Source organism: uncultured Algoriphagus sp., assembly GCF_963974835.1.
Taxonomy (GTDB): domain Bacteria; phylum Bacteroidota; class Bacteroidia; order Cytophagales; family Cyclobacteriaceae; genus Algoriphagus.
This window is the reverse complement of sequence record NZ_CAXBET010000001.1, coordinates 1,151,807-1,267,149: the sequence shown is the minus strand read 5'-3', so window position 1 is coordinate 1,267,149 and position 115,343 is coordinate 1,151,807. Positions and strand designations below refer to the sequence as shown.

Genomic DNA, 115,343 nt, shown 5'->3' with positions numbered 1-115,343 from the left:
GTCTGGGCAAAGCCAAGATTTGGATAAAAAAAGAGCGTGAAAAATAAAAGAAAATAAAAATTCCGCATACTTACCTAATATAAGAATGGTTCTATAAATAGTCTAATTTCGATCACAAATGGATATCGGTAAATATCCTAGTGTTCAAAATTGTATGCATATTCTCTCCTACTTTCCCATACAACTATACTAAAGAGACAAATGACTTAATAAACAATCTCTTGCTTCTTATGCACAGTCAAATATTTTGTTAACACTTGTAAAAATCTGTAAATCAGCATTCCGTAAGTTATATTTTTTAGGTAACTTTTAGTTCAAACTAATCTGCTCATTATATGAAAAAGTTCTTTTTACTCGGTTTCCTATCAGCATTTTTAGGTTCAGCACATCTAAATGCTCAAACAACTGTTCAACTCGTGACGGTACAAGGAAATGAGATCAAGGCCAAAACTTCAGGCTTAGCGGAGCGGAAAGCTCATCAACCTATTGTAATTCTAGAGGCTGGAAACGGAGAAAGTTTAGAATTATGGAATTCAGTTTTTGACCAAATCTCAGAGTTTTCTCCTGTTTTAGCATATGATAGAGTTGGTTTAGGAAAGTCTCCTGCAGAGCTTGACACGCTTACGTTAGACACTCGCGTTCAGCAACTTGAAGAACTATTAGAGGAAATGAAGATTCAACCTCCATATATTTTGGTAGGAAATAATTGGGGAAATCTGCTCACTAGACAATTTGCAGAAGATCATCCAAGTGAAGTAGAAGGCATGATCTACGTGGATCCTGTAATTGATACTGAAAATGAGACTCAGCTAAGTGCCTACCTAAGTGAAAATGGATTAGATGGGAAAACCGTAGCAGCTGAATACATGGATTATCTAGCCCAACGAATGACTGGAAATTACTCTGGAAATAAGTTGGAAGCTCAACTGTTTTATGACATTCTAAAGGAAAATAAACTAATCTGGTCGTCTCAAGCAGTTCCTGAAGTAGCCTCGGTGGTGATACTAGGGAGAAGTAACAATGTGTTTCCAATGATGAATAGGCTATCCATGAATTCTCAGGAATTCTACAAATTATTAATAGCCAGCAAGCTGGACTTCTTTGATGAGTATGCACTAATTCGCCCAGAATATTCGCTGCTATTGACTTCTGGTTTTATGAATCGCCTGCCAAACACCGAGCCCACACAAATTGCCCAATCTGTTCGCCAAGTACTCTACGCAGACCCAAATAAGAAAATCGTAAATGCAGCAAACAGACTTTCACCAGAGGAATTTGCTACGTTTATTTCTAATATAGGAACCTATATTCCAGCTTCATTATTGACAGAAGAAGATTTCAACATGTTAGGCTATAGCTTAATGCGATTTGATAAATACAAGCATGCATTGGCTCTTTTCCAATACAACCTGGAAAACCACCCGGATTCTCCAAATGTCTATGACTCCATGGGAGAAGGCCTTGTCGCACTAGGAAGAGTGGAAGAGGCTGTGCCATTGTTCAAAAAAGCTGTGGAACTGGGAGCTGAACCTCAACACCGTGATTACGAGCTCTTCAAAAAGGATTTGATTAAAGGACAAGAGATGCTGGCGGAGATGAATAAATAGCCAATGTGCTGGTAATAGAGTTTAAATTAAAAAAGCTTTATAGTCCGTGTTTTTATTGGCTAAATATGTAACATAAACCGAAGCTCCTTCGAACTTCGGTTTATGTTTTTAAAACTCTACTCTATAACTGAGAATTGGAATAAGTGACGTTTGATAGTAGGTTATTATTTCCGAGGTCATCGGCTCAAAATAGCTACCATAGACATTCTGCCTGTTAGTGGCATTTTGAATATCCAGCGCCCAAGTTCGGGTAGACTTAGGCTTATTTTTCTTAAGGCTTAGTCTCAAGTCTGTTCGGAAATAGGATGGGTTTTGAGAAGAGTAGGCCAAATTATCATCATAAATCCCCTCGCCTTTTTCTATGGATTCTTCCAAATTTAAAGGTGTCGTGCGCAGTCCACCGGAATAAATTGCGCGGACATTCAGTCCGAGCACCCGCTCCTTTTTAAGTTTATATTCCTTACCGGCAGTGAGCGTCACATTGAAATTGCCATTGTAGGCGGTGTTTCTCCAGACATCCTCATTCGTTTTATACTTTGAGCTGTAAACTGAAGTAGAAAGAAGAAAATACAAATCGTTATGGGTAAACTGCTCGAGAGTAAGCTCCACACCATAGTTTCTTCCAAAACCCTCATTTACCAGCGGATCTGTGGCAAAAGTCCATTGCTGATTAATGATGGAATAAGTCTCATCTACTCCGCTTTTGATCGGAATATTGAAAAGATGCTGGTAATAAGTTTCCACTTTCATTCGCAAGTAAGGTGTCAAGGAGCGATCATAGCCCAGCACAAAATGATGTGATTTGCTCAGTCCTAGATCTTTGTTTGGAAGGATAATTTGGCCATTTACCTCTTGCTCCGCAAAGTATGTCCCAAGTGGCTGTACCTGCGAATGCAATCCATACCCAAAGCTCAATCGTTGCTTTTCATCCAAGGCATAAGAAGCACTAAGGCGTGGCTCAATCGAATTAGAATTATTAAGCAAAAGCTGCAAATAATGAAGACCTAAATTAACGGCCAATCGCTCATTGGCGCGATAATTCAATTGGGAAAAAGCCTGAACACTCTGGGTATTTCCTTTTGTATTGATATTGGTTTCTAAACTTTGGGTTTCTTCCTCATAATTATCCTCCCGTAGATTGTAGTACAGCTGGTTCACATAAAACCCGCTTCTCAAATTCGCTTTTGCAGAAAACTTGGTATTCAATACAGAGCTTAATGTGATTTTTGAATTGCTGTAGTTTTCATAAAAACGATCCTGAAACTGTAGATTATCATCCAGTCTATGCTCTGTTGTACCCAGTGCATTCCCTGAAGCGAGAACCGTAGTTTGCAAGAAGTTTGCCTCATTCAAGATATAGGAATGCTTGATTCCTACTGCTCCTGTGTTCGAAAAGAAAGTACTGCCATAGCGATCACCTTCAGATTGCCATTCCAGTGAATCAGTCAAAGCATCACCATCCTGATCACTTAGCCCTCCGAAGCCAAATAATGTGATGGTACTTTTTTGTCCAGTTGGCAAATAAACATTGAAAGATAAATCCTGAAAATTGGTAACAAAGTCGCCCAGCGGAAGCCCAATCTTTGAAAGCAGAGATAGCGTGGAATATCTATAATTAATCAGATAAGAACCTTTGTAGTTTTTGGCAATTGGACCTTCTGCTGCCACATCTAAGCCAAGAAATCCTGCCTGTAGTGTGAATTCCTGATTTTCATTATTCCCTTTGCGCAAGCTCAGATCAAACACACCTGAAAGCGCATTCCCATATTCCGCTGGAAAAGCACCAGTCAGAAAATCTGAATTAGCTAAAAGTTGGGAACTTAAGATCGACACCCCACCACCGGAAGTGCCTGGGTTGACAAAGTGATTAGGGTTTGGAATTTCTATGCCCTCCATTCTCCAAAGCAATCCATTAGGACTATTTCCACGAATCGAAATATTATTATTACCATCATCTGTGGAGGTAACTCCTGAAAAAGAAGCGGCCATCCGACCAGGATCATTCACTGCAGCGGCAAACTTCCTCGCCTCTTCCACGGAAAATGTTCGCCCACTCACCTGAATCATATCATTTATTGTTCGGTCTTTATCAGTTGCGGTAACAACAAATTCATCGATCTGGGTGATATCTTCTTCCAAAGGAATTGTGAGCACGACTTCTTTGCCTGAGTTAAGTTGCACGTTCGGAAAGACAATTTCTTTGAAACCTATAAAACTGATTTTAAGCGAATAGGCTCCCAATGGAAGATTAGCAATTTTGAAATAGCCATCCACATCGGTGGTAGTTCCGATCACCGGGTCTGAACCCAAACTCATGACCGTAGCACCAGGCATGGGAGCTTTTGTGATTTGATCGATCACCGTACCACGAATAGTTTGGGTGAGCTGCTGAGCTTGAAGGGGATTTATTCCCATCAAAAATAATATCCCAAGAATCTTAGTAAACGAATTCATACTAATTGGTTTAGTTTGATTCTATGACAAGGGCTCAGAGATTTACCCTTAGTGGCAAGGAATAATTTTAGCGTCAGCAATAAAACGGATAAAAAAAACCGAAGCCCTTTTGGACTTCGGTTTAGCCTTTAGATTTCTCTTACTCAGAAAATATCTTTCTATTTTTTTACTTCTTTCTTCAACTCGAAAGGCATTTCATTGCCCTCCATAGAAAAAGTGAGTTTCATGGTATCTCCTGTTACTTTGCCTTTAATTGGCATTTCACCACCCATGACATTTATGGTAAATGATATGTCATCGCCCTTGATTACTCCATTGGTGATCTCAATTTTAGTACCATCTGGACCTATGGTAGACCCTCCTATTTTCTCACCATCTTGAGTAAAGTTATAAACCACTTCAAATTGGTCCATAATCGTTCCTGTCCATCTTCCAGTAACATCCGTCGCTGAGGTAACCATAGAGACCATAAAAAGCATAATCAGCATTAGTGTTTTCATCTTTTCAATAAATTTTAGGTTTTGAGTAATTGTTATTTTATAGTAACAAGTTATGCCAATTTAATAAATACACAATTTTAAATAACTATTATATTATTATTCAATAGATGCTATTGAAAAAGGCCAATCTAACCGAAGTTAGGTTCTCCTAGTAAAGTTTAGTGATTGTCAAATTCATTCTACCTGATAGCAACTATTTCCATTTTTAAAATCTCTACTTTTGCGCCCTTGTATTTAACTACCATGGAAAAGGAACCAGCATCTGTAACCCCAGTGAAAATCACCCCAGAACAAATCGCTCAAGCCATTGAAGTGCTCGAAGGGTTGAATGCGGATACTGACCAGATTTTTGATATTCCAGCGGAAACTAGACTTGCGCTCTTAATGGCTGCAGGACGATTTTCCAGACCAAGCAAAGAGGAACTTGCTGAGCGAAAAAAAGGAGCAAAAAAGATTCAAAGAAAGAAAACTGCAGACAAAGACAAATCTGCCAGAAAGACCACTGGCATCCGTTCTGCCCGGGAAACTTCGATATTCATAGCACCAACAATGTTAGATTTAACTGGTAAGGAAGCAGAAGAAGCTATCATTCTTGAATCACCTCGGGAATGCTATGTCTGCAAAGAATCCTTTGACAGATTGCATCATTTCTATGATACCATGTGCCCAAGTTGCGGGGATTTCAATTATGCCAAGCGTTTTCAAACGGCAGATCTGAAAGGCCAAGTCGCATTAGTGACAGGTTCTCGGTTGAAAATCGGCTACCACATTACACTGATGATGCTGAGAGCGGGTGCAACTGTCATTTCCACAACTCGATTTCCGGTGGACTCAGCTTTGCGTTTTGCCAAAGAACCTGATTTTAATGAATGGGGAGACAGGCTTCACATTCATGGCTTGGATTTGAGACATATTCCTAGTGTGGAGATTTTTTGTAATTACATCGAGCAGAAATATGATCGCTTGGATGTGCTGATCAACAATGCCGCTCAGACCGTGCGCCGACCATCAGGCTTTTACCAGCATTTGATGGAGAACGAGTCTTTGGCTTGGACGGATCTCTCCTCAGCTTCGCAAAAATTACTTTCAGATCATCATGCTTGTCTGCAAGAAATACGCATTCTCAGTCAGGAATTTGCCGAAGGAGAAAACAAAAACCTTCCAGTTTCTTGGCATGGAAAGCAATTGGGAATAGGTCTAACTTCTTCTGCTCAGCTCACGCAAATCCCATACAGCATTGATGATTCGTTGAGTTCGGAGGAGATTTTCCCAATTGGAAAACTCGATGCTGATCTCCAGCAAGTTGACTTGCGAAAGACAAATAGTTGGAGATTGAAACTTGGAGAAATCCACACCAACGAAATGCTAGAAGTGCAACTCGTGAATTCAGTGGCGCCTTTTGTCCTTTGCAACCGCCTGGTAAACATTATGAAGAAGGATAACACGGGCAAAAAGCACATCATAAATGTCTCTGCAATGGAAGGTAAATTCCATCAGTTTCACAAGGAAGCAAGACATCCTCACACCAATATGGCTAAGGCTGCATTGAATATGATGACCCTTACCTCTGCCGCTGATCTTCCAAAGTTTGGGATCTACACCAACGCTGTAGACACTGGCTGGGTAACAGATGAAGATCCTGCAGAATTGGCAAAGAGAAAGCAAGATTTACATGATTTCCAACCACCACTTGACATAGTTGACGGAGCCGCCCGAGTGATGGACCCTTTATTTGATGGAATAAATACGGGCAAACATTGGAACGGGAAGTTTTTGAAGGATTATAAGCCGACAAGCTGGTAGAGTTTTCCCGCGCCAGCGCAAATGCTTTGCGTAAGATCGTCATGTCTGTCACACTGAGCGAAGTCGAAGTGTCTCCCGCTAAGGCGCAAAGGCGCAGTTTTTTTAGATGTTAAGTCAACATTATGGACACCGACATTTCCGCAAAAAGCATGGCGAATTAGTCAGTCCCAGTTAAAAAAGGGTTGAAAGCTCTAAATCACCTAGCCCGGCCTGTAGAGTCAGCCTGAGCGAAGTCGAAGGCTCTTTTCAATTTAAGTAAAATTATTGTCCTCGACTTCCCTCGGACTGATACAGTTTGCTGAGTAAAACCATACGGCCCAGCTTCAGGACAAACAGGACAACGTAGAGAAACGCTCAATCCATCTGTCTCACCAATTCCTTAATAATCTCAGCCATCACAGGTTCAGCTTTGGCTGCAGCTGCAAGAACTTCGGCAATAGTGACAGGTTGAATTTTCCCCTCGACCCCCAAATCCGTTATAGCAGAAATGCCAAAAACTTCTATTCCCGCCTGTCGAGCTACGATCACTTCAGGCACAGTACTCATTCCCACTGCATCTGCCCCCAATCCTCTGAGGTACTTGTATTCAGCGGGAGTTTCCAAGTTTGGACCTTGCACTCCAACGTAGACTCCTGTGTGCACCCGAAAGTTGTTTGCTTTTGAAAAACCCAACGCTCGTGCGATCAAGTCTTTAGAAAAGGCATCACTCATATCCGGAAATCTAGGACCAAATTCATCATAATGCTTTCCACGAAGTGGGCTCTCAGGAAATTGATCAATCTGATCCCGAATTAGCATTACGTCTCCTACTTCCTGGTCTGGATTTAGACCTCCACTGGCATTAGATACTAAAAGCGTTTTTATCCCGAGCTTTTTCATGACTCTAACAGGAAAAGTAACCTCCTTCATGGAATACCCTTCGTAGTAATGAAAGCGCCCTTTCATTGCCATGACTTTTTTCCCTGAAAGCTCTCCAAATATCAATTTACCTGAATGACTTTCTACAGTTGAAACCGGAAAATTAGGAATGTCAGCATAGTCAATTTCTTTTTCAACGGTGATTTGATCACCTAAATGCCCAAGGCCTGTACCGAGAATGATCGAGATTGCTACATCACTAGTATATTGTGAGCGAATAAAAGATGCTGCTTCCGAGATTTGATTTAGGTACTTCATAAGGTGTATTTTGCCAGCCCTAAATATATAAATTACCGCCCAGCTTCGAACTTTTGCCTGGGCAAGAGTGTATTGCTTTCAGAAAAAAACATGCAATGATCAAGATAATCGTAGGAACTAACCGAAAGAATTCTGTCTCCAAAACAATCGCTGAACTCTATCAAACCATTTTAAATGAGAAAGGTGAGGAATCCAGAATCTTGGAATTGGAAGATTTACCAAGTGATTTTATTGATAATGCTTTGTATGAAAATAATGGGAAACATGAATTGTATAACGAGTTCCACGATCAATTGGTGGATGGTAAAAAGTTTGTATTCATAGTGCCTGAGTACAACGGTTCTTTCCCTGGTATCCTAAAAACCTTCATAGACGGGATGACCTATCCAAATACATTTAAGAATAAAAAGTGTGCTTTGGTGGGTATTTCATCTGGAATAGGCGGCGGTGGCATCGCAATGAGCCACCTTACCGACATCTTCCATTATCTGGGTATGCATGTCCTTGCTCTCAAACCAAAACTGGCTAAAATAGAGCAAAACATGTCAGATAACCTGCTCACCAACAGGCTGTACATGGACTTGCTGCAAACCCAGGCAGACATGCTGCTTGAATTTTAGGACTTAGTCCACATTATCGTGCAGGAATCTGTTGTTTCCTAGAATCTCATTATCATCACTCAAATTGTATTTACTGATACTTGGCTCTGAGCTATGCTGAGGTTCTTTCAATACTACGTTTTTACGTTGATAGGCGGGCACTTCCATTTTCTCTTTCAGTTCTTCCGGAGTTGGGTTGAATGCGCGGTTACCTTTTAGCTTTTCGAATCGCTCGTGCGCTCTTTGAATTGCCTTCTGCTTCATTTGCTCATAGTAATCATTTGCAAAAGCCGGAGTAGCTGGTTCTTCTTTTTTAGCCTCTTCACCTGTGTTCTTTTCTTCCTCTTCTTCGAAAAGATCATGAACAATTTTCTCCTGGGCAGGCTTTGGAGCTTCAGGCTTCATTTCTTCTTTCTTCATAAAAGAAAATAAGCTTTCTTTCTTTGGAGCTTGCTTAGCCGCTTCAATTGGCTCTTCTCTCTTAGGCGATTCTGCCACTGGCTTCACTTCCGGAGCTGGTGTAGGGGTTGGAGCTGGGGTTTTCGGCATTGAGAAAACAAATGTTGATCCGTTAGCAACTGGCTCTTCTTTCACTTTCTCAGATTTACCAGAATCCAAGTTAATCACTGTTTTCTCTTCCTCAATCTCTTCTACTGGAGTGCTAGCCACTGGAGCAGGTGCCGGAGTTGCCACAGCTTTTGGAGCTTCTACTTTTTGACCAGTACCTTCTAGTCTATCCATCTGAAAACCTGTAGCAATTACAGTTACACGAATGGCTTTGCCTAATTCAGGATCAATACCTTGTCCAAAAATAACTTCTGCATTGTCACCAGCTTTCTCCTGGATATACTCAGTGATTTCGCTCAATTCGTCCATTGACAATTCTTCGTCCTCGCCAGACATAATAGAAAGCAATATTTTCTCAGCTCCTTTGATGTCCACATTGTTCAACAATGGAGAAGAAATAGCAGCACCGGCAGCGCGGATCGCACGTCCTTCGCCTTCCTCAGTGGAAGAGCCCATTACGGCAGCACCAGCATCTTTCATTACTGTCTTCACATCTTCAAAATCCACATTGACATCCTGATGAACAGTGATGATCTCAGCAATAGATCTTGCTGCAGTAGATAAAATATCATCTGCTTTGCTGAAAGCCGTTCTGATGGCAAGGTTGCCATAGATCTCTCTTAGTTTGTCATTCAAAATAACCAAAACAGTATCGCAATTCTCACGAAGAGACTCAATACCACTCTGAGCTACATTCATTTTCTTCTTTCCTTCGAACATGAACGGAGCGGTCACAATACCCACTGTCAGGATATTCAACTCTTTTGCAATTCTAGCAACAACTGGTGCTGCACCGGTACCGGTACCTCCACCCATTCCAGCCGTGATAAATACCATCTTGGTATTATCTGCCAATAGCTCACGGATTTCATCCTCTGATTCTATAGCTGCATTTCTTCCTTGCTCGGGATTGGCACCAGCACCTAGACCTTCGGTCAGATTGGCTCCTAGCTGCAATCTCAGTGGAACTGGGCTGGACTTAAGCGCCTGCGCGTCGGTATTGACTACCACAAACTCAACGTCCTTAATTCCTAGACCAAACATGTGGTTTACGGCATTAGAACCGCCTCCACCTACGCCGATTACTTTTATAATCGACTTCGGGTTTTTGTGTAAATCAAATCTGTAATCTTTCATGTTATCTGACATATGTATTGTTATTGGTGAAATTTCTTATAGTTGTTTTAAGTGGTATTTTAAATGGGAGATTGGCAACAGTACTGTCAAGCTTCCCAGTCTTGAGTTTTAGTAGTTAATGTCATCCCCTATATCATCGCTGAGAATTCCTTTCAGTCTTCCGGCGATTTTATCGAATATATCTTTTGGACTGATCTCCATAGTTTTTGCTCTTCTTAGCTGCTTACCGTTTGCGGTACGGTTGGCATATCCTTGATCCCTATCATCCAGTGCTTTAAAACCTGCTAGTACCAAGCCGACAGAAGTCGCATACATCGGACTTTTCACTTCCTCGATGACTGACTTGCCCAAGTGCTCATTTGGATATCCGATTCTGGTGTCCAAACCAGTCATGTATTCAAATAGCTGACTGATAAATTGCAATTGGGAACCACCGCCGGTAAGGACGATTCCTCCAGCCAGTTTTTTATAGTGTCCACTCTGCATGATCTCATTCTGTACGATCTCGATGATCTCTTCCATCCTTGCCTGAATGATAGAAGCCAAGTTTCTAATGGAAATTTCCTTAGGAGCTCTATTTCTCAAACCTGGAATGGATACGATCTCATTGGGATTAGCCTCTTCTGTGATGGCTTTGCCAAATTTTGTTTTAAGCAATTCAGCCTGATTCTGCATCACCATGCAACCTTCTTTAATGTCTTTGGTGATAATATTTCCCCCTAGAGGAATGACAGCCGTATGACGGATTATATTCTCGTAGAAAATGGCGATGTCTGTAGTTCCGCCTCCTATATCCACCAGGCAAACGCCAGCTTCTTTCTCATCATCACTCAATACAGAAAGTGAACTTGCCAACGGCTCCAGAATTAGTTGCTTGGAAACTAATTCTGCTCTGCGTACACATCTGTTAATATTATTGATAGCGGTGGTCTGGGCGGTGATGATATGGAAATCAGCTTCCAGACGGGTACCTGACATCCCTACAGGATCCTTGATACCACCTTCGTAATCCACTGTATAATCCTGCGGCATTACGTGAATGATTGTATTTCCCGGAGGGATTAGAATATTTTCCATTTCGCTGGAAAGTCTTCTTACGTCTTCTATAGTGATCTCATCATCCGTTGGCTGACGCATGATGCTACCACTTTGTATTTTACTCTGGATATGCTGTCCAGCTATCCCTACAATGACATCCACGATGTCGACATTCGCCATCTCAGAAGCTTCTTCCACAGCTTTCTCTATCGCATGGACGGTCTTGTCAATGTTGGTCACAACACCGCGATCAACTCCGTCAGAAACGGCTTTGCCCATGCCCAGCACCTCGAGTTTGCCGTACTCATTTTTGCGACCAACGATGACACAAATTTTGGTTGTCCCAATATCCAGTCCTACTATTAATTCTTTGTTTTCCATATCCAAGCTATTATTCACAGACTATTTGATCCTTAAACTTCACGCTTACCCTGTGATAAGCATTCCAACCCTTTCGAGGCAATATTTCCTTATAAAAGACCGAGATCCGGTCAAACTTATTATCTAAATCATGTGCATCTCCGAACTCAATCACCTGTCTTCCCACTTGTTGGAAAAGCCTGATATCATCTCTAGAATTCACTTCCAATTCAGTGATCTGCGCATTCCAGAACTCATCTTCGGTGATGTAAGTGATCAAATCCATCAGTTCAGGCATGTCTACATTGATGTCACCTTTATCCATCAGCTTTTCTGCAAAGTCACCTTCCAGAATCAAAACACGGCTTGTATAAGATGTAGATGTCGGAATCACCTTTCCCTCCACAGTGATGTATCCGTCAGCTCCCATTGGCTGGGCAATTCTAGCAATTGGCTGATGCTGGCTAATCTTTAAATTCAAAATCCCTTTTTGACCCAGCATAGCTTCCGCCGACTTGACAAATGGGTGTCCCTTTAGCCTGGTTTCAATTGCTTTCATCGGTACTTCCTCCAGCATCATCCCTGGTTTCATGTCAGGAAAAGCTTCAGTCAAAATCTTTGAGATCTCAGCATCCTCCACAAAATACACTCCGCTCACACCCTGAATGTCTATTTCAACACCCTGATACGTTTTATAAAGGGTCTGCTTTTCTACAAATCCTATAAATCCCACCAGTACAAGACTGAGCACTACGAAAGCCGCTATTTTCTTTAGGTTAGCCTTGTTCATAATGCATATCTATTAAGTCCTTTTTTCATCCAGGACGCGATTACAGGAACAAGTCGGTCTATATCCCCGGCTCCAAGTGTCACCAAAACCTCTGGTGAAGCTTTGTCCAAATGATTCATCAAATTCTCTTTTGATACCAATTCCTTATGACGAGTATTGATATTTTCCAAAAGCATGGAAGATGTCACTCCCTCGATGGGAAGTTCTCTCGCAGGATAGATATCCAGCAAAATAACCGAGTCGGCAAGCGATAAACTTTCTGAGAAGCCCTCTGCAAAATCCCGGGTACGTGTGAACAAATGAGGTTGGAAAATCACAGTCAGCTTTCTGGTAGGAAACATCGCTCGAACAGAACTCAAACAAGCTCTGATCTCCTCAGGATGATGTGCATAATCATCTATAAAGACATGACTACCTTCATTGACATGAATTTCAAATCGCCTCTTTACTCCTTTGAAAGAGCTTAAGCCTGCACGGATTTGCTCTTCTGAAATATGATGATCCAAAGCAATAGCAATTGCTGCCAATGCATTTTCCACATTGTGGAAACCCGGAATAAATAGCTCCAGACCCTTGATCTCATTCTTGCTATCCACATAATCAAAGACAAACGATCCCGGTCTAGCCTGAATATTCTCAGCGCTGATTCCTGATGATCTCAATCCATATTCTCTTGTCAACACTTTTGGAAGCTTGCTTTCTCCCAGCCTTTGCATGGCATGCTGCTGTATGTATAACCTTCCTTTTTTATCTACCAAATTGACAAATTCAGAGAATCCGTCTAAGATGTGCTCCTCGTCTCCATAAATATCCAAATGGTCAGGATCTGCACTTGTCAATACAATCTCATTGGGATGAAGTCTGAGGAAGGAGCGATCAAATTCATCCGCTTCCACAACAACCAAGGCTGGCTCTTTGGCTTTTTTATCTCCGAGAATCAGATTACTCTGATAGTTTTGAGTAATTCCACCTAGAAATGCCACAACAGGTTTGCCTGCAGACTTAAGCATGTGGGCGATCATGGAAGAAGTGGTTGTCTTGCCATGAGTTCCAGCCACTGCTATGGTATAGTATGAACTTGTCACCATACCCAAGACTTCAGATCTCTTCTTTAGCTGAAAATCTTTATTCCTAAAGAAATTCAACTGGGCAGAATCCTTCGGCATAGCCGGAGTCCAGATAATCAGCGCTCTTTCAGGGCTGTTTGTAATCTGGGAAGGAATAGTTTCTAATTTATCTTCAAAAGAAATCTTCATTCCTTCTGCGATCAGCTCATCAGTAAGAGGCGAAGGGGTACGGTCATATCCAGACACTGCATATCCTTCGTGACGGAACCAGCGAGCCAAGGCACTCATGCCTATGCCACCGATACCCAGCAAATGGACGCTATTTATACCTTCGAAACTCATGCAATCAATTGTTCTAATTCTCCTACTATGGCATTTGCCGCATTCGGCTTAGCCAGATTCTTTATGTTAATTCCTAGTTTTTCAGACAGTTTTCTATCCTTCATTAGTTTAGTCACCTCCTGCTCTAAAGCGCCAACAGCTTCAGAGTCTTTAAGCAATAAAGCCGCGTCATGACTTACATAAGCCATAGCATTTTTGGTTTGATGATCTTCGGCCACATTTGGAGAAGGAATGAAAATCACTGGTTTGCCCACAAGAGAAAGTTCTGAAACCGATAATGCTCCGGCTCTTGACACAATCACATCAGTAGCGGCATAGGCCAAATCCATCTCTCGGATGAATTCATTTAAGTGAATATTTTTCAGGCCTGACTCAGCTAGCTTCGATGTCATTTCCTGGAAATAAAATTTACCACACTGCCAAAGAACCTGATAGCCCTCAGATTCAAGTTTTTGCATATCTGCCAATACTGCTTGGTTGAGTGTTCTAGCTCCAAGAGACCCACCCAAAATGAGCAGTGTCTTTCTAGCCGCATCCATTCTGAAGAATGCTATTGCCTTTTCTCTCTTTCCTGACAAATCCAAAATATCCTTGCGGACAGGATTTCCTGTATAGGAAATTTTTTCAGATGGAAAGAAGCGATCCATCTCTGGATAGGCTACACAGATTTTTTTGGCTCTTTTAGCCAAAATTTTATTAGTCAAACCAGCATAGGAGTTTTGCTCCTGCACCAGCGTGGGAATTCCATTTCTTTGCGCAGCATAAAGCACCGGCCCACTTGCGTAGCCACCTACACCCACGACTGCATCAGGCTTGAAATCCTTTATGATTTGGGAAGCCTGAGTCAGGCTTTTCAAAAGCCTGAAAGGAAACTTCAGGTTTTCCAGGGACAAACTTCTTTGTAAACCAGCCACTGGAAGCCCTTTGATTTTGTAACCAGCCTCGGGTACTTTCTGCATTTCCATTTTGCCCAACGCACCCACAAATAAGATCTCGCTGCCCGGATGTTTTTCCTTCCAGGCATTCGCAATTGCGATAGCCGGATAGATATGTCCTCCGGTACCTCCACCACTGATCAAAATGCGATATGTACGTTGCGCGTTAATAATTATGCTGTTTTAAGTCTTGTTCGATTTCCAAAAGCAGCGCTACCTGCACTGCTGGTCTGTGCTTCATCCTGATGGTCCCCGCGGCTTACAGACAGGATAATCCCCAAGGAAATTCCTGTGAAAACCAATGATGTACCACCCATACTCAAAAGAGGAAGAGGTAAACCGGTAATTGGACCTAAGCCAACTGCCACGGCCATATTTACCAAAGCCTGAATTACCAGTGCGAAACTCAATCCCGCTGACAGTAATCCACCAAATGCTTTATTGGAATTTGCCACGATGCGCATTCCCCTATAAAGGAGCGCGAGGTAAAGAAAAAGCACAGAGAATCCGCCGATCAATCCATATTCCTCGATGATGATGGCATAGATAAAATCCGAATACGGATGTGGTAACGAGTTTCTTTGCTCAGAATTTCCTGGACCTTTTCCTCCTATTCCTCCTGTGGCTATAGCGATGTAAGATTGCTCTGCCTGAAAAGGAATCTCCTCTTCGTTAAAGAATGCAGTAACTCTAGAAATCAGCGTTGAGCCGCGCTGGCCAGTAAATCCTGCAACTGTCAAACCCAATAGTCCTACAAACAAGACTATCGTTATGTATTTCACAGGAACCCGCCCAATGAACATAATGAGTAAGCAGGTAATCAAGAGCAAAATAGCTGTGGAGAAATTGGCCATTGCGATTAACCCACAGATCAGTCCTACGGCGACAATTATCGGAACAAAGGTGCTCTTAAAGTCCTTGATATTCTTTTGTCTCTTGGCGAGCATTAATGCGATAGCGGCTATCAATGAAAGCTTGGCCAAATCTGACGGCTGGAAAGCTTGGTTAATTACAGGAATTGTAATCCAGCGGTTTGCTTCGTTAATATTTGACCCAAACATATACGTCACAAGCAGCAAGGGAATGGAAATAATCACCCCAAGCTTGGCGTACATCGCATACTTCTTATACGGAATCTTATGCGCAAACCACATGACTACCAGCGAAACGAAAATAAGCATGGAATGCCTGATCAGATAGATTTCTGTATTTCCTCCGGCATATTTATAAGCCAAAGATCCCGTAGCTGAATACACTACCAGAATACTGAAAAGCGACAATAGAATGACAATACCCCAAATGATTGGGTCGCCTTTGAAATTCCTATCTATCCATTCTTTAAACTGATTCATGCGATGGCTTTGGGTTTAAGGTTCTCTACTGCCACTCGGAATTGCATCCCGCGATCTTCGTAATTTTTGAACAAGTCGAAACTTGCACAGGCTGGTGATAGCAACACTACATCTCCAGACTCTCCAAGTTCTTGACCCCAATTCACTGCTTCTGCTATATCCTGAGTTTCGCGGATATCAGCGATTTCTTCAGCAAATGCTTTTTTTAATTTTTCGTTGTCTTTTCCCAAGCAGATCAGGCTTTTAACATTTGCTACGAGAGGAGCTAGCACCGAATAATCATTCCCTTTGTCCACACCGCCTGCTATCCAGATTAATGGATTTCCGTAGCTTGCCAAAGCATAAGCAGTAGCCTCCACGTTGGTACCTTTGCTGTCATTTATGAACTTCACTCCGTCCATTTCCCTGATTAGCTCCATGCGGTGAGGTGCGTTTTTGAAAGTCTGGAAACCCTTTTCCAGCTCCATTTCATTCACTCCTGCGATTAAAGCTGCCGACCCAGCGAACAATGCATTGAGCAGGTTATGCTTTCCTTTGATGGAAAGTGAATCAACCGACACATGAACTGATTGATCTGTCACAGCGAAAGACAGCATTTTTTCATCTGTCCAGGCTCCGGCCTTCTGAACTGATGACCCTGAGATCCACAGCGTGGAGGCACCTATATTAGTTTTATCCAGACCTTGAAGGGTGAGCCTATCTTCTACAAAAAGGATGGCCCTATCCTCTGACATCATATTCTTGAAGATCCCAAACTTGGAATCTATGTAATTCTCTATTTTGTAATCATATCGATCCAAATGATCTGGGGTGATATTGCATAGAATAGCTATTGCCGGTTTGAAATCCACAAACCCATCTATCTGAAAACTGCTGCACTCGATTACCCACCATTCATGATCAGTAGTGAGTAATTGGCCAGCCCAGCTCTTTCCTACATTTCCAGCCAACCCCACATCCAAACCCGCTTCCTTCATCAGGTGATAAGTCAGCAATGTGGTAGTCGTCTTACCATTGGTTCCGGTGATTGCTATCACTTTCCCTTTGCTGTAGTCGAATGCAAACTCCAACTCATCGATAATCGGAATACCTGCCAGAGAGGCCTTTACTACCAACTCAGCTTTGGGAGAAATGCCCGGACTTTTAATGATCAAGTCAGCACTTAAAATCTTCTCTTCCGAATGCTTGCCTTCTTCAAAAGCAATTTCCAGTCGCTCCATTTCTGCTTTTCGAGCTGAAGAGATCTGGCCCGCATCCGAAACGAAAACGGCATAGTCTTTCTGTCTGGCTAGCATTGCTGCTCCCAATCCGCTTTCTCCGGCGCCCAGAACGACTATGTTTTTCATTTCTTTTATCTAAGTTTCAATGTGGCTAATGTGATTACTGCAAGCAAAATCCCCACTATCCAGAATCGGGTTACGATCTTGGCTTCAGGGATACTTTTCTTTTGATAATGGTGATGAAGTGGAGACATCAGGAAAATCCTCCTGCCCTCACCATATTTTTTTCTGGTGTATTTGAAGTAGCCCACTTGTAGCATTACGCTGACATTTTCAATTACAAACACTCCGCACATTACTGGAATCAGCAATTCTTTGCGAAGCGTCAAGGCCAAAACAGCTATTACTCCTCCGAGCATCAAGCTTCCCGTGTCGCCCATAAAAATCTGAGCCGGAAACGCATTGTACCAAAGAAATCCCACGCAGGCTCCGACGAATGCCGAAGCAAAAATCACCAGCTCTCCTGAGTTGGGGATATACATGATATTGAGGTAAGAGGAGAAAATAGCGTTACCTGAGATGTATGCGAAAATTGCAATGGTAATCCCGATTATAGCGGACGTTCCTGCAGCAAGACCATCTATTCCATCCGTAATATTAGCTCCGTTAGATACAGCTGTAATGATGAATGTCACTACGAAAATGTACAGAATTGGAGTCATGGCTTCGCCTAAGAAACCAAGCAAAGTCTCGTAATTCAGTTCGTTGTTTTTAGTGAAAGGAATAGTGGTTTTGGCCACTTTGACATCCCGGTAAGCTGGAGTTTCTACCACGCCCCCATCTATGGAGACAGGATTTGTAAATTCACGGATTACTACACTTTCGTTAAAATATAGTGTAGAACCAACGATGACTCCAATGCCTATCTGACCGATGATTTTGAATCTACCGGCCAGTCCCTCCTTGTCCTTTTTAAATACTTTGATGTAGTCATCAATAAACCCGATCGTCCCCAGCCAAACCGTGGTGATCAGCAAGAGAATGATATAAATATTATTCAGATCAGCGAAAAGTAAAGTCGGGATTAATATCGCAGCCATGATCATCAAGCCACCCATGGTAGGTGTACCTTTTTTCTGCTTTTCTCCTGCCAAACCAAGATCTCTTACTGTCTCACCGATTTGCTTGTTTCGGATCCAGGCGATGATTTTGTGGCCAAAAGATATCGTGATAATCAATGAAAAAAGAGATGCCATCCCCGCACGAAACGAGATATATCTAAACACCCCAGTTCCAGGGATATCAAGCACTTTGTCCAAATAATCAAAAAGTGGATATAACATCTCAGCTTTGTGTCAATTGTTGTAAAAACTCGGTTACTACTTCAGTATCGTCAAAATGATGTTTCACACCTTTGACTTCCTGATAATCCTCATGGCCTTTTCCTGCTATAAGGATAATGTCTCCTTTTTGTGAAAGCATACAGGCAGTTTTAATGGCTTCCCTGCGATCCACAATGGATAATGTTTTTCTGATTTCGGATGGTCCTACACCAGCCTGCATATCTTTTAATATTTCTTCCGGCTCCTCGAATCGTGGATTGTCGGAAGTAAGTATGGCTTTATCGCTTTCTTGAACAGCAATTTTCGCCATTATTGGACGCTTTGTTTTGTCACGATTTCCTCCGCACCCAACCACAGTGATCAGTTGCTCACCGCCAGTCCTTACCCCGTTGATTGTCTTTAGGACATTGTCTAAAGCATCCGGGGTATGAGCGTAATCCACAATGGCGGTAATACCAGCAATGGAAATTCTGTCAAATCGGCCTTTTGCTCCACGAATTCCTGATAGTTCACGAAGAACTTCATCTTCCTCTTCGCCCAAAAGCACGGTGACACCCAATACTGCCAGGAGATTGTAGGCATTGAAAGCACCTATCATTCTAAACCAAATCGTCTTGCCGTTAATGTCTAGTTCCAGACCTTCTAGCGTGTTGGAAATTATTTTGGCTTTGAAGTCAGCAGGAGATTTAAGTGCGAAATACTGATGGGAAGCTTTGCTGTTCTGAAGCATCACTGCTCCTCTTTTGTCGTCACCGTTTACCAGCGCAAAAGCGTCCTTTGGGAGCTCATCAAACAACTTCTTCTTTGCCTTGATGTACTCGTCAAACGTGCCATGATAATCCAAATGGTCATGACTGATATTTGTAAATACAGCTCCAGTCAGCTTAAGGCCAGCAATTCTCTCCTGCACTATCGCATGAGAACTAGCTTCCATAAAGCAATGCGTGCATCCTTCCTTCACCATTTGCCGAAGCAGAGCCTGAACACTTACCGCATCCGGGGTAGTATGAGTTGCATGGATTACTGTTTCATTGATCTTATTTTCTACCGTAGAAAGCAAGCCCGTACTGTAGCCCATCCGCATAAATAACTGATGCAAAAGAGTCGCTGTAGTCGTTTTGCCATTGGTTCCTGTGATCGCTACTACTTTGATGGTCTCTGAGGGATTATCAAAATAATTGCTTGCCATGATACCCAATGCCCGGGCAGAATTAACCGTTTCTATGTAGGTTACTCCTTCCACTAGTTTCTCTGGCAAATGCTCACAAACAATACTCCGAGCACCTAGGCCAATTGCCTTTTCGATAAATTCATGTCCATTTACCTGAGTACCTTTGATAGCTACAAAAGCACTTCCCTCCGTCACTTGGCGGCTGTCAAAGACAATATCTTTTACCCCCAACTCCATGTCGCCGGTAGTAGAGGTAAGGGATACCTTGTATAATATGTCCTTAAGTACTTTCATTTATCCTAATACTAGATTTATGATTGCATTTGGCTTCAAAGCTGTTCCAGGGGAAATCGATTGACCTTTCACCCTTCCCTTTCCCGAATAATTCACCCTCATTCCTTTGTTTTCAAGAATGAAAAGTGCATCTCTAAGTGGTAGTCCCGATACATCAGGAACTAATGCCTGATCAGTATCATTTACACTCATTTCCACCCGGGATTCATTAGAGACTGTCTTCACCCATTCTTCAGGATTAGCTGCAGAAGCCTTCAATCCTAATTCCTGAAATATTTCCTGTAATTCTTCTGCCTTACCCGCTTTTACATAGGGTAATTGTGTCCCATCTGCCTCTGCTCTGAATATTTCTTTCTGGTTATCTGGGTTAAGTTCTATATCAAGCGAATAGATTTTATCTGCTATTTCTTTGAAAACCGGCGCCGATACGTCTCCTCCATAAGCAGCAAAACCTTTTGGGCTATCAATCACCACCACCATAGAGTATTTCGGATTATCAGCCGGGAAATAGCCTGCGAAACTCGTATAGTATATCCTTGAATATTTTCCGTTGATCAGTTTCTGAGCAGTTCCAGTTTTACCGGCAATGCTATAATCAGCATTCGCGATATTTTTAGCCGTGCCACGTACAACGACGCCTTCCAAAAGTTCTTGGAGAAGCTTGATATTCTTCTCGGAAGCAATCTGTTTACGAACTACTTCTGGCTCAAATGCCTGCTCGACGATAGTTCCCTTGGAAATTGATTTGACGATGTATGGCTTCATCATTTTTCCTCCGTTGGCTACAGCATTATATAATGCTAGCGTATGAAGTGGATTCAGCTTGACTTCATAACCAATAGAAATCCATGGAAGCGATGTTCCATACCAGTCTTTTTCTCCCGGCTTTTTGAAAAATGGCTTGCCTTCCCCTTGTATCTGAAATCCGAAAGGTTCTTTCAAACCTACCTTATCTATATAGGCCATGAACTTGGATGGGCTGGAACCAAAATGTTCATCTACCAATTTGGAGATCCCGACGTTAGAAGATTTCTCAAATGCTTCGCGAATCGTCAAAGTGCCATACCCACCATTTTTAGCATCACGCATAGTTTGGTTATAGAATTTGTGGGCGCCGTTTCCAGTTTCCACAGTTTCATCCAGCGTGATTTTATTTTCTTCCAAAAGCGCGAGCATAGAAAGTAATTTGAAAGTGGATCCAGGTTCTGTATTTCCCTGATCCCCAATGGCAAAATTGTAGTTTTCACCGTAGCCATTTCCGCTGGAGTTTCGCTGCAAATTGGTGATTGCTTTGATTTGGCCGGTCTTCACTTCCATCACGATCACGGCACCAAATTCAGCATCACGGTCAGTAAGTTGTCTTCTCAGAGCCGTTTCTGCCACATCCTGAATATTCACATCCAGCGTGGTAGTGACATCATAGCCATTCTCCGGCTTCACATCCTCTGCATCAAACACCGGTTTCCAACTTCCACCTGCTAACCGCTGGAAAAGAGCTTTACCGTCCTGTCCCTGAAGGTAATTATTAAAGCTGTATTCGATCCCAGCCCCATATTCGTCTTCATTCAAGAAGCCAACTGTACGGCTGGCAAGTGAATTAAATGGTCGATATCTTTTCTCTACCTTTTCGAAGATCACTCCCCCGCCTAATCTTCCTTCCCTGAAGATCGGCCAGTTGGACATTTCCTGCATGGCTTGATAGCCAACTTGCTTTCTATTCAGCACCAAATAACGCTTGTTATCCAGCCTAGCATCGTTAATCAGCCTTTTGTAAGTGGAAGCTGACTTATCCTTATAGTACCCCGACAGCATTTTTGCCAAGGAATCCAGGCCGGCTTTATACTTGTCATTTTTAGCGATTGTTGGATCTAGCGCTACACGATAGAATGGCAAACTTGTAGCAAGTAAACTTCCATCAGACGCATAGATATTGCCACGCGTGGCAGGAACTTCTCGGTATTGGAAATTTATTGTCTCTGCTTTTTCACGCCATATATCTCCATCAGCCATTTGAAGCTTGGCTATCTTGTACGGGATAGCCGCTGCCAATAAGGCTATTAGGATGAATACCACCCGCACTCTGAGCAATATGGATCGCTTAAAATTCACTTTTCTACCTCGATTTTTATCGGTGGTTGATTGAGTTCAAATATTCCTTGATCAGCAACACGCTTCGCTACTTCAGACTGCATGCTGCTTAGCATATATTCAGCTTCCAGCGTGGTCACATCTGCCCGCAAGTCTTCTACTTCTTGTTGGGCTTTTTCAATTTTCCTCACCATGTTCTCTGCGCGGTGATTACTCCAGATATAGATCAAAGCCAATAAAGCCACAAATCCAACCGGCGGAACCAGTTGGACAGGCACTCCCTCACCCAATACGCCGGTAATATCTAGCTTCTCCTCTATCCAGCTAAAGATGGATTTGCGGGGTCCGCCTTTCGGCTTATTGCCTGACTTCAATTTCTTTTTGAATGTATTGTTGCTCATACCTGTGTCTTCTTAGCTATTCTCAGTTTTGCACTTCTAGCTCTTGGATTGGAAGCTATCTCTTCAGGATTAGCCACCACAGCACCTCTGCTGATAGGTTCAAGTGGGCGAATTAGATTTCCGTAGAAATCCTTTTCTACCTCTCCTTGAAACTTTCCTTTAATCATCAGATTTTTCACCAGCCGATCTTCCAAACTATGATAGCTCATCACCACCAATCTCCCTTCTGGCTTTAGAATATCTACTGCTTCCAGCAGCATCTCTTCCAAAGCACCCATTTCATCATTCACTTCTATTCTCAAAGCCTGAAAAACCTGAGCATAGTATTTAAAGTCTTTGCCCTTCGGGGCGTATCTTTTTAAAAAGGAGGTAAATCCTTCGGTAGTCTCAAATGGTTGTGAGTTTCTCTCGGAGACGATGGCTTGTGCCAAAGTCTTTGCATTTTTCACCTCACCATACATCCCAAGGATTTTATGCAATCTGCCTTCATCATATGAATTCAATACTTCTTTGGCAGAAACCTCAGCCGATTGATTCATCCGCATATCCAAGCCTCCGCTGAATCTGGTAGAAAAGCCTCTACTTGGTTCATCTATCTGATGTGATGAGATCCCAAGATCCGCCAGAACACCATCCACTTTCTTCACACCATATAGTCTTAGGTATTTTTTTAAATCCCTGAAATTGGCAGCAATGAAAGTAAAGTTGTCGCTTGAAGGAATATTAGCCTCAGCATCCACATCCTGATCAAAAGCATATAAATGACCTTTATCCAGATACTTTAAAATCTCCCGGGAATGCCCTCCTCCACCAAAAGTCACATCTACATAAATCCCGTTGGGATCAATAGACAAGCCTTCAGTGCATTCGGCTAGCATCACTGGGATATGGTAAATAGACTCTGTCATGAGATTATATGAGATGCTTTTCCATCAGACTTGATATGTCTGCCGGATCGACAATGATATTCTTACTATAGTTTTCTTGATTCCAGAATTCTATTCTTCCGCCATTACCCACTACGATCACGTCTTTCTCGAGACCTGCATAGGACTGATAAACCTTGGGTATCAACAAGCGCCCCGAGCTATCCAATTCCACGTCCACTACAGAATTAAAAAAGGACCGCTGCAGTAAGCGCTGCTCAGGATTATGTATGGAAAGAGCCTTGATTTTATTCTCAAGTTTCTTGTACTCCACCATAGGATATAGAGCCAAACATCTATCTTCAGCCATACGAAGCATAAGCGTACCCCCATTAGCCTCGGGAATTGCCGCCTTGAACTTGGCCGGCAATACCAGACGCCCTTTGGGATCTAGCTTGCAATCGTATTGACTGTTGAACATAAATTCTTGAACTCTTTAAAATGATGCGTGTGTAGTAAAGACAAAAGTAACAAAATGCTCTCCACTTTCTACCACTTTGCTCCACAAATTCCCACTTTCACTTAAAAGTAGGTAATTCTTTGTTCCATCCCAATTAATAATTAAAAAAAACGAGGTTTTTTTCAGGGGTATTGTATTGATTAGAAAGAGGTTAGATCTGCCTTCAAAAAGGCCATTTCTGCGTCTAGTGAGGGTTTTTAATAGGTTGGAAAGAAATAAAAAAAATTTCAGTGCTTTCTTTCAATTTTTAAATGGGGGGAATTCCCCTGTTTTATTCAAATGAGGTTTCGATGTGAGGAAAAAAACCACATTTCGGAAAATTTAAAAAATGTAACACTTGGAAGAATTCTAAGAATTGACTTTAGTTTTTCCAATGGCAAAATACGATAGGTGTATAAAATTATTTTGAGGTTTTTTATCCATTACCACAAATTCTGGAGCATAAAAAAAGCGCTCCTTTTTAGAGAGCGCTTCGATTTCACAAATTATGTGATTATAGATTGTCAATGAATGACTTTACATCTTCTTTGGATTTGCCCGTCTTCTTCTGGATTTTACCAAGAAGCTCATCAGCTTTTCCTTCATCGTAAGTAAGATCATCGTCAGTAAGATCACCGTATTGTTGCTTCAACTTACCTTTGATCTCGTTCCAGTTTCCTTTTACTTTATCTTCAAATGCGCTCATAATTATTACGTTTAAGTGGTTATAGTTTTCATTAATTGTATTCTAATTAGTTCATTATTTGTGCCACATTGGGAAAATACCTGAAAGCAACTTCTGTAAGCCTAAATGCCCCCTTTTAAGTAGAAATACAACATTTATAAACTAAAATTAAAACCACTTTGGGGAATCCAATTCAGAAAATGAGGATAATTAATCCATTAAATTTTTTGATTATACCAAGTTTATGCTGCCTTTTATTTAATAATCAGTTATTGTGTAAAAGATCCATACCATTGTACTGATGGAGCTATACTAAGCCACAGGAAGTATGCTGGGAACAAAACTTGCATTCTACAGTTTTAAACCATAAATAACTTTTGAATGCCTGCTTCCGATCTTTTAATTTTTAATTCCCAGGGAATTTACTGCCCTAGAGCCAAGATCTATTTAGATCCATGGAAACCGGTCAATCGTGCTATTATTACACATGGACACTCAGACCATGCTCGATATGGACATAAGAAATACCTGACACATCATAGTAATATCCCTATAATACGTCACAGGCTGGGAGATATAAATGTTCAGGGCGTTGGCTGGGATGAACCTTTTCTCATCAATGGGGTAAAGTTTAGTCTACATCCCGCAGGACACATCATCGGATCATCTCAAGTTCGTGTAGAATATAAAGGTGAAGTGTGGGTATTTACCGGAGATTATAAAACCGAAGATGACGGTGTAAGCACACCCTATGAATCAATTAAATGCCATACGATGATCACAGAATGCACATTCGGACTACCTGCATTCAAGTGGAAATCCCAATCATCCGTATTTGAAGAAATCAATGGCTGGTGGCAAAGTAATAGAGAAGAAGGGAAGACTTCTGTGCTGTTTGGCTATACGCTGGGCAAAGCACAGCGCATTCTGAAATACCTCGATACTTCAATAGGGGAAATCTTCACTCACGGAGCTGTGGAGAACATGACAGAAGTCCTCAGACCCCAATTCGAAATGCCTCCAACTACTTTGATTACAAGAGAAACCACAGGAAAGGACATTCGCGGAAATATAGTAGTAGCTCCTCCAAGTGCCCATGGATCACCTTGGATGCGGAAAATGGTTCCTTATGAAACAGGAACGTGCAGTGGCTGGATGGCATTTCGTGGAGCAAGATCACGTAGGGCTACCGATAAAGGATTTGTCCTTTCAGACCATTGTGATTGGCAAGGACTATTGCAAAGTATCAAAGCAAGCGAAGCAACCCGGGTAATCTGCACGCATGGTTACACCGATATTTTCAGCAGATACCTTCGGGAGATTGGATATGATGCAAGTATAGAAAACACTGATTTTGAAGGTGAAAAAGAGGAAACAAATTTGGTGGAAAAAGACATAGCGGTATGAAGGAATTTGCAAGACTTATAGAGAAGCTGGATTCCACTACCAAAACAAACCAAAAAGTGGCGGCATTGTCTTCCTACTTCTCCGAGGCAAGTGAGCAGGACAAGCTTTGGACTATGGCAATACTCTCTCATAGACGGCCCCCTCGTCCAGTAAACACCACCTTACTTCGCGTATATGCTGCAGAGTTGGCAGAAATTCCACTTTGGCTATTTGAAGAAAGTTACCATATAGTAGGCGACCTCGCAGAGGCAATAGCTCTCGTGGTTCCTAATGACATACATAAAAGTGAAAAGTCTCTGAGTACTATCCTCGACGAGCTAGTAATCTTAAAGGCAAAAACAGATCTTGAAAAGAAAGAATATGTGCAACACATGTGGATGCAACTTGACTATTACTCGAGATTTGTATTTACCAAACTACTAACAGGATCTTTCCGGATCGGTATCAGCCAAAAGCTGATGACCAAAGCACTATCCCAAGTGACAGCGGTGCCTCAAGACGAACTTGCCTATCGCTTGATGGGAGATTGGAATACCCAAAACACCTCCTTTGATGAATTGGTATTCGGAAGAAATGAACAAGCATATGTGTCCAAACCTTATCCCTTTTTCCTGGCATACGCCTTGGAAAATGAGCTTGAAGAGCTAGGGTCCGTAACCGAATGGGTTGCCGAGCATAAATGGGACGGCATTCGCGGGCAGGTTATCTGTCGAAAAGGAGAAATTTTTATCTGGTCCAGAGGGGAGGAACTCGTTACTGATAAATACCCCGAAATCTCGGACTTGGTAAATTTCCTTCCTTCAGGAACCGTCATCGATGGTGAAATCTTACCTTTTATTGATGGGCAAATAGGATTGTTCAATGACCTACAAACCCGAATAGGCAGAAAAAACGTCAGCAAAAGTATATTAGCCAAAGTCCCCGTGGTTTTTAAAGCATATGACTTGCTGGAGCATAATGGTAAAGACATCAGAAACTTAACTTACCAGCAGCGGAGAGCATTGCTGGAAGCATTGGCCCTATCTGTTGAGCATCGAGCGTTGCATATCTCAGAACAAATGCAATTTAATTCCTGGAATGAAGTGATCGTTGAGCGATCTCTATCAAGAGATAAAAGAAGCGAAGGCTTGATGCTCAAAAAGAAAGACGCCATATACCAAGTGGGACGCAAAAAAGGAGATTGGTGGAAGTGGAAAACAGATCCATTGACTATAGATGCAGTATTAACCTATGCTATGCGTGGTCACGGAAGAAGAACAAATCTATTTACCGACTACACTTTTGCGCTTTGGCAGACCGATGAATCGGGAGAAAGTGAGTTGGTCACCTTTGCCAAAGCCTATTCTGGACTTACCGATAAAGAATTTGCCCAGGTAGATAATATTATTAAACGTACAACACTGGAGCGATTTGGACCAGTCCGAAGTGTAGAACCAACACTTGTATTTGAGTTGGCTTTTGAAGGAATAGCTTTTTCCAACCGCCATAAAAGTGGTGTAGCAGTCAGATTTCCAAGGATTTTAAGGTGGAGAAAAGATAAAAAGATCATGGATGCAAATACCCTCGATGACTTAAAAGCCCTTATACCAACATAAATTCCAAGAAACGATTTGATCCGAATGCAAGAAAAAAGACCTGTCCATCGGGCAGGTCTTTTTTAAAGCATCAACACACAATTACCTTTTCAGGTACAATATTTAGAAGAACGACAACTCTATTTATTATCGTCTTTTTTCTTTAATTCCTGCTCAAGTTTTTTCTGGAATTCCTCGATTTTGCCAGCATTCTCCTTTTGCCAAACTTCCATTTTACGCTGGTATTCTTCCATCTTTGGCTGCATCTCCTTTTCCCAAGCTTTCATCTTGGCTTCGTAGTCTTCCATCTTCGGCTCATTGGAATCTTGCCATGCTTTCATTTTGGCTTCGAATTCCTTCATCTTCGGCTCATTTGCCTTCTGCCACTCCTCCATTTTTTTCTCAAACTCCTTCATTTTGGGCTCGTAAGCTTTCTGCCACTCTTCCATTTTCTTTTCGTAGGCCTCCATTTTTGGTTCATAGGTCTTCTGCCATTCAGCTATTTTCTTCTGATACTCCTGAAACTTTGGCTGCATGGAACTTTCCCATTCCTCCATTTTCATTTCAATCTCTTCGGTACGTTTCTTCATTTCTTGCACCCATTTATCCTTCTCCGCTTTAGACATATTCACGGTGTCTTTAGGAGAAAAAGAATTAGGGCCAAAATCGAATACAGGAGGTGAAATCATGAAATCCATGGAGGGCATAGTTCCCATATCAAAATCCATAGCGGGCATTTCACCCATGTCAAAATCCATCATGGGTGCCATTTCGAATTCCATTGGAGGTACGGGCGCCAATGCAAAATCCATCACAGGAGCCATTGTCTCGGCCGGAAAAGGCGGCATGGGTGAAAGTACTAATTCCGGCATATTTTCAAGGACAAGCGTTTCGCCATTATGACTGTAAACAAAAGAGCCTTTTTTGTTACTTTTCATGATGACAGTATCACCTTTGGTGATGATCGTGTCCCCCTTTATCTGAATATGTAATGGCTTTGCATACTTATATTGAATGACTTCATTATTTGCATTTACATAAACTGGATTGCCGTCAGTGATCACCACTTTTTTAACTTCATTGTCCACAACGGTATCCACGGAGAGGTTAATGTTTGAATTAACATTTGCGTTGAAATTGATGTTTTTCTCGACATCAGCAATTGCCTGCAATCCGGAGTGTACATCAACAGTGGCAGGAGAAATTTTCTCAACAGAGACAGAGACATCCTGCTGCGCTGTAGCCATTAGACCAGCGCTTAATAAGAGTGTTAGTAGCATAGGGATAGAAATAATAGGGTTTTGAGGATATGTCTGAGCTGGGTGGCCCAGAATTCTTTTGATTCTTTGAAGGGTTGGATTTCTTCTTTTACCGGCTGCAAGGGCAAGCTCAGGAGGATTTTGCCTCGCAAAATTCAATACTTCCGCCAGACTGTAGGCAAGTTCTTTTGGCGCTATGCCCACCTGCACAGCAAAATCATCAGCGGCATTTTCTCTTAGCTCTTTCACCGTCTGGTTCATCCACCAATAACACGGATGATAGAAGAATATTACTTCCAATGCAGACTGAAAGAGATTTATGAGGTAATCGTTCCGCTTCACATGTGCCAATTCATGAGCAATAATTGCTTCTAATTGTACTGGTGTTAGCTGAAAAATTAGTCCTGCAGGGATAAGTATAATAGGTTTGAGGTAGCCAAAGGTGATAGGTGAAACTCCATAGGCAGTCAAGCGTATTTCTACATTTTTAGAAACATTCATTTTACCCATTAAGCGATATAGCATCTTTTCTAGCTGAAAATCCTGAGGATCTGAAGAGGTTTTACGAAGTGTTCTGACTTCCGAAAGACTGTTAAATAGTCGGAAAAGAAACAGTAGAGCACCCACAAACCAGAAATTGACTAAGAGCGGTAGCTGGACTTCTATCCAATTGATCAGCATTTTGATCATGCCCTCCACCCCAACAGTTGATGATGCCTGAACTTCACTAAAAATCATTCCTTCAAAAACAACCCGGTCTAGCAAAGGTGTGGGACTGAAGTTTGAGAGCTCATAAACGAAGGTGGCTAATGCAAATAGCAGACTTAACCCTAATCCACCCAAGGCAAGATTGTATTTAAGGCGTGGGTTACTTTTATGGAATACTTTCAGTGATAACCATAATGCAGCACCTATTAATACTAATTGCCATAGCGAATGGACGAGTGTCCAGCCCATAGCATATAATAAACTTTCCGAAACCCAGTCGTTTAAAAGATTCATTATTTCTTATTTTCTAATTTGTCCAAAAATGCCCTAATCTCATCCAATTCCTCCTTTGATGGGTTTTCTTCGCCCAAAGCTTGAAGTACCAATTTCTGCGCAGAGCCACCAAAAGCTGTGGTGACCAAATTTTTTAAAAGAGATTTTTGTGTCTCTTTTTGATTAGTAACAGGACTATATACATGGGTTCGTTGTTCCTCATTTCGGTTGACCATTCCTTTAGCGTGCATATTTTGCATCGTCTTTAATGTGGTCGTATATCCGGTGTCCTTTGTCTCAGCCAATCGCTCATGGATCTGGCGAACACTGGATTCCTTCATTTCCCACAATAGGGAAAGTATTTCTAATTCTGACTCTGTTGGTTTGCTCATGTGGATTATACGATGACTTTCGTACCAAAGATATACGAAGAGAATCGTAAGTACAAATGTCTACGAAAATAATCGTATTAAAAATTGTTAATCGCCTGTTTTTAAACTAGTTATTTTATTATCACTCTCCTCACCGATAAGATTTAACACAAATTCAATCAATTTATTTTAAAGTGAATGCAGGCAAAATGGCCCGATTTTCATCTTTGGAGAGGTTTTGTAGGATTAGAAATAGTTCTTTCTATTAACATGCATCCGGAAGGATCTTTCTTTGAACTTTCCCATTGCCAAATTAGTTGTATAGACATTGAATTTTTAATCACATAACCAACGATACCATGAACAACGATCAACCACTTCTTAAACCAATCACATTACCCGGAGGATTAGAATTAAAGAATAGAGTTTGGATGGCTCCTATGACCCGAAGCCGTGCTGATAATCCAGCAAACAAGCCTTTTGAAATACATGAAAAATATTATTCCCAACGTGCATCAGCTGGACTGATCATAACCGAGGGCTCGCAAGTTTCCAAAGAAGGAGTAGGTTATATTAATACTCCGGGCATTTACTCCGATGTGCAAGTAGAAGGCTGGAAAGGCGTAACAAAAGCTGTACATGAAAAGGGTGGTAAAATTTTCATCCAAATTTGGCATGTTGGCAGAATTTCACATCCTGATTTTCATAATGGCGAATTACCTCTGGCGCCTTCTGCTATTAACCCAAATGAAAAATCCTATACGCCGGAAGGATTCAAGGAAACTGTGACCCCAAAAGAAATGACTCGGGCGGAAATCAAACAAACAGTTGAGGACTTCAAAAATGCAGGTAAAAATGCTATGGAGGCAGGTTTTGATGGAATCGAAATCCACAGTTCCAATGGCTATCTTCTTCACCAATTTTTTAATGCGACCAGCAATGTGAGAAGAGATGAATATGGAGGATCAATTGAGAACAGAGCTAAAATACTGTTTGAAATTATAGATGCACTTAAAGAAGTGATGCCTGAGCAAAAAATCGGCTTGAGGCTAAACCCTTCACTTAATGGTGTTTTTGGCATGGAAGCGGATGAGGAAACAATTCCGACTTTTGAATATATCGTCAAGAAATTGAATGACTACGATTTAGCGTACTTACACCTTTCCGAGCCATTTACAGACGTTTCTGAAATTCCATTTCTGGTAAGTCATATTGCTAAGCACTTTAGACCGTTATATAAAGGAACGCTCGTTATCAATGCTGGCTTCGATCAAGAAAAAGGTAACAAAGTAATCGAAGCAGGTGATGCGGATGCTGTTGCTTACGGAACATTATATATTTCCAATCCTGACTTGGTAGAGCGCTTTGAACAAGGAGCAGAGCTAGCAAGTCCTGATAAAGATACTTTCTATACACCTGGTGAAAAGGGATACACGGATTATCCTAGTCTGGAGGAATCGAAAGTTAGTTAATCACCTAAAGGCCGGAAATTCCGGCCTTTTCTTTATTTTAGCCTATGTGTCTCGTAGCTTTTTCCTGGAAAACTCATCAACAGTATCCTTTAATCATCAGCACTAACCGTGACGAATTTTTTGATCGCCCTTCACTACCTATGAGTCAGTGGGAATCTGGCTTTTATGCAGGAAAAGATCTAAAAAGTGGAGGAACCTGGATGGGTTATCATCCGAATGGACGTTGGTCACTTTTGACTAATTACAGGGATTTTAGCAAGCCAAGAATAGCCGAAATCAGTAGAGGTAAGCTAGTCGAAAATTGGCTGGAGAGCCAAATTTCCGCTCAGGATTATTTGGAGAAAATCAGAAAAAATCAGCACAAATATGATGGCTTTAATCTTTTGGTCAGTGATGGAGATAATTTGTATTACTTCAGTAATTTTTCTTCTGAAATAAAAGAAGTGAAACCAGGGATTTACGGGCTAAGCAATGGCTTTCTTAATGATCCATGGCCAAAAGTAGAACTTGCCAAACAGCAACTTAAAGATCTGACAAACTCTGACTTCACCACCACTGATCTGCTAACTATTCTGAAATCGAGGGAAACTTACCCCAAAGAAAATCTTCCGAAAACGAGTGTTCCGTTGGAAATGGAGACTGCACTTTCCTCTCAATTAATCCGAATGAACGGAAATTATGGAACGGTTTCGGCCGCTGCTGTGGTTCAACATAAATCCGGTATGGTCCATCTCAAGCAAAGAACCTATCAATGGGATCCTGAGCACTATTCTGACCTTGATTTTCAATTTCAACTCGAACAAACCTAAGACCTAATGTCAAACAAAATATATGATGTACTCATCGTTGGTGGAGGACCAATAGGTCTAGCCTGTGGCGTAGAGGCCGGAAAAGCTGGATTGGATTATGTGATTATAGAAAAAGGGGCGCTCACGAATTCCATCTTTAATTATCCGATCAACATGACTTTCTTCTCCACGTCGGATCGACTGGAAATGGCGGGAATTCCTTTTATGTCGATTGGTAACAAGCCTAATCGCACTGAAGCGCTGGAATATTACAGAAGGATATTTTCTCATTTTGACCTTAAAGTGAAATTGTATGAAGCAGTAGAAACACTTGAGAAAAAAGAAGAATTATTTGAGGTCAAAACGTCCAAAGGAATTTATCTCACCAAAAACATTGTAATGGCAACTGGCTTTTACGATTTGCCAAATCTGATGAATATCCCTGGAGAGGACTTACCAAAAGTTCATCATTATTACAAAGAACCTTGGCCATTTATCAACCAAAAAATAGTTGTAGTCGGTGGAGCAAATTCAGCAGTTGACGCTGCCTTGGAAACTTGGAGAAAAGGAGCTGAAGTCACCATGATTTTACTCGATGAGGAAGTGGATCAGGCGGTAAAATACTGGGTTCGCCCAGACATCGTGAACCGTATCAAAGAAGGGTCTATCAAAGCTTACACCAAATCAAGACTGAAAGAAATCCGTGAGCACGAAGTCGTGATTGCTACTTCAGAAGGAGAAGTGACCATAGAAAATGACTTTGTATTAGCAATGACAGGCTATAAGCCCAACTTTAGCTTACTGAAACAGCTGGGAGTGAAACTAAGCGAAGATGAAAAATGCCAACCTCAATATAACGAGCTCAGTCATGAATCAAATGTGCCAGGAGTTTATTTGGCGGGAGTCGTCTGTGGAGGACTAAACACGCGGGAATTCTTTATTGAAAATAGTGTGGTACATGCCGGGATGATTATGGCAGATATAGCCGAGAAAATTAATTGAAAGTTGGTAGGTATTCACCTCTTTATGAATTTGTAATGAGGAAGCAATCTCTTAGCAATTTGTAAAGCCTGAGATTAATTTTTATTTAATACAAGCTATAATACTTCAACAAAAAGAGCCTGGCCAAACTATTTTGGCCAGGCTCTTAATTTTTTGGACAGCTTACTTTCTACTCTTTTATTTCAATTACTTTAAATTCTGTTCTTCGGTTAGTCTGGTGTTCTTCTTCAGTAGTTGCATTTTGAATGATCAACTGACTTTCACCATAGCCCTTAGCCACCAACCTATCAGCGGATATACCTTGTGAAACTATGTAGTCCACTGCGGACTGAGCTCTTCTCTGGGACAAGTTCTGATTGTAATCATCAGAGGAACGGGAATCTGTATGCGAGCTCAACTCGATACTAATGGCAGGGTTATCCTTTAAGATTTGCACCAATTTATCCAATTCTAATGCGGCATCAGGCCTGATGTCGGCCTTATCCAAATCATAATAAATATTCTCTAATACAATAGAACGATCAAGAACCAATTGGTCCAAAACTATTGTAGTATCCAACGTAATATTTGTTACATCCTGAACTAATGTAGAAATATCAGGAGTTTTCCCCACGGTTGTGTAAGGAATCGACTTAGAGAAGTAGCCGCTTTTCGAGGCAATGATAGTAAAATCAGAATTTGGCGTCAACGTAAATCTCACACGGCCATTTGTGTTTGACATATCACCACCAGCTTGCTTGCTAAGACTATCATACAAAACCACTCTAGCTTGCTCCAAAACAGCGTCTTCTTCTCCAGCTATGCGCTGCTTGGTATAGACATTGAGTAGCACGTTGATAATTTTTGGCTTCGGAGTTTTATCTTCAAAGAAATAAATATCATCGTCACCTATTCCACCATCCCGGTTGGATGAAATAAATCCAGCCTTAGGATAATCCGTAAAGAAAAGAGAAAAATCATCATTTAAACTATTGAAATTCTCCCCGAGATTTTTGATTACCTGAGCTCCAGAAGCCCCATTTTCAGCTACAAATAAATCCAACTTACCAAAGCCTGGATGTCCATCTGAGGAAAAGAAAAATTTACCATCCCCCATTGGTCTAGGAAAAAGTTCATTGCCAGGTGTATTGATGTTAGGTCCAAGATTCTTTGGATTTCCAAAATCCCCATTAGCCAGTTTTGTGGCTTTATACAAATCTATTCCCCCAAATCCTCCTGGTCTATTTGAAGCAAAGTACAATTCTTCACCATCCTCTGAAAAAGCAGGAGTGGAATTCCACCAAGTTTCATCCTCATTCACAGGCATCCAGATTGGCTGAGTGAATCCTCCTCCGCGGAAGTACGATACAAATAGGGCGGTCTCAGGAAGATCCTTATCCGAAGTAGAATTACCTCGGGCATAAATAATTGTGTTACCATCTGGACTGACGGCGATAGCAGCCTGATTCAGACCTTCTTCATTTTTAAATTCCGGGAGAGCCTGTGCTCCACTTACATCTACGCGAAGTCCATCTGCCCTTGCGCGGAATAACTTAGTATATGGAGATCCATCAGCTGGATAAAGACCGCTTGCCTGACGACCAGAGGTAAAGTAAATAAATTCCTCACTGATGACAGGCGCATAGTCAGGTCCAGCGGTATTTAAATCCTTATAGTTAACCAATACATGATTTGGCCAGTAATTATCTATTCCCTCCGACAATTTGATTGCTTCTAGTTGGCGCTGAGTTTCTGCCAAATATGTCTCGTCCTGAGTATAACCCTTTGCTTTTTCAAAAGCTTCCCTTGCCTCTTCCTCCTTATCCTGAGCTTTCAAACTCAATCCAAGGCGATAGTAGCTTTCAAAAGTTGGATCCTCTTCGATGAGTTTCTCATAATATGGGGCCGCGTCTTCAATACGGTTGGAGAGTCGGTAACTTTCCGCAATCACTTGATTCGCCTCCTTATTTTCAGGATCATCTGCTAAAATCTGTGAGAAAGAGTTGATGGCATACTGGTATTGACCAGAGAGGAATTGGTCATTTCCTTTTTCCTGAAGGCTCTTGCAAGAGCTTACTCCTATGATAAGTATTAAGCAAATCCACAAAAAATGGTTTTTCATCTGTTTATAATTTGTCTTTCAAAGGCCATATGGAATCTCGCATAAATTATAATCATCTTTAATCTAAACTAAAACCAAGCTCGATTTCATGTGCTTAAATTTGATTTTATACGGCAACATGGAATCTCAAATGGTTGCTCTCTCAGTATGTGACGCTTGAATTGTGTCAGATTTCATCTGAAAGGTGATTGATGATCTATTCTGAATATTACTAAATTAATTTGGAAAGTATCTGTTCATCCAACTTTTCCCTGCTGAAATCCACATACTCTCAAGGTCTTTTTTGTTTTGTACCTGAGGATTTATCACCAATGTTTGAGACCCTATCTCTCCAGAAGTGATTTTTGACTTGATTCCCAAAGCAGAAGCTACGGTGATTTCACCTGTGTTGGACTTAAATGTCACTTTTCCTTGATCAGTTATATTGTTTTCAATTTCCCTCTCCAACTCTCGTAATGCTCTGACAGAGCTATCAATAGAACAGCCACTAGCACCCAAGCCCGATTCATCCACCGCCAATACCAGGATCTGATTGTCAAATATCTGAAATGAAGTTGGCATTAAGTTGCCATGTGTATTCCATCCATCGCAAAAAGCGGATAGTTTGGACGCGATTAATTCCTTTTCCTCCTCAGTGAATTGACGGGCTGCTTGATAAACCCAAACCCGTGAATCTTCTGACATTTCACTAAATTCTACGTACATAATAACTTGTTACTTATTGGCAAAGAAAAACCCTTTCTACCTAACGGCAAAAAGGGCCAAATTGATTCATTCGAAATATCAAATTCCCATATCCTTAGCGATCATCTCCGCTAAGTCATAGACTTTCACTTCAGCTTCCTTCTCCTTATTCTTTACACCGTCTGTCATCATGGTTAGGCAGAATGGACAACCTACCGCGATAGCGCTGGCTCCCGTAGCCAGGGCTTCCTCGGTTCGCTCTACATTGATATCTTTTTTGCCAGGCTCTGGCTCTTTGAACATCTGTGCACCTCCAGCGCCACAGCACAGGCCTTTTGTTTTGCATCGTTTCATCTCTACCAACTCAACATCCAGTGCTTTGATCACCTCTCTTGGTGCTTCATATACATTGTTTCCTCTACCTAGATAGCAGGAATCGTGAAACGTAATTTTCTTTCCTTTAAACTCTCCCCCTCCCTTTAATGCTACTTTTCCTTCATTAATCAGTTGTTGAAGAAATTGTGAATGGTGTATCACCTCATAATTACCTCCTAATGCCGGATATTCGTTTTTTATGGTATTGAAGCAGTGAGGACAGGCAGTAACCACTTTCTTGATATTATAGCCGTTCATTACCTGAATGTTCGCAACAGCTTGCATCTGGAAAAGAAATTCATTCCCCGCACGCCTAGCAGGATCTCCGGTACAAGATTCCTCAGGACCGAGCACGGCAAAACTTACCCCTACCTTATTTAATATTTTTACAAAAGCCTGTGTAACGGCTTTGTATCGATCATCAAATGATCCGGCACAACCTACCCAGAAAAGAACTTCTGGACTTTCTCCTTTGCCAGCCATCTCGGCCATTGTTGGAACTTTATATGTTGACATAATTTAGAATTACGATTTTGAGAAGTATGATTTACGAGGTCAAATCAAGAGTTTCGCTTTTCCCGCAAATTCAAACTCTATGGGTTACAAAATTTTTCAATTTTTAATCTGGAATTTCTTCATCCTTTACTTTCTCAGCCCAGTTAAAACGATCTTGGGGGCTGAATTTCCATGGAGCAAAACTGGTTTCCAGATTTTGAAACATAGCGTTCCATTGCGGAGGGGTTCCTGACTCTTCCATTGCTACATAGCGGCGCATTTCCAAAATGATTGACAATGGATCGATATTTACTGGACAGGCTTCCACACAGGCATTGCAACTTGTACAAGCATTCAATTCTTCTTTGGTAATGTAATCACCTAATAGTGACTTACCATCTTCCAATCCTTTTCCACCAGAGTCCAAGCTCTTCCCAACTTCCTCTGCGCGATCCCGCACGTCCATCATTATTTTTCGGGGAGAAAGTTTCTTACCCGTCAAATTAGCCGGACACTCAGAAGTACATCTACCACATTCTGTACAGGAATAGGCATTCAGTACATTAATCCAGCTCAAATCATTAATGTCTTTGGCTCCGAATCTACCTATCTCTGCCGGTGGGTCTGCAGGTGCATCCGTGGGAATACCAAGCATCATATTTACTTCATTGGTCACAGCTGGCATGTTTACCATTTCACCTTTAGGCCTCAGGTTCGAGTACCAAGTGTTTGGGAACGCTAGGAAAATATGCAAATGCTTAGAATACGTTACGTAAATAGCGAACGCTAAAATTCCGATAATATGAAACCACCAAGCTGACCGTTCTACAAAAATCAGCAGTCCTGTACTCATATTTTCCAAGATCGGATGAAGCAGACCGCTAAAGAATAAATCTCCGACTACAATGTAATGTCCTACCCCTCTCGATGCCAAGATCTGGTCTGCAGCATTCATTTTCAGAATAGCAATCATCAGGACAATCTCAATGCAAAGAATCAAGTTTCCATCCATTGCCGGCCATCCTTTCATCTCCGGCTTAGTGAACCTTGGCACTTTGACCACATTTCTTCGTATCAAAAAGATCACACATGAAACCAGGACCATGACAGCAAGAAACTCAAAGAAATTCATAGCCACCACGTATACTTCTCCAAGGTAAGGAGCAAATAACCTATGAGTACCTAAAATGCCGTCCAAGACAAACTCGAGTACTTCAAGGTTGATCACCAAGAATCCCACATAGACAAACAAGTGGAGAAAAGCAGGAATAAACCGCTTAAACATCTTTTGCTGACCAAAAGCTACTAATAGCATCGTTTTCCAGCGTTTCTCTCGCCGGTCATTTCTTATTTCATCTTTGCCCAGAAGAATATTTCTTCGGAGAAATTTAACCCTTTTGATCAAAAAGAAGCCCGCAGCAATTAAAATGATCAGAAATATAAGTTGAGGTAAAAAGCTCATAGTGACGTTATTAGCGTGTTTCTTGGGTTTTAGTCTATATTTTTTTCTAAAATGGCTTGCTTCAAATACTCAAATACCTACCTTTGCATCACTTTACAACAAGGTGATATAGCTCAGTTGGTAGAGCATCGGACTGAAAATCCGTGAGTCGATGGTTCGAGTCCATTTATCACCACAAGCCATGAAGAAATTCATGGCTTTTTTTATGTGTTCTAGCTTTAGATTTTCGATCGATTTTTCCATAAGATTTAAGCAAATTAGGAAATAGTAGGCATGCATACTATTTCCTTCTCTAATTTAGAAGCAATTTAGTGTACTCAGCTATCTCAGCCAAAAGCTTAAAGAATTGAGAATCTTTGCCTATCCATTATTACAGTTTAATTAAAAAACTTTTTATTTTTTTTTATGTCAACTGTAACATTCCGCATTTCCATGCATTACCGTATTAAATGAAGTCATTTTTTGAAGCACATATCTGGCCACAAAGAGGCAGGCTCTATCGGCTAGGGTATCTCTGGGTGAGGGACCGATCCCTTACAGAGGATATGCTTCAGAATGTTTTCGAAAAATCTTTTGCACGGGAAGAGGAACTTCGCAGCCATCCCAATCTTACAGGTTGGCTTGTAAGTAGCTTGAAAAATGAAGCGCTGATGCACTTCAGGCAAACTAAGAAATTGGATTCACTGGAAGGTTTGGAAGATTTAAAAGTGGAAGAATCAATCTCTGATGAGACAAAAGATTCGGTGAAAAAAGTAATGGATCTGGTAAAAGGTCTGCCTTTAAGACAGCAGGAGATTTTCCACCTGAGAGAAGTAGAAGGATTAAGTTATGAGGAAATTACCGAGCACCTGGATATTAGCCTGGAACAAGTGAAAGTAAACCTTCATAGAGCCAGAAAAAGCATTCGAGAGCGGATGCTCAACCAAACATCAAACAAATGAGGAATCAGCGAATAGACGAATTATTGGAAAAGTACTGGGAAGCTGAGACTAGCTTAGCTGAAGAACAGGAACTGAAGCACCTACTTCAATCTGCAGAAGGATATACTGAAGAGAAGACATTGTTTATAGGTATAAGCAAACTTTCCTCCGAGGAGCCAAACCTAAAAATGCCAACTAAAACAGTTCCTATCAAATCAAGAAACTGGATGAGTTGGGCTGCATCGGTTGCAATCCTCGTCGGTTCTATTTGGGGATGGACTGTATTTGAGCAAAAGCAAGCTGAGGAGGAAGCATACATGGAAGTGATGCAGGCTTTTGCCTTGATCCAAAATAACCTCTCCAAAGGTCAGGAAGAAATGGGTGTAATGAATGAAATGAAATACCTGAACACAACAAACCAATTATTTGGTAACTCTATATCAAAATAAGCCATGAAGAAATTTCTATTAATTCAGCTTTTGCTATTTGCCTTTATTATCAAGGTGCAAGCTCAGGACGATGCGATCCAGCGCTTTTTCTCAAAGTACATGGACGATGATAGATTCTCCAGAGTATATATCAGCCCGAAGATGATGCAGATGGCAGGAGGATTCCTGAAAAGTAACGCTGGAACAGATAAAGACTCGGAGGATCTTGGCATCCTCATTCAAAAAGTAAAAGGAATTCGTATTCTTTCTTCCGACGAAGTGAATGGGATGACCTTTTACCAAGAAGCAATGGGAACCCTTTCTAAAAACAAGTACGAAGATCTTATGATTGTCGAAGACAAGGGAAGTAGCCTCAAGTTTATGGTCCGTGAGGAAGGAGGTTTGGTTAGGGAATTAATGATGATCTCTGGAGAAGATGGAGACTTCACCTTATTATCGATGTTGGGAAGTTTTACTTACGAAGACCTCAACTTGCTTGCAGAAAAAACTGACATACCAGGAATGGACAAGTATGGAAAAGGAAGCAAAGGTCCAAAAGGATCCAAATAATTTTCCATAGAGCAGAAACTAGAAATAATCACACAAGTCCCCTTAAATAAAAATTCTAAATACAAACCATACTATATAATAAGCATATGAAAAAGCTAATTCTAACCTTAATCTTAATCGGATCAGTGATGGCCCTTCAGGCGCAGAGCAAAAGTGTAAAGGCTCTGTATGAAAAATACAAAAGTGAGGACGATTTCTTCCACATGGAGCTCGGAGGCAACTTCATGAATTTTGCAGAAGGCTTTAAAATCGATATTGACAAAAATGATATGGCGACGGTGGCCAAATCTATTGAAAAATTGAACTTCTTCACCCTACCCGATCAAGCCGATAATTCCCGAATGGAATACAAAGCACTACAAAAAGGACTGGAGAAAGAAAGATATGAGTTGCTGATGGAAGCTTCCGAGGGAAAAAAAGGAGGGGTAATCGTATATTCTAAAGGAGGAAATACCATTTCAGATTTAGTAGTACTGGTAGGAGGCGATGATGGGGACCTGATGGTAGTAGAATTGAAGGGTAAATTTGATCAGGAATTGGTTGCAAAAGCCACAAATTATAAGGGTATTCACTGATCTCCGCAAAAATCTGAAAATAGTGGGTATTCATATTTATGAGTAATTCCTCCAAACTGGTTTAGAAAATCATTTCTAGACCAGTTTTTTTTGTTCATTATAAAAATGATGGGTAGAATATTCAAGCATTAACGCTTCTAAAAGTGTTGATTTTGTTAAAAAAGGCTCATGAAATCATGGTTTTTATAGAGTCTTCAAAAATTTTTTAATTTTTTTTTCACAAAATTTCCATTGGAATTCTATAGAAATACTTTTTAAGCGTGGTTATTTTATTTTGTATTAATTACAAAAACAGATTATTATTTTTAAAAATGACCAAATCTCAAAATACCGAGAGTTTCGCTATCGATTGCGATAGCATTTTATTAAATCCACAATAATTCAAGCTGTTCGTTACCAAATCATTAACAATGATCTTTTTTTATTGAAGTATTTGCAATTAATGATTTCCGTCGTACCTTTGAATCGTAATAACAAACCAATCGGTTACCCCGATGAAAAACGTAGCCCAAATTACCCCACCCAGAGACGGATCAGCCGTCTGGCGGTTACACTAAAATTAGAAACCTATTCAAACCAATTATTAAAATGAAAAAATTACTCACATTGCTTTTTGTAGCTGGGATTGCTGCAGGAGCGTTTGCAAAATCAGAAGTCACAACAGTACTTATCAGAAAAACTGAGGATACTAAAGTAGCAGTATCATTTAACGAAGCGCCACAAGGAACTGTGATCGTTAAAATCACGGATTCTGAAGATCGTTTGATCTTAAGAGACAGAATCAGCAAGAATGAAGCTTTCGCTAAAAAATATGATCTGAAAGCACTTCCTGAAGGAACTTATTCTGTAGAGGTTTTAGACGAATCAGGCGTTTTAAGAACTGCTTCTTTCGATAACTATGTGACTGAAGCTCCAGCTGTATTCTCTAGAGTTTCTCAAATGGGAGACAACAAATACAGATTGCTAGTAAGCAACTTAGAAGCTAAAGATATCGAAGTAATGATCTATGACGGCGACAAATTGATCCATACTGAGAAAATAGACAATCCTCAGGGACTTCACAAAATCTACTCTTTTGATAAAGTAAGTGGAGCTGGAATCAACTTTAAAGTAAAAACTGCATCTGGATTCGAAAGCTTCGTATCTAGCTTATAAGCTAAACCAACTTTCTATATAATTCAACCCCGCTTGAGCAATCGAGCGGGGTTTTGTTTTTATAGATTTTTTAATCAAATATGATACAGATCCTTCCCCGCTTATTTCACCGAAATTATCCTACCACCTTAGGAAATCTTAATCTATTAATAAAGTGCCACCGTACTTTACGAGCAGGAGCCTAATTCTTAACTATCCAATCCTGATTACAAATTGTCTATAAAAGATTTTCTGACAGTCATGCACAGTACATTCATTGCTGTAAGAATTCTGTACTGAAAATATCTTTCTTAACGAAGATCCAAAAACACACTTTCTGTGTAAACCTTAATGATCTCAGCGGCTAAAATCATTACACAAAAAAAATGCGAAGCACTTCTGCTCCGCATTCTTTATTTTTCTGGCAGGGCTATACCCATTGAATACCAATCATTGCAATCTGATCACTTCTTCCAACTAGCCTTTCCTCCCTTAGCAGAATCAACGTTAATAGTATAATTTGATCCCGAAGACACAATCCATTTTACTTTTACTCCTGTCATACCTGGAATATTTGTAATTGAAATTTTTTCAGGAGTTAATTTTTGCTCTGCGAATTTCTTAAAGTCTTCATCTTCCACCACAAAGCCGGCAACCACTTTGGGCCCGGAAATGGTCACATAATCCGGCCTTTCAATTTTATACTTCAAATCCTGACTTGCATGTGTTGGCATAAGGCGCTCATTAAAAATTGTAGCCGTAATTGCTTTCATACCTCCACCCAAATCTTCTTCTTTCACATCCATAATAGAAAGTTTTGGCGTGTGGTAAGCGTGATAAATAGTAAAAGCAGTATTTCTATGCGCATCCTGCTCTAGTAAAAAACCAGGATGAGCTCTTCCGAAATTTTTCTTGAAGCCTCCAATCTCTATTGTTCCAAATTGCGGATGTTCAAATTCATGCCAATTCACGAAAGCATCTCCCATCGTCAACATCTGGTCTACCTCAAACATTTCATCCTGTCCTCTTCCTTCAGATTCTTTATGGTAATACAGATAGGAATTCATCAATTCATTGGAGTAAGTAAATACTCCCCTAACTCCATAAAACCAGTCCAACTCACCTCCAAAAACAGAATATAGATCTTTGTATACAGTCAAATACCTATAGCCTGGGATCATCTCTTCGCCTTTTTTTGCAATGGCGTCATAGATCCTGATATCATCACGATTATATGTATCAACATCCTCCTCTGCTCCTGGACCTCGTAGAATCATCCCACCAGAATTGTGAAAGCTTTGGGCTCCAGCAATATTAGGGTGCTTCATCACGAACTCCATGATAGAACGGTTTTCGGGAAGAGTAAAAGGATATCTTAAGGCTCCACGCTGAATATAGTCTGGCTGCCAGTTCCATCCCCAGTCACGATTTGGATCGTAATATCCTACTCCATCGTCATTCACTCGTCCATCCCCGTCTCCGTCAGTACCTTCCTGACCTAGCATTTCATATTCTCCAACTTTATCGGCACTTACCATGATAAGCTTACGGGGATCTTGTGGATCTTTGATGTAGCGTCCCGTAGAAGATTTTCTAATCATCATGGTGATATTACCATCTCCATCCAGATCGTCCATGCCATCTTCACCTGCCTCTCCATCGCCATCATTATCTAGGATCATCATACCTGACCTAGGTGAATTTGCTGTGTTTGGCTGCAGAAAGAAATCATTTCTTGCGTCAGGATTAATAGTCGGTGTGATATAGAAGGTTTTATCTTTCAGTAATTGTTGGATAAATTCATTATCCGCATGCATCTCAGTAAGGTACCACGCACCATATAGTGAGAATTCTCCTCCTTGGATTTCATTGGAATGTATATTGCCATCGATCCACATGGCAGGTTTGTCTGTGTCCTTTCCTGTAGAAAAGTCCGTAATGGTCAGGGTCATCATGTCTCTTCCTTCGTAAGACTTGCCTATAGATTCGAGTTTGGCAATATCAGGATGTGCTGCCGCTATCTTTTTCATATTGTCCACCAAGCCCTCATAGGTATAGTATCTATTAAAAGCGATTTCTACTTTGGGATTGTGTGGAGTACCTATTGCCCGGAAGAATTTCTCCTGAGCATCAACTTTATGGCTTCCAAGACTGAGTGCACCTACAGCCAAGGCAAGGATCATTTTCGTTTTCATTGTTTTCATGGCTTATAGTTTAACAGTAGTAGATGTGAATCCAGCATGGGAAGCTCCGGCTTTTACAGTCACGCTTCCATTTCCACGTATAATCCAGCTAAAGCTAGCTTTCTCATAAGCACCGAGTGAATCCATCAATTCAATCTTATTTCCAGACAAAATTTTATCTGTATCAACTTCCATATCAATTCGGATTTTACGTAACCATCGGGATCTTTCTCCCATCTCCGAATGTGTAGGAATAGCTGAATTATTGAATAAATCCATGCTAATACGAGTTAGGCCATTTCCAAGTGATTCAGTTTTTACATTATGAATCTCCAACTTTGGCTGCATCGCTGCCAATTTCAATATAAAATCAGTCTGCTGATTTGCAATTTCTTCAACCTGATCGAAAGGAGGATTTGTCATAACAAATGGCTTGATACCACCTACTTCTACTTTTTTACCAGGAAAATCAGGATGCTGAATTTCGGTCCAGGGAATGAAGACATCATTCATTCCCAATGAATCGGCCCAAGCCAAATAGTTGGCCTCAGCATTCGACTTTCCCTTGCCGGTAGAATCTTTAAATTCCGGAACCCAATATCCGGGCGTGCTAAAACTCAACCTGCCAAAATGAAAATATGCCCACTGAAAAAAGTCACCGTCAGTTCCTTGGTTGTCTTGCTGGAAAGCCTTCTGGCTCACAGTTTCATTATATACATCAGACACTAACGCATTGATCGCTTGATCCTTTTCCAAAATCGAAGTCACAATTCTTTTTTTGGCATTTCCTGCGTTGTATTTCAGAGGAGAGGAAAGATTATTCGCCGGAGAAAAAGTTACAAAAGCGAACACGTTCCATTGCTCAAACAAATAGTCCAATAATGCTCTTGATTCTTTCTGAGTTACAGGCATATCACCTGCTAAGGGCTCGAATACCGGAAACTTATACGTCAATGACTTGTTGAATGCAATACCTTCCTTCAGATCTTCGGCAAACTCACCATCATTATCTTCATCTTTAGATTCCTTGTAAAGAGCGTATTTGCCTGCCTCGCCCTTGGATTTATCTGCCTTTACGAGAATGCGCTCGTCTTCTTTTGAAATTATATATTCCCCCATAGGATCTTCCACGCGCATCATTGTGATCATTCCATCGCCATTTAAATCTGTGTACCCACTTCCTCCTGGCATGCCATCCCGGTCATGATCTACAGATACAGCATTTCCCCTTCTCTCATATTTCAAAGAAGCGTGATACTGCTCATATGCGTCTGGAGACATATTTGGAAAAATGTAAAAAGTAGTATTTTCCAGTGCTTCAGAATGATCACTTACTAGCTTCTCCGCAAATTGAAGAGCAAGCTCCACACTTAAAACTTGATAACCCTCCACTCCGCCCACTACTGCGATCGCGGGTTTCTGGTCCATTTGTCCGGAACCTATTTTCAACGCCCAGATATCTTTGCCGCCTTCAGTTTTGGTAAGCGAAGTAAGTTCAGCGGAAGCATTGGAAGCAACGCGCTGCAATCTCTGATTTAGTTGACTGAGAGTAGGGTAATCTGACTGCGCAAAGGCAGTCCCCGATAGCCCCATTCCTCCAATCAACAACCAGTTGAGTAGTGTTTTTTTCATAGATCTCTTAGATTTTAATTTTCAGTTTTTCCGAATTCTGCAAAATATCGGTATCTAAATTTTACCAAAAAATCGGGATAAAATGCCCTTTCCTTTTTCTGATCGCATAATTAACTCTTGAATGGATATTCATTGTGATAAATGGAGATGTCTTAAAATTATTGGACAGAAGTGGAAAATTCGTTTATTTAAGGGCATTACCTTTTTCAAAATGTATCAAAAAGTAGCTCTTGCCATTGCTTTTTCTCCACGGATGGAAGCCCTTATTTCTGAAACAAAACGATTAGTTGAATTATTTGGCTCAGATCTCATCTTAATTCATGTCGGTAAAAAAACCGAGGAGTTGGAAGCAAAACTCGATGAGATTATTTCCAAAACCGGGTTGGACAAACTTAAAACCAAGCTAATCTGGAAAGAAGGAAAGCCTGTCAAAATGATCATTGAAGCATGCAAGCAAGAGCAGGCGGAGTTATTGGTAGCGGGAGCTTTAAAGCGTGAAGGTTTGCTGACGTATTATATGGGATCTGTAGGAAGGAAAATTATCCGAAAATCACCCTGCTCTGTTTTAACCTTAATCGAACCGAAAGTGGCTTCCACGGTCTTCGAAAAAGTAGTGCTGAATGGTACTCAACTGGAAATAACTGCCCATGTAATTAAAAGTGGTATTGACTTTTCCAAATGTGTGAAAGCTGACCAAGTGCACATTCTGAATGAAATCAAAATGTATGGCCTTCTGATGGGTACAGCAAGCGAGGACTCTGAAGAAGAAGCCTCTCAGACCCGTAGGCAATTAGTGCAAAACGAGGTGGACTACGTCGAGGGAATTTTGAAAAATATAGATCAGGGGGATTTGAAGATTAATATAAAAGTGACGGGTGGAAGATGGGCTGTGGAGCTGGCAAGATTCTGCGAGAAAATTGATGCAGACCTGCTGGTGGTGGGCGATGATCACAAACTTAATTTCTTTGATAGGATTTTTCCCCATCATTTGGAGGACTTACTCAGCACTTTACCTTGTAATTTATTAATAGTAAAAAATTAAACCTCCATGGAAACTTTAGACCATAAGGAGGTAATCAATCTACTCCTCCAACTCGCGTCGATACTTATCCTGGCCAGAGTATTTGCTGAACTGGCCAGAAAGTTCAAACAACCTGCAGTGATAGGAGAAATTTTCGCAGGAGTTATTCTAGGGCCTACTATTCTTGGCAATTTCTTTCCCGGTGCTCATGAGTATCTGTTTGGTACGCATGAGATGACAAACATGGCTTTTGATGGTTTTGTGCAAATATCCGTTGTATTGCTACTTTTCATTGCTGGTCTAGAAGTGGAACTACACATAGTGTGGAGTCAGGGAAAAAAAGCACTTTATATAGCCGTAGCCTCCATGATGCTTCCGATCATCGCGGGTTTTGTGGTCGCTTATGCTTTTCCAGAATTTCTTGGAGTGAATATCAATGACCGGATAGTTGCCTCAACTTTTTTTGGACTAGCTATCTCTATCACGGGATTGGCCATTGTTGCCAGGATTTTAATGGATCTAAATCTTTTCAAAACTTCCTCAGGCTTACTAATTATCGCAGCTGCCATGATTGTTGATGTTCTGGGATGGCTTATTTTCTCGGTGATTTTATCACTATCCGAATCCGGAAGTGAAGGTTTGGGAGTGTGGCCCACGATAGGTTTGACATTACTTTTTACTTTGGTTATGCTGACTATTGGCAAAGGTTTGATCAATCGCGTCCTACCTTGGATCAATAAAAAATTGGCATGGCCGGGAGGATTACTTTCACTTTCTCTGGCGTTATGTTTCTTGGCTGCATCTTTCACAGAATTCATTGGAATTCACGCTATTTTTGGTGCCTTTATAATAGGCGTAGCTTTGGGAGATTCTGAGTATTTGACAGAAAAGGCAAAAGAAATCTTACATCAGTTCATAAACAATATTTTTGCTCCCATCTTCTTTGTCTCCATAGGTCTAAAGGTCAATTTTATCACCGGGTTTGATCCTGGAATTGTAGGAGTGGTAATTATAGTAGGGCTATTGACGAAATATTATGGTGCTTATTTAGGGGGAAGACTTGGAGGAGTTTCGCGAAAGGAATCCATTGTAGCTGGCTTTGGTATGAGCACCCGTGGAAGCATGGATATTGTCCTGGGTTTGATCGCATTAGAAAATGGAATGGTCACAGAGCCCCTCTTTATAGGACTGGTAATCCTTGCTATAATTGCAAGCATGAGTGCCGGACCGTTGATTGGATGGGCAAGAAATCTGAAAGTTTAGGAATGGTAATCTTGGTTACTAACTACTAAAAATAACTGTGGAGCTCTGGGTCAAATTATAGTTACTTGGGGCAATCTATGCACTAAACTTTATTTTCATCTTTTTTTCTGTACTCCAATTATTTCAAGGGTTAACTTATTAAAACCTTGCGTAATTGGACTGAAAGGTCACTTAAAAAGTTAAAACTGGTTAAAAGTCAGACAATTGCTATTTAATGGTCTGTTTGGTTTTCTGTTTGTCAATTGGTTATTACTAACCAAATTTTCAACCATATGAATTACCTGAAAAAACTAAAAATCTTCACGTTTGCTGTAATGGCCTCATGTCTAATGACAACCGTATCAATGGCTCAGCAAGCAACTCCACCTGAAACACAAATAAAAGCAACACCGAATTTCTCTGAAGAAGAAATTAAAACCTTCGTGAAAATCAATAAAGATATCATGCCTTTACAAGAGAATATCCAAACAGACATGATCAGCTCAATTAAGGAAAGTGGTATTGAGGTACCGAGATTTCAAGAATTAGCGCAAGCACAACAAGGAGGGAAGCTTACAGAAGTATCAAGTGACCCGAAGGAATTAGAATCATTTAGCAAAGCCGGTGAAAAAATAATGAAACTACAGGAAGAACTCCAGACAGAGATAGAGCAGGTTATTGTTGAAAATGAAATGTCAACTGAAAAATTTGAGGCTATTTTCATGGCTTACAATAGCAACCCGGAAGTGAAGCAAAAAGTGGATAAACTCTTTTCCGAAGACACCTAATTATTGAATTTTCGATTAAAGAAAACAAACCCGGCCTGCGTCGGGTTTTTTTGTGGTTGAAAGATTCAATGAGGATTTGATTCTTTAGATGTACTTATTGAAAACAAAGCCCTTATTTTTGGGTCATAATTGAAAATCAAAAAACAGGAAATGACACAAACCGGAAAAACCGGCGTTTTGCTGGTGAACCTGGGAACTCCAGATAGTACCGCTACCGGCGACGTAAGAAAATACCTTCGTGAATTTCTAATGGATGGACGGGTGATAGACATCCCTTATTTCAACAGATGGCTGCTGATCAATTTAATCATCGCTCCTTTTCGTGCACCAAAGTCAGCCCATGAATATCGCAAACTTTGGACTGACCGTGGATCTCCCCTACTTTTTCATACCGAGGATCTCAGAGATAAATTGATCGAAAAACTTGACTCAAAGCTATATAAGGTAGCTATTGCGATGCGCTACCAAACTCCTTCCATAGAGGCTGGCTTGGAAGAATTACGAAAGGCTCACGTTACGAAAATTATTGTGCTCCCTCTTTTCCCTCAATATGCCTCGGCGTCTACAGGTTCTGTTCAGGAGAAAGTAATGGAAATAGCGAGCGAATGGCAGATCATTCCTGACATTTCATTTATCAGCAATTTTATAGAGCATCCTTTGTTTTTGGAGGCTTGGGCGGAGCGTGGACGTGCTATGTTGGAAGACAAAGAATACGACAAAATTCTATTTTCGTATCATGGACTTCCTGAGCGACAGATCCTCAAAGGATCCGTGGATGGCTATTGCCAATTGGGTGCTTGCTGCAATAAATACGGAGCAAAAAACCATTATTGCTACAGAGCACAATGTTTTCAAACCACCCGTTTGATCTGTGACAAACTTGGCATTCCAGAAGACAAGGCTGTGAACTGCTTCCAGTCAAGACTAGGAAAAGATCCTTGGGTAAAGCCCTACACGGACGAAGTCATCACCGAATTGGCTGGACAGGGAGTGAAGAAAGTACTGGCCTTCTCACCTGCTTTTGTAGCTGATTGTTTAGAAACAACCGTGGAAGTCGCAGGTGAATACCGGGATAAATTCCTGGCAGCTGGAGGAGAAGAATGGGACTTAGTACCAAGTCTAAATTCTGAAAACACTTGGGTGGAATGTGTGAAAGCAATGGTATTGGAGCAGTCGGGCAAATAGATAACCTCTAGGAAAAAAGCCTGTCAACTATCTATCAACGGTACAGTTGAACTTCATCTCTTTGTTGCAATTTCAAGATCTTAAAGATACTTCTTATACAGATTGTCCAAGATTCTCATATCTGTCTGAGTCAAAGCAGAATCTACGTCAATCTGTACAAAATGAAGTTTAAAAGCGCGAATTGCGGCCTGTGGATCGCTCACGTCATAGCCGATTACTCTCAAAGCTAGTATTGGATCTATTGATTGCTGAGCTACTGAATCTGTATTTTCGATAGGAATTGATAGATTATCATCATAAGTAAGGATAGGAAAAACTGCATCTTCATCATACCACAGCCCATATCCTTCGTCTGCCAGCTTTTTCCACGGAAAATAAATACTAGGATCGACTTTTCTAGTTGGAGCAATATCCGAATGGCCTATAAAATTAGCATCTGGTATTCCATATTTCCATTTCAATCTTTTCAGCAAAACCAACAAGCTTTCTATTTGTGCAGTTGTAAATGGCTCGCTGCCATTATTATCCAATTCAATTCCGATAGAGGCAGAATTTAAGTCTGTATCATTACCCCATTTTCCTCTTCCAGCATGCCATGAGCGCAAATAATCATTCAGCATCTGCACGATTTCTCCATCTCTGCCAATCACGTAATGTGAACTTACCTGAGTTCTGGTCAAAGTGAATGTATTGATTGTCTGTTGCAGAGAAACCTGGGCTGTGTGATGGATGATCACATAGTTTGGCTTTCTGATGCTGAAGTTGGTCGTTCCAATCCATTCATCAGTGATGCTAAGTGTATCGTAATCCAACTCAGCCTTAGTTTTGGGGATTTCCTGGATAAAAGCGGTTGCTTCCTTTACAGCCTTTTTATGAGCTTTATTGTTCTCTTTATAGATGTCTTTTGAACAAGAAAAGAAAGCTACTGCAATACTCACAACAAGCAGAGTCGATAAAATTCTTTGAAAACTCATGAGGTAAACCAGTTGATCAGAATTGAAAGCTACAAGTATTGCCTTAAGTCTGAAAACCAACTATAGAAAAATGGTAACCTTGCTATGCTAAAAAAAACTTTTGAAGAGGTATCAACGCCCCAATACACTTGACACCATCTCTCCACTGGAAATAAAAAAGTCCTGCTTATTTAAAAGCAGGACAATTCTTGATTTATATTTTTCAGGAAACCTTCTATAGGAAATTAGGTCTATCCAGTTTCTTACCAATCCGGAAAGCAGCATTCATCAAACCCACATGGGAATAAGCCTGAGGGAAATTACCCCACTGACTTCCTGTCTTCTGATCCACATCTTCGGAGAAAAGATGTAAGTGATTACAGTATTTCACCAGCGTTTCAAATCCTTCGACTGCTTCATCTAGTCTTCCAACACACGCAAGTGCCTCTATATACCAAAATGCACAGATCAGGAATGTCGTCTCAGGAACTCCGAAATCATCCATGTGCTTGTATCTATAAAATAAGAAATCTTTAGCAAGCAACTCATCTTCCAATGCTTTGAGATGGTTATTTGCTCGCTCCAGATCTTCACCAAAATACCCCATAGTGATCAACTGAAGCGTAGAAGCGTCCATATAGGTAGATCCAAGGGCCTGACCATAGGCTTTCTTTTCCGGTAGATAGCAGGATTCTATTTTCTGTATAGCTATATCGCGCAACTCTATCGCTTTTTGGTACATGCTGTCATCTTTTAGGCGAATACCTATTTTTGCTGCAGCACATGCTCCTGCCCAATGAAACAAAAAGGTATAGCAGTGCTCCTGCGCCAAATTTCTAAATTCCCAAAGTCCAGCGTCCTTCTCATTCATCGTAGCTTCGATCTTATTCAGCAGATTCATGATCATTGGCTTTGAGCTACTTCTCTCCTCCTCTGTGAATCGCTGATCTGAATATAGCGGAAGCAATGAAACCAAAACCTGACCGTACAGATCATTCTGAATATGGGTATACGCTTGATTACCAAAGCGTACGGGTTTATTATCCAAGTATCCCGCAAGATCAGAGATTTCTTCCGTCAAAAGCGAATCACCCGTAATAGAATACAACGGCTGATATCGTCCATCTTCCCCGGGACGTAGGTTATGTATAAACTCGAAATATTTCTCCAATTCCTCAAAGTGTCCTAAGCTATTGAAGCAAGTCAGTGTATAATAACTGTCACGTATCCAACAATAGCGGTAGTCCCAGTTACGGGTAGATCCTGGTGACTCCGGTAAACTGGTAGTCGATGCTGCAATGATTGCTCCAGTATCTTCGTACTGGTGGATTTTCAGAATCAAAGCCGAGCGAAGTACCAACTTCTGATGGAAGTTAGAAATACTGGTGGACTTCACCCACTCCTGCCAATAGGCAGTAGTGGCATGCAGAAAGCGTTCACTTGTTGTTTCTATTGGCGCTTCCAAAGGTCTTCCGTAAGTAAGGACTAAATAGATTGGTTTATTCAAGGCAAAAGCCTTTCCATCCATAATGTAGCTTAAAGGCGCATTGGTAGAAAGTCTAAGTTCCTGGTCTGTATCCATAAACCGAATATGATTGCTTCCCATACTCGCTTTAAGTAATCTGGCACCATGCTCAGCAGAAGGCTGACATTTGATGAGTATTTTAGGAGATCCTGATACCGCTTCGATCTTTCGAATCAGCATAAGTGGCTTGTAGTACCGATCAAAGTTTTTGAATCTAGGCGCAAAATCAGTTACTGCATAACTATCCTCACCGGATACCACTGTAGTTTTAAGTACGTTGGTATTTTCTAAATAAACTTGGGAAGACTCAAAATCTTCGAATTCTGGATAAATGGTGAATTCTCCACCCTTTTCACGGTCGAGCATTCCACCAAAAATAAAGTCGGAATCAAATCTTGGTAGACACATCCAGCTGATATTGGTGTCTAATTCTACATGAGCGATAAAGGCACAATTGCCTATCACCCCACTACCATAGGTATGTTTTTGCATTAAAGTCAGGTTTGAATTTTTATAGATGGCCTCGTAGGCCAATCTTCAAGAAAGCAAAAAAGGGGACGGAATGCAAAAATCCTGTACCCTAATGGAATTTCTATTTGTAATCGCAAGAATTAATTTGAAAATCAACTAATATTCACAAAGCATACTTTAGCCTAAAATCTAATTGCAGATCAGGTTAAATCAGTTGATTATCAAGTTACAAATACAACTTCTTATCCCGAATATAATCCGACACTCCCTCAGGAAGCAGGTATTTAACAGATTTTCCGGCAAGAATGGACTTGCGGATGAAAGTGGCTGAGATATCCAAAAGCGGTGCATCTATCAGCTTGATATTCGGATGATCAAAAGAATTCGCTTCGCCTGGTCGTGGATAGACGAAGATCTCATAGTTGTCCAGAATTGTCTGGTAATTCTTCCAGCGCTTCAGCTGCGTCAGATTATCCGAACCTAAAAATAAGCAAAACTGATGCTGTGGATATTGGTCAGTCAGGTAAGCGAGGGTATCTATGGTGTAGCTAGGCTTGGGCATAGAGAACTCCACATCCGATGCCCGAAACTGATAATTGTCCTCGATAGCCAGCTCCACCATTCGCAGTCTATCAAACTCATGAATCAAAGACTGGCGTTTTTTGAGGGGATTCTGCGGACTCACCACAAACCAAACCTGATCCAAATCGGTACGGTCGTGAAGCGTGTCAGCGATAATCAGATGACCAATATGGATAGGATTGAAGGAACCGAAGTAAAGACCGATTTTCACTTGACTAGCGTGCTAAAAATTCGCTAACCAAATATTCAGATTCAGCAGAAGATTTTGAGAATTCGTCATTGACTATCGTGACATCAAACTGCGGCTCAAATTTGGATTCAAATTCAGCTTTGAACAACCGTCGGGAAAGCGATTCTTCTGATTCTGTGCCCCGGTCGCTGAGTCGTAATTTAAGAATTTCCAAGCTGGGCACTTTCACATAAATGGCCAGCGCTTGCTCGCCAAAATATTTTTTTAAGGCTAATCCGCCTTTCACATCCACATCAAAAATCACTGCTTTACCGGAGTCCCAGATGCGTTGGATTTCTTCCTTGAGAGTCCCGTAGAAGTTGCCGGCATAGACTTCCTCCCATTCTATGAAATCATTGTTGTCGATGTGCTGCTTGAATTGCTCCTGACTCAAAAAATAGTAATCCTTGCCGTGAACTTCATGTCGTCCTCTCTTGTCCCGTGTACAGGCAGAAATAGAAAACCCAAGATTTGGGATGGTTTCGATCAAATGCTTCACTAAGGAAGTTTTGCCCGATCCCGATGGGGCAGAAAAAATAATGGCCTTTCCTTGGGTCATGATTATTTAATATCCTGAATCTGTTGGCGGATTTTATCTGCCAACTCATTAGGTACAGCGTGTTTAGTGCATTTTGTTTTCAATACATCGCGGATTGCTTGCTCCAAGTGATAATGCTCAAAGCATGGTTGGCACTTGGCTAGCTTTTCCTTAAGGATCTCCTTGCCAGAATCTTTCAGGTCTCCGTCCAAAATACTTTCTAACAGCTCAAAGCATTTGCTTTCGTCACTGCACTGCATCTTTCGCTCTCCAGATGGGTTGTCATTCATTTCCATGGGTAATTATTCTTTAATTAAGTATCAGCTTTGTCGCCAGTTACTAGACAAAAGCAACATAGATTTTGGTAAACTATATCATTTATGCCACTTCGCTCGTCGGTTATCGATCTTTGTTTCAAGAAAGCAAAGAGGATATTCTTACTGGCATCATTAAGCGATCACTTTTTTACTATTCCTCCTCTTCGTCCGTATTGTATCCCATATTATGGGCATATCCCTGAAGTTTTTCTTTCAGGAGATTTCTTGCGCGGTGCAATCTGGATCTTACAGTACCTATCGGGATATCCAGAATCTTGGCCATTTCTTCATATGTAAATCCTTCCAGATCGCATAAAATTATCACTGTACGGAAATCCACTGCCAAGCTATTCAATGCATTTGAGATCTCATCACCGAGCATATCCTTGACAGATTCTGCTCGAAGATCACTAGTGCTTTGGTAGTGAACATCATCCGAGTTGTAATAAGTTTCAACTTCCTGATAATCTACTTTCGTTGGCTGCTTGGATTTTTTTCTGTACTCATTAATAAAGCTGTTTTTCAGAATTCTGAAAAGCCAAGCTTTGGCATTCGTACCCTGCTCAAATGAATTGATAAAACGATAGGCCTTCAGGTAGGTATCCTGTACAAGATCTTTGGCATCATCTTCATCGAAGGTGAGCCTATAGCCAAAATTGTACATAGAGTCTATGTGTGGCATAAACTCCCCATCGAAGATGGCATTTTTCTCTTCCTGAGAATATTTTCTGCGCTGAACTTCCGACATAAGCATCAAAAGTAATGATTGGGTGAAATTTAAACTAGGAATTGGGAAGAATTCAGGTGATTTCGTTTATTTTGTTCTAAGGTTTGGCTCTTTTCAGCCATAGATTTCCCAGCGATCCAGCATATGTTTTTCTTTAGACTGCTCTCCAGGCTTCCTCTTTCTGTATTATACCTATTCTCAGATACCCTTTATTTAATCGCAAGATATGTAATTAGCTATCGAAAAAAAGTGATTGACGAAAACTTGCTTTATGCATTTCCTGAGAAGACTCCAGCAGAACGAAAAACTATCCGGAATAAGTTTTACAGAAATTTTACCGATGCATTCTTTGCAGAGACTATTAAAATGCTGACTATCTCCGAGCAAGAACTCAAGCAGCGGTTTCATGTGGTTAACCAGGAACTTGTGGATACTCCAGTGAAGGATGGCAAAAGTGCTTTGATGATGGCAGGCCATGTTTTCAACTGGGAAATGGCGATATTAGGAGTCGCACTAAATACGAAAGTCACCGCCGAAACTGTTTATCTCAAACTCAACAATTCTTTCTTCAATGAGTTAATGCTAAAAATCCGGACACATTTTGGCGGAGTAATGACTGAGAAGAGGGAATTTCGGAGAAGTATGATTACTATGCGAAGTGAACCGAGAATTGTACACCTTGCAGCAGACCAACGTCCTCCCGTCTCAGATAGCAGATATACACGTACATTTATGAATCGACCAGCTTTATTCTTTGAAGGTGGAGAATTTATGGCAAAGAAAATGGGACTGCCTGTCTTCTATGGTCAGATTACCAAAGAAAAGCGAGGCCATTATCGATTTGAATTTACTGAACTGGCGCGACCGCCTTACAACGACCATGCACCTCACAGCATAACAGATGAATTTTGCCGAAGGCTGGAAGAAAACATCCGTCGGCAGCCAGAGCTCTACCTTTGGAGCCACAAACGCTGGCGAATATAAATTTCTGAATTGCCAGATTTTGTGCGCCATGGCGAATTAAAAAATGAAAAATCGGAAGATGGTAAAATCTCCAAATCCCAACTTAAATCTTGAAACTAGTTACTTGTTACTCCCTTTTGATTCTTGTAGCTAATTTCTTGTCTTGAAAAATGGATTACCTCGATAGTTTAAACCCAGAGCAGCGACTGGCTGTAGAACATACGGATGGACCGGTGATGATCATCGCGGGTGCCGGATCTGGCAAAACCCGTGTACTTACATACCGCATCGCACATCTGATTTATGGCAAAGGTGTAGATGCTTTTAATATTTTGTCGCTGACTTTTACTAATAAAGCAGCTGCCGAAATGCGCCATAGGATAGAAACTTTGGCAGGCTTGGAGGCCAGAAATACTTGGATGGGGACATTCCACTCCGTATTTGCGAAAATCCTGCGAGTCGAAGCACCGAAGATTGGCTATCCTTCCAATTTCACCATTTACGATTCAGACGATTCCAAGTCACTCATTCGTACTATAGTGAAGGAAATGCGTCTGGATGACAAAGTGTATAAGCCTAATGCTGTACTAGCTCGAATTTCCGGAGCCAAAAACCGTCTGATCACCTGGAAAGTATATCAGGATGACCCCTATGTAAAAGCTGACGATGAAGCTGCTATGAAGCCCAAAATGGGTGAAATCTACCAGCGCTATCAAGACAGGCTTTTCAAAGCCGGTGCGATGGACTTTGATGACTTGCTTTTCAATACCAATATCCTTTTTAGGGATCACCTCGATGTGCTGAACAAATATCAGCAGCGGTTTAGATATGTAATGGTGGATGAGTTTCAGGATACTAACCTTTCCCAATACTTGATCACCAAAAAACTTGCGGCTGTTCACCAAAACATCTGTGTAGTCGGTGACGATGCCCAGAGTATCTATGCCTTCCGTGGAGCAGACATCCAAAACATCCTGAATTTTGAGAAGGATTACCCGGATCTATTTGTGGTGAAACTGGAGCAAAATTATCGCTCCACCAAGACCATAGTAAATGCTGCAAATTCTATCATAGATAAAAATAAAGCTCAGCTGAAAAAAAATGTCTGGACCAGTAATGATGACGGTGATCTGATCGAGCTGATAAAAGCCAGCTCTGATAGTGAAGAAGGTAGAATCGTAGCCTCCACGATTTTCGAAGAGCGCAATACCAAAAAGCTAAACAACAGTGATTTCTCCATACTTTATAGAACCAACTCCCAATCTCGGGCTATAGAAGAAGCGCTTCGCAAACTGAACTTGACATATAAGATCGTTGGTGGACTTTCTTTCTACCAAAGAAAGGAAATTAAGGATCTGATGGCTTATATGCGGTTCACCGTGAACCCTGTGGATGAAGAAGCATTCAAAAGGATTGTGAATTATCCAAAGCGGGGAATTGGAGACACCTCGGTAGATAAGATTCTTGTAGCTGCATTTGATCATGACATGCAACTATGGGAAGTGGTGCAAAATGCACATAGCTTCCTCGGAGGTAGAGCTGCCAGTCAGTTGGATGACTTTGCCACGATGATCAAAGCTTTCAAGATCGAAGTGGAGAGAAAAGATGCTTTCGAAGCTGCCAGTAGCATTGCCAAACAAAGTGGTCTCTTGCGCGAGCTATATGAAGACAAAACCATAGAAGGACTCAACCGCTACGAAAACGTCCAGGAATTGCTAAATGCAATCAAGGAATATGTTGACAATGAAGAAAACGAGGACAAAAGCCTAGGTGCTTTTCTTCAGGAAATCGCATTGCTCACAGATAACGACCGGGACAAAGACACCACTGATGCCATCACGCTGATGACCATCCACTCTTCAAAGGGATTGGAATTCAAGCAGGTTTTTGTAGTGGGAATGGAAGAAGATTTATTCCCATCTCAAATGATGATGCAGAGTCGCGAAGATCTTGAGGAGGAACGCCGTTTGTTCTATGTTGCTGCGACCAGAGCAATGGAAAAACTCTATTTCACTTACGCATTGACCAGGTATCGTTTTGGTCGACTGTTGAATTGTGAGCCAAGTAGATTTCTCGAAGAAGTATCTCCCGATTGCATTAAGGTGAGCAAAAAAGTATCTTCGAAGGAAATGCCTGGAGCATTCAGGAGAGAGGGACTTCCAGGCACATCGGAATCTTCTGGGTATATTGGCATCAAAAAGAAGCCTGAATCCAGAATACCGACAGCGATGAAAGTTCACACGCCTAGTCCGGATTTTAAACCTTCAAATACTAACAATCTACAGGCGGAGCAATTGATAGAGCATCCCAAATTCGGATTCGGAAAAGTACAAAAGATTGAAACAGAAGGAATTAACCGAAAAGCGACGATTCAATTCGAGCATTTTGGTGAGAAAACATTATTACTTAGCTTTGCGAAGCTCAGAATTATAGACTAATCACCTGCTCCCCTGCCTTTTGGTAATTTTTTCATTACCTTAAATAGCGCAAATAAGGGATGCATTATGGAGCCTTTAGAATTAGACAAACAAAAACTCATTTTGAAAGAATACGGCAAAAACATTCAACACCTCGTTGATCATATCACGGCAATTGAAGATCGTGATAAGCGTACCCAAAGCGCATATACAGTAATTGAAATCATCAAGCAGCTGAATCCTACGATGAAGCAGGAGAATGACCAAAAGCTTTGGGATGACTTGTATATCATGTCTGACTTCAAACTTGAGGTGGACGCGCCTTTTCCTATGCCAGAAAAAGAATTGCTTGGCAAAAAACCACTTCCGATAGGATATCCCACCAGCGAGATCAAATTCAAGCACTACGGTAGAAACATCGAAAAACTGATCGAAGGCGCAATTAAACTTGAAGACGATCAAGAACAGGAAGCGGCTATTATTTTTATCGGACAGCTAATGCGAAGCTTTCACTCTACTTGGAACAGAGAAAATTTTGACGATGCCATAATCTTGGACGACATCAAGACGTTATCTAAGGGCAAGTTGCATATCGATGTAGAGAAAGTTAGAGAAAATGGTTTGTTTGAATCCAATACACGCCGTGATTTCAAACCACCTCTTCAGGAGGAGAGGAGCAACGGAAAGAACAAAAGATCAAATCACAACAATAAGCGTCGTCCAAATACAGGGCACAATAAAAAACGTAGAAATTAATGGGTTCATTTCGGGTCAATGGTGGAATTAAACTCAAAGGAGAGATAATTCCCCAGGGAGCAAAAAACGAAGCACTTCAGATTCTTTGTGCAGTCCTTCTCACTCCTGAGAAAGTTACCATAGAAAAAATCCCAAACATCGTAGATGTCAATAAGCTCATAGATTTATTGAGCGATATGGGTGTGAAAGTCACCAAAGAAGGTCCTGAAACCTATAGCTTCCAAGCCGATGAGGTCAATCTTGACTTCATGGAAACGGAAGAATACCTGAAAAAAGCTTCCGCACTTCGTGGCTCAGTAATGCTACTAGGTCCTTTGCTTGCAAGATTTGGTAAGGGAAAGCTATCCAAACCAGGAGGAGATAAAATTGGGCGTAGGAGGATGGATACGCACTTTACCGGTTTCCAGAAGCTAGGTGCAAAATTCAATTACGACTCAAAAAATGAGATTTTTCATATTGACGGGAAAAATCTAAAAGGTTGCTATATGCTTCTTGACGAAGCTTCAGTAACGGGAACAGCAAATATCGTGATGGCTGCTTCCATGGCAGAAGGGACCACGACTATTTACAATGCTGCTTGTGAACCTTATCTACAGCAACTATGTGACATGCTAAATCGCATGGGTGCAAAAATCTCCGGTGTAGGTTCAAACCTTCTGACAATCGAAGGTGTCGAGAGCTTAGCTGGCACTACACACAAGATGCTACCGGACATGATTGAAATCGGGTCCTTTATTGGGCTAGCTGCCATGACACAATCTGAGATCACCATCAAAGATTGTCAAATACCACGACTAGGCATCATTCCTGACACTTTCCGAAGAATGGGAATCCAGCTTGAATTCCGGGGAGACGATATTTTCATTCCTGCGCAAAAGCATTATGAGATCGAAACATTTATCGATGGGTCTATCCTCACTGTAGCTGATGCCATTTGGCCAGGATTTACTCCAGATTTGCTTAGCATAGTATTAGTAACTGCCACTCAGGCTAACGGAACTGTGCTTGTTCATCAAAAGATGTTTGAGTCGAGATTGTTCTTTGTAGATAAATTGATAGACATGGGAGCACAAATCATCCTTTGTGATCCACATAGAGCCACTGTAATTGGTCTAGATAGGAAGACTGAGCTGCGTGGAATCCGGATGACATCTCCTGATATTCGTGCTGGTGTAGCATTACTTATAGCCGCGCTATCTGCGAGCGGCACATCTATCATTGATAATATTGAGCAGATAGATAGAGGTTATCAAAATATCGACGAGCGCCTTAGAGCTTTGGGAGCAGATATTGAGAGAATATCCTAAGAATTGAAAACTTGCTTATTAGCGGACTTTGGAATCAAAGTCCGCTATTTTTTTGAGCAGTACTTTTCCTTTTCGTTAAAATACTGTGTAGCCATAGTTACCACAAAATCAGTCAACTACAGCATATATCAGATTAGAATGAATAATCTGTAATTAAAATAAATACTCAGACAATATTCTTTGACCTCTTTGCTTCTCGTAATTTTTGGTAAATTCTGGCTCGATTAGCCAAAACAACCTATATGTCAAAGAAAAAACTCCGGAGCCAAGATTGGTACGGCCGCACTGGAAAAGACGGATTCATTTATAGATCCTGGATGAAAAATCAGGGCTTTCCCCATCACTTATTTGAGGGTGACAAACCTGTAATCGGAATCTGCAATACCTGGTCTGAACTTACTCCCTGCAACGCACATTTTAGAGATCTTGCCGAAGCCTTAAAACGCGGAATTTGGGAAGCAGGAGGTTTCCCTCTGGAATTTCCAGTAATGTCTTTGGGCGAATGCTCAATCAAACCTACAGCCATGCTATTCCGAAATCTGGCTAGTATGGACGTGGAAGAAAGCATTCGGGCAAATCCTATGGACGGTGTGGTACTCATGTGTGGCTGTGATAAAACAACTCCGTCATTAGTAATGGGAGCCGCATCAGTAGACATACCGGCTATTGTTCTCTCCGGAGGTCCCATGTTGGTAGGCCGATTTAAAGGAAAGAAAATAGGAACATCAGATGTGTGGCGCTTTGCTGAGGATTTCAAATTAGGAAAAATCACTCAGGAAGAATTCATCGAAGCAGAAGCGGCTATGTCACGTTCTGTGGGCCATTGCGCTCCTATGGGAACAGCCTCCACTATGGCAGCCATGGTCGAATCCCTCGGTCTATCTCTCCCTGACAATGCAACCATCCCAGCGGCAGATTCCAGACGAAAAGTGCTAGCTCATATGACAGGCATGCGAATCGTGGAGATGGTGAATGAAGACCTGAGAATGAGCAAAATACTTACCCGAAAGGCATTTGAAAACTCAATTATGGTCAATGCCGCTTTGGGCGGATCTACGAACTTTATTCTTCACTTGACTGCAATTGCCAAGCGAATCGGCGTGGATGTGGACTTAACTGATTTCGATAAGTTCTCTTCGATGATTCCGCTGATCGCAAATGTGCAACCGTCAGGAGAACATTGGGTAGAAGACTTATTTTATGCAGGCGGACTACCTGCTGTAATGAAAGAAATAGAGAAATACTTGCACCGGGACTCCATCACTGCGAATGGAAAGACAATTGGCGATAACATAGAAAAAGCGGAATGTTACGACAGAGCCTTGATTGGGACTTTCGAAAATCCTATCAAGCCTGATTCAGGAATCGCAGTCTTAAAGGGAAATCTCTGTCCAAATGGGGCGGTGATCAAACCTTCTGCAGCCACACCAAGCTTATTGATTCACATAGGCCGTGCTGTAGTATTTGAAAATATCGACGATTACAAAGCTAGAATTGATACTCCCGAACTGGATATCGATGAAACCTGTGTGATGGTCATGAAGAATGTGGGACCAAAAGGATATCCTGGAATGCCGGAAGTTGGTAATATGGGGCTGCCTCAAAAACTCCTTGCCAAAGGGGTTAAAGATATGGTCCGTATTTCGGACGGCAGAATGAGTGGGACAGGATATGGAACTGTAGTCCTTCACGTTTCACCGGAATCCGCTATTGGTGGACCGCTGGCATTTGTGCAGAATGGGGATATGATTGAGCTTAATGTGCCGGCAAGAACATTGAATCTGATGATCTCTGACGAGGAATTTGAAAATAGGAAGGCAAACTTCAAGCCTTTGAACCTACCTTATGAGCGAGGATATGTTAATCTTTTCCTTGACAAAGTAAATCAAGCCCATGATGGTGTCGATTTTGACTTTCTACAGGGAAGTTCGGGATCTGAAGTAAAACGAGATTCACATTAATCATAAAACTGAAAAGCTTCCAGATTTAGAAAACCTGGAAGCTTTTTTTATCAATTTCATTATTTCCTCTAAAGCGCCAGAAGAATTAATTTTCAGGGAATTCCTGACTGATGAAATCATTACACTTTATAAATCAGGTCCGAAGAAGCTTGGATACATTTCATTCGTAAATTACTTTTCTTTTTTTTAACCATAGAAAACACTTAATGAAACCCCAAAAGACCGCCATTATCACCGGAGCAGGACAGGGAATTGGCCTGGCTATAGCAGAGAAGCTTGCTGCTCAAAGTATCAATATAATCCTAAATGACCTCGAAGAAGGCTTGATCCGCGACGCATGCCAGCGAATCAGCCATATACATGGAGTTTCTGCGATTGCAATTTCTGGTGATGCCAGTTCTGAGGTGGTGATCAATGGGTTGATAGAAACTGCCCTCTCAAATTTTGGATCGGTAGATATTGTTATTGCTAACTCGGGCATCACTCTTTTCGGAGCATTTTTGGAGTATTCCAGAGCGGATTTCATGGAAGTCACCAGAGTCAATCAGGCCGGGACTTTCTTTCTGGCCCAGGCTGCTGCCAAAGTAATGAAAGACCAACCTAATGGAGGAGCATTACTTTTCACATCTTCAGTCACTGCTCACCAAAGTCATGAAAATCTCGCTGCTTATGCTATGAGCAAGGCAGCAATAGAAATGCTCGCCAAAAACCTAGTGCTAGAACTTGCTCCATTCAAAATCAGAATAAATACCATTGCCCCTGGAGCAACGGTGACAAACAGGACAGCACTTGATCCGGAATATGAAACAACCTGGTCAAAAATCACTCCTCTAGGACGGCCCGCCGTTGTACAGGACATCGCCAATGCTGCAGCATTTTTAGTCTCTGATGAGGCAAGACATATCACCGGACAAACTCTTATAATAGACGGTGGCTGGACGAGTGTCAGCCCTTCACCCTATGCCTGAAAATCATCAAATCCCGGTAAAGAATCTTAAACTTTATAAGAAATCACCTGCACCATGGACATTGAAAGGTGAAGGGATCATGTTGATTTATAAATTCTCAAAAAAATGGGTGGAAACAAATGCAAATCTACCAGAACATCTGAAGGGCAAGTTTCGAGGAGGATTAGGATATGTGATGCTGGTAGACTACTACATTTCTCCGGTTGGTTCCTATAAGGAGTTGCTTTTTATCCCGGGAAAATTTGCTCCATATTTCAAGCAATCCATCACCAAAATCTATGTGAGCTCTGAAGTGAGCACTCAAAATGGCCACACCAACTGGGGTATTCCAAAGGAGACTTTGCCTTTTTCCTGGGAGAAAAGTGAGGGGAAAGAATTGATTCAGGTAAAGGTTGGCGACATAAGCATTTTTTCATGTGAAGTAACCTGTGGAGGATTTCAATTGCCTATCTCTACAAGTCTGCTTCCAATAGACTTACATCAATTATGGGACGGAGTGAATTTCTTCACCAAACCTTCCGCATCTGGCTGGGGCAAACTAGCTACTCTAAAAAACTTACATATCGATCCAGCCTATTTTCCAGATATAAGCTCGCAAAAACCTCTTTTTGCCATCAAAATAAATCCAATCACTATTAAGTTTCCTGAAGCAAAGTATGCGATGTAATTCTTTCACAAAAAGAAAAATTTGATTGTGTAGAGGAACTTGAGAGCCAATTGCTCCTATTAAGTCCTGAGAGTTTAGCTGTGGATTTTGACAATGAAAGTTTAAAAAATCCGCTACATAAACACAGTTTTTTTAATGAGCAGAAAAAAAACATTCCCTAGACTTTCCTGTTCATCACCTAGCTGGGTAGCCACATCTATTCTCCGAGGGATTGCAGAAGGACAAAATAAAATCTTTCCTTCACCACTATTTGTTAGTATGTTAGTATTAAATCGCATTTTCGGATTTATAAGAACGCTATATCAACCAATTGAATACCAGAAATATAAAAAGTGGCTAAAGAATCAATCTGAATTTTAAGTCTGCTAACTTTATAGAAAACCTTTGGTATGAAATAAAGAAAATAGAAAAAGTCCAGAAGGATAATTATACAGCGCCAAAGATCCCTCATGATACCAAACCATATGATCGTAAAAATCTAATAAAACAATATGAAAAATCTTACTCTTACACTTCTGGTTGTCTGCGCATTATATGCATGTCAACCCACAGAAACCACACCAGACACCTTGCCAATGAAAGTGGCGATGGCTTATGGCTATGATAAATTTGACGAAGTCAACTCCATCGCATACACTTGGAATGTACAGCGCGACTCTGTAAATGTGATGACAAGAGATTGGAAATGGAATGTCAAAGACCGCACCGTTTACTACGCCACATCGGACACCAGCTTTACCTACAGTCTGGACATGGCTGCGGATTCTATGCCAGACGTCGACAAAGGTTTCATTAATGATAAATACTGGATGATGTTCCCTTTCCAACTGGCGTGGGATAGCGGCTACGAATATGAAACAGAAGAAAATGTACCCACACCGATAGCTGGAACCAACTCAACCAAATTGACCATAGTATATAATGCTGCCGATGGCTACACACCTGGAGATGCATATGATCTGTATTTGGATGAAAACAACATGATATTAGAATGGGTTTTCCGCAGAGGAAATGGACCAGAAGGCAGACCTACAACCTGGGAAAATGTGGAGCAGTTCGGGCCAATCAAATTAGCTACTACGCATGCTAATCAAGCTGGTGAAAAATTCATCTGGTTCTCGAATATCTCTGTGAACTAACCAGTTTATACCCCTAATTATGAGCCGTTTGTAAAAATCAAACGGCTTTTTTTATTACTTTTCATTAACTTGAAGTCAGCAGTTTTTCAAGAGATACCTCATCTAGATTTCTCTATCATTTACCTAGAGATATTTTACCCAAGCAACCCATTTTAACATGAAATCAAATAGAAGATCATTCATTAAAAAATCCAGCTTAATGATAGGCACGGGGTTAATTGCAAATCCTTTTAGCTCCTATTCTACCACGAAAAAAACTTTTACTGTAGGAGAAATCATGGATTTGTTCATTGCTCAGATTCCCGGAGCTCCATTCTCACAAACTGTGGATACTTTGAAAACCGGTTCCAAAGAACAAAAAGTAACTGGGATTGTGACTACCATGTTCGCAACCTTGACTGTAATCCGAAAAGCCATTGAGCTAAATGCGAATTTCATCATCGCACACGAACCGACTTTTTACAATCATGCTGATGAAACTGGATGGCTACAAAACGATTCAGTTTACCAATTCAAACGAAAGCTTCTGGATGAGCACGGGATTGTAATCTGGAGAAATCATGATTATGTACACAGTCTGAAGATTGATGGTGTTCAGCTGGGAGTAGTCCAGGAACTAGGCTGGGAAAAATACTATAAACAAAACGCAGTCTTGAATCTGCCCGAGACTACCTTGGAAGAACTTATCTCACATATCAAGATGAAAATGGAAGTTCCTGCGCTTCGCTATGTCGGAGACCTTTCCCAAAAAGCCAGCAAAATCCTACTAATGCCAGGGGCTGCTGGAGGAAAAAGGCAAATAGAAATGCTAATGAAGGAGAAACCTGATGTCTTGATCTGTGGTGAAAGTCCGGAATGGGAAACTCCTGAATATGTGAGAAATGCCAATGAGATGGGTCAAAAACTTGGGCTGATTATCATAGGTCATTCAGCAAGCGAAGAAGGAGGATCAGAATTCATGGCAGCGTGGCTGAAAAAAAACATTTTAGATGTTTCAGTTTCCCACATAGTGTCGGATAATTCCCTGTCTATAATATAAACCCAGAAAGACATGATGTTTTTCTGAGTACCAACCTTCTGAAACTATGGCTTTCAAAAGGAAATATAGATTTCAATTATGTTATCTTTGAATATACAGTGTCGCCAAATTTCTAACTAGTTTAAAAAGAGCTCAATGAACGCACAACCTATTAGACTATTATTGGCTGATGACGATGTAGATGATCGATTCTTTTTTAAAGATTCTCTTTCAAAATTACCCATCGAAACAAGGCTTACTACGGTAACAAATGGGGTAGAGCTAATGAATCTACTTTTGACTGAAAAAGATGCCCTCCCTGATGTAATATTTTTAGACCTAAATATGCCCATGAAATCGGGTTTTGAATGCTTGACTGAAATCATGTCCAATGACAAATTCAGGGACTTACCTATCATTATCTATTCTACTTCGATGGATGAACCAGTCGTAAATTTACTTTTTGAGCAGGGAGCATTCCGCTTTATACGTAAGCCTGGTGAATATTCAAAACTAAAAGATGTGATTCTAAAAGGTATAGATAGTTTGGCAAACAGAGCATTTCAACCCTCCAAAGATAATTTTGTAATTCAATCACAGTAAGTATTTTATGACATATCAACCTGCAAATTTCCGTGCTTTTCCTATAGGAGGCGGCGAAATGGGGCAATTAATTCGAGAAAAAGATTGGAGCAAAACAGCTATAGGTTTGCCTGAGACATGGCCACAAAGTCTGATTACTACGCTTAATATTCTATTATCATCCAAATTCCCTAAGTTCCTTTATTGGGGACCTGAACTTACCTGTTTTTATAACGACGCTTACAGACCTAGTTTAGGTGCAGAGGGTAAGCATCCCTCCATGCTAGGAATGAATGGTGAAGAAGCATGGTCAGAAATCTGGCACATAATCAAACCTCTAATGGACCAGGTGCTGACAGATGGGGAATCGCTGTATTTTGAGAATTTATTAGTCCCAATTTTCCGAAATGGGCAACTCGAAGACGTGTATTGGACTTTCAGTTACAGCCCTGCCAGAGATGACGAGGGAAAGATAGCCGGAGTACTGGTGACCTGCGCAGAGACTACTCAAGAATTATTACTGAAATCAAAACTGGAAAGAAGTGAGCTAAAACTTAGATTAATAATCCAACAGGCACCAGCTTCTATAGCCACATTTACAGGACCAAACTACATCACTGATATCGTCAATAATAAAGCGCTATCCATATGGGGCCGGAAGCGTGAAGATGTAATAAATAAGCCAATTTTTGAAGCCATTCCTGAGCTAGTAGATCAGGGAATCAAAGAATTGCTCGATGATGTATACAAGACTGGAAAACGATTTGCTGCTTCAGAACTTCCGGTTCAAATTCTTCGGGACGGAAATCTTGAAACCATCTATGTTAACTTCAGCTATGAGGCACTTTATGACTCCAATGGCGACATAGATGGAGTCATCACCATCGGACACATCGTCACTGATCAGGTCCTAGCTCATAAGAAAGTCGAAGCCAGTGAAGAGCAACTTACCATGGTAATTGAAGCTTCAGAACTTGGTATTTATGATTTCAATTTACAGAACAGAAAACTCGATGGATCCAAAAGACTTCATGAAATTTTCGATCTTACTGAAGGCGAGGATAATAATCACGAGCTTTTCGTAAACAGTATACATCCTAAAGACCTGCAGATCAGAAAATCAGCATTTGAGAAATCTTTTATCGATGGCAATTTGGCTTACACATGCAGGGTCGTACATCGGGATGGTAACCAACGCTGGATAGAAGTCAAAGGGAAAGTACACTATGATGAAAATAATGCTCCTTTAAAAGTATTAGGTACTGTCCGAGATATCACATCAGAAAAAAACAATATCCAAAAACTCGAAGAAAGTGAGCAGAAGTTTAGACTGTTGGCAAACTCTATTCCCCAGCATATTTGGACAGCCGATCCGGATGGCAACTTAAACTATTTTAACCAATCAGTATATGAATATTCCGGCTATAAACCGGAAGATCTTGAGTTGGAAGGTTGGCTTGCAATAGTCCATCCAGATGATAAAATAGGAAGTTTGAAAGCTTGGACAGAATCCATAGCTACAGGAAAAGAATTTTTTTTTGAACATAGATTCCGCAAATATGACGGAACCTACAGATGGCAACTCAGCCGGGCCAAGCCACAGCTAAATCAGGAAGGGGAAATTCAGATGTGGGTGGGCTCCAGTAATGATATTCATGACCAAAAGGAATTTACCAATGAGCTGGAACGCTTAGTCTTGGAGCGTACTAACGAACTGGCCCAAAACGTAAAAGACTTGGCTAGTATGAATAAGGAATTGCAATCCTTTGCCTATATCTCAAGTCACGACCTGCAGGAACCTCTGCGAAAAATCCAAACCTTTGCAACACTTCTCTTAGAAAACGAATTCGATAACCTCACAGAGGATGGAAAAGAGCAATTTAAGCGAATGCAAAATGCTGCAAAGCGGATGCAGACCTTAATTGGTGATTTACTCTCCTACTCCAGAACTTCTATTTCAGAACGAAAATTTGAAGCTACAGACCTGAACAAGCTGATCAAAGAAGTGAAAATGGACTTGAAGGAAGAACTTGCCCTTCACAATGCCATAGTGGAATATGAAGAACTATGCACGCTTAACATTATTCCTTTTCAGTTTCGCCAACTTTTACAAAACTTGATAAGTAATTCCCTGAAATTCTCCGTGAAGGACAGGGATCCGCATATTGTGGTATCCAGTAAAAAGGGCCTGGGAAATGAATTCGAATTTGAGCGGCTATCTCCAACTATCAATTATTGCCATCTCAGAATTTCTGACAATGGAATTGGTTTTGAACAAAAGTATAGTGAAAGGATTTTTGAATTGTTTCAAAGACTCCATGGAAAGGAGAAATTTCAAGGCACGGGAATTGGCCTAGCTATAGTGAAAAAAATAGTTGACAATCACGATGGATATATCACAGCCAACGGTAAACCCAACCAAGGAGCTACTTTTGATATTTATTTGCCTCAATATAATTAAGCCTAATCCTGATAATTTTACTTGATAGATTCCTGATACCTTAAGTTGGCATTCATGCAATCAGCTAGAACCTTACGATCGAACCTGCATTTCCCACCTATGAAAAACCTCTTCCTGACTTTACTCTTTTTCTATTTTGGCTCTGTTGTTTTTGCCCAGCAACTCACTAAAGCAGAAGAGAACCTAATGCAAGAAATCGATAAAAACTACCAGCAGACACTGTCTCTTCTCGAAGAAGTAGTAAATATCAATTCAGGCTCATTGAATGTAGCCGGGGTTCGAAAAGTGGGAAGCTTTTTTGAGCGGGAGTTCAAGAAAATAGGGTTTGAAACGGAGTGGATGCAATTGCCTGTAGAATCCAACAGAGCGGGCCACTTTATAGCCACCAGAAAAGGATCCCAAGGAAAGAAACTTTTCCTGATAGGACATCTGGATACGGTTTTCGAAAAAGATATGCCGTTTTCTCCTTACACAGTTTTGAATGATTCCACAGCGACTGGACAGGGACTAAATGACATGAAAGGGGGAGACGTTATGATTCTGGCTAGTCTCAAAGCTCTAAATGACTTGGGCTATTTGGAAGACAGGACCATTACAGTTTATTTCACAGGTGATGAAGAGAGTTCTGCAGACGAGTCAATTTCACGCAGGGATTTCATCGAGAGATCAAAATCCCATGATATTGCTCTTGCTTATGAGACAGCACAGGGCTTCAGCACAGTGACGGTAGCCAGAAGAGGAAGTAGCGGATGGCAATTGAAAACCAGCGGAAAACAGTCGCATTCCAGTGGAGTTTTCAGGGAAGCAGTCGGCTTTGGGGCTATCTATGAAGCTGCAAGAATCTTAACAGAATTCCGGGAAGAATTAGCTGGTGAGCAATACTTGACCTTCAATCCAGGTCAGATTATCGGTGGGTCAGACATCAAATACGACCCAGTTTCCGGAAAAGGTGAAGCATTGGGAAAAACCAATATTGTGGCCCGTGAAGCACTTGTAACGGGGGATTTAAGATTTCTTGGAGAGGAGCAAAAGATTAAAGCCCGGGAGAAGATGCAGGAAATTATAGATGGAAATCTAAATCAAACAGATGCTGAAATCATTTTTTCTGATGGACTACCATCTATGATTCCTACAGAAGGAAATTACAAACTAGCTGAGCAGCTCAACAAATTAAGTTTGGATATGGGTTTTGGAGAAGTGAACCCTGGGGATCCTGGAAGTCGAGGGGCGGGTGATATTTCCTTCGTCGCAGAATATCTTGATTGCCTAGATGGACTTGGGGCATCGGGAACCGGAGCACACGCACCTGGCGAAACGATCAACTTAAAAGAATATCCAGCCTTGATCAAACGCAGCACTCTTTTCCTATATCGATTGACCAGATAGCAACAATTTAACAACTGAAGCCAGTCAAGTAAGAAGAGTTCTACATCAATAATCGATTCATAGTTAAAAATTGATCGTTGTTATTGACATTCTACTCTTCCACTATCATCGCTTGAGTCGACGGCTTATACCCTATTCTGTGTGCAAGTACATACAGGGAATCCCCAACATTCATCTCAAAAGGGGAAAGATATACAGACCACACGTCGCTAGAACTTTTCTTATAACCAATGGAAGCACTTTTAGTAGCTGAAGAAAGTGACACTTTACCATCCTCGAAATGTACTTCCGCCGATTCAGTGATTGGCGGCTCGTCTGCCCCATTCCACCATTGTTTTACCATTTCCATTTCAGGTAGCGCTCCCAAGTCCCCGAAATCATCAATCCACTTGAGATGGGCTTCACGCAGCTCAGCTAATTTATCCGCATAGTCTGCATTTCCTGCTAGGTTATTAAACTCATACGGATCAGACCTAGTATCGTAAAGTTCTTCTTCAGGCTTAGACTCGTCAAAACAACGCTCTTGATTTTCATCCAATTTCCCCTCCGCATGCAATTCCAGCAGATGAACCATTAACGGATTGCTCAGTCTGTAGCGGATATTTTGATAGTTTGGCTTTTCAAGCATGTAGTTTTTAATGTATTTAAAGCGTCCATCACTCACTGCGCGTACACGATCCACCTCCGAATCCATCTATCCCGAGCTGCATAGATATACTTTCTAGGTGGTGACTTTTGATTTCCCATAAAAGCCTGACCCTGCATAGTGTCTGGAATTTTCACGCCAGCCAAAGAGAGAACTGTAGGCCCGAAATCCACAAAACTCACCAATTGATCATCCACAGTCCCCGGTTTGATAAATGGCGCTTTCACAAATAGAGGGACACGCAATCCTCTGTCATATAACTCCCTCTTATAGTATGGCATGCCATCCCCATGATCAGAATAATAAAAGATGATGGTATTCTCATACAATCCATCATCCTTCAATTGTTGCAAAAGCTCGCCAACCTGCACATCAAACCGCATCACATTGGTGATAAAACGAGCTAAAGTTCGGCGTGTAATGGAATCATCTGGGTACACCTGAGGCACAGTCACATCCGCTGGATTCACCAGCAACTCTTCATTCTCTCTGGCCCAAACCTGGGACTCATGAGTTGTTGTATAATTGAAAATCGAGAAAAAAGGTTGATTAGGATCTTTACGATTCCTCCAGTGTGCCTTGTTACTACTCTCGTCCCACATGGTTCCTGGCCCTTCAAACTGATAATCCTCTTTGACATTGTTGCTGGTATAATACCCAGCCATTCTCAGGTATTCGGGATAGCCATGCATGCCTTCAGGGATGACTGTAGAATACGACTTATGATCAGGCGGATAGTTATCATCCCCTGCGGCAGAAAAGGAAAGCGTACGCATATGCATTGCTCCTATTGAAGTTTGATATGCACCTGTGATCAAAGCTGCCCGACTTGGAGCACAAACTCCTGCTGTAGAAAATGCATTGGTGAAAATTATTCCCGCCTTTGCCAGAGAATCCAACACGGGAGTTTTGCCACCAGTGCCTCCGTATACTCCTAAATGTTCAGGTGACATATCTTCATTCACTATCCAGAGTATGTTAGGACGCTCCGGGTAAACTATTTCGTCGGGAGATTCTTTTTTCTCCTCACAGGAAATATAGAAGAGTGAAAGCAGACATATGGATAGGATATGCTTCATCGGTTAGTGGGTTTGGATAAATCAATTTATCCTATTTACCCCAAAAATTAAAACCATCTAAATATGATCACCAAAAACAATGGAAGAGCTCCGAAATATCACTTCTGAAAGCAAAACTCTTTGGAATGAAGGTCAGCATTGGTAAATTATACTTCCAACTCTTACCCGATTATGGCACCAATTAAAAATTTGAACCGCAGGGAATTTCTTGGTTCTGCTGCCACAGTAGCCGCATCCATTTCCATTGTCCCATCCAATGTAATTTCAGGTCTTGGCAAAATCCCTCCTTCTGATCAAATAACAATTGCAAATATTGGATGTGGAACCCAAGGATTGCGGGAAATGGGTGAGCTTTTGGAAAACCCAAAAGTGCGTGTGATAGCTGTCTGCGATGTAAATAAATATTCAGAGAATTACATTGATTGGTCACCCTATGGTATTAGAGATGGCATCAGAGAAACATTAGGAGATGACACCTGGTGGAGTAATGTGAATGGAATTGCAGGAGGGAGAGATGTGGGTCAGGCATATGTAGAAAAATATTACTCAAAGGACAGCCGTTCCGGTACATATAAAGGCTGCGCTTCCTATGAGGACTTCCGGGAGTTATTTGCAAAGGAAAAAGGAGTCGATGCGGTCAAAGTGATGACGCCAGATCATACGCATGCATCCATCGCACTCGCGGCAATGAATCAAGGAATTCACGTAGTCACCCACAAGCCAATCTCAAACAGACTTTTGGAAGCAAGAAAAGTGATCGAGAAGGCGGAGTCGAGTGGCGTGATCACACATCTATTAGCTTGGTCGGATAGACCTGAGTATCGCCAGATCCAAGCTTGGATGGATGCAGGATTAATCGGAGATCTAAAAGAAATACACAATTGGTCGTATCGGCCGGTATGGCAGCAGTGGACCAAAAGACCTACTGAAAATGAAATAATTCCTAAGGGCTTCAACTGGGATCTATGGCTTGGCCCAGTTCCTGAAATGGACTATCACAAAAACTATACACACAACGTCTTCCGGGGTTGGTATGATTTCGGAGGCGGATCGGTTGCTGACATGGGGCATTACAGCCTTTTCCCTTTATTCGAAACTCTGGGAATCAACAGCTCTCCATTAAGCGCCAAAGCTTTTGGAACCACTACCCGGGAAGAAGTGAATGGAGTCTATCAGTGGGTGAAAAATGACGTTGCTTTTCCCGCCAGCTGTATGATCAAATGGAAATTCCCAGAACAAACCAATCTGCCCGCTTTTGATCTAATTTGGTATGACGGCGGAATGAAACCATTTGCGCCCGAAGAATTGGAAATAGACGGAAAGGAAACTCCTGATGAAGGATTGATGCTCGTTGGCACAAAGGGTAAAATTTTAGGTGGATTTAGAGGAGAAAACCCAGTATTGCTTCCAGAAAGTAAAATGGTAACCCGTCCTGATACCGAGCGGATTGATTCTGAAAGCGTTGAGAGAAACACGTCAGCTTGGGTTGAAGCAATCCAATCAGGCAAACAAACCCCTGGGAGTTTTATACGAGCACAGACAATTACCGACACCATTAATTTAGGCGCTGTAGCATTGCGAGCTGGAAAAAAAGTAGAATTCGATGCTATGAATTTGAGCATCTCCAATGATGCTGAAGCCAATAAATTGCTAACAAGAGAATATAGAAAAGGATGGGAGGTTTGAGAAAGTGGTCAATTAATGGTTTCCATTAGATAGTAACAATACTTCATTTTTTAAGAACTCTTAAAAATGCACACAGGTCTTTAACTCTATTTAAAATGAACAAAAGAAGAGATTTTCTAAAATCAGCAGGGCTTGCTACGGCCGCACTTGGGCTAGGGCTACCTCAATATGCATTTTCTGATTCCAAAGCAGATCCCTTATTTAAAATTTCACTTGCCGAATGGTCCCTGAATAAGGAACTTTTCGCAGGTAAAATGGATCATTTGGATTTCCCCGTACTTGCCAAAAAGAACGGGATAGATGCAGTGGAATATGTCAACCAATTTTTCAAAGACAAAGCCACAGATATGAATTACCTGAAAGAAATGAAAACCCGAGCAGACGGCGAAGGCGTAACATCGGTTCTTATCATGTGTGACGGAGAAGGTATGCTGGGAGCTTCAACTCCGGAAGAGCGTACACAAACTGTAGAAAACCATAAAAAATGGGTAGAAGCAGCTAAGTTCTTGGGTTGTCATTCTATTCGAGTGAATGCTTATTCGGCCGTACCATGGAGCACTTCAAAAAGTGATGAGAAAAACGCTATTGATATCACAAGTTCTGGTTTACGTCAGTTATGTGAATTTGCGGAAGATTTTGATATTAATGTGTTGATCGAAAATCATGGAGGCTTTTCCAGCAATGGAAAATGGCTGGCGGAAATGATCAAAGAAACGGCACATCCTCGAGCTGGAACTTTGCCCGATTTTGGAAATTTCAGAATAGCTGAGGAAAATGGGAAAGATATATCCTATGACTCCTACCGTGGAGTGGAAGAACTCATGCCAAGAGCGAAAGGAGTAAGTCTAAAACCAACAGTTTGGAATGACTCTGGAGTGGAGCATCCACTGGATTATACTAGAATGATGAAGATTGTGCTGGCTCATAATTTCCACGGGTATGTGGGTATAGAGCATGGTGAAGAAGGTCGGGAGTGGGATAGCATCTTCGAGATCCGAAGAGATTTGGAAGATGTCCGCAGAACCCTTGAGGCAGAGAGATAATAACAGGCTCTGTTTATCGAAACATAGCCTGATTAGAATTTATCAACAATGAAAACAGAATTTATCGGAACAGTGCCCGTACTCCCATCCAATGATATCAACCGGGATATTGAATGGTATTCTCACACGCTGGGCTTCGTAAAGACTTTTGGAGATCATATGTATGCCGGGATGCGATTAGAAGAAATTGAACTGCACTTACAATGGCATGCGGATACTCCTGAAGATCCTCTGCTGGGAGGATCAGTGGTTAGAATATTTGTTAAAAACATAGAACCGTACTTTGAATCACTGGTTATCAAAGGTATTGTGAGTTGCCATAAACTTATCAGAAATACCACGTGGGGTACAAACGAATTTGGGTTATACGACTTGAATAACAATTCCATATTTATAGTAGAAGATATTAAGTCCTCGGCCGAAAAAACTTCATGAATTATAAATTAGGGTTTCCAAATTCCTTTTGGTTTTCCCTACTTGCAACAATGAAACAGCAACTAGGCCAGATTGCAATTCTTGTAAGAGATTACGATGAGGCGATTGAGTACTACACGGACGTTTTAGGTTTTGAATTAATCGAGGATACTCACATCAGTGACATCAAACGCTGGGTGAGGGTTGCTCCTCCTGGATCTACTTGCCAACTGCTGTTGGCAAAAGCTGCCGATGAACTGCAGCGAAATCAAATTGGCTTTCAGTCCGGCGGAAGAGTGTTCCTGTTTTTATATACCGACAATTTTTACAGAGACTATCACAATTACACTTCAAAAGGAGTAGAGTTCATCAGAGAGCCGTCCGAAGAAGCATTTGGAACAGTCTCCGTTTTCAAGGATTTGTATGGTAATCTTTGGGATTTTATCGAAAGGAAATAAAAAATATCACGATAGTAGATCGTAATGAACGGAAAAGCTTTTTTGGATTTAGAGGAAGCTTAGGAGGTTTTTTCTTTCACTTTCAAACTTCATCGCTGAGTTATTCAAAACAAATTATAATTTTAAATCCACCCATTTTAAATACCCAATTGGAAACCCAACCCAACAACCCGCTTCATGGAGTAAAACTTGCCGACATGGTCGAGCATCTAGTTGAATTCTATGGATGGGAAGAACTCGGGGAGCGCATTACCATTCGCTGCTTTACTCATGATCCTTCGATCAATTCGAGTTTGAAGTTCCTCAGAAAAACTCCATGGGCCCGAGAGCGGGTGGAAGGACTTTACTTGAAATCACTTCGTGAAGCGAAGAAAAAACAAGGCGAATAAAACTATTTTCTTTGGGGATAGTGTTTTTTTTTAAATTGATAGTTCAAAACATACGTTGTACTATGCCGAAGTCTTTTCTTATACTACTTCTGCTTCTAGTCATTTCAGTCGTAGGTTATAGCCAAGAGCGTGAGAAGGTAAATATGTCAATTGCTACTGGGTATAACGAAGGCATAAATCTGGGCTTACGATATCAACTTAGCCAAATGCAGGTTGGTTTGGCATTTGGGACAGATTTCAGGTATAAAAAAGAAATCAACAAACCTGAAATATATACTACAGAATTCTTTTATCACTTTGCCGGCAGTGCTGAACTAAGCGCAAGAAAGCCTTGGTACCTCCGAAATGGCATTATTCTTCGAAAGGAAGATTACAACTACACGGATCTTCGAACCTTTATTTGGTATTACAACCTAAGAATGGGAAGGGAATTTAATATTTCTAGAACAGTTGGAATGAGTGTCGATGGAGGAATTTTTTATAGGATGAAGACAAAACACAAAGTAACAGGCCCCAATCCTTCCTTTGAAAACTATGTCGAAACTCCCGTTGGTGCTAGTTTCGGTCTCTTGTTTTACTATCGCTTTTTTTAGGTGTGTGTTTGGGGCTTAAAAAAATTTACATAAGAAATCAAGACTGGAGCAAATTTCGGATTAGATGCCCTTTACAATTCAGTTAATCTAATCTTAGGCTATACTCTCTTTTGAAAGCTGTTCCGCTATTAAATTCCAACAAAAAGGGAACCTCTTCTATATGAGGTTCCCTTTTTTACTTAATAACTTGCTACCGATATTTACGAATTCTCAGTTTTATTTTACTTCTTTTTTTAAGAGGAAAGTTGAAGCCTCATCTTAAGTAAACAAATCAGTCAATCTTGTCAAATCCTAAATAAGGATGTAGCACTTTTGGCATATTAATTCCATCAGGCGTCTGATTGTTTTCCAAGATGGAAGCAACGATTCTAGGCAATGCCAATGCAGATCCATTTAGAGAATGTGCTAATTGAGTTTTCTTATCGGCTCCTCTAAAACGCAATTTCAACCGGTTAGACTGATACGTTTCAAAGTTAGAAACAGAGCTCACTTCTAACCATCTCTCTTGCGCTGCGGAAAACACTTCCATATCATAAGTCAACGCTGAAGTAAATCCCATGTCCCCTCCGCAAAGTCTCAGAACTCGGTAAGGCAATTCTAGCTTTTGCAAAAGACCCTGCACATACTTGCTCATACTTTCCAAAGTCTCATAGGATTTATCAGGATGAGTAATCTGAACTATCTCCACCTTATCAAACTGATGTAATCTGTTTAATCCCCTTACGTGAGCACCCCAGCTTCCAGCTTCCCTTCGGAAACAAGGAGAATGACCAACATTTTTAATGGGAAGATCACTCTCAGAAAGAATCACATCCCGGTAAATATTTGTAATGGGAACCTCTCCCGTTGGGATCAGATACATCTTATCCGCATCTGCATAATACATTTGACCTTCCTTATCAGGAAGCTGACCGGTGCCAAAGCCTGAGTCTTCATTTACCAAAATCGGCGGTTGGATCTCATAATATCCCTGAGCCAGCGCCTCATCCAAAAAGAAGTTAATCAGGGCTCGCTGAAGTCTTGCTCCTTTTCCCTTATAAACCGGAAAACCTGCTCCCGTTATTTTTACGCCAAGATCGAAATCTATGATATCGTATTTTTTGATCAAATCCCAGTGAGGTAGCTTCCCTTCAAAGAGAGTAGGAATTGCACCATTCTCCAAAACTACTTCATTGTCCTCTGCAGATTTACCAGCTGGAACAGAAGTGTGGGGAATATTTGGAATGGTATAAAGTAAAGAAAGCAAATCCGCTTCGGCTTTTGAGTTTTGCTCTTCCAGATCTTTGATCTGAATTTTCAGTTCAGCAGTTTTTTCTTTGATTTTGACTGCCTCTTCAGCTTTCCCATCCCGCATCAACGATCCTATCTGCTTCGATATAGCATTAGACTCGCTTTGTATTAGATCACGCTCTGACTGGCTGGACTTTCTCAACTCATCCAGCTCAACTGCCTGATTCAGTACAGCTTCTGCATTTGGGAAATTTCTCTTTTGAAGTCCGGCAAGAACTCCGGCATAGTTTTCTCGAATTTGATTAACTAAAAGCATCTTAAAATCTTTGAAATTGAAGTCCCAAAGATAAGCATGTTAGCGAACAATGATGGCTTTACTCACACTTGAAAATGGCCCTTCAAGTTCTTTTCCACTTGAATGTAACAACCGAACTTTCACTTGGTAAGAGCCAGGAGGTAAATTTTCTATTCTTACCGGAGCCATGTGATCAATTTCATATTTTAGGTCATTGACTTCAATCTGAACCTTTAGTCCATCCAGCTTCATATCCCCTCCTACTACCAGAAAATCAATTATCACCTCGCTTCCTGGCTCGTAAATTTGCTCTGATCTGGGATAATTCAATGCAAGATATGGTTCTGCAGAGTAAGGGATCGGTCTGGACTCACCTACCTGGAAATCTCTATCCACATAGTTTCCGAAGTTTTTCAGAGCCAATCCTTCCTCATCTACCAAGTATGCTACCACACGATAGCTACCTTGTTTAAGATCTCTTTGAAATATCGGAGAATAAAAGCCTACTGGATCCCCCCCATTCAAAATATTAAACAGCTTAAATTCCTTGGTTGCAGTCAGCTCAAAGGGGAAATTTTTAACATTAAATTCAAAAGGAACTTTACCCGGCTTAAAGACCTGCTGACCTAAAGGCGTGAATAATTCCAGAATGGCATCAGGGTAGGCAGCCTGATCTTCATACTGATAGAACTTAACTTTTGGAGCATCCGCCGTAGGTGCATCAATAGTTGCGGGCACTTCTACTACCTCCTCATTCACGCGTTGTTTTTCGGAAGAACAGGCTGAGAAAAGAAAAATCGAAAAGAGTAAAGTCAGGATTTTATTCATACAGCATGTAAATTGAAATTAAAGATATTTAATTTTAAAGATAAATTAGACGTTAAACTATAATACTAACCCATATGGAAATCCTATTTGAAGAGTTACCAAGTTTAGATTTAGCTGATTTCACTTCCGGCAATCCAGCACAAAAGGCTGCATTTGTGCAGAAATTAGGAGAAGCTTATCAAAACATTGGATTCGTGGCAATTAAGAATCATGGCTTGTCACAGGATCTTCAAGATAGGCTTTATGGATCGATAAAAGATTTTTTCAAGCTTCCCGATGATATCAAATCCAAGTATGAAAAACCGGAAATCGGATTTCAGCGCGGCTATACTGGTAAGGGAAAAGAGCATGCCAAAGGAAGAAACACAGGAGATTTAAAGGAATTTTACCATGTGGGGCAGGAACTGAGCCGGATTCCCGACTCCGACCCTATCAAGTCTGAGTACCCTCCAAATATCTGGCCATCGGAAATTCCGGAGTTTCAGAATGATGCAAATGAAGCATTCCGCACCCTTGAAAGTGCAGGAAAAGCCATGCTAAAGGCGATCGCTATATCATTGGATTTGGATGAAGAATACTTTGAAGACAAGGTGGCTTATGGCAATTCGATCTTAAGGCAAATACATTATTTCCCTATAGAAAACCCTGATGAAGTCCCTGCTGATGCAGTACGCGCTGCTGAGCATGGAGATATCAATTTGATCACCTTACTCATGGGGGCTAGTGCAGATGGACTTCAGGTGAAGCGAATGGATGGGAAATGGATACCAATCACTGCCCTTCCAGATCAACTCGTAGTAAATGTAGGCGATATGCTGGAGCGGCTGACCAATAAAAAACTGAAGTCTACCATTCACCGTGTGGTAAATCCATCTAGGGAAAAAATGAATACCAGCAGGTATTCCATTCCATTTTTTATGCATCCCCGCTCTGAGATGGATCTTACATGCCTTGATAGTTGCGTGGATGCTGAGCATCCAAAACAATTTGATGACGCTACTGCCGGAGAGTTTCTGGAAGAGAGACTTCGCGAACTAGGATTGAGAAAATAAGAGATGTCGGTAAAGAAAGTCCGGTACTATTTATTTTTGAAAGATATTATTACGCTTTCTGTTACTGCATTTGGGGGGCCGCAAGCCTTTCTTGCGATGCTTCTTGAGCGAATGGTGGAGAGAAGGGCCTATATTACGGAGGATGAGCTTTGGGAGCTAAATGCACTTTGCAATATGCTCCCTGGCCCATCTTCCACTCAGCTGGTCTGTGCAATTGCCTATAGAGTAGGCGGTCCCAACCTGGCTTATCTAGCGCTTTTGGTTTGGATTTTGCCAGCCACGCTTCTTATGATTTCAGCAGCTATGCTGATTTACTTTCTTCAGGAGAACACCCCAGGAGCATTGGATTTCGCACGGTTTATCCAGCCTATGGCTATCGGATTTATCATTTTTGCTGCACAAAAAATAATCGGTAAAACAATCAATACTACTGAGGCAATGGTTCTTGTATTGATTTCGGCATTTGTATCATTTTTCTATAGTTCACCCTATATTTTCCCGATATTGTTAGTCATAGGAGGACTGAGCACTTCCATCAAATACAAGCAACAACCCAAACTGGAAAAGGATGCACCACTAAAAATCGAATGGGCCAATTTCTACCTTTGGGGGGGAGTTTTAGTATTAGCGGCAGTATTGGGAGCCGTGACAAAATATCAACCTATTATTTTATTTGAGAACTTCTATAGAAATGGGAGCCTGATTTTTGGTGGCGGGCAAGTCCTTGTCCCTTATTTATATACAGAATTTGTAGACTTCAAACACTTTTTGAGTTCAGAAGAATTTCTTACCGGATATGCTATTTCCCAGGGAGTTCCGGGGCCCACATTTAGTATTTCTTCTTACGTAGGGGCTTTATCCATGCGGGAATTTGGCACGATGGGTTTTTTTGTAGGAGGTTTTATAGCGGCTGCAGGAATTTTTCTACCCGGCATATTTCTCATCTTCTTCGTGATTAGGTTTTGGGATCAGTTAAAGAAATATCGCCCTGTCCGTGCGGCATTGGAAGGAATTAATGCAGTTTCCTGTGGAATGCTGATCGCCGCAGCATACTTGCTATTCGAGCCTTTGGAGGCAAATGGCTTGAATATCTTATTTATCCTGGCCACTTACGCCCTACTTCAATTCACTAAAATATCCTCGCCTGTCATCATAGCCGGAGGGGTCATACTGGGAATCATTTATAATAATTTCTTGCTATAAAACGGGAGGTCTGGGAGGTTTTTTGACCTAAAAGGAACAAGATTAGCGGTTGTGGCGTTTTAAAATCTAAATTCATTCCCTATCTTTCTTCTATGCACGCTTACGAATACATCAACAATCTGATCCCACCATTGAAGCTTTCCGACAAAACCGGAATGGCTTTAGCTTGGATGGAAGAAATCAGAACTGACGTACTCCCTGTTATTGACAAAGGGATTTTTTTGGGGCTTATAAAGGAAGAAACGATTTTTGAAATAAATAACTCCGAAGCATTGATCTCGGATATCATTCCATCAAATCCTGACTGCTGGGTGTACTCCGACAAGCATATCTATGACGTGTTGCGGGTCAGTTCCGAGCAGAATTCCAATATAGTAGCGGTGCTGGATAGACAGTCAAATTATCTTGGGATTGTAACTATGGAAGATTCCATTGCTGCATTTGCAGATAGTTTATCTATCAAATCACAAGGGAGCGTGGTAATTTTATCCCTGACTATGACCGATTACAGTCTGTCAGAAATCTCCAGAATTATAGAATCTGAGAACACCAAAGTCCTGAGTTCATTCATTACGACCGATCCGCTGGATGACAGTAAGATCAAGTTAACGTTGAAACTTGACCAGACCGAACTCCGCCATATTAAAGCCACGCTGGAAAGATTTGGGTATAAGATCATAGATCACTATCAGGAAGAATCAGGGGTAAGCAGCGAGGAAGATAGAATCGGTAACTTGCTCAGATTTTTAGATATTTAGGACATGAAAGTCGCACTTCACGGCTTGGTTTTGAAAGCAGAATTGTTTTCAAAGGTTCAGTCACTTTTCAACGAACTCACAAAGCATCAATTTGAAATTTTTGTCACGGAGCAATTTGACAGGCAGTTGAGAATGGTGGGATATAAAGGTTTAAACTATTGGGTGCTGGAAAGCCGGGAGGATATGTCATCTATGGATTTCGTGATTTCAATCGGAGGAGACGGTACATTATTGGATGCTGTCTGCCAGATAGGAGATCTTGAAGTCCCAATTTTGGGCTTGAATACGGGAAGACTCGGCTTTTTAGCTACTGCCGCTACAGAAAAGATTTCTGAAGCAATCACTGACCTAGCCACAGACAATTATCAGGTCGAATCGAGGACCTTAATTTCACTACACAGCCACCGCAAATTATTCAATGGGCTGAATTTTGGACTGAACGAATTCACCATTCACAAGAGGGATACTTCTTCGATGATAACAGTTCATACCTATATAGATGGTAAGTATCTGAATAGTTATTGGGCAGATGGGTTGATTGTTTCCACGCCTACAGGCTCTACCGGCTACTCACTGAGCTGTGGTGGCCCACTTATTTCTCCAGAAGCTAAAAATCTGGTAATCACACCAGTAAGCCCCCATAATTTAAACGTTCGCCCTATTATAGTTTCAGATGAAAGCGAGATCAGTTTTGAAATAGAGGGGAGGGCAGAAAAATTCTTAATATCTTTGGATTCGCGTTCCACATCAATTTCCTCAGAAGTCAAGCTTAGTGTGAAGAAGGAAAACTTCTCAGCAAAATTGGTAAAGTTGCCTCATTATCATTTCTTTGATACACTAAGACAAAAGCTAAATTGGGGATTTGACATGCGAAACTGATTTAGAATCCAAAAGAACCAGCCAATTTGAGCTTAACAATTATTAACCCGCTAAATACTGAGATGCGTTTTTTAAACGTTAGCTACTTCATATCTTGCACCGTCTTGAAAAAGGTCAATTTTCAGATTATCAGTAACTTAGTTGTGTTTCTATTGTTTTTTTTCAGCATTAGCGAAAAAACGCAGGCTCAGGAATACGAAATAGGGATTGGTTTAGGTACCGCTACTTACACTGGCGATATCGTTCGGGAAATTAACCCTAGTCATTTAGGACTTCAAGGCACGTTGTTTGGCAAGAGAAATTTTGACAATGTGTGGTCACTGCGACTTGCATTGAGTTCTGCATTTATAAGTGCGGCAGATAGCACGAAACCTATAGATCGGGTGGCTGAGGTCAGAGATGCGCGGTTTAAAGCCGGAATAGTCGAAGCCTCGGCAGTAATGGAATTTAATTTCCTGAACTACCTAACTCCGAATTCACAATTCCGGTTTTCCCCCTATGCATTCTTTGGAATAGGATATTCTTATGCTTTTGCAAAGGGAAATACTTATGCCTTAAATAGCTATTCCAGTTATAATGTCGGCACGGTAGTTATTCCATTCGGCGGAGGTGTCAAATATCAGTTGAATGACCGGTTGACATTAGCTGCTGAATTAGGTTTTAGGCCTACTCTAACTGATTATTTAGACAAAATAGATAGTACAGAGCCAGCCATACCTAGATTCCAGGATGCCTATAACCCAGATGAACCTTACGGAATAAATTTTGGAAATGCGTATGACAAGGATTGGTACTACTTCTTGGGAGTAACGATTAGCTATACTATCAATACTACCAAATGCTACGCATATTAATAAATCGAGCCCTCGGGCTAATATTTGGAAAAGAAATGGCATTTTTGTATCTCCAAAAAGGTAAGGGACCAGAGACCGCTGGAATGAAAGAAGTATCTGACACTAATAATATCCCAAAGCATATTGCAATTATCATGGACGGCAATGGACGCTGGGCCACTAAAAAAGGTGCAATGCGCATATTTGGGCATAAAAATGCTACAAAAGCAGTTAGAGAAGCTATAGAGGGAGCAGATAGTTTAGGTGTAGAATATCTTACTCTATTCTCCTTCTCGACAGAAAACTGGTCTAGACCCAAAGCTGAAGTAGACGGACTCATGGAGCTTCTCGTGAAGACGATGTCTGATGAGATCCCGATGCTGATGAATGGCAACTTCAAGCTAGAAAGTATCGGAGATGTAGAAAGTCTACCGCCGTCAGCTTATAAAACACTCATAAAGGTGAAGGAAATCACCTCTAAGAATACCGGACTCAAAGTGATCCTAGCCCTAAGCTACAGTGGACACTGGGAGCTCACTCATGCAGCTAAACACATTGCTCAAAAAGTCTCAGAAGGAAAATTGAATGTTCAGGACATTAACGAAAAAGTAATGGCCGACCATTTGGAAACCTCCGCATATCCTGATCCGGAATTGATGATCAGAACCAGCGGAGAATACCGAATCAGCAATTTTCTGCTTTGGCAATTGGCCTACACGGAGTTGTATTTTACTCCTGTGCTGTGGCCGGATTTTAGAAGAGAACACCTCTTTGCTGCAGTTTCCGATTACCAATCACGGGAAAGGAGATTTGGCAAAACGGGTGAGCAAGTTAAATCTTAAGTAATTAATGAAAAAAAGTTTACTGATTCTGTTTTGTCTGATTTGGGCAAGTTCAGCAATGGCGCAAATACGTTTGGGTCAAAGTCGCTATGCCACAAGCAAGCCAGTCGATATTCTGGAGCTCAACTACGCCAAGCCCAAAACCTATAGAATCGCAGAAATAAAAGCTGTAGGCCTTACGACTTTGGATGAAATCGCTATTATTTCCCTATCAGGATTGAAATTAGACGATAAAATAGATGTACCTGGTGAAGCTATTTCCAGTGCTTTGAAAAAGCTTTGGGGACAAGGTATCATCGGTGATGTGAAAATCCTCGTCACCAAAATAGAAGGTGATGATATTTACCTTCTTCTGGACTTGACTGAGAGACCCCGATTTTCAAGGGTGGAATTCTCAGGAATGAATAAAACCCAGGAAAGTGAGCTTCGGGACAAAGTAAATATCCGTGGACGGGTAGTAAGAGATGATGTGCTCAACAATGCCAAGAGAACGATAGAGAAATACTATCTGGACAAGGGTTTTATGAATACTGATGTAAAAATCAGACAGGAAAGAGATACCACCCTTCCAAACTCCGTTAAATTGATTTTTGATGTAGAGCAAAATTCAAAGGTCAGAATCAATGCTATAGAATTCTATGGCAATGAGGAGCTGAGTGATACCAAGCTTAAAAAGAAACTCAAAAAGACCAAAGAGCATGCACGAGTTAGCATCTTCAAAGATGGGTATTCAAGATTGACTGATGCAAGTGCAGAAGATATCAAAAACACTGTACTATATACTGATTCTGCCTCTCAAGAGGACGTGAAAAATTATATCAATAAAAATTTCAAGCTCAATTTCTTCAGCGGCTCTAAGTACATTCCAAAAGAATATAGGAATGACAAGGATAATGTGATCAATTTCTATCAAAGTAGGGGTTATCGTGATGCCAAAATCACTGCTGACTCCGTATACAAATTCAGTCAGGATAAAATAAACATTGACATCGCTCTGGAAGAGGGCCGTAAATACTACTACAGAAATATCACTTTCAACGGTAACTTCATTCACCCAGATCAGGTATTACTCGCTAAACTAGGTATACAAAAAGGTGATGTCTACAATAAGGAACAACTGGACAAGAGACTAAACTATGACCCGGCAAAGGGAGATGATGTAAGTTCACTTTACCAAAATGACGGTTACCTGTTTTTTGATATAAAACCGATAGAAGTAAATGTTGCAGGAGATTCCATTGACTTGGAAATGAGGATTTTTGAAGGTCCTCAGGTGACTGTAAACAGCGTAAATATCAAAGGCAACGAACGTACTTCCGATCACGTGGTCATGCGTGAAATCCGGATTCTTCCAGGTCAAAAATTCAACCGGGAATTGCTGGTTCGTACTATCCGTGAACTTTCTACTCTTGGTTACTTTGACCCTGAGAAAATCAATCCTGACCTAAGACCAAATTTCGAAGCTGCGACAGTTGATATCACATTTGAGTTGGAGGAAAGACCAAATGACCAGATAGAGTTGTCAGGTGGTTGGGGTGGATTCTATGGCTTTGTTGGTACAGTCGGGCTATCTTTCAACAATTTCTCCATCCGTAACATTGGGGATTTCTCCAAGTGGGACCCTTTACCTGTGGGAGATGGTCAAAAGCTATCATTGAGAGTGCAGGCAAACGGACGATCTTTCCAGAATTACTCCGTGTCCTTGACAGAACCTTGGTTTGGCGGCAAAAAACCAAATGCTTTGAGCTTCTCATTTAATCACTCCGTGCAGCGTCAGGTTGATTTCTACAATCAGGCTAGCTTTGGCGATGAGCTTGGTTACTTCAAAATTACTGGTGTGACATTGGGTCTTGCCAAACGAGTAACCTGGCCGGATGATAACTTCCATTTTAGCAACTCCCTTCAATTCCAAGTTTATGAATTCGATCAGTTTGGTACCTCTTTCGGTCTGAGCTATCCTACAGGGACCTCAAACAGTATCACCTGGAATACTACAGTGTCGAGATATAATCTTGATAACCCTACCTACCCAAGATTTGGGTCGAACATTGTGCTTTCCGGATCATTCACTCCGCCCTATTCATCTCTTAATAAAAACATAGATGAAGAATCGACCGACCAAGAAAAGTATAAGTGGTTGGAATATCACAAGTGGATGTTTGATGCATCTATCTATACTCCGCTTTTCGGCTCAACTAAATTGGTGGCAAGCGCAAGAGCTCACATGGGCTTCCTAGGATCCTATAGCAATAAAATCGGTGTCATTCCTTTGGAAAGATTCGTAATGGGTGGAGACGGTATGTCCATGAATAACTTCGCCTTGGGACAGGAAATTATTGGTTTACGTGGATATGAAAATCAATCTATTACACCAGGTAGAGATAGTCGAGGAACTGCCAATCCTGAACCATATGGAGGTGTGGTATATAATAAATATGTGATGGAGATGAGGTACCTAGTATCTCCAAATCCATCGGCGACCATCTTTGTACTTGCCTTTGCAGAAGCAGGAAATAACTGGGGATCGTATAAAGATTTCAACCCATATGATCTCAAGAAATCTGCCGGAGCGGGTGCCAGAATCTTTATGCCAGCATTTGGCCTATTAGGTATTGATTGGGGATATGGATTTGATGCCATTCCAGGATCTACCCAGCGAAGCGGCTCACAATTCCACTTCACCATCGGCCAGCAAATAAGATAAGTATGAATTTAGAGCATGGAATAGTTAATTTATGCAAAAATTAACGTTTATAGAATGACTAGTAATAACGCCATTCTTAACTTTCCAAACTCATGAATAAATCACTGAAAATTGTATTTTTGCTCTTCTTCGTGCTTCAGGTAGCACCATTAGCTGCCCAAAAGATTGGATACATAGATTCAGAATATATTCTAAATAAGCATCCAGACTATAAGATAATCCAACAAGAGCTAGAGAACATCAGCTCAGAATGGAAGAAAGAGGCACAAAATTTGGACAAAGAGATCAAAGATCTTTCAGTTCAGCTAAAAGCAGAGGAAGTTCTCCTCACAGAGGAAATGTATCAGCAAAGGCTGGAAGACATAAAATTGAAACAAAAAGAATCCCAGGAATTCAATAGCAGGATTTTCGGTATAGATGGGGAATATTTCCAAAAGCAAGCGGAATTGATGCAACCTCTACAATCCAAAATTTATGATGCTATCGAGCGAGTAACCCGTAAAAATAATTTGGCAATGCTATTTGATAAGGCAGCCGAACCATCGGCAATTATCTATACAGACCCTAGACACGATTATTCGGAATTCATCCTGGAAGAATTGGGAATAGAAGAAAACAAATAAATAGAACACAGAAATGATGAAAGTAAAAGTTATCCTTTCCGCAATAGCCTTGCTTTGCGTAGGATTCGCAGCTCAGGCTCAAGATGTCAAGATTGGCTATACCAATGTAGAATTTATCATGGATCTAATGCCAGAAATGGAGCAAATTGGAGCTGATCTTAAAGATTATGAAACTCAGCTACAAACGAATATTCAAACCAAAGCTCAAGATTTCCAGCGTCAAGTACAGACTTACCAACAGGCAAGTCAAACGATGACTGAGGAAGCTAGGGCAGCTAAAGAGCAGGAATTAACCACTCTTCAAGGCACTTTGCAGAAATACGAACAAGATGCTCAAGTGAGCTACCAGAGAAAATTAGGAGAGCTTCTTTCTCCAGTTCAGACTAAAGTGATTAACGCAATCAATGCAGTAGCTGCTGAAAATAACTACACTCATATATTTGCTGAATCAGCAGGTCAGGCACCTATACTTCTTTATACTAAAGAAGAAGATAAATTCACTGAGTTGGTATTGACTAAACTAGGCTTGGAAATGCCTGCAGCTCCGGCTACTCCAGCTACAAATTAATTAACCATTAGTACTAAATAAGCCGCTAATTTTTTAGAATTAGCGGCTTATTTATTTTACGGCCATGCCAAAGCGCAATCCAAAAGATATTATCAGTAAAAGTCAGGAAGCTGTATTAGTCGATTTCTATGCCGACTGGTGTGGTCCCTGCCATACCATGGATCCTGTTATAGCGGATGTACTATCTGAGCTGGAGGGAAAAATCAAATTGTTGAAAATCAACATTGACAAAAATCCCCAGATGGCTCAGCATTTTGCAGTTCGCTCCATCCCTAATTACATACTTTTTAAAAAAGGGAAAATTCTCTGGAGAAAAGGTGGGCTTATTACCAAGCGGGATTTACTTCACGCGCTGAAAGGATTTGTATAGGACTATAGTAAAAAGAGTATGTCTGCGAAGTAAAAGCCGATGACTACTCCGATTTGGTGGGTAAAAGGCAAAGCGCATTATTTTTCACATCTGCCTTATCCAGTTATTTATTTCGCAGCCATCTTAAGCTAGCTAAAATGGAGACCAATATACTAACATCCCTTTTTTCGGACCTCACGACATATTCCTACCTACAGACTATGAACTGTAAAAGTAATCAGGTAATCGGCAAAGGCACCCGCAGTCTACTTACCCAAATCTTGCCAATTTCGATAAAACATCCTATATGAGCTGCTATCTGAGGTAATTCGGTGAAACACATTGCAGCCAATAGTCTAAAATTACTTTTAGAGTCTCTTTCAATCCTGTAAAACTTGAGGGCTTTACAAAGAAACCTTGAACAGATTTAGAATATGCTTCCACCACATGATTTTGTTCTGCACTAGTTGAAAAAAATAAAAATGGTATGGACTTCAAACGAAGTTGCTCATTCTGATGAATTTTTTCTCTTAATTCAATTCCACTTAATATGGGCATATTGATATCAGAGAACATTATGAATGGCTCGACTTCGGTTTCGGTCAAATATTTTAAAGCTGAGTCTCCATCCCCAAAAAAAATAACTTCATTGTGATAATTCAAAGATTTGAATGCTTCTTGAAAAAGCTTTTGATCGTCTATGTCATCCTCAATTATAACGATCGGCCCGCGTCTATTCATATTTTTCTTATAAAGGTAACAGACTCAATTGGAATAATCATTATTAAATCAATGTCGTAAAATACAGCATTTATACCCATCCAGACCATGTAAAGTTCACCTATTGTTGTGGAGATGTCCTCGGTCCAACTTCTATAGAAATTGAATTCGCTGGAAAAGGTCATTTTACATTTTCTGCTTTCATTTATCTAAAAACAAATGCAGGTTTCAAATCCTGATCCTTAGCCATGACGAATTATAATGAGTTGATTAGTAGTTCGATTTATATAATTAATGAGGAGAATAATTTGCTTTATTATTATCAAATAAATAGACCTCTAACTAGTGAGCTTTCTAAGTCGCTTGAGAGCTTATTCACAAAAAACTGCGATTAGTTACATTTTACTTTACGAAAAATAATCCACACAGTATAGACTTTAATGCGGGAAAAGTATTAAAAATAACGTTAGGGATTCAGATTTAAAAAAACGCACACAAGCAATAGTTTTTACTATTTCAAGATTTATCTATTTGCTGAAACTCTCGATGAGGAGCCAATTCTGCCCCTTTCTTGCAAGGCACTTGCATATAAATAATAGCATCTAATTGAACAATATATTTGGATCCACTAATAGGATCTTTATAATAACTTAGAAAATAACCAATTACTACCTAACTTTTTTTAGCATATATTAAAATCCTAAAATAGGAGAGCTTACTTAAGCTTATGTTGGATACAAGAGAAAACTGTGAAAGAGTTTTCAAACTTTCAAGATAAAAAAGAGATTTGAACTTAAAGAAATTAGAAAGAAACTGAAAAGACTTATCAATATATCTTAGCCAGTTTTTTGGCGTAAAATGGTTTAAAATTATTATTTGTCCATTTTCTTTTAACACCCTATTACACTCTGCTAATAACCTCTCAGGATTATCTACAACGGAAATAACATGGCACAAAACTATGTAGTCAAAGGTGTTGTCCTGAAAACGAAGATCCTCGCCACTCATCTGGTAAAGTTCAATAGAGCCCTTGATTTTTTCACGTGCACGTTCTAACATATTAATTGAAGTATCAATACCAATAATATCATGGGTTTCATATAAATGAAAATGGGAGCCATCGCCTACACCTATTTCAAGCAGTTTTCCCGATTCCCATTTATTAATTTCCTGAAACAATCTTTTTTTATATGGCTTTAAAAAGATATTCAACAATGGGTAGTACGAATAAAACTTATCATAAAATTTTGCAGTATCATCGTTCATGTTTTAAAGAATTAATTTTTATTCATGCTATGTTTAAAAGGTGGTGAACTTAATATTGGCTTAGTAAATCCAAAAATTTTGCGTCATCGGTTGCGCCTTACAATTTCCGTCAAAGTCGACAATATTAGCTAGCAAGGAGTTATATTTTCACATTTACTTTTCACTTACCAATTAGGTTATATCGTATTCCATTGGCTATTTCAAAATTAGCAACCGCCTGAATTTATCTCTCTGCGGAAGGTTAACAGTGCTTTTTGAGTGGGTAATAGAACATAGAAGCTGCATAAAATGGAGCAAATGGTATTAAGTCTTTTAGCTAAGAAAAATAATGATTTTACGTCTATGCCCAACCATCAGTTTCACAAAGTTTTTTTTCGCTTAACACTCATTCTTGTCATGAGTAGTTAGAGTCTTTTTAATTCTTGATTTTTACAAACAATTTCTAAGACCTTCAACTTGGCTTTGGCTTATTTATTGGAAAGCATAGAAAATAAATATTCTGATTATCCGCAATGATGTCAGTTACCTCTTTTGCTTTGCTTATCAGGCTGGAAGACCGATGACGGGTGACCGAAGTGCCAGCAATGCTAGTGTTTACCTAACTTTGAGTCGCTTTTTACCTTTTACTGGTATGATTGCGGACAATCATTTTAGATATTAAGATTTATTTTAAAAAAATTGAAATCAGAACCTAATATGGCGGAATGAAGCCTTTTTGCTACCTCACAATTATCTTTTGCTATATTTTATGGAGCCATTTATAATCCTAATTTTAATTATAGGCCTGATTTCATTTTCAATGGTGTGGATGCCTGCCCTAACCAGTAAAATTGGAATTTCTTATTCAGTTTTTTATCTGCTCGCAGGGATTATACTGTATTGGCTATTTTCTGAATATCTTCCAAGTCCTTTGCCAAAAGAAAATGAATCAGCTATACTCCATCTAACAGAATTAATTGTTATCATCTCTCTGATGGGAGCGGGAATCAAGATCGATAAGTCATTCTCATTAAAAAATTGGAGTTTATCGCTGCGCTTGGTATTCATTGCGATGTTCCTTTGTATTATCGCAGCAGCGGCTTTGGGGTATTTTTTCCTGGATTTAACTCTTGCTTCCGCCCTCTTGCTAGGTGCTGTATTGGCCCCTACTGATCCAGTGTTGGCCTCGGATGTTCAGGTTAGCCCACCAAATGAAAAATCAGATTCCGAAACTAGGTTCACACTTACATCAGAGGCAGGTTTAAATGACGGAATGGCATTCCCATTCACTTGGCTAGCCATAACCTTTGCGGCCCTTGCCGAAGGGAACGATACATCGCTACTTTACTGGTTCTCCTATCATCTTGTATATCAGATTATTTTGGGAGTCGTCGTGGGAATTATTCTCGGTAAAGTGACTGGATACCTAGTATTCAATTTTTCAAAGAAATTTAGATTTTTGGAAAGCCTGGATGGCTTTCTTGCTATTTCATTGACATTAGTAGCTTACGGATTTACCGAAATGTTGCATGGATATGGGTTTATCGCGGTTTTTATTAGCGCAATCACACTTAGAGGCTACGAAAAAGACCATGATTACCATAAATCCATGCATTCGTTTACCGAACAAATAGAAAAGTTCTTCGTGGCGGTTCTTCTAATTTTGTTTGGTGGGGCACTGTATCTTGGTATTATTTCTGAAATTACCTGGACGACGGTTCTTTTTGCATTATTATTCCTGTTTATTGTACGACCGCTGATGGCGTTAATCAGCTTGATAGGGGCAAAAATTAAGATAAAAGAGAAACTTGCGATCAGCTTTTTCGGTATTAGGGGGTTGGGGTCTATCTTTTACCTATCCTATGCATTCAAAGAAATATCATTTGAATCTGAAGACCAATTATGGTCAATTGTAGCACTTACTATAGCTTTATCAATCTTGGTTCATGGAATATCAGCCACGCCAGTTATGAGATATTTGGGGAAATAAGTAATTATTTTACTTAACAAAAACTTGTGGCCGAAGGAGGTTTAGGGTAAATTAATCTATTCATTCAAACGGTAAATTCAGTATCTCGAATTCTCTTTCGTTATGGCGATGATGTGTATTTAACTTTTAAACTTACCTAGTGCTAGTATATTTATTGAACTGATGGATTATTTTAGTTTTACTCCATTAGGATACAACCAAATTCCATTAGCTTTGGTGGAAACTATTTGATATGAGAGTTTTAGGGATCTTATTCATATTTCTCAATCTAGCCAGTTTCCTGAGCTTAGGATCAGGATTTTCCCCTGTAGAGCAAGAATCTTCCGTACACACCGTTTATGATAATGTTTCCTCAGAACTGACAAAAGCCCCAAGCTTTCTTCTGGATGAAAATATTACGCTTCCCAATTACTTTTATAATGTAAAACCCGCAGCCCAAGTAAGCTCCCATTTTTTTAAATCGAATGCTTATTCGCTGACCTATTTTCATTTATCGATTCTCAGAAGTTCTACAGAACGTAACTATCGGAGAGAAGTACGTGATGTCACCCCGAGCCTAACTACATTAAAGGTTATTTTTCCTCACCATTATTTTACTTAGCCCCAAAAAGTAAATAGGTACTCTTCTGAAAAATTCAAAGTCTGGATTGTAATTCCCGCAATCAGCGGTAATTCGATATCTGCCGTCGGGTTTCTGTAGTATCCCCGCTATACCGACTAATGTAAAATAGTCTAGTAGTTCCTTGCTTCAGCCACTTGTTAAACACAGGCAAGAGTCCACATAATCGGCTTAGAAATCTTCAGACGGAATGATCACCGGTCAATTCCCACACTCTGGAATTTAGGCTCACCTACTCGGATATTCCAGCCAGACCTATTGCCATAATTAGATCCCGAAATCACTAAGTAGTTCTATCATTAATTGAGTTGTCACATACGTCTCATGATAAGTTATAAATCAAAAGCTGCCATCTATAGTATGTCAGTATTGGCTTCACAAGCTGCAATTATATTAGTAATTCATATGGCCTGGCCTGAGTTGCTATCTCCAATCATACTGATAATCAGTAGGTGGCTAGGGATAGGGGCTCTCGTGGGCTATTGCCTCAGGAAGGCCTCACTCACCACATGGATCTTTGGAAGTATGGTAATAGGCATTGCCATAGGAGTTGACTTTCCAGAACTGGCAATGAACCTTAAGGTAGTCAGCCAGGTATTTCTTAAACTGATAAAAACTGTAATCGCCCCCCTACTTTTCGGAACTCTGGTGGTAGGTATTGCGGGTCATTCCGACCTCAAACAGGTAGGAAGGATGGGCTGGAAATCCCTGTTGTACTTTGAACTGGTTACCACACTGGCATTGCTGATCGGTCTATTGGCCATCAATATCTCCCAGGCAGGGGTGGGCATAGAGCTTCCTGTGGGTGAGGTGCCTATTCAAGGTACAGCAAGAAGCTGGCAGGAAGTCATCTTACATATCTTCCCCGAAAACATCGCCAAATCAATAGTAGAAGGTGAGATTTTACAAATAGTCATTTTCAGTATACTCTTCGGGATTGGGCTCGCATTGGTAAAAGAAGGAAAGAAGAAGCAACTCATGATCACCTTCACCGAAAGCCTATCAGAGGTAATGTTCAACTTTACCCGGATTATTATGTATTTCGCACCTTTCGGCGTAGGAGCTGCTATCGCTTATACCGTAGGCGAAATGGGTTTGGGGATATTGCTAAATCTCTTTCATCTGCTGGCGACCCTATATGTCGCTCTTTTAGCATTTCTTATCCTGGTATTGTTGCCTATTGCATTAATGCTGAAAATCCCTGTGGTCAAATTTATAAAGGCGATCTCCGAACCTGTTTCAATTGCTTTTGCCACTACCAGCTCCGAGGCGGCTCTACCCAAAGCCATGGAAGCCATGGAGAAGTTTGGGGTTCCGAGGAAAATCGTGGCATTTGTCATGCCGACAGGCTACAGTTTTAATCTGGACGGCACTACACTCTATCTTGCTCTGGCATCCATATTCGTGGCGCAGGCAGCAGGAATACATATGGGAATAGGTGATCAACTACTCATGGTACTTACCCTGATGCTGACCAGCAAGGGGGTAGCCGGGATCCCCAGAGCCTCCCTGATCATCCTAATGGGAACCGCGGCAAGCTTTAACTTACCTATGGCTCCTATATTCCTGATACTGGCTATAGATGAATTGATGGATATGGCCCGGACATCCGTCAATGTGGTAGGCAACTGCCTCGCTACCTGTGTAATCGCCAAATGGGAGGGAGAATTTGGTCTGCAGAATGAAGATAATATGAGCCTTTCCACACAGGATACTGATCCGATTCAATCAATTCTCGAAGTTATAAACCAAAAACAGACCCATGCATGAATTTCTTCTTTACATGACAGAGATCCTGAATCCTGAGTTGATTATTAACCGGGGAGGATTGATTCTTCTGTTGGCCATAATATTTACCGAAAACGGAGTATTCTTTGGCTTCTTCCTGCCCGGCGACTCCTTGTTGTTTTTGGCAGGCATGCTCTGCGGATTGCCTGTATTGGATGTAAGCATCTACACTTTAGTGGGATGCATTACCGCGTCAGCTTTTCTGGGATATATTATTTCCTATTTAGTGGGATTGAAACTTGGTAAATGGCTTATTACGCGACCGGATTCCTTGTTTTTCAAAGCAAAGTATCTGAATATGGCTTCCTCGTATTTTGAAAAAAGACAACATGGAGCGATCATTATCGGTAGATTTATCCCGGTCATCAGAACATTTCTGCCACTATGCCTAGGCTTGATCAAATCTGATTTTAGGATTTTTATGGTTTACAATCTGATAGGCTCCATATTCTGGACAAGTAGTTTGGTGCTGGCCGGATATTTCCTGAAAATCATCTTTCCTGATCTGATCCATTATCTAGGCTGGATCATTATGACCTTGGTAGTGATTACATCCATCCCTTTGATCAGGGAGTTTATCAAAATAAAAAGAGATCATGCACAATGATCTCAAAGTTGAAAGTTTACTATCGTATCCAGTGCAGGATCTAAGAATCTATATAAATGCCCCAACCTCAAGTTTCACCAAACCACACCAATCTTGGAAATCATAATTATTCTACTTCTGATACTGCTGAACGGTGTGTTTGCCATGTCAGAACTGGCACTGGTCTCGGCTAGAAAATTCAAACTGGAAAATCAAAAAAAACGGGTCGTTTCCGGCGCAAAGGCAGCTCTTGAGCTATCTGCAAACCCGGGTAGGTTCCTATCCACAGTACAGATTGGCATCACACTGATCGGTATTTTGCTAGGGGTATATAGCGGGGACAATCTCACCGAGAACTTTGCCGTATGGATAGCTAGTATAGAGATTCTGAGACCTTACGCGCATCCTCTTGCTGTGGGGATAATAGTACTTTTAGTCACTTATCTTTCAATTGTACTTGGGGAGCTATTTCCGAAACGTCTGGGAATGACCTTCCCCGAAGGCATTGCGGCAATGGTTTCCAGGCCCATGATTCTGCTATCCAAAATCACCAGCCCGTTTGTATGGCTTCTCACTGCCTCTAATGACCTTCTTCTGAGGCTTTTTGGGATAAAGCACAAATCAGAAAATGCAGTATCCGAAGAAGAGATCAAATCCATTATCCGTGAAAGTGCAGAAGGTGGGGAGATCATGAATATAGAGCAGGATATTGTGCAGCGTGTATTCGAACTTGGGGACAGGAAAATAAATAGTCTTTTCACCCACAGAAGTGAAATGGTGTGTTTTGATGTCAACGATGACGAAAAAATTATCCGGGATAAAATCAACCAAGAAAAGCATTCGGCTTATCCCCTTGTCATGAATGACGACCTGGATGCTATCGTAGGTTTGGTGCTGGTCAAAGACCTTTTTGACAAAAGGCTTTCCGATAAATTCGACCTGAGGACTATTGCCCACAAACCTTTATATCTGAATGAAACCATGTTTTCTTACCAGGCGCTGGAACTGTTTAAAATCAGGCAACTGCACTATGGAATAGTAGTCGACGAATATGGGGCGACAGTGGGCATCATCACCTTGGATGATATAGTAGATGCGCTGGTGGGAGACACTTCGGAACCCAATCAGGAAGAATTTCAGATTCAGCAAAGGGAAGATGGAACCTGGCTCATCGATGGCCAGCTTCCTGTCCATGATTTTGAAAAGTTCTTTGATACTGGCATGGATTTTAAAAATAAAAGTTTCACTACAGTAGCAGGGCTAATCCTCCACAAATCGCAGACTATTCCTGAGGAAGGAAAGTATGTAGACGTAGAAGGCTATAGACTGGAAGTATTGGACAAGGATGGTCCCCGTATAGATAAGATATTGGTAAAAAAATTATAACATTTCCCCGCTATGATCAGCAATCAGACCATTACAGTGCTAAAGGAAGATGCCAATAAAACCATATGGGTTAATTACTTCCTATCTAACAATTTTCAAAACCACGTCATCTGTATTTCTTAATAAATGAATTCTACCAACCTATTTACTCAATTCAACCTATGACCGTCTGGATACTATTTATTCTCTGTGTTTTGGTATTTCTATTCCTTGATCTCACAGTCATCAATAAAAAATCCCACGTAATAAAATCAAAGGAAGCTTCCATCTGGACAGCAATATGGATTTCGCTCGCGCTTTTATTCTCAGGAGTCATCTGGTGGTTATTTTCTGGTGAACATATTAAAAACCCAACTGGATTAACCCCTGACAAAGCTGTTCTAAAATATATTACAGGCTATTTGATCGAGCTTTCTTTAAGTGTAGACAATATTTTTGTGATCGCGGTGATTTTCAAATCATTTTCAATCCCTGAGAAATACCAGCACAGAGTATTGTTCTGGGGGATTTTGGGAGCTATTCTTTTCCGGGCTCTGATGATAGTATTTGGGGTAGCCCTGATCAACCGATTTGAGTGGATCATTTATTTGTTTGGTGCATTCCTATTGTTCACTGCATTTAAAATGCTAAAATCCGACGGGGATGAATTTAAGCCAAAGGAGTCTTTTATATTCAAAAATCTAAGAAAAGTGCTCCCATTTACGGCTTCTACTGCGGGAGAGAAATTTTTCATAAATAAGATGGGAATTAGGATTGCAACGCCGCTATTTATGGCATTAGTGATCATTGAACTTACGGATGTTCTTTTTGCCTTGGATAGCATACCGGCTATCCTGGCAATTACAGCCGACCCTTTTATAGTTTTCAGTTCAAATATCCTGGCAATAATGGGCTTGAGATCCATGTATTTTCTTATTTCCCGTATGCTGAATAAATTTCGCTTTATTAACTATAGCCTGGTGGCTATTCTTGCCTTTGTCGGATTGAAAATGATCTTTTCCCATCATATTGAGATCCCTGAATGGCTCTCATTGGCCGTGATTGGAATCTCTCTGGCAGGAGGAATATTAGCCTCCATGTTAATACCATCGGTAGATGAAGAAGCTAACCATTAGATAATTATGATTGAATTTATATTGCTGGGTATTTCTATTCTATTTTTTCTTAGCATACTAGCGGGGAAGGCTGGATATAAATTTGGGGTACCTGCTTTGCTTTTGTTTCTAGGTGTGGGAATGCTCTTTGGTAGTGATGGACTGGGCATTGAGTTTGAAAATATTGAGCTTGCGCAAGTAATAGGAACTATCGCCTTGTGCATCATACTTTTTTCCGGAGGAATGGATACCAAGTTAGAGGATATCAGACCTATTCTTAAGCAAGGTGTTGTTTTGGCGACATTGGGAGTCCTTTTTACTTCGGTACTTACTGGCCTTGCAATTTGGCTGGTGCTAGGTATGACCATGGCCTCAGCAGGAATAGGCTTTATGTCGTCCTTGTTGTTGGCCTCAACCATGTCTTCAACTGATTCTGCATCTGTATTTTCAATTTTAAGATCAAAAGGATTATTGCTGAAAAACAATCTCCGTCCTATGTTGGAGTTGGAAAGCGGCAGTAATGACCCGATGGCTTATGTCCTTACCATCACACTCATAGGCATAGTAGATATGGGATCTGAACCGGACTATCTCATGGCTATGGTCAACTTGTTGATTCAATTGGTGGTGGGAGCAGTATCTGGGTATTTGCTGGGAAAATTGACAGTGTTCACCATAAATCGAATGGGTATTGACAATAAATCACTCTACCCTATCCTGGTACTTACGTTTTGCCTATTTATATTTTCATTTACCTATTTCATCAAAGGAAATGGCTATCTGGCAGTCTATGTGGGAGGATTGGTGATAGGTAACTCACGTTTTGTCCACAAAAGATCAGCTATCAACTTCTTCGACGGAATGGCATGGATGAGCCAGCTCCTTATGTTCCTAACGCTGGGGTTGCTAATCAACCCTCGGGAATTAGTACCTATCGCCATTCCAGGTCTTATTATCAGTATGGTGATGATCTTATTCAGCAGGCCATTGAGCGTCTTTCTGTGTTTAATACCTTTCCGAAAAATGACATTAAAAGATAAGACCTTTATATCATGGGTAGGACTGAGGGGCGCTGTACCTATTATTTTTGCCATTATGCTACTTGCAGAAGACCTGCCCAATGCAAGACTCATGTTTAATATTGTGTTTTTCTGTACACTAGTATCCTTGGTAGTACAGGGCACTACACTTTCTCAAATGGCGAAATTTCTAGGCCTTGCCCAAGCGCCATCAAATGTGCCCGGGCTCAAAAATTTCGATGTTGAGTTTTCAGATGAAATCAAGTCAATCACCTCAGAGCTCAAAGTGACTGAAAAAGCGCTTTCCAATGGTAGAAATTTGATGGACTTACGGCTTCCTGAAAAAACCATTGTGGTTATGGTAAAAAGGGATTCAAAATATTTTGTTCCAAATGGGAAAACCCCATTAATGGAAAATGATATGCTTTTAGTCATTACAGATGACTATGACGCGTTGAATGAAACATATGAAAGGCTGGGGATGAGTTAAAATAGCATCAGCTCATACCAATATAACTCTCTACTGGCTATGCCAAGTTTTACTTTGATAGAGCTTACGCCTTGTCATTATTACTTTATATCTTAAGTCGTCATAAAATAGGCTTGCTATCAAAATTAAAGCGGCTATAATCAATGTTTTTAATTCAAGGTCAGCTTTGGAATAAAGGAAACCACCCAGTATACCCCCTGCAAAAAAAGAAGAAATAATAGAGACGCGGAGTTTAATAGCTGCTTTCAATTTTTCTCTGTTTGGATAAACTTCAGGAAAGAATAATTGGGAAATATCAATACCTAAATCAGTAAAAAGGCCAGTGAGGTGCGTAGTTCTCACTACTGCATTTGAAATTTTGGTCACGAAGGAATTTTGAAGGCCCATTGCAAAAAGCAGACAACAAACCGTCAAATCCGAATACACTTCTATTGTATTACCGAGCATGCCTACGGAGATTAGAATCAAACTTTCAATCAATGTTGGGATTAGAAAAACGTTCAATCTTTTATTCTCCTTAAATTTTTCAATTAAGAATCCTGATGAAAATGAACCTAGAAGGAAGGATAAAATATAAAGGAAATAAAAAAAGCTTCTCCAGAGGGCAAAATTTGCAACATCATTGATAAAAAGCGCAAAATGACCTGTAATATTAGTAGTCAATTGTTTAAAAGCTAGAAAACCCGAAACGTTTACTATTCCAGCTACCAATGATAGAACTATTGCAATACGCAAATTATGTTTTAAAGTCCTGTTCTTTCCTTGGTGTCTAAACATTTGGCAATCAATGCTCCGGTTGCATGTGTGGGGAATAAGAGATTCTCCGCAAAAGGATGTATTGAACAGCAAGATAACCAAACAAAGGCATGGAGTAGGAGAAGATCCTTCCAAATTTGCATTTACGCTCTTCTTTTAGTTTTAAACCTATAGGTTATTGTTTTTAATTTCTTCTCAAGATTTTGGAACTCTGGAGAAATGTGAAACATAAAAAAGAAATATCTGAGATTGAAATTTATGACCCTTTATCTAATATTAATAATCTATGACTAAAGGAAAAATCCATAATTATTGGCGGTAATATGTATTTCAGAGTATAGAATTATCTTGACCTAGGCAGATTCACTGGATGCATCAGGCAAAGTAGGTAATACGCGAGTTGACAATCCATTTTCATGAAGTACGTTTGATATTGTTTCAGCTAGGAAACTAGTAGAAGTACTCCAGTGATCGCCGTCAGAATCAAGACGTATAAAGTCGACATTTTTAAGAAACCCAGATTGAATCAGTAACATTAGCCATTCAAAATCTCCGCCCTGAATACCCCCTAATGTTATACTTTTCCCCTTATTTGCGGCGAGTGTCGCAGCATTAACCAGTTCATCTGAATGAATATCCTTAGAAGAAGTGAGTGGAATATATTTATCATGGGGATTCCTACACAATTCTATACTGTTAAACTGATCCCTATAGGTGTTAATAAAATATGTTACAATTTTAGAAAATGAATTTCTTTGCTCTGCTTTATTAGATGACCTACCACACTCATTATCAAAACAAAGCTCTAAGTCAAATTTCTTCTCTAAAGCTGCCATAAGCCACTCATACCAAATTTCCCCATGCCTTGAAGTAAACTCTGAGCAATTTATTCCCACTCTTACAGATCTTGTATGATTTCGCTGAAGAGTTGAAACTATACGTTTGACTTCCCTCCAGACACCTATTGGAAACCATATAATTTCATCCTGAATTGAATTTTGGGAAGGGGAATTGAAAATACTGATAGACTTGGTTCTCATACAAAGCACTCTTTAAATGGATAATCATAATCTCTTATTTTGTATCAAACAATTAGTTTACCAATTTTAAAACTCCTCCTTATAGGTCAGTATTCCATACTTTCATCACCTCATGAAACACAATTACTCATTAATTGCCCAACATGAGGGATGATTTGCACAAACAAATTCTTAATTACTAGAAATTTAGAGTTACGTCAATTAGTGTAAAATTTATCTGGATTATATTATACTATTATCAATCAGCAGATTATACAAGTAAAAGAATCAAAATAGTTAGCTGAGAAGTTAGATTGCCTCAATTGTTGTTGCTAGGCTTTGCATGAAAAATTCTACAAATGAGTTATCCGTTATGCTTGACATTGTTCTTCGTGAATTGCAGGAGGTAATTTGCGTTGATCAGAATGATCTAATCACACCAGAGGTAGTCAGCGCTTATCTCTTTAGATATATTCCCCAGCACTTCTATGCAAATCAAATCCCACTAAACTCGTTGTCAATCAATCCGATTTCCAACGGCTATCAAGTAATCATTAATCAAACTATTACGCAAAATTGGTTATTGAATTAGTATAGTTAGGAAAGATGTTGATCGAGGGTAATTGATTACCAAGACTTCATAATCTTACCTATGTCTTTAATAACTATATTTTCAGATCTGTAAGTTCCGACTTCAACTCAGTCTCTGAGGATTTATAAAATCTGAAATGAAATTCAATAATCTGTGAACATATTTTTTGGCACACTTGCCCAATCAGCACTATTCCAACTACATTTTACGACATTCATTCAATTGTCTGCATAGATAATTCTAATGTTGATTGTCAATACTTCAAAATTAGATTTTTTATTTAAAAATTAAACGCCGATTTTTTAATATATCGGCGTTCAAAATCTTTACTGATTGTTTGCTTTAACCATGCTGTTTATCTGCTCCTCAACTTTACTTAAGCTCCAGTCCCCTGCTGTTTGACTAGGTGGATAGTCTTGGAAGGTAGATAAGAAATTGAAAGCATATCCTTGCATAGCTATTAAGATATAAGCTCGGTCTATATACCAATCGTAATAGGTATTTGAACCTAAAAGAGCCTTTTCAAACGGGTCTCTCCTAAGGTTAAATAAATATGGGGCTCTAAGTTCTACAAATGGCTCCAGCCAAATCTGTAACTTATCGGCTCTGTTTTCTAAGAACATAGCTTTCCAGTCGGTATATCTCAAAGCTGCTACAGAACCAGCATCATCCACATAAATAAAGCCTTTACGGGGAGATTCGTCGACTTTGCCGGTCAGGTAATCTAGTTGATTCATACCATCAATGTAGTTTTTATAGGTACGACCTCCCATAGTCACTCCATTCATGATTTTCTCCTTTACGTTTGGATCTCCTGCCATAGCTGCAAAAGTTGGCAGCCAGTCTTCATGAGATACAATTCCGTTTAAAGTCTCTCCAGCAGGGATTTTACCCGGCCATTTTATAAAGGCAGGAACACGAAAAGCACCTTCCCAGCTACTGTTCTTTTCACCATGGAAAGGGGTAGTGCCAGCATCTGGCCATGTGTTATAATGCGGTCCATTATCGGTGGAATACATCACCACCGTATTGTCAGCAATTCCCAATTCATCCAATAATGCAAGCAATTCACCTACATGCATATCGTGCTCTACCATTCCGTCAGAATATTCATCCTGACCAGAGATTCCTCTATGCTCTTCTTTCACGTGAGTCCTAAAGTGCATTCGGGTAGCATTCCACCAGGTAAAAAATGGTTTACCTTCTTCAACTTGCTTTTTGATGAATTCCTTTGCGGCAGCAATAGACTCATCATCGATTGTTTCCATTCGCTTCTTCGTCAAAGCACCGGTATCTTCGATTTTCTGTCCTCCTTTTCCATCTGCCCAACTGTGGATGACTCCCCTTGGACCATATACTTCCCCGAAGGTCTTACCATTTGCTAAAACCAAATCAGTTGGATAATCCAGGTTTTCGGGTTCTTCTTCAGCATTAAGATGATATAGGTTACCAAAAAATTCATCAAAACCATGCATAGTAGGAAGATGCTCATCACGATCTCCTTGATGATTTTTACCAAACTGACCAGTGCTATATCCCAAGTTTTTCATAACGGTCGCCATAGTGATATCGGTCATTTGCCATCCTTCTTTGGCACCGGGCATCCCGACTTTGGTCATACCTGTTCTTACTGGTACATTTCCACCAATGAAGGCGGCCCGTCCAGCGGTGCAAGATTGCTGGGCATAATAATCGGTAAAGCCCACGCCTTCACGGGCAATTCGATCAATATTTGGAGTCCTATAACCCATCATTCCACGGTTGTTGTGGCTGATGTTCCATGTACCTATGTCATCTCCCCAGATAACTAGGATATTTGGTTTTTCCTGAGCTTGCGAAACGAAAGGCAGGCAGAACACTAGCATGACTATACATGCTAAAATCGCTTTTGGAGTTTTCATAAATTGTAAATTAAAAGTGGTTACTCAGTTATTTACTTATAAAGAAAGAATACGTGAATTCAATTTAAACAATATTTTTATGAAATCATTGGTCATTATTTCAAACAATTGAATTGTTAAAAAGTAGTTTTACTAAGTTTTATTTCGAATGCTTCAATGGAGGAAAACAAATAAGCAGACCATCTTTTAAATAGCCTGCTTTAAAAAATTTAAGAAATTGATTTTTAAAATTATTTCTTATCTGCTAGAATTAGTGAACCCCACCAGTCGGTTGCTCCATTGCTTTCATTACTTTCTCTATAGTTGCTTTCATATTCAAAGACTCACCACCTTGACTTGGTGGATAATCCATTAGAGATTTCAAATGAGCTTGAAGGAAAGGTACTGCAGCGGTTGGCGCCCATAGTTTTTGAGCTACGAACTTTCTACCCGCATAACCCCACTCTTCAGAGTCAGGAGTCATTTTCTCCATAGGATCCATCAATAAATTCACGATATAAGGTACACTTGGATAAGACTTCTCGTCAAACCAGTTGCCACCATGCTTCACACCAATATGCATTTTCCAGGCATCTACCCGAACTGCCATTAGATCTGATTCATCATAGTAAAATAATTCTCTGCGAGCCGACTTGTCAGTTTTGCCAGTCCAAAGATCCAAATTGTTATATCCATCCAAATGGGTTTTGAAAGTTGTGCTTCCTAACTTCTTACCATTCAATAACTCTTCCTTTAAGTTAGGAACACCAGCCGCAGCAGCAAGAGTCACGTAAAGATCTTCGTGGCTTTGAATTCCATTGGAATAAGTTCCTGCAGGGATTTTACCTGGCCATTTTACCAACATTGGTACCCTTAGACCACCTTCCCAGGTTGTTCCTTTTTCTCCACGGAAAGGAGCATAACCCCCATCAGGCCAGTACATCAATTCATTACCGTTATCAGTTGAATAAATAACAATCGTGTTATCTTCTTCACCCATGTCTTTGATCTTCTGAAGTACTTTTCCGATCAATTCATCATGCTCAATCATTTTCGCACGAACTACATCTTCTTCAGCTCTTCCTTCATCGACCGCAGCTTGAATGTACTTATTGGTACTGTGAGACCAGATATGTGTAGCAGTGGTATTATACCAGATAAAGAAAGGCTTGTCTTCCTTACCTACTTTATCCAAATATTTCAACGTCTCCTCTGTCACCTCAGCATCGATAGTTTCCATTCTCTTACGGGTAAGTGGTCCCGTATCGATGATACGCTGCTTACCCACTTTACCGAATTTTGGATCCACAGTGGGGTCATCAGTATCAGTTGCATAAGCATGAAGAACACCTCTTGGACCAAATTTTTCCTTATATGCAGGATTTTTCTGACCAGGATAATCCAATTCTTCCGGCTCCTCTTCTGCATTCAAGTGGTAAAGATTTCCGAACCATTCGTCGAAACCATGCATAGTTGGTAAGAACTCATTACGGTCACCCAAGTGGTTTTTACCGAATTGGGCGGTGGCGTAACCTTGTGTTTTGAGCACTTGTGCCAAAGTTGGATCTACCGCCTGAATACCTTGCGTAGAACCAGGAATACCAATTGTAGTCATCCCTGTTCTTACTGGCAACTGACCCATAATAAATGCGGCTCTACCTGCAGTACAGCTAGGCTGTCCATAGTGATCGGTAAACAACATGCCATCGCGTGCAATGCCATCAATATTAGGGGTTCTCCCCATCATTCCATGCGTGTAAGCTCCCACATTCCAATATCCAATATCATCGCCCCAGATGACGACAATGTTTGGTTTGTCCTGCGCATTTGACAAAAGGGGCAAAAATAACAGGGCAAAAATGGCAGTTTTTAAAATTGATAATTTTTGATTCATATGTTATTGTTTAAAAGTGATTACATGTTCAATATCAAAGTATAGTATAAAAGCTATTTCAAATCGTAAGGGTAAATGACTTTCCAGTCCTTGGCCATATCCACTACCAGCCAGTTATACTTAGCAGCATCGTCAAGACCTTTATTCAGCTGACCTATATGAGAATCACGGTCATAAGCCGCTTCGCGAACCGAATCAGTGTGATGTATAATTAGCCCAAATCTTGAACCCTCCCCTGTAGAGGTATATTGTAGCATCTGGTAATCCCCATCGCTATTTCCAGCTGCGAAAACTGGCCGCTTGCCTATATTCCTATAGATACCTACCGGTTTTCCCGATTTATCATCGTTAAAATTCAGTTCTGGGGTTTTAATCAATTCAGGCTTAGCTAAAGAATCCACATAGGTTAGACCTAATTGTGAGCCTACCACCTGATAAGGCGGAATTCCATAAGCCTCTTCTGCCCAAGCTCTCATGAAATCTATTCCTCCACCAGATACGATAAAAGTTTTGAAATCATTGTCACGTAAATAATCCAGCAATTCCAACATAGGCTGAAAAATCATCTCATTGTAGTGCTTTCCTGTTTTTGGATGAGTGGCTGTATTCATCCAGTTTTTTACATGTGAATCAAACTCCTCCGCCGACATATCTGAATGGGTAACGGCCACGGTTTGTAACAATGCTTTTTCTCCTCCGGCAAGGAAACCCTGCATATCACCATTTAAAAATGCATTAATGGAGGAATTACTTTTCCATTCAGGATGCTCCGGGGCCATCCGTTTAACTTCATCAATTGCAAAGGCCAACTGAAAATACATAGGCTGTTCTGACCAGAGTGTACCATCATTATCAAAAACAGCAATTCGATCACCCACCGAAATGAATTCAGGTGAGCCATCTGTTGTAGCGTCTTTTACCCAATTCATAATTTGCTGCTTTGGTCCTTCTTGCCAGGATGCCAGATAGTCGTTGTCGGCTTCAGCTGACTCTTCAATTCTATTTTCGGATGAATTCCCTTGGGGAGAATCGCAGGAAATGATCAATGAAACAGCAAAAAAGAGGATCCCAAGTGGAAAGAATTTAGAGAAATAGCGATGTCTCATAATCTTAATTGTATAAAGAAATAATCTATTATGAAGGTGTTATAATTTAAAAAATTGCAATAACAAAAACCAATATCATAATGGTATAATACGCTGATAATTAATCGATACCGCCCTTTGAATTGAGACCTTCAAGATAGACATCTGAAGGTTTCTACCGCTTTAGATAAGTGTGGAATTTGCAAAAATCAGTGGTATTTGAGCATAAAAAATAAAAGCTATGTCTTATCAGCCTTCGTTGATTTCTCCTTGAGATAGATCGAAGGAGATTTTCCTGTTACTTTTTTAAAAGCGGATGAAAATGAATTCCTATTATTAAATCCGGACAGTTGCCCGATCGCTTCCAATGTGTAATTTTCAGTTTGAACTTCCTTCAAAAGCTCACAGCTGTGGATAACTCTTGCCTTATTGATATAATCGGGAAAGGAGACGCCAAGATTCTGATTGATAAATTGAGTTAGCAAATAATGTGGGATTCCGGAATCTTTTGCAAGATCATAGACAGAATATCCCTGAGTCAAATAGACTTTCTCATTTAATTTTTTCTCAAGGATAACTGCTATTTCTTTAGCTTTAGCATCTTCTATAAGATCTTGTCTGGATGATGGGATTCCGGAACTTTTTACCTTTTCCAATTCTTTCTCTCCCCTAACAAATCGTTTTCCGTACAATATACTTGGGAAATATAGCAGATACATCGCTGTGGATAAATTCAAAAGTGTAGCGCCAAAATGCACTGCCTTAAAAGTCAAATTTGTGTCTGCACTTCTGAAGGTTAGATAGAACGGTACAAACAGAATTAATTGCAAGATCAGATAGGTGCTGATCCATCTAACTACATCTCTTTTTTGACCCAGATCAGGATTCTTAAGTTTAAATTTCCAAACCAACCCCACACTGAGTGCCCAGTAAAAATTGACCAGAATCGTTCTAAATTCAGTATGGAAATTATCAGGAAAAAACCTACTCTGGGTGAAGCTAACTACTAGGTAGGGATCTTGATATTCTGATAAAATCAAGTTCATTTTACTCTGTGAGTCCATCATAAACACTGGCAAGAAGTCGACAAAAAAAATCAGTGCGGGGAGCAAGTGGATGAGATGCCATAGTTTAAATTTCTCATCAAACAAGGTGTACTGAATATACAGAAAGGGAAGAAATGCATAGATCAACCCCGCTAGGTTACCAGTTCGATAGAGATAAGGAAAATGAATAATTAACCCGGAATCAATAAGCCCTGCCAACAAAATACCATGCGACAAAAACAGGAAACTTAATCCCATTAAGATATTGGTAGACTTTTTTTGGATTCCAAAAGTCACCAAGACTATTCCCAACACATAGCCAAAACTAAACGAGAATAGGTAAATGAAATTGAAGAAATTCAGCTCAAGACTCATTAGTAAGTGGGGTTTAAAAATCTGATTTAAGCAGGAGATAATAAACTCTACGTTTTTATTAAAACCCTCAGAAAGTAAGAATGTTATGCTAATAACATTACTTACCAAACCGTTTCTCTATTCCAATTCCGAGTGAAGTGACATTATAGGCTTTGGCACGGAAATCCTGTGTGAGTGAACCCAATACTTCCCAGCCATTTCTGATTTCAACCCCATACTCTATGGCAAAACGGGTCACAAAATACGTCTCTCCTCCTTTAGCAAATTCGCCTCCAAAACCAAGTCCAAAACTCCAGTGCTCCCCTGGCTTATAGGTTCCCATCACCGCGGGAGCAATCGGACGCTCCCGCTCGATCAGCTGTCCTTCATCTTCGGTTTCGATAAAGAAATTTTCATTCAAAAAGTCTGTGTGCAGTCCAAGTGAATACACCTCAGAAAACCAATAATTATAATCTATAGCAAACGAAGGTACCGATGTAAACTGTTTGTTACCTTCGGCATCTCTTCCCTGACCTATTCGTGCGTGTCCCAAAACAAAGGCAACACTATGTCTTCCTTCCGACTCCTGCTCCATCTCTTCTTCCCTCTCCTCTTGGCCAAAACATATGCTGCTAAAACTTAGCGCAAGCAGTAACATAAAAAACTTAATATTCTTCATCTTAAACTATTTAATAACTCGCGAATACATCATAAACTGGAACCTAGGAACTCACATTAATTATTTATCCATCTTTCCTCTTCCTATAGGGAGGTCAGCGTAAATAGCTACCTGACTATGATTTTGCTTGCCAGCCAGATTTTTCATTGCATCAGAAAAACCGCCCTGATAGCGAAGTCCAAAAGCATTTACTTTTTCTTTTCCTATATACATCCCTATTCCTGACACAAATCCAAAATCAAAGCGATTCACCTGCTGACGGATATCTTTTTCTAAGGTTAAGTCCCCCTGTGTCAGATCTGTTTCAAAAATATCCTGTGCTTTGATTCTAAAAGAAATCTGAGGGCCTAATTCCACAAAGTAAGTTCCCTGAAATGCATAGCGCATAGTCGCCGGAATACTGAAGTAATTAATTTTCCGCGTTACTTCAGAATCCACATAAAAGTTATTGAGACTTGGATCGTCTAAGTCATATGCTGCTATTCCTGCTGCTCCCCGTTGATATTTTGCCAATAAATCAACGTTCACATGCAAATTTTCATCAAACTTATGGGTATAGAAAAGACCAAAATTGAACGATCTCAACGGATCCTGAGCTCCTGAGAGAGACATATTGTTCCAGCTGTAATCGAGATGCAAACCGAACATGTTTTCTTCATTGTTCAGCTTATCACCGAAAATCAGACTCATAATTACCTGAGCTTGCAAACCAGTCTGCAATCCGAAAAAAAGAATAATTAGCAAAGCTTTATATTTCATAGGGATAACTTTTTAAAACCTGGGAACCTCCAATTTAAATTAAGCAGGAATTGGCTTCTCTTGCCAAAAACACCCAATTCTGAACGAAGCATCCAGTTTTTATTAAACTGATATTGCGCACCAAAAATCAGATTGAATGGGGCCGCCACCTCTTTATCCAGTTTGTAATTAATGTAAGAATCAGAAGTATCTATTCCCGAAGCAGCATCCTCAAGTCTCCTGATGATCTGCTTCACCACTACCTGCTGGGCGGGTGGTAGACCTTCAACCCATTCTTCCAGAACTCCTATGAAATTCCCTTCCCCAAATCCCGGAAAAACTTCTGCTACAGATATACTACCTTGGGTATCGTTTTGAATTACCTGATAAAATACCCCTGCCCAAATTGACAAAGTTTTTTGAGGGTCATTGTAATCAGAAAAGGCATGCCCAATTCTCACACTACTGTTGAATGCAGGAATTGGCTCTACTACCACTTCCACATCCGCAAAATTGTAATTGTTGTCCCAAGCCACCCATATTGGACCAAAGGCACCGGTAAGTGTGGCTCCCAAACCGTAACTATCTACTGAAAACTTTTGACTGGTCTCAAAGCCTACCGGGCTTAAAAGTGTCACATCAGTCTGTGTTGTCCCACCACCAAAAATTCCATACACGTTCAAAAAAGGAAGCACCCACAGATCAGGTCTTACTGTATAGGCATTGGTAGTTGCAATGGTAGGACCAAATTTAATCAATGAACTGACATCCACCATTTCACTTGAGTTAAACCCAATCGATGTGCTATTGATATTAATCTCCTGTTTTTGGGTGAAATATATCGCACTTACCCCCCAGGCATAAGGAAGATCATAGCCACGTTTGGCAGCTCCCTTTCCCAGAATCGGAAAGGTATAGTTGTAGTCCATATTTTTCAGACTATCAAAATAAGCATCATGAACGGGGTTGAATACCTTTTGGGCACCTTGACCATAGGTGTTTGAAAAATTTCCAAAAGAGCAAAACAATAAGACAATAATGAGTCGAGTCAGCTTAAAATTCTTCATAGCCTTAGAATAGGAAAAAAGGTTTATTCTAAAATCAGAGTAAAAATGGAGTACTGAGTAAAATTTAAGATATTAAAATCAAATAATAGAACTTTTAGCTATTTATATCAGAGCATTAGCTGGCGATTTAAAAGAAATTGCATTATTCAAACTTATTAAAGGTCAGTTTTATCAAAATTGTATACTTTATAATTTCCAGATAATCATCAATCTTAAAGATGTTGAGCTGCAATACTTGAAGGGAAATAATATATATCCTAAAATTGAAGGCGAGAAATTCGAAGTCCGCGGGATATACACCAAACGAAAACCCTTAATTATGGTAACGTCAGAAAAAATGATATTCTGGATCTAATAAAATGTGAGGGATTGTTGCGGCAACGAGGGTAAGCTACCTATTTTAAAAAATAGTAAGGTATTCTAAATGATGCCAAGGCGCTAATTGCTTTGCTCTATTAGACAAAACACCGAAACCTCGACTTCGCAAAGCATGGTAATATATTGACTTACTTGAAAAAGTAAGTTAGTATAACTCAAAAAGTGGTAAAGTTAGCTCTGGAACTACTAAGCCCTACCCAACTGGCGTAACATCTTGACGTGATCCGAAAGTGCTGCTAGGAATGTTTTCTTCACCATATAAGGAACACTAAATTCCCTGGCAGTATCCGCAACAATCTGTGATAACTTCCTATAATGTATATGGCAGATATTGGGAAACAGATGGTGCTCAACCTGAAAGTTTAAACCTCCTATTAGCCAGGAAAACATTCTGCTTTTAGGGGCATAATTACTGGTAGTTGCCAATTGATGGGTAATCCATTCACTTTTGATCAAACCTTTCTCATCAGGCTGTGGAAAGGAAGTTTCCGATAGGATATGGGCAGTTTGGAATACAAGACTGATACAAATGCCCGTAACGAAATGCATGCTTAAAAAGGCCAACACAATAATATAAGAAGGAAGCGGGACCATCAACAATGGAATGATCAAAGCGTAGGTGTAATACAATACTTTCCAACTGGTAATTTTCACCAGCTCTTTTCTGAACTCTCCCTCTTTTTTGAAAAAGCCCATTTTTTTATAGCGTGCAGCCCTTACAAAATCTTTCGTAGTGATCCACGAGATCGTAGAAAGCCCGTAGAAAAACCAGATATACAAGTATTGAAACTTATGTATCCAATAATGCTTGGCATTTGGTGAAAACCTTAGAAAAAAAGGAGCATTGATATCATCATCCCCATGATCAATATTGGTATAGGTATGATGAAGCACATTGTGTTGTATTCTCCAAACACTGGCATTGGCACCAATTAGATTCATACTGTACCCTAGGTACTTATTGATTGTAGGATTTTTGGAATAGGATCCATGGATGGCATCATGCATGACGCCCATACCTACTCCTGCCATTCCTAAACCACTGAGTATGTATAGCCCAAATAGAAGCCATGCGCTTGTAATCAAGCCTGAGCAGATTAACACCAGGGGAATGAAGAAAACAGATAGCATAAAAATACTTTTATAGACCATTCCGCTATCTCCATAGATAGTTGTATTTGTACTTTTGAAATGTGCATTGACTCTATTTCTCAGGGTATTAGAAAATTCTGCACTTCCAGATTTATCGAATTTTAGATTTTTCATGGGTGATTTTGTTTTCAGAGACGCTGCTACTTACGCACAGGAAAAGCTTTTAGGCTAGTATTTTTGCAGCTCTGCAAATAGCAAGTGTATCTCTTCTTTTGTCTTTTGGAGTTTTTGGCAAAGCGTTTCCAGCATCCTTTCCCTCTGACCTTCTATATACTCGAAATCAGCATCATTTAGAACAGAAAACCTTTGCTTCAACATAGCTTTTTGTTCTCTCCAGCTTCTTGTAATATTCATCTTTGGTCATTATTTTATGAGTGTAAATTCATCTAAAGTAAATAAGCAATCGGTAGTAATTGGGTGATTCCACGACTTGCTTACACCTTTTACTCCCTACTATTAACTAGCTCTCTTTCGAAGAGAGCTAATTCCTTTTTCATAGGTTCATCAGCAAATGTGCAGTAGTAGATCTTTGCATAATATTTCCTTACAATCATCTTGACGTCAGAATTTTGCTTGGTGTAAACCAAATCGCCAACATTGAATTTATTGTCTTGATCATCGATCGTCATATCATGTAGTTTATATCAAAGCCGGATATCCTCATATCCGGCTTTGATAATTGTGGTCAACATTTTAAACCTACTAATTGCCTTTATCCGGTTCTTTGCGTGTGCAGGGATTATAATTATCCCCCCTGCCTCCACCATAGAAGATTTCTCTTCAATAATGATCTCCGCTACGCCATCTAATATTTGTATAAGGCTGTCGAATGGGGATGATTTGCTCGGCATCTCTTCACCGCTGTCAAATGAGGACACAGTTACCGTTCCTGTTTGCTTTGTCAGAATGGACTTGATTACCACAGATCCAGAAACGTACTCCACGGCATCGACTAATCGATAAACTGTGGATTTTTCAAACTCTGAGTCTGTCATAGAAAACTTATAAAAGAGTGTCGTTGCTGTGGGCAATATTCATTGTTCCTTTTATCCTTTTTCATATCTGAGGGAAAAGACTCCTGCGCTTACTTTCAAAGGACGGTTAAATCAAGACACCATGTGTTACACTTTTCTTGACAATGCTTACATATATCCCACTTTCTCTTCTGTCGGTTTCCAGTCGAAACCTGAAAAAAGTCTTTCCCGAAAAGTAACTCAAGTAAGTAATATTACAGGACAGGAAACTTAAGCCCTAGGCTATATATCCTCCAGGTTTTTCTTACGCTTGTTTTTCAACTGCTTATAAAATGTGGGCGTAAGGCCGGTGATTTTCTTGAACTGATTGGACAAATGAGCGACACTGCTGTAGTGCAACTTGTGAGCAATTTCAGTCAAATTCAATTCATCATAGATCAACAATTCTTTGGCCCGCTCAATCTTATGAATGATAATAAACTGCTGGATGGTTGTGCCCTTTACCTCAGAAAAAATATTGGCCAAATATGTGTAATCATACCCTAATTTTTCACTGATATAATCTGAGTAGTTCACTTTGGGCATCTCCTCAGAATAGTGAACCATCTCGATGATAAGGTTTTTGATACTTTCTATTAGAATGCTTTTCTTATCGTCCAGCAGCTTTAATCCTGACTTCAGGAGATTTTTCTTTAACAGATCTCTTTGCTCAGTACTGATATTTTCATGAAGCTCCACCACCCCCAAATCCACCACTGCATGATTCAAGTCAAGCTTTTTCAGCTCTTCCATCACCATCATTTTGCATCGCAAACTGACCATGTATTTGATATAAAGCTTCATCGGTTAAGTTGGGGATACAGTGGGAAAAGGGCTTAGAATAGATTCAAAATCTAATTAGAGGGGATAAATGAAATCGATTTATCGTAGCTCAAGTTGCTTAAAAAAACTGAACTGTGGTCTATATAAAATCACAGTTCAGTCCGTATAGTATATAATAGGATTATCAGCAATTATGCCATTGATTTCATTGCTCATCCGGTCAAGCTATACCTTATTTATTAAAAATGGTTTGCTAGCATTTCGGAAAATTAATGCTTTATTAGTTTTACTTAGGAAATAGAAAAATCACAACTGCTCTCCATCCCCAATCTGCCTTACCCCCATCAGGTGCGGCTAGATTTAATCTTGGACCTACCACAAATTGCGTTTTTTGCTTACCCAAGCTGGTCACTGCAGAGATTGTCGGATTCAACCAAACGGTAGTTGTTGAGGCTTTCCAGTTTTGAGTCCACTCCATGTTAGCTCCTATTCCCGCCCCAGATTTCCAGTTATAATTTACAAATGGCTGCACAAACATCTGGCTGACATCAGGCCTATCGGCATTTCCAGCTACTGACCAGATTTGAT

106 protein-coding genes and 1 tRNA gene (2 of these 107 running past the window's edge) are annotated in these 115,343 nt (G+C 40.5%); 54 read left to right on the top strand and 53 right to left on the bottom strand.

Annotated features, from left to right (window positions below):
* On the bottom strand, positions 1-68 hold the start of the coding sequence (locus tag AACZ73_RS05645; protein WP_339876161.1) for a carboxypeptidase-like regulatory domain-containing protein. 2,350 nt of this gene lie to the left of the window's left edge; only the first 68 of its 2,418 coding nucleotides appear in the window; its start codon is at positions 66-68; its stop codon lies beyond the left edge, outside the window.
* A 267-nt stretch (positions 69-335) separates the two neighbouring features.
* Here AACZ73_RS05645 and AACZ73_RS05640 point away from each other — a divergent pair, with 267 nt between their 5' ends.
* A complete protein-coding gene (locus AACZ73_RS05640) occupies positions 336-1,607 on the top strand; it encodes an alpha/beta fold hydrolase (RefSeq protein ID WP_339876159.1) in 1,272 nt (423 codons plus the stop codon).
* A 108-nt stretch (positions 1,608-1,715) separates the two neighbouring features.
* On the opposite strand, the gene AACZ73_RS05635 is transcribed toward AACZ73_RS05640, so the two are convergent.
* Positions 1,716-4,061: a TonB-dependent receptor gene (locus tag AACZ73_RS05635; RefSeq protein WP_339876157.1), complete on the bottom strand. Its 2,346-nt coding sequence runs from the start codon at positions 4,059-4,061 to the stop codon at positions 1,716-1,718.
* A 158-nt stretch (positions 4,062-4,219) separates the two neighbouring features.
* Entirely contained in the window at positions 4,220-4,561 is a 342-nt protein-coding gene (locus AACZ73_RS05630) for a hypothetical protein (protein WP_339876155.1), read from the bottom strand.
* A gap of 243 nt (positions 4,562-4,804) precedes the next feature.
* Between AACZ73_RS05630 and AACZ73_RS05625 the strand changes: the two genes are divergently transcribed.
* Positions 4,805-6,364: an SDR family oxidoreductase gene (locus AACZ73_RS05625; protein ID WP_339876154.1), complete on the top strand. Its 1,560-nt coding sequence runs from the start codon at positions 4,805-4,807 to the stop codon at positions 6,362-6,364.
* 354 nt (positions 6,365-6,718) lie between these two features.
* On the opposite strand, the gene AACZ73_RS05620 is transcribed toward AACZ73_RS05625, so the two are convergent.
* Positions 6,719-7,540, bottom strand: coding sequence for a purine-nucleoside phosphorylase (locus tag AACZ73_RS05620; RefSeq protein ID WP_339876153.1), 822 nt, complete (start codon positions 7,538-7,540; stop codon positions 6,719-6,721).
* 95 nt (positions 7,541-7,635) lie between these two features.
* Between AACZ73_RS05620 and AACZ73_RS05615 the strand changes: the two genes are divergently transcribed.
* Complete coding sequence (locus AACZ73_RS05615) at positions 7,636-8,160, top strand: NAD(P)H-dependent oxidoreductase (RefSeq protein WP_339876151.1); 525 nt, start codon at positions 7,636-7,638, stop codon at positions 8,158-8,160.
* A gap of 3 nt (positions 8,161-8,163) precedes the next feature.
* On the opposite strand, the gene ftsZ is transcribed toward AACZ73_RS05615, so the two are convergent.
* From ftsZ to AACZ73_RS05545, 14 genes are all read right to left on the bottom strand, one after another.
* Positions 8,164-9,855 (bottom strand): cell division protein FtsZ, encoded by a 1,692-nt coding sequence (ftsZ, locus tag AACZ73_RS05610; RefSeq protein WP_339876149.1) that lies wholly within the window; start codon positions 9,853-9,855, stop codon positions 8,164-8,166.
* Positions 9,856-9,951: 96 nt separating this feature from the next.
* Positions 9,952-11,262 (bottom strand): cell division protein FtsA, encoded by a 1,311-nt coding sequence (gene ftsA / locus AACZ73_RS05605; protein ID WP_339876147.1) that lies wholly within the window; start codon positions 11,260-11,262, stop codon positions 9,952-9,954.
* Positions 11,263-11,272: 10 nt separating this feature from the next.
* Positions 11,273-12,031, bottom strand: coding sequence for a cell division protein (locus AACZ73_RS05600; RefSeq protein WP_339876145.1), 759 nt, complete (start codon positions 12,029-12,031; stop codon positions 11,273-11,275).
* A complete protein-coding gene (gene murC, locus AACZ73_RS05595; RefSeq protein ID WP_339876143.1) occupies positions 12,028-13,440 on the bottom strand; it encodes a UDP-N-acetylmuramate--L-alanine ligase in 1,413 nt (470 codons plus the stop codon). The genes AACZ73_RS05600 and murC overlap by 4 nt, the downstream gene beginning before the upstream one ends.
* Complete coding sequence (gene murG, locus AACZ73_RS05590) at positions 13,437-14,519, bottom strand: undecaprenyldiphospho-muramoylpentapeptide beta-N-acetylglucosaminyltransferase (RefSeq protein ID WP_339876141.1); 1,083 nt, start codon at positions 14,517-14,519, stop codon at positions 13,437-13,439. Before murG ends, murC begins: the two co-directional genes overlap by 4 nt.
* A 29-nt stretch (positions 14,520-14,548) precedes the next feature.
* The gene (locus AACZ73_RS05585) at positions 14,549-15,727 is read right to left on the bottom strand and encodes an FtsW/RodA/SpoVE family cell cycle protein (RefSeq protein WP_339876139.1); all 1,179 of its coding nucleotides are present in this window, start codon (positions 15,725-15,727) and stop codon (positions 14,549-14,551) included.
* The gene (gene murD / locus AACZ73_RS05580) at positions 15,724-17,073 is read right to left on the bottom strand and encodes a UDP-N-acetylmuramoyl-L-alanine--D-glutamate ligase (protein WP_339876137.1); all 1,350 of its coding nucleotides are present in this window, start codon (positions 17,071-17,073) and stop codon (positions 15,724-15,726) included. The genes AACZ73_RS05585 and murD overlap by 4 nt, the downstream gene beginning before the upstream one ends.
* Before the next feature lie 5 nt (positions 17,074-17,078).
* Positions 17,079-18,290 (bottom strand): phospho-N-acetylmuramoyl-pentapeptide-transferase, encoded by a 1,212-nt coding sequence (mraY, locus tag AACZ73_RS05575; RefSeq protein WP_339876135.1) that lies wholly within the window; start codon positions 18,288-18,290, stop codon positions 17,079-17,081.
* A 1-nt stretch (position 18,291) separates the two neighbouring features.
* Entirely contained in the window at positions 18,292-19,755 is a 1,464-nt protein-coding gene (locus tag AACZ73_RS05570) for a UDP-N-acetylmuramoyl-L-alanyl-D-glutamate--2,6-diaminopimelate ligase (protein WP_339876133.1), read from the bottom strand.
* A complete protein-coding gene (locus AACZ73_RS05565; protein WP_339876131.1) occupies positions 19,756-21,864 on the bottom strand; it encodes a penicillin-binding protein in 2,109 nt (702 codons plus the stop codon).
* Positions 21,861-22,244: an FtsL-like putative cell division protein gene (locus tag AACZ73_RS05560; protein WP_339876129.1), complete on the bottom strand. Its 384-nt coding sequence runs from the start codon at positions 22,242-22,244 to the stop codon at positions 21,861-21,863. Before AACZ73_RS05560 ends, AACZ73_RS05565 begins: the two co-directional genes overlap by 4 nt.
* Positions 22,241-23,152, bottom strand: coding sequence for a 16S rRNA (cytosine(1402)-N(4))-methyltransferase RsmH (rsmH, locus tag AACZ73_RS05555; protein ID WP_339876127.1), 912 nt, complete (start codon positions 23,150-23,152; stop codon positions 22,241-22,243). The genes AACZ73_RS05560 and rsmH overlap by 4 nt, the downstream gene beginning before the upstream one ends.
* A 4-nt stretch (positions 23,153-23,156) precedes the next feature.
* A complete protein-coding gene (gene mraZ / locus AACZ73_RS05550) occupies positions 23,157-23,591 on the bottom strand; it encodes a division/cell wall cluster transcriptional repressor MraZ (protein ID WP_339876125.1) in 435 nt (144 codons plus the stop codon).
* Between the two features lie 532 nt (positions 23,592-24,123).
* Positions 24,124-24,315, bottom strand: a complete 192-nt coding sequence (locus AACZ73_RS05545; protein ID WP_339876123.1) for a CsbD family protein — start codon at positions 24,313-24,315, stop codon at positions 24,124-24,126.
* Between the two features lie 360 nt (positions 24,316-24,675).
* Here AACZ73_RS05545 and AACZ73_RS05540 point away from each other — a divergent pair, with 360 nt between their 5' ends.
* Both AACZ73_RS05540 and AACZ73_RS05535 read left to right on the top strand, forming a co-directional pair.
* Positions 24,676-25,701: a ligase-associated DNA damage response exonuclease gene (locus AACZ73_RS05540; RefSeq protein WP_339876122.1), complete on the top strand. Its 1,026-nt coding sequence runs from the start codon at positions 24,676-24,678 to the stop codon at positions 25,699-25,701.
* A complete protein-coding gene (locus AACZ73_RS05535; protein WP_339876120.1) occupies positions 25,698-27,296 on the top strand; it encodes an ATP-dependent DNA ligase in 1,599 nt (532 codons plus the stop codon). Before AACZ73_RS05540 ends, AACZ73_RS05535 begins: the two co-directional genes overlap by 4 nt.
* Before the next feature lie 119 nt (positions 27,297-27,415).
* On the opposite strand, the gene AACZ73_RS05530 is transcribed toward AACZ73_RS05535, so the two are convergent.
* Together AACZ73_RS05530 and AACZ73_RS05525 are read right to left on the bottom strand one after the other, a co-directional pair.
* Positions 27,416-29,536 (bottom strand): M56 family metallopeptidase, encoded by a 2,121-nt coding sequence (locus tag AACZ73_RS05530; RefSeq protein WP_339876119.1) that lies wholly within the window; start codon positions 29,534-29,536, stop codon positions 27,416-27,418.
* Positions 29,536-29,907 (bottom strand): BlaI/MecI/CopY family transcriptional regulator, encoded by a 372-nt coding sequence (locus AACZ73_RS05525; protein ID WP_339876117.1) that lies wholly within the window; start codon positions 29,905-29,907, stop codon positions 29,536-29,538. Before AACZ73_RS05525 ends, AACZ73_RS05530 begins: the two co-directional genes overlap by 1 nt.
* 338 nt (positions 29,908-30,245) lie before the next feature.
* On the opposite strand from AACZ73_RS05525, the gene AACZ73_RS05520 reads away from it, so the two are divergent.
* From AACZ73_RS05520 to AACZ73_RS05510, 3 genes are read left to right on the top strand one after another with little or no spacing between them, the layout of a single operon-like run.
* Positions 30,246-31,358 (top strand): alkene reductase, encoded by a 1,113-nt coding sequence (locus tag AACZ73_RS05520; RefSeq protein WP_339876115.1) that lies wholly within the window; start codon positions 30,246-30,248, stop codon positions 31,356-31,358.
* Between the two features lie 44 nt (positions 31,359-31,402).
* On the top strand, positions 31,403-32,167 hold the full coding sequence (locus AACZ73_RS05515) for an NRDE family protein (protein ID WP_339876113.1): 765 nt from the start codon (positions 31,403-31,405) through the stop codon (positions 32,165-32,167).
* Positions 32,168-32,173: 6 nt separating this feature from the next.
* Positions 32,174-33,148 carry a YpdA family putative bacillithiol disulfide reductase gene (locus tag AACZ73_RS05510; RefSeq protein WP_339876111.1) on the top strand — a complete coding sequence of 325 codons (975 nt, stop codon included), beginning with the start codon at positions 32,174-32,176 and terminating at the stop codon, positions 33,146-33,148.
* Between the two features lie 169 nt (positions 33,149-33,317).
* On the opposite strand, the gene AACZ73_RS05505 is transcribed toward AACZ73_RS05510, so the two are convergent.
* The 4 genes from AACZ73_RS05505 to AACZ73_RS05490 form a co-directional block, all read right to left on the bottom strand.
* Entirely contained in the window at positions 33,318-35,249 is a 1,932-nt protein-coding gene (locus AACZ73_RS05505; protein WP_339876109.1) for an OmpA family protein, read from the bottom strand.
* Positions 35,250-35,465: 216 nt separating this feature from the next.
* Positions 35,466-35,954, bottom strand: a complete 489-nt coding sequence (locus AACZ73_RS05500) for a hypothetical protein (RefSeq protein WP_339876107.1) — start codon at positions 35,952-35,954, stop codon at positions 35,466-35,468.
* 78 nt (positions 35,955-36,032) lie between these two features.
* Positions 36,033-36,824, bottom strand: coding sequence for a (Fe-S)-binding protein (locus tag AACZ73_RS05495; RefSeq protein ID WP_339876105.1), 792 nt, complete (start codon positions 36,822-36,824; stop codon positions 36,033-36,035).
* A 103-nt stretch (positions 36,825-36,927) separates the two neighbouring features.
* Positions 36,928-38,265: a 4Fe-4S dicluster domain-containing protein gene (locus tag AACZ73_RS05490; RefSeq protein WP_339876103.1), complete on the bottom strand. Its 1,338-nt coding sequence runs from the start codon at positions 38,263-38,265 to the stop codon at positions 36,928-36,930.
* 102 nt (positions 38,266-38,367) lie between these two features.
* Here AACZ73_RS05490 and AACZ73_RS05485 point away from each other — a divergent pair.
* From AACZ73_RS05485 to AACZ73_RS05460, 6 genes are all read left to right on the top strand, one after another.
* Positions 38,368-38,440, top strand: a tRNA-Phe gene (locus AACZ73_RS05485).
* 274 nt (positions 38,441-38,714) lie between these two features.
* A complete protein-coding gene (locus AACZ73_RS05480; RefSeq protein WP_339876102.1) occupies positions 38,715-39,206 on the top strand; it encodes a sigma-70 family RNA polymerase sigma factor in 492 nt (163 codons plus the stop codon).
* Positions 39,203-39,634 (top strand): hypothetical protein, encoded by a 432-nt coding sequence (locus AACZ73_RS05475; protein ID WP_339876100.1) that lies wholly within the window; start codon positions 39,203-39,205, stop codon positions 39,632-39,634. Before AACZ73_RS05480 ends, AACZ73_RS05475 begins: the two co-directional genes overlap by 4 nt.
* A gap of 3 nt (positions 39,635-39,637) precedes the next feature.
* Positions 39,638-40,183 (top strand): DUF4252 domain-containing protein, encoded by a 546-nt coding sequence (locus AACZ73_RS05470; RefSeq protein ID WP_339876098.1) that lies wholly within the window; start codon positions 39,638-39,640, stop codon positions 40,181-40,183.
* 86 nt (positions 40,184-40,269) lie between these two features.
* On the top strand, positions 40,270-40,758 hold the full coding sequence (locus AACZ73_RS05465; RefSeq protein ID WP_339876097.1) for a DUF4252 domain-containing protein: 489 nt from the start codon (positions 40,270-40,272) through the stop codon (positions 40,756-40,758).
* A 588-nt stretch (positions 40,759-41,346) separates the two neighbouring features.
* On the top strand, positions 41,347-41,913 hold the full coding sequence (locus tag AACZ73_RS05460) for a hypothetical protein (protein ID WP_339876095.1): 567 nt from the start codon (positions 41,347-41,349) through the stop codon (positions 41,911-41,913).
* 443 nt (positions 41,914-42,356) lie between these two features.
* On the opposite strand, the gene AACZ73_RS05455 is transcribed toward AACZ73_RS05460, so the two are convergent.
* Together AACZ73_RS05455 and AACZ73_RS05450 are read right to left on the bottom strand one after the other, a co-directional pair.
* Positions 42,357-44,087 carry a M14 family metallopeptidase gene (locus AACZ73_RS05455; RefSeq protein WP_339876352.1) on the bottom strand — a complete coding sequence of 577 codons (1,731 nt, stop codon included), beginning with the start codon at positions 44,085-44,087 and terminating at the stop codon, positions 42,357-42,359.
* A gap of 12 nt (positions 44,088-44,099) precedes the next feature.
* Positions 44,100-45,707: a M14 family metallopeptidase gene (locus tag AACZ73_RS05450; protein ID WP_339876093.1), complete on the bottom strand. Its 1,608-nt coding sequence runs from the start codon at positions 45,705-45,707 to the stop codon at positions 44,100-44,102.
* A gap of 211 nt (positions 45,708-45,918) precedes the next feature.
* Here AACZ73_RS05450 and AACZ73_RS05445 point away from each other — a divergent pair, with 211 nt between their 5' ends.
* From AACZ73_RS05445 to hemH, 4 genes are all read left to right on the top strand, one after another.
* Positions 45,919-46,749 carry a universal stress protein gene (locus tag AACZ73_RS05445; RefSeq protein WP_339876092.1) on the top strand — a complete coding sequence of 277 codons (831 nt, stop codon included), beginning with the start codon at positions 45,919-45,921 and terminating at the stop codon, positions 46,747-46,749.
* A 6-nt stretch (positions 46,750-46,755) separates the two neighbouring features.
* Positions 46,756-47,991: a cation:proton antiporter gene (locus tag AACZ73_RS05440; RefSeq protein WP_339876090.1), complete on the top strand. Its 1,236-nt coding sequence runs from the start codon at positions 46,756-46,758 to the stop codon at positions 47,989-47,991.
* Positions 47,992-48,263: 272 nt separating this feature from the next.
* Positions 48,264-48,758: a DUF4168 domain-containing protein gene (locus AACZ73_RS05435; protein WP_339876088.1), complete on the top strand. Its 495-nt coding sequence runs from the start codon at positions 48,264-48,266 to the stop codon at positions 48,756-48,758.
* A 150-nt stretch (positions 48,759-48,908) separates the two neighbouring features.
* The gene (gene hemH / locus AACZ73_RS05430) at positions 48,909-49,943 is read left to right on the top strand and encodes a ferrochelatase (RefSeq protein WP_339876086.1); all 1,035 of its coding nucleotides are present in this window, start codon (positions 48,909-48,911) and stop codon (positions 49,941-49,943) included.
* 80 nt (positions 49,944-50,023) lie between these two features.
* On the opposite strand, the gene AACZ73_RS05425 is transcribed toward hemH, so the two are convergent.
* The 6 genes from AACZ73_RS05425 to AACZ73_RS05400 all read right to left on the bottom strand — a co-directional run bounded on the left by AACZ73_RS05425 (position 50,024) and on the right by AACZ73_RS05400 (position 55,306).
* A complete protein-coding gene (locus AACZ73_RS05425; protein WP_339876084.1) occupies positions 50,024-50,917 on the bottom strand; it encodes an N-acetylmuramoyl-L-alanine amidase in 894 nt (297 codons plus the stop codon).
* Between the two features lie 214 nt (positions 50,918-51,131).
* Positions 51,132-52,913: a glycoside hydrolase family 15 protein gene (locus AACZ73_RS05420; RefSeq protein ID WP_339876083.1), complete on the bottom strand. Its 1,782-nt coding sequence runs from the start codon at positions 52,911-52,913 to the stop codon at positions 51,132-51,134.
* Positions 52,914-53,118: 205 nt separating this feature from the next.
* A complete protein-coding gene (nadD, locus tag AACZ73_RS05415) occupies positions 53,119-53,685 on the bottom strand; it encodes a nicotinate (nicotinamide) nucleotide adenylyltransferase (RefSeq protein ID WP_339876082.1) in 567 nt (188 codons plus the stop codon).
* Positions 53,686-53,689: 4 nt separating this feature from the next.
* Positions 53,690-54,262, bottom strand: coding sequence for a guanylate kinase (gene gmk / locus AACZ73_RS05410; RefSeq protein ID WP_339876080.1), 573 nt, complete (start codon positions 54,260-54,262; stop codon positions 53,690-53,692).
* A gap of 2 nt (positions 54,263-54,264) precedes the next feature.
* Positions 54,265-54,537 (bottom strand): anti-sigma factor, encoded by a 273-nt coding sequence (locus AACZ73_RS05405; RefSeq protein WP_339876078.1) that lies wholly within the window; start codon positions 54,535-54,537, stop codon positions 54,265-54,267.
* A gap of 172 nt (positions 54,538-54,709) precedes the next feature.
* Complete coding sequence (locus AACZ73_RS05400) at positions 54,710-55,306, bottom strand: sigma-70 family RNA polymerase sigma factor (RefSeq protein WP_057939486.1); 597 nt, start codon at positions 55,304-55,306, stop codon at positions 54,710-54,712.
* Positions 55,307-55,429: 123 nt separating this feature from the next.
* Between AACZ73_RS05400 and AACZ73_RS05395 the strand changes: the two genes are divergently transcribed.
* The 12 genes from AACZ73_RS05395 (at position 55,430) to AACZ73_RS05340 (ending at position 70,910) form a co-directional block, all read left to right on the top strand.
* The gene (locus AACZ73_RS05395; protein ID WP_339876076.1) at positions 55,430-56,269 is read left to right on the top strand and encodes a lysophospholipid acyltransferase family protein; all 840 of its coding nucleotides are present in this window, start codon (positions 55,430-55,432) and stop codon (positions 56,267-56,269) included.
* Between the two features lie 149 nt (positions 56,270-56,418).
* A complete protein-coding gene (locus AACZ73_RS05390; protein ID WP_339876074.1) occupies positions 56,419-58,686 on the top strand; it encodes a UvrD-helicase domain-containing protein in 2,268 nt (755 codons plus the stop codon).
* 66 nt (positions 58,687-58,752) lie between these two features.
* On the top strand, positions 58,753-59,421 hold the full coding sequence (locus AACZ73_RS05385; protein WP_339876072.1) for a DUF4290 domain-containing protein: 669 nt from the start codon (positions 58,753-58,755) through the stop codon (positions 59,419-59,421).
* Positions 59,421-60,728, top strand: coding sequence for a UDP-N-acetylglucosamine 1-carboxyvinyltransferase (gene murA / locus AACZ73_RS05380; protein WP_339876071.1), 1,308 nt, complete (start codon positions 59,421-59,423; stop codon positions 60,726-60,728). The genes AACZ73_RS05385 and murA overlap by 1 nt, the downstream gene beginning before the upstream one ends.
* 242 nt (positions 60,729-60,970) lie before the next feature.
* On the top strand, positions 60,971-62,689 hold the full coding sequence (locus AACZ73_RS05375; protein ID WP_339876070.1) for an IlvD/Edd family dehydratase: 1,719 nt from the start codon (positions 60,971-60,973) through the stop codon (positions 62,687-62,689).
* A 206-nt stretch (positions 62,690-62,895) separates the two neighbouring features.
* Positions 62,896-63,657: an SDR family oxidoreductase gene (locus AACZ73_RS05370; RefSeq protein ID WP_339876069.1), complete on the top strand. Its 762-nt coding sequence runs from the start codon at positions 62,896-62,898 to the stop codon at positions 63,655-63,657.
* Positions 63,650-64,324, top strand: coding sequence for a hypothetical protein (locus AACZ73_RS05365; protein WP_339876067.1), 675 nt, complete (start codon positions 63,650-63,652; stop codon positions 64,322-64,324). The genes AACZ73_RS05370 and AACZ73_RS05365 overlap by 8 nt, the downstream gene beginning before the upstream one ends.
* A 491-nt stretch (positions 64,325-64,815) precedes the next feature.
* Entirely contained in the window at positions 64,816-65,463 is a 648-nt protein-coding gene (locus AACZ73_RS05360) for a hypothetical protein (RefSeq protein WP_339876066.1), read from the top strand.
* Between the two features lie 157 nt (positions 65,464-65,620).
* A complete protein-coding gene (locus AACZ73_RS05355) occupies positions 65,621-66,502 on the top strand; it encodes a Nif3-like dinuclear metal center hexameric protein (protein WP_339876064.1) in 882 nt (293 codons plus the stop codon).
* Positions 66,503-66,637: 135 nt separating this feature from the next.
* Positions 66,638-67,084 carry a response regulator gene (locus AACZ73_RS05350; protein ID WP_339876062.1) on the top strand — a complete coding sequence of 149 codons (447 nt, stop codon included), beginning with the start codon at positions 66,638-66,640 and terminating at the stop codon, positions 67,082-67,084.
* Positions 67,085-67,091: 7 nt separating this feature from the next.
* A complete protein-coding gene (locus AACZ73_RS05345; RefSeq protein ID WP_339876060.1) occupies positions 67,092-69,524 on the top strand; it encodes a PAS domain S-box protein in 2,433 nt (810 codons plus the stop codon).
* A 99-nt stretch (positions 69,525-69,623) separates the two neighbouring features.
* Positions 69,624-70,910 carry a M20/M25/M40 family metallo-hydrolase gene (locus tag AACZ73_RS05340; RefSeq protein WP_339876058.1) on the top strand — a complete coding sequence of 429 codons (1,287 nt, stop codon included), beginning with the start codon at positions 69,624-69,626 and terminating at the stop codon, positions 70,908-70,910.
* A 91-nt stretch (positions 70,911-71,001) separates the two neighbouring features.
* On the opposite strand, the gene AACZ73_RS05335 is transcribed toward AACZ73_RS05340, so the two are convergent.
* Entirely contained in the window at positions 71,002-71,604 is a 603-nt protein-coding gene (locus AACZ73_RS05335) for a hypothetical protein (protein WP_339876056.1), read from the bottom strand.
* Complete coding sequence (locus AACZ73_RS05330; protein WP_339876054.1) at positions 71,571-72,635, bottom strand: sulfatase; 1,065 nt, start codon at positions 72,633-72,635, stop codon at positions 71,571-71,573. Before AACZ73_RS05330 ends, AACZ73_RS05335 begins: the two co-directional genes overlap by 34 nt.
* Positions 72,636-72,806: 171 nt before the next feature.
* Here AACZ73_RS05330 and AACZ73_RS05325 point away from each other — a divergent pair, with 171 nt between their 5' ends.
* The 6 genes from AACZ73_RS05325 (at position 72,807) to AACZ73_RS05300 (ending at position 77,218) form a co-directional block, all read left to right on the top strand.
* A complete protein-coding gene (locus AACZ73_RS05325) occupies positions 72,807-74,321 on the top strand; it encodes a Gfo/Idh/MocA family oxidoreductase (protein WP_339876052.1) in 1,515 nt (504 codons plus the stop codon).
* A 95-nt stretch (positions 74,322-74,416) separates the two neighbouring features.
* The gene (locus tag AACZ73_RS05320) at positions 74,417-75,364 is read left to right on the top strand and encodes a TIM barrel protein (RefSeq protein WP_339876050.1); all 948 of its coding nucleotides are present in this window, start codon (positions 74,417-74,419) and stop codon (positions 75,362-75,364) included.
* Between the two features lie 48 nt (positions 75,365-75,412).
* Positions 75,413-75,799 carry a glyoxalase/bleomycin resistance/extradiol dioxygenase family protein gene (locus tag AACZ73_RS05315; RefSeq protein WP_339876048.1) on the top strand — a complete coding sequence of 129 codons (387 nt, stop codon included), beginning with the start codon at positions 75,413-75,415 and terminating at the stop codon, positions 75,797-75,799.
* Between the two features lie 50 nt (positions 75,800-75,849).
* Positions 75,850-76,236 (top strand): VOC family protein, encoded by a 387-nt coding sequence (locus AACZ73_RS05310; RefSeq protein WP_339876046.1) that lies wholly within the window; start codon positions 75,850-75,852, stop codon positions 76,234-76,236.
* 149 nt (positions 76,237-76,385) lie between these two features.
* Positions 76,386-76,625: a VF530 family protein gene (locus tag AACZ73_RS05305; RefSeq protein WP_339876044.1), complete on the top strand. Its 240-nt coding sequence runs from the start codon at positions 76,386-76,388 to the stop codon at positions 76,623-76,625.
* Between the two features lie 62 nt (positions 76,626-76,687).
* The gene (locus AACZ73_RS05300) at positions 76,688-77,218 is read left to right on the top strand and encodes a hypothetical protein (protein WP_339876042.1); all 531 of its coding nucleotides are present in this window, start codon (positions 76,688-76,690) and stop codon (positions 77,216-77,218) included.
* Between the two features lie 271 nt (positions 77,219-77,489).
* On the opposite strand, the gene serS is transcribed toward AACZ73_RS05300, so the two are convergent.
* Together serS and AACZ73_RS05290 are read right to left on the bottom strand one after the other, a co-directional pair.
* Positions 77,490-78,764, bottom strand: coding sequence for a serine--tRNA ligase (gene serS / locus AACZ73_RS05295; protein ID WP_339876040.1), 1,275 nt, complete (start codon positions 78,762-78,764; stop codon positions 77,490-77,492).
* 39 nt (positions 78,765-78,803) lie between these two features.
* On the bottom strand, positions 78,804-79,571 hold the full coding sequence (locus tag AACZ73_RS05290; RefSeq protein ID WP_339876038.1) for a hypothetical protein: 768 nt from the start codon (positions 79,569-79,571) through the stop codon (positions 78,804-78,806).
* 74 nt (positions 79,572-79,645) lie between these two features.
* Here AACZ73_RS05290 and AACZ73_RS05285 point away from each other — a divergent pair, with 74 nt between their 5' ends.
* The 10 genes from AACZ73_RS05285 to trxA all read left to right on the top strand — a co-directional run bounded on the left by AACZ73_RS05285 (position 79,646) and on the right by trxA (position 89,403).
* On the top strand, positions 79,646-80,623 hold the full coding sequence (locus tag AACZ73_RS05285) for a 2-oxoglutarate and iron-dependent oxygenase domain-containing protein (protein WP_339876037.1): 978 nt from the start codon (positions 79,646-79,648) through the stop codon (positions 80,621-80,623).
* A gap of 3 nt (positions 80,624-80,626) precedes the next feature.
* Positions 80,627-81,826 carry a chromate efflux transporter gene (gene chrA / locus AACZ73_RS05280; protein ID WP_339876035.1) on the top strand — a complete coding sequence of 400 codons (1,200 nt, stop codon included), beginning with the start codon at positions 80,627-80,629 and terminating at the stop codon, positions 81,824-81,826.
* Positions 81,827-81,918: 92 nt separating this feature from the next.
* Positions 81,919-82,584, top strand: coding sequence for a CBS domain-containing protein (locus tag AACZ73_RS05275; protein ID WP_339876034.1), 666 nt, complete (start codon positions 81,919-81,921; stop codon positions 82,582-82,584).
* 3 nt (positions 82,585-82,587) lie between these two features.
* Positions 82,588-83,463 carry an NAD kinase gene (locus tag AACZ73_RS05270; protein ID WP_339876033.1) on the top strand — a complete coding sequence of 292 codons (876 nt, stop codon included), beginning with the start codon at positions 82,588-82,590 and terminating at the stop codon, positions 83,461-83,463.
* A 104-nt stretch (positions 83,464-83,567) separates the two neighbouring features.
* Entirely contained in the window at positions 83,568-84,317 is a 750-nt protein-coding gene (locus AACZ73_RS05265) for a DUF6089 family protein (protein WP_339876032.1), read from the top strand.
* A gap of 83 nt (positions 84,318-84,400) precedes the next feature.
* Complete coding sequence (locus AACZ73_RS05260) at positions 84,401-85,138, top strand: isoprenyl transferase (RefSeq protein ID WP_339876349.1); 738 nt, start codon at positions 84,401-84,403, stop codon at positions 85,136-85,138.
* A gap of 7 nt (positions 85,139-85,145) precedes the next feature.
* A complete protein-coding gene (locus AACZ73_RS05255; RefSeq protein ID WP_339876031.1) occupies positions 85,146-87,842 on the top strand; it encodes a POTRA domain-containing protein in 2,697 nt (898 codons plus the stop codon).
* A 92-nt stretch (positions 87,843-87,934) separates the two neighbouring features.
* Entirely contained in the window at positions 87,935-88,465 is a 531-nt protein-coding gene (locus AACZ73_RS05250; protein ID WP_339876029.1) for an OmpH family outer membrane protein, read from the top strand.
* Positions 88,466-88,478: 13 nt separating this feature from the next.
* Positions 88,479-89,033 carry an OmpH family outer membrane protein gene (locus AACZ73_RS05245; RefSeq protein ID WP_339876028.1) on the top strand — a complete coding sequence of 185 codons (555 nt, stop codon included), beginning with the start codon at positions 88,479-88,481 and terminating at the stop codon, positions 89,031-89,033.
* Between the two features lie 64 nt (positions 89,034-89,097).
* Entirely contained in the window at positions 89,098-89,403 is a 306-nt protein-coding gene (gene trxA / locus AACZ73_RS05240; RefSeq protein ID WP_339876026.1) for a thioredoxin, read from the top strand.
* Between the two features lie 294 nt (positions 89,404-89,697).
* Here trxA and AACZ73_RS05235 read toward each other — a convergent pair whose 3' ends face one another.
* Both AACZ73_RS05235 and AACZ73_RS05230 read right to left on the bottom strand, forming a co-directional pair.
* Positions 89,698-90,123, bottom strand: coding sequence for a response regulator (locus AACZ73_RS05235; RefSeq protein ID WP_339876025.1), 426 nt, complete (start codon positions 90,121-90,123; stop codon positions 89,698-89,700).
* Positions 90,124-90,774: 651 nt separating this feature from the next.
* A complete protein-coding gene (locus tag AACZ73_RS05230; RefSeq protein ID WP_339876023.1) occupies positions 90,775-91,368 on the bottom strand; it encodes a class I SAM-dependent methyltransferase in 594 nt (197 codons plus the stop codon).
* Positions 91,369-92,116: 748 nt separating this feature from the next.
* Between AACZ73_RS05230 and AACZ73_RS05225 the strand changes: the two genes are divergently transcribed.
* From AACZ73_RS05225 to AACZ73_RS05200, 6 genes are all read left to right on the top strand, one after another.
* The gene (locus AACZ73_RS05225; protein ID WP_339876021.1) at positions 92,117-93,337 is read left to right on the top strand and encodes a sodium:proton antiporter; all 1,221 of its coding nucleotides are present in this window, start codon (positions 92,117-92,119) and stop codon (positions 93,335-93,337) included.
* 943 nt (positions 93,338-94,280) lie between these two features.
* Positions 94,281-95,726, top strand: coding sequence for a cation:dicarboxylase symporter family transporter (locus AACZ73_RS05220; protein WP_339876019.1), 1,446 nt, complete (start codon positions 94,281-94,283; stop codon positions 95,724-95,726).
* Positions 95,719-96,351, top strand: coding sequence for a VTT domain-containing protein (locus AACZ73_RS05215; RefSeq protein ID WP_339876017.1), 633 nt, complete (start codon positions 95,719-95,721; stop codon positions 96,349-96,351). Before AACZ73_RS05220 ends, AACZ73_RS05215 begins: the two co-directional genes overlap by 8 nt.
* 93 nt (positions 96,352-96,444) lie before the next feature.
* Positions 96,445-97,716, top strand: a complete 1,272-nt coding sequence (locus AACZ73_RS05210; RefSeq protein WP_339876015.1) for a hemolysin family protein — start codon at positions 96,445-96,447, stop codon at positions 97,714-97,716.
* A 161-nt stretch (positions 97,717-97,877) separates the two neighbouring features.
* Positions 97,878-98,831: a TerC family protein gene (locus AACZ73_RS05205; RefSeq protein WP_339876013.1), complete on the top strand. Its 954-nt coding sequence runs from the start codon at positions 97,878-97,880 to the stop codon at positions 98,829-98,831.
* 6 nt (positions 98,832-98,837) lie between these two features.
* Complete coding sequence (locus tag AACZ73_RS05200) at positions 98,838-100,319, top strand: potassium/proton antiporter (RefSeq protein WP_339876012.1); 1,482 nt, start codon at positions 98,838-98,840, stop codon at positions 100,317-100,319.
* A gap of 30 nt (positions 100,320-100,349) precedes the next feature.
* Here the strand turns inward: AACZ73_RS05200 and AACZ73_RS05195 are convergent, their stop codons facing one another.
* Entirely contained in the window at positions 100,350-101,096 is a 747-nt protein-coding gene (locus AACZ73_RS05195) for a YoaK family protein (RefSeq protein ID WP_339876011.1), read from the bottom strand.
* Between the two features lie 332 nt (positions 101,097-101,428).
* A complete protein-coding gene (locus AACZ73_RS05190) occupies positions 101,429-102,115 on the bottom strand; it encodes a hypothetical protein (protein WP_339876010.1) in 687 nt (228 codons plus the stop codon).
* 322 nt (positions 102,116-102,437) lie between these two features.
* Between AACZ73_RS05190 and AACZ73_RS05185 the strand changes: the two genes are divergently transcribed.
* A complete protein-coding gene (locus AACZ73_RS05185; RefSeq protein ID WP_339876008.1) occupies positions 102,438-102,686 on the top strand; it encodes a hypothetical protein in 249 nt (82 codons plus the stop codon).
* 326 nt (positions 102,687-103,012) lie between these two features.
* Here the strand turns inward: AACZ73_RS05185 and AACZ73_RS05180 are convergent, their stop codons facing one another.
* The 11 genes from AACZ73_RS05180 to AACZ73_RS05130 form a co-directional block, all read right to left on the bottom strand.
* Positions 103,013-104,587, bottom strand: a complete 1,575-nt coding sequence (locus AACZ73_RS05180) for an arylsulfatase (protein WP_339876006.1) — start codon at positions 104,585-104,587, stop codon at positions 103,013-103,015.
* A 250-nt stretch (positions 104,588-104,837) separates the two neighbouring features.
* Entirely contained in the window at positions 104,838-106,460 is a 1,623-nt protein-coding gene (locus AACZ73_RS05175; RefSeq protein ID WP_339876004.1) for an arylsulfatase, read from the bottom strand.
* A 53-nt stretch (positions 106,461-106,513) separates the two neighbouring features.
* Positions 106,514-107,566 (bottom strand): HAD family hydrolase, encoded by a 1,053-nt coding sequence (locus AACZ73_RS05170; protein ID WP_339876001.1) that lies wholly within the window; start codon positions 107,564-107,566, stop codon positions 106,514-106,516.
* A gap of 218 nt (positions 107,567-107,784) precedes the next feature.
* On the bottom strand, positions 107,785-108,966 hold the full coding sequence (locus AACZ73_RS05165; protein WP_339875999.1) for an AraC family transcriptional regulator: 1,182 nt from the start codon (positions 108,964-108,966) through the stop codon (positions 107,785-107,787).
* Between the two features lie 97 nt (positions 108,967-109,063).
* Positions 109,064-109,624 carry a hypothetical protein gene (locus AACZ73_RS05160; RefSeq protein WP_339875997.1) on the bottom strand — a complete coding sequence of 187 codons (561 nt, stop codon included), beginning with the start codon at positions 109,622-109,624 and terminating at the stop codon, positions 109,064-109,066.
* A gap of 60 nt (positions 109,625-109,684) precedes the next feature.
* Positions 109,685-110,383, bottom strand: a complete 699-nt coding sequence (locus tag AACZ73_RS05155; RefSeq protein ID WP_339875995.1) for an outer membrane beta-barrel protein — start codon at positions 110,381-110,383, stop codon at positions 109,685-109,687.
* Positions 110,380-111,429, bottom strand: a complete 1,050-nt coding sequence (locus AACZ73_RS05150) for a hypothetical protein (RefSeq protein WP_339875994.1) — start codon at positions 111,427-111,429, stop codon at positions 110,380-110,382. Before AACZ73_RS05150 ends, AACZ73_RS05155 begins: the two co-directional genes overlap by 4 nt.
* A gap of 564 nt (positions 111,430-111,993) precedes the next feature.
* The gene (locus AACZ73_RS05145) at positions 111,994-113,073 is read right to left on the bottom strand and encodes an acyl-CoA desaturase (protein ID WP_339875992.1); all 1,080 of its coding nucleotides are present in this window, start codon (positions 113,071-113,073) and stop codon (positions 111,994-111,996) included.
* Positions 113,074-113,127: 54 nt separating this feature from the next.
* On the bottom strand, positions 113,128-113,313 hold the full coding sequence (locus AACZ73_RS05140) for a hypothetical protein (RefSeq protein WP_339875990.1): 186 nt from the start codon (positions 113,311-113,313) through the stop codon (positions 113,128-113,130).
* 89 nt (positions 113,314-113,402) lie between these two features.
* On the bottom strand, positions 113,403-113,588 hold the full coding sequence (locus tag AACZ73_RS05135) for a hypothetical protein (protein WP_339875988.1): 186 nt from the start codon (positions 113,586-113,588) through the stop codon (positions 113,403-113,405).
* A gap of 15 nt (positions 113,589-113,603) precedes the next feature.
* Complete coding sequence (locus AACZ73_RS05130) at positions 113,604-113,954, bottom strand: cupin domain-containing protein (RefSeq protein WP_339875986.1); 351 nt, start codon at positions 113,952-113,954, stop codon at positions 113,604-113,606.
* 121 nt (positions 113,955-114,075) lie between these two features.
* Between AACZ73_RS05130 and AACZ73_RS05125 the strand changes: the two genes are divergently transcribed.
* Positions 114,076-114,207, top strand: coding sequence for a hypothetical protein (locus AACZ73_RS05125; protein WP_339875985.1), 132 nt, complete (start codon positions 114,076-114,078; stop codon positions 114,205-114,207).
* A gap of 8 nt (positions 114,208-114,215) precedes the next feature.
* Here the strand turns inward: AACZ73_RS05125 and AACZ73_RS05120 are convergent, their stop codons facing one another.
* Together AACZ73_RS05120 and AACZ73_RS05115 are read right to left on the bottom strand one after the other, a co-directional pair.
* Positions 114,216-114,776: an AraC family transcriptional regulator gene (locus tag AACZ73_RS05120; protein WP_339875983.1), complete on the bottom strand. Its 561-nt coding sequence runs from the start codon at positions 114,774-114,776 to the stop codon at positions 114,216-114,218.
* A gap of 265 nt (positions 114,777-115,041) precedes the next feature.
* On the bottom strand, positions 115,042-115,343 hold the final stretch of the coding sequence (locus AACZ73_RS05115; RefSeq protein ID WP_339875981.1) for a hypothetical protein. Its footprint extends 487 nt past the window's final position; only the last 302 of its 789 coding nucleotides appear in the window; its start codon lies off the right edge, out of view; its stop codon occupies positions 115,042-115,044.

What these genes read in the sequence shown, in the direction of transcription:
- AACZ73_RS05640 (WP_339876159.1), top strand. Translation starts at nt 336, where the DNA reads ATGAAAAAGTTCTTTTTACTCGGTTTCCTATCAGCATTTTTAGGTTCA.
- AACZ73_RS05635 (WP_339876157.1), bottom strand. Translation starts at nt 4,061, where the DNA reads ATGAATTCGTTTACTAAGATTCTTGGGATATTATTTTTGATGGGAATA.
- AACZ73_RS05630 (WP_339876155.1), bottom strand. Translation starts at nt 4,561, where the DNA reads ATGAAAACACTAATGCTGATTATGCTTTTTATGGTCTCTATGGTTACC.
- AACZ73_RS05625 (WP_339876154.1), top strand. Translation starts at nt 4,805, where the DNA reads ATGGAAAAGGAACCAGCATCTGTAACCCCAGTGAAAATCACCCCAGAA.
- AACZ73_RS05620 (WP_339876153.1), bottom strand. Translation starts at nt 7,540, where the DNA reads ATGAAGTACCTAAATCAAATCTCGGAAGCAGCATCTTTTATTCGCTCA.
- AACZ73_RS05615 (WP_339876151.1), top strand. Translation starts at nt 7,636, where the DNA reads ATGATCAAGATAATCGTAGGAACTAACCGAAAGAATTCTGTCTCCAAA.
- ftsZ (WP_339876149.1), bottom strand. Translation starts at nt 9,855, where the DNA reads ATGTCAGATAACATGAAAGATTACAGATTTGATTTACACAAAAACCCG.
- ftsA (WP_339876147.1), bottom strand. Translation starts at nt 11,262, where the DNA reads ATGGAAAACAAAGAATTAATAGTAGGACTGGATATTGGGACAACCAAA.
- AACZ73_RS05600 (WP_339876145.1), bottom strand. Translation starts at nt 12,031, where the DNA reads ATGAACAAGGCTAACCTAAAGAAAATAGCGGCTTTCGTAGTGCTCAGT.
- murC (WP_339876143.1), bottom strand. Translation starts at nt 13,440, where the DNA reads ATGAGTTTCGAAGGTATAAATAGCGTCCATTTGCTGGGTATCGGTGGC.
- AACZ73_RS05585 (WP_339876139.1), bottom strand. Translation starts at nt 15,727, where the DNA reads ATGAATCAGTTTAAAGAATGGATAGATAGGAATTTCAAAGGCGACCCA.
- murD (WP_339876137.1), bottom strand. Translation starts at nt 17,073, where the DNA reads ATGAAAAACATAGTCGTTCTGGGCGCCGGAGAAAGCGGATTGGGAGCA.
- mraY (WP_339876135.1), bottom strand. Translation starts at nt 18,290, where the DNA reads ATGTTATATCCACTTTTTGATTATTTGGACAAAGTGCTTGATATCCCT.
- AACZ73_RS05570 (WP_339876133.1), bottom strand. Translation starts at nt 19,755, where the DNA reads ATGAAAGTACTTAAGGACATATTATACAAGGTATCCCTTACCTCTACT.
- AACZ73_RS05560 (WP_339876129.1), bottom strand. Translation starts at nt 22,244, where the DNA reads ATGAGCAACAATACATTCAAAAAGAAATTGAAGTCAGGCAATAAGCCG.
- rsmH (WP_339876127.1), bottom strand. Translation starts at nt 23,152, where the DNA reads ATGACAGAGTCTATTTACCATATCCCAGTGATGCTAGCCGAATGCACT.
- mraZ (WP_339876125.1), bottom strand. Translation starts at nt 23,591, where the DNA reads ATGTTCAACAGTCAATACGATTGCAAGCTAGATCCCAAAGGGCGTCTG.
- AACZ73_RS05545 (WP_339876123.1), bottom strand. Translation starts at nt 24,315, where the DNA reads ATGAGCGCATTTGAAGATAAAGTAAAAGGAAACTGGAACGAGATCAAA.
- AACZ73_RS05540 (WP_339876122.1), top strand. Translation starts at nt 24,676, where the DNA reads ATGCCTGCTTCCGATCTTTTAATTTTTAATTCCCAGGGAATTTACTGC.
- AACZ73_RS05535 (WP_339876120.1), top strand. Translation starts at nt 25,698, where the DNA reads ATGAAGGAATTTGCAAGACTTATAGAGAAGCTGGATTCCACTACCAAA.
- AACZ73_RS05530 (WP_339876119.1), bottom strand. Translation starts at nt 29,536, where the DNA reads ATGAATCTTTTAAACGACTGGGTTTCGGAAAGTTTATTATATGCTATG.
- AACZ73_RS05525 (WP_339876117.1), bottom strand. Translation starts at nt 29,907, where the DNA reads ATGAGCAAACCAACAGAGTCAGAATTAGAAATACTTTCCCTATTGTGG.
- AACZ73_RS05520 (WP_339876115.1), top strand. Translation starts at nt 30,246, where the DNA reads ATGAACAACGATCAACCACTTCTTAAACCAATCACATTACCCGGAGGA.
- AACZ73_RS05515 (WP_339876113.1), top strand. Translation starts at nt 31,403, where the DNA reads ATGTGTCTCGTAGCTTTTTCCTGGAAAACTCATCAACAGTATCCTTTA.
- AACZ73_RS05510 (WP_339876111.1), top strand. Translation starts at nt 32,174, where the DNA reads ATGTCAAACAAAATATATGATGTACTCATCGTTGGTGGAGGACCAATA.
- AACZ73_RS05505 (WP_339876109.1), bottom strand. Translation starts at nt 35,249, where the DNA reads ATGAAAAACCATTTTTTGTGGATTTGCTTAATACTTATCATAGGAGTA.
- AACZ73_RS05500 (WP_339876107.1), bottom strand. Translation starts at nt 35,954, where the DNA reads ATGTACGTAGAATTTAGTGAAATGTCAGAAGATTCACGGGTTTGGGTT.
- AACZ73_RS05495 (WP_339876105.1), bottom strand. Translation starts at nt 36,824, where the DNA reads ATGTCAACATATAAAGTTCCAACAATGGCCGAGATGGCTGGCAAAGGA.
- AACZ73_RS05490 (WP_339876103.1), bottom strand. Translation starts at nt 38,265, where the DNA reads ATGAGCTTTTTACCTCAACTTATATTTCTGATCATTTTAATTGCTGCG.
- AACZ73_RS05480 (WP_339876102.1), top strand. Translation starts at nt 38,715, where the DNA reads ATGAAGTCATTTTTTGAAGCACATATCTGGCCACAAAGAGGCAGGCTC.
- AACZ73_RS05475 (WP_339876100.1), top strand. Translation starts at nt 39,203, where the DNA reads ATGAGGAATCAGCGAATAGACGAATTATTGGAAAAGTACTGGGAAGCT.
- AACZ73_RS05470 (WP_339876098.1), top strand. Translation starts at nt 39,638, where the DNA reads ATGAAGAAATTTCTATTAATTCAGCTTTTGCTATTTGCCTTTATTATC.
- AACZ73_RS05465 (WP_339876097.1), top strand. Translation starts at nt 40,270, where the DNA reads ATGAAAAAGCTAATTCTAACCTTAATCTTAATCGGATCAGTGATGGCC.
- AACZ73_RS05460 (WP_339876095.1), top strand. Translation starts at nt 41,347, where the DNA reads ATGAAAAAATTACTCACATTGCTTTTTGTAGCTGGGATTGCTGCAGGA.
- AACZ73_RS05455 (WP_339876352.1), bottom strand. Translation starts at nt 44,087, where the DNA reads ATGAAAACGAAAATGATCCTTGCCTTGGCTGTAGGTGCACTCAGTCTT.
- AACZ73_RS05450 (WP_339876093.1), bottom strand. Translation starts at nt 45,707, where the DNA reads ATGAAAAAAACACTACTCAACTGGTTGTTGATTGGAGGAATGGGGCTA.
- AACZ73_RS05445 (WP_339876092.1), top strand. Translation starts at nt 45,919, where the DNA reads ATGTATCAAAAAGTAGCTCTTGCCATTGCTTTTTCTCCACGGATGGAA.
- AACZ73_RS05440 (WP_339876090.1), top strand. Translation starts at nt 46,756, where the DNA reads ATGGAAACTTTAGACCATAAGGAGGTAATCAATCTACTCCTCCAACTC.
- AACZ73_RS05435 (WP_339876088.1), top strand. Translation starts at nt 48,264, where the DNA reads ATGAATTACCTGAAAAAACTAAAAATCTTCACGTTTGCTGTAATGGCC.
- hemH (WP_339876086.1), top strand. Translation starts at nt 48,909, where the DNA reads ATGACACAAACCGGAAAAACCGGCGTTTTGCTGGTGAACCTGGGAACT.
- AACZ73_RS05425 (WP_339876084.1), bottom strand. Translation starts at nt 50,917, where the DNA reads ATGAGTTTTCAAAGAATTTTATCGACTCTGCTTGTTGTGAGTATTGCA.
- AACZ73_RS05420 (WP_339876083.1), bottom strand. Translation starts at nt 52,913, where the DNA reads ATGCAAAAACATACCTATGGTAGTGGGGTGATAGGCAATTGTGCCTTT.
- gmk (WP_339876080.1), bottom strand. Translation starts at nt 54,262, where the DNA reads ATGACCCAAGGAAAGGCCATTATTTTTTCTGCCCCATCGGGATCGGGC.
- AACZ73_RS05405 (WP_339876078.1), bottom strand. Translation starts at nt 54,537, where the DNA reads ATGGAAATGAATGACAACCCATCTGGAGAGCGAAAGATGCAGTGCAGT.
- AACZ73_RS05400 (WP_057939486.1), bottom strand. Translation starts at nt 55,306, where the DNA reads ATGTCGGAAGTTCAGCGCAGAAAATATTCTCAGGAAGAGAAAAATGCC.
- AACZ73_RS05395 (WP_339876076.1), top strand. Translation starts at nt 55,430, where the DNA reads ATGTTTTTCTTTAGACTGCTCTCCAGGCTTCCTCTTTCTGTATTATAC.
- AACZ73_RS05390 (WP_339876074.1), top strand. Translation starts at nt 56,419, where the DNA reads ATGGATTACCTCGATAGTTTAAACCCAGAGCAGCGACTGGCTGTAGAA.
- AACZ73_RS05385 (WP_339876072.1), top strand. Translation starts at nt 58,753, where the DNA reads ATGGAGCCTTTAGAATTAGACAAACAAAAACTCATTTTGAAAGAATAC.
- murA (WP_339876071.1), top strand. Translation starts at nt 59,421, where the DNA reads ATGGGTTCATTTCGGGTCAATGGTGGAATTAAACTCAAAGGAGAGATA.
- AACZ73_RS05375 (WP_339876070.1), top strand. Translation starts at nt 60,971, where the DNA reads ATGTCAAAGAAAAAACTCCGGAGCCAAGATTGGTACGGCCGCACTGGA.
- AACZ73_RS05370 (WP_339876069.1), top strand. Translation starts at nt 62,896, where the DNA reads ATGAAACCCCAAAAGACCGCCATTATCACCGGAGCAGGACAGGGAATT.
- AACZ73_RS05365 (WP_339876067.1), top strand. Translation starts at nt 63,650, where the DNA reads ATGCCTGAAAATCATCAAATCCCGGTAAAGAATCTTAAACTTTATAAG.
- AACZ73_RS05360 (WP_339876066.1), top strand. Translation starts at nt 64,816, where the DNA reads ATGAAAAATCTTACTCTTACACTTCTGGTTGTCTGCGCATTATATGCA.
- AACZ73_RS05355 (WP_339876064.1), top strand. Translation starts at nt 65,621, where the DNA reads ATGAAATCAAATAGAAGATCATTCATTAAAAAATCCAGCTTAATGATA.
- AACZ73_RS05350 (WP_339876062.1), top strand. Translation starts at nt 66,638, where the DNA reads ATGAACGCACAACCTATTAGACTATTATTGGCTGATGACGATGTAGAT.
- AACZ73_RS05345 (WP_339876060.1), top strand. Translation starts at nt 67,092, where the DNA reads ATGACATATCAACCTGCAAATTTCCGTGCTTTTCCTATAGGAGGCGGC.
- AACZ73_RS05340 (WP_339876058.1), top strand. Translation starts at nt 69,624, where the DNA reads ATGAAAAACCTCTTCCTGACTTTACTCTTTTTCTATTTTGGCTCTGTT.
- AACZ73_RS05335 (WP_339876056.1), bottom strand. Translation starts at nt 71,604, where the DNA reads ATGGATTCGGAGGTGGATCGTGTACGCGCAGTGAGTGATGGACGCTTT.
- AACZ73_RS05330 (WP_339876054.1), bottom strand. Translation starts at nt 72,635, where the DNA reads ATGAAGCATATCCTATCCATATGTCTGCTTTCACTCTTCTATATTTCC.
- AACZ73_RS05325 (WP_339876052.1), top strand. Translation starts at nt 72,807, where the DNA reads ATGGCACCAATTAAAAATTTGAACCGCAGGGAATTTCTTGGTTCTGCT.
- AACZ73_RS05320 (WP_339876050.1), top strand. Translation starts at nt 74,417, where the DNA reads ATGAACAAAAGAAGAGATTTTCTAAAATCAGCAGGGCTTGCTACGGCC.
- AACZ73_RS05315 (WP_339876048.1), top strand. Translation starts at nt 75,413, where the DNA reads ATGAAAACAGAATTTATCGGAACAGTGCCCGTACTCCCATCCAATGAT.
- AACZ73_RS05310 (WP_339876046.1), top strand. Translation starts at nt 75,850, where the DNA reads ATGAAACAGCAACTAGGCCAGATTGCAATTCTTGTAAGAGATTACGAT.
- AACZ73_RS05300 (WP_339876042.1), top strand. Translation starts at nt 76,688, where the DNA reads ATGCCGAAGTCTTTTCTTATACTACTTCTGCTTCTAGTCATTTCAGTC.
- serS (WP_339876040.1), bottom strand. Translation starts at nt 78,764, where the DNA reads ATGCTTTTAGTTAATCAAATTCGAGAAAACTATGCCGGAGTTCTTGCC.
- AACZ73_RS05290 (WP_339876038.1), bottom strand. Translation starts at nt 79,571, where the DNA reads ATGAATAAAATCCTGACTTTACTCTTTTCGATTTTTCTTTTCTCAGCC.
- AACZ73_RS05285 (WP_339876037.1), top strand. Translation starts at nt 79,646, where the DNA reads ATGGAAATCCTATTTGAAGAGTTACCAAGTTTAGATTTAGCTGATTTC.
- chrA (WP_339876035.1), top strand. Translation starts at nt 80,627, where the DNA reads ATGTCGGTAAAGAAAGTCCGGTACTATTTATTTTTGAAAGATATTATT.
- AACZ73_RS05275 (WP_339876034.1), top strand. Translation starts at nt 81,919, where the DNA reads ATGCACGCTTACGAATACATCAACAATCTGATCCCACCATTGAAGCTT.
- AACZ73_RS05270 (WP_339876033.1), top strand. Translation starts at nt 82,588, where the DNA reads ATGAAAGTCGCACTTCACGGCTTGGTTTTGAAAGCAGAATTGTTTTCA.
- AACZ73_RS05260 (WP_339876349.1), top strand. Translation starts at nt 84,401, where the DNA reads ATGAAAGAAGTATCTGACACTAATAATATCCCAAAGCATATTGCAATT.
- AACZ73_RS05255 (WP_339876031.1), top strand. Translation starts at nt 85,146, where the DNA reads ATGAAAAAAAGTTTACTGATTCTGTTTTGTCTGATTTGGGCAAGTTCA.
- AACZ73_RS05250 (WP_339876029.1), top strand. Translation starts at nt 87,935, where the DNA reads ATGAATAAATCACTGAAAATTGTATTTTTGCTCTTCTTCGTGCTTCAG.
- AACZ73_RS05245 (WP_339876028.1), top strand. Translation starts at nt 88,479, where the DNA reads ATGATGAAAGTAAAAGTTATCCTTTCCGCAATAGCCTTGCTTTGCGTA.
- trxA (WP_339876026.1), top strand. Translation starts at nt 89,098, where the DNA reads ATGCCAAAGCGCAATCCAAAAGATATTATCAGTAAAAGTCAGGAAGCT.
- AACZ73_RS05235 (WP_339876025.1), bottom strand. Translation starts at nt 90,123, where the DNA reads ATGAATAGACGCGGGCCGATCGTTATAATTGAGGATGACATAGACGAT.
- AACZ73_RS05230 (WP_339876023.1), bottom strand. Translation starts at nt 91,368, where the DNA reads ATGAACGATGATACTGCAAAATTTTATGATAAGTTTTATTCGTACTAC.
- AACZ73_RS05225 (WP_339876021.1), top strand. Translation starts at nt 92,117, where the DNA reads ATGGAGCCATTTATAATCCTAATTTTAATTATAGGCCTGATTTCATTT.
- AACZ73_RS05220 (WP_339876019.1), top strand. Translation starts at nt 94,281, where the DNA reads ATGATAAGTTATAAATCAAAAGCTGCCATCTATAGTATGTCAGTATTG.
- AACZ73_RS05215 (WP_339876017.1), top strand. Translation starts at nt 95,719, where the DNA reads ATGCATGAATTTCTTCTTTACATGACAGAGATCCTGAATCCTGAGTTG.
- AACZ73_RS05205 (WP_339876013.1), top strand. Translation starts at nt 97,878, where the DNA reads ATGACCGTCTGGATACTATTTATTCTCTGTGTTTTGGTATTTCTATTC.
- AACZ73_RS05200 (WP_339876012.1), top strand. Translation starts at nt 98,838, where the DNA reads ATGATTGAATTTATATTGCTGGGTATTTCTATTCTATTTTTTCTTAGC.
- AACZ73_RS05195 (WP_339876011.1), bottom strand. Translation starts at nt 101,096, where the DNA reads ATGTTTAGACACCAAGGAAAGAACAGGACTTTAAAACATAATTTGCGT.
- AACZ73_RS05190 (WP_339876010.1), bottom strand. Translation starts at nt 102,115, where the DNA reads ATGAGAACCAAGTCTATCAGTATTTTCAATTCCCCTTCCCAAAATTCA.
- AACZ73_RS05185 (WP_339876008.1), top strand. Translation starts at nt 102,438, where the DNA reads ATGAAAAATTCTACAAATGAGTTATCCGTTATGCTTGACATTGTTCTT.
- AACZ73_RS05180 (WP_339876006.1), bottom strand. Translation starts at nt 104,587, where the DNA reads ATGAAAACTCCAAAAGCGATTTTAGCATGTATAGTCATGCTAGTGTTC.
- AACZ73_RS05175 (WP_339876004.1), bottom strand. Translation starts at nt 106,460, where the DNA reads ATGAATCAAAAATTATCAATTTTAAAAACTGCCATTTTTGCCCTGTTA.
- AACZ73_RS05170 (WP_339876001.1), bottom strand. Translation starts at nt 107,566, where the DNA reads ATGAGACATCGCTATTTCTCTAAATTCTTTCCACTTGGGATCCTCTTT.
- AACZ73_RS05165 (WP_339875999.1), bottom strand. Translation starts at nt 108,966, where the DNA reads ATGAGTCTTGAGCTGAATTTCTTCAATTTCATTTACCTATTCTCGTTT.
- AACZ73_RS05160 (WP_339875997.1), bottom strand. Translation starts at nt 109,624, where the DNA reads ATGAAGAATATTAAGTTTTTTATGTTACTGCTTGCGCTAAGTTTTAGC.
- AACZ73_RS05155 (WP_339875995.1), bottom strand. Translation starts at nt 110,383, where the DNA reads ATGAAATATAAAGCTTTGCTAATTATTCTTTTTTTCGGATTGCAGACT.
- AACZ73_RS05150 (WP_339875994.1), bottom strand. Translation starts at nt 111,429, where the DNA reads ATGAAGAATTTTAAGCTGACTCGACTCATTATTGTCTTATTGTTTTGC.
- AACZ73_RS05145 (WP_339875992.1), bottom strand. Translation starts at nt 113,073, where the DNA reads ATGAAAAATCTAAAATTCGATAAATCTGGAAGTGCAGAATTTTCTAAT.
- AACZ73_RS05140 (WP_339875990.1), bottom strand. Translation starts at nt 113,313, where the DNA reads ATGAATATTACAAGAAGCTGGAGAGAACAAAAAGCTATGTTGAAGCAA.
- AACZ73_RS05135 (WP_339875988.1), bottom strand. Translation starts at nt 113,588, where the DNA reads ATGACGATCGATGATCAAGACAATAAATTCAATGTTGGCGATTTGGTT.
- AACZ73_RS05130 (WP_339875986.1), bottom strand. Translation starts at nt 113,954, where the DNA reads ATGACAGACTCAGAGTTTGAAAAATCCACAGTTTATCGATTAGTCGAT.
- AACZ73_RS05125 (WP_339875985.1), top strand. Translation starts at nt 114,076, where the DNA reads ATGTGTTACACTTTTCTTGACAATGCTTACATATATCCCACTTTCTCT.
- AACZ73_RS05120 (WP_339875983.1), bottom strand. Translation starts at nt 114,776, where the DNA reads ATGAAGCTTTATATCAAATACATGGTCAGTTTGCGATGCAAAATGATG.